Source organism: Filimonas effusa (assembly GCF_004118675.1).
Taxonomy (GTDB): Bacteria; Bacteroidota; Bacteroidia; order Chitinophagales; family Chitinophagaceae; genus Filimonas; species Filimonas effusa.
Map to the genome: position 1 here is coordinate 1786710 of NZ_SDHZ01000001.1, position 115343 is coordinate 1902052.

General features: G+C 45.9%; 83 protein-coding genes and 1 tRNA gene (2 of these 84 cut by a window edge). 29 read left to right on the top strand and 55 right to left on the bottom strand.

Translation table 11 applies throughout. The features are described from left to right. On the bottom strand, positions 1-243 hold the 5' portion of the coding sequence (gene plsY / locus ESB13_RS06730; protein WP_129002246.1) for a glycerol-3-phosphate 1-O-acyltransferase PlsY. Its footprint begins 414 nt before the window's first position; only the first 243 of its 657 coding nucleotides appear in the window; the start codon lies at positions 241-243; its stop codon lies off the left edge, out of view. A gap of 53 nt (positions 244-296) precedes the next feature. Continuing rightward, complete coding sequence (prmA, locus tag ESB13_RS06735; protein ID WP_129002247.1) at positions 297-1115, bottom strand: 50S ribosomal protein L11 methyltransferase; 819 nt, start codon at positions 1113-1115, stop codon at positions 297-299. A gap of 91 nt (positions 1116-1206) precedes the next feature. On the opposite strand from prmA, the gene cls reads away from it, so the two are divergent. Beyond that, positions 1207-2676: a cardiolipin synthase gene (gene cls / locus ESB13_RS06740; RefSeq protein WP_129002248.1), complete on the top strand. Its 1470-nt coding sequence runs from the start codon at positions 1207-1209 to the stop codon at positions 2674-2676. Between the two features lie 99 nt (positions 2677-2775). Here cls and ESB13_RS23735 read toward each other — a convergent pair whose 3' ends face one another. From ESB13_RS23735 to ESB13_RS06790, 10 genes are all read right to left on the bottom strand, one after another. Then, positions 2776-3417, bottom strand: coding sequence for a hypothetical protein (locus ESB13_RS23735; RefSeq protein ID WP_164974115.1), 642 nt, complete (start codon positions 3415-3417; stop codon positions 2776-2778). A gap of 41 nt (positions 3418-3458) precedes the next feature. Next, the gene (locus ESB13_RS06750) at positions 3459-4775 is read right to left on the bottom strand and encodes a DUF4302 domain-containing protein (protein WP_129002249.1); all 1317 of its coding nucleotides are present in this window, start codon (positions 4773-4775) and stop codon (positions 3459-3461) included. 30 nt (positions 4776-4805) lie between these two features. Then, a complete protein-coding gene (locus ESB13_RS06755) occupies positions 4806-5720 on the bottom strand; it encodes a substrate import-associated zinc metallohydrolase lipoprotein (protein ID WP_129002250.1) in 915 nt (304 codons plus the stop codon). Between the two features lie 22 nt (positions 5721-5742). Next, positions 5743-7215 carry a RagB/SusD family nutrient uptake outer membrane protein gene (locus tag ESB13_RS06760; protein WP_246022458.1) on the bottom strand — a complete coding sequence of 491 codons (1473 nt, stop codon included), beginning with the start codon at positions 7213-7215 and terminating at the stop codon, positions 5743-5745. A 2-nt stretch (positions 7216-7217) separates the two neighbouring features. After that, positions 7218-10871, bottom strand: a complete 3654-nt coding sequence (locus ESB13_RS06765) for a SusC/RagA family TonB-linked outer membrane protein (protein ID WP_129002251.1) — start codon at positions 10869-10871, stop codon at positions 7218-7220. A 242-nt stretch (positions 10872-11113) separates the two neighbouring features. Then, complete coding sequence (locus ESB13_RS06770) at positions 11114-12118, bottom strand: FecR family protein (RefSeq protein WP_129002252.1); 1005 nt, start codon at positions 12116-12118, stop codon at positions 11114-11116. 198 nt (positions 12119-12316) lie between these two features. Continuing rightward, positions 12317-12892 carry an RNA polymerase sigma-70 factor gene (locus ESB13_RS06775; protein WP_129002253.1) on the bottom strand — a complete coding sequence of 192 codons (576 nt, stop codon included), beginning with the start codon at positions 12890-12892 and terminating at the stop codon, positions 12317-12319. 168 nt (positions 12893-13060) lie between these two features. Continuing rightward, positions 13061-15265 carry a polyribonucleotide nucleotidyltransferase gene (gene pnp, locus ESB13_RS06780; RefSeq protein ID WP_129002254.1) on the bottom strand — a complete coding sequence of 735 codons (2205 nt, stop codon included), beginning with the start codon at positions 15263-15265 and terminating at the stop codon, positions 13061-13063. 111 nt (positions 15266-15376) lie between these two features. Next, positions 15377-15649, bottom strand: coding sequence for a 30S ribosomal protein S15 (gene rpsO, locus ESB13_RS06785; RefSeq protein ID WP_129002255.1), 273 nt, complete (start codon positions 15647-15649; stop codon positions 15377-15379). Between the two features lie 98 nt (positions 15650-15747). Continuing rightward, entirely contained in the window at positions 15748-16437 is a 690-nt protein-coding gene (locus ESB13_RS06790) for a cell division ATP-binding protein FtsE (protein WP_181955288.1), read from the bottom strand. A 157-nt stretch (positions 16438-16594) separates the two neighbouring features. Between ESB13_RS06790 and ESB13_RS06795 the strand changes: the two genes are divergently transcribed. Together ESB13_RS06795 and ESB13_RS06800 are read left to right on the top strand one after the other, a co-directional pair. Further along, positions 16595-16969: a BlaI/MecI/CopY family transcriptional regulator gene (locus ESB13_RS06795; RefSeq protein WP_129002257.1), complete on the top strand. Its 375-nt coding sequence runs from the start codon at positions 16595-16597 to the stop codon at positions 16967-16969. A 6-nt stretch (positions 16970-16975) separates the two neighbouring features. Further along, positions 16976-18754: a M56 family metallopeptidase gene (locus tag ESB13_RS06800; protein ID WP_129002258.1), complete on the top strand. Its 1779-nt coding sequence runs from the start codon at positions 16976-16978 to the stop codon at positions 18752-18754. A gap of 48 nt (positions 18755-18802) precedes the next feature. On the opposite strand, the gene ESB13_RS06805 is transcribed toward ESB13_RS06800, so the two are convergent. Further along, entirely contained in the window at positions 18803-19972 is a 1170-nt protein-coding gene (locus ESB13_RS06805) for an AIR synthase related protein (protein WP_129002259.1), read from the bottom strand. A 72-nt stretch (positions 19973-20044) separates the two neighbouring features. Between ESB13_RS06805 and ESB13_RS06810 the strand changes: the two genes are divergently transcribed. Next, the gene (locus ESB13_RS06810; RefSeq protein WP_129002260.1) at positions 20045-20989 is read left to right on the top strand and encodes a bifunctional riboflavin kinase/FAD synthetase; all 945 of its coding nucleotides are present in this window, start codon (positions 20045-20047) and stop codon (positions 20987-20989) included. Positions 20990-21001: 12 nt separating this feature from the next. Here ESB13_RS06810 and ESB13_RS06815 read toward each other — a convergent pair whose 3' ends face one another. From ESB13_RS06815 to holA, 13 genes are all read right to left on the bottom strand, one after another. Continuing rightward, positions 21002-21523, bottom strand: a complete 522-nt coding sequence (locus ESB13_RS06815) for a GNAT family N-acetyltransferase (RefSeq protein ID WP_129002261.1) — start codon at positions 21521-21523, stop codon at positions 21002-21004. A 43-nt stretch (positions 21524-21566) separates the two neighbouring features. Beyond that, the gene (locus ESB13_RS06820) at positions 21567-22091 is read right to left on the bottom strand and encodes a GNAT family N-acetyltransferase (RefSeq protein ID WP_129002262.1); all 525 of its coding nucleotides are present in this window, start codon (positions 22089-22091) and stop codon (positions 21567-21569) included. A 343-nt stretch (positions 22092-22434) separates the two neighbouring features. Beyond that, positions 22435-22986: a hypothetical protein gene (locus ESB13_RS06825; protein ID WP_129002263.1), complete on the bottom strand. Its 552-nt coding sequence runs from the start codon at positions 22984-22986 to the stop codon at positions 22435-22437. A 300-nt stretch (positions 22987-23286) separates the two neighbouring features. Beyond that, on the bottom strand, positions 23287-23937 hold the full coding sequence (locus tag ESB13_RS06830; protein ID WP_129002264.1) for a hypothetical protein: 651 nt from the start codon (positions 23935-23937) through the stop codon (positions 23287-23289). 602 nt (positions 23938-24539) lie between these two features. After that, positions 24540-24746 (bottom strand): hypothetical protein, encoded by a 207-nt coding sequence (locus ESB13_RS06835; protein WP_129002265.1) that lies wholly within the window; start codon positions 24744-24746, stop codon positions 24540-24542. Positions 24747-24779: 33 nt separating this feature from the next. Beyond that, positions 24780-25001: a hypothetical protein gene (locus ESB13_RS06840; RefSeq protein WP_129002266.1), complete on the bottom strand. Its 222-nt coding sequence runs from the start codon at positions 24999-25001 to the stop codon at positions 24780-24782. Positions 25002-25242: 241 nt separating this feature from the next. Then, on the bottom strand, positions 25243-25686 hold the full coding sequence (locus ESB13_RS06845) for a hypothetical protein (RefSeq protein ID WP_129002267.1): 444 nt from the start codon (positions 25684-25686) through the stop codon (positions 25243-25245). Between the two features lie 408 nt (positions 25687-26094). Beyond that, positions 26095-26592: a hypothetical protein gene (locus ESB13_RS06850; protein WP_129002268.1), complete on the bottom strand. Its 498-nt coding sequence runs from the start codon at positions 26590-26592 to the stop codon at positions 26095-26097. A 231-nt stretch (positions 26593-26823) separates the two neighbouring features. After that, a complete protein-coding gene (locus ESB13_RS06855) occupies positions 26824-27324 on the bottom strand; it encodes a hypothetical protein (protein ID WP_129002269.1) in 501 nt (166 codons plus the stop codon). A gap of 628 nt (positions 27325-27952) precedes the next feature. Beyond that, a complete protein-coding gene (locus tag ESB13_RS06860; RefSeq protein ID WP_129002270.1) occupies positions 27953-28375 on the bottom strand; it encodes a hypothetical protein in 423 nt (140 codons plus the stop codon). A gap of 1 nt (position 28376) precedes the next feature. Further along, positions 28377-32795: a DUF6443 domain-containing protein gene (locus tag ESB13_RS06865; RefSeq protein ID WP_220399558.1), complete on the bottom strand. Its 4419-nt coding sequence runs from the start codon at positions 32793-32795 to the stop codon at positions 28377-28379. Between the two features lie 17 nt (positions 32796-32812). Continuing rightward, positions 32813-36736: an RHS repeat domain-containing protein gene (locus ESB13_RS06870; protein ID WP_129002271.1), complete on the bottom strand. Its 3924-nt coding sequence runs from the start codon at positions 36734-36736 to the stop codon at positions 32813-32815. A gap of 410 nt (positions 36737-37146) precedes the next feature. Continuing rightward, on the bottom strand, positions 37147-38145 hold the full coding sequence (gene holA, locus ESB13_RS06875; protein WP_129002272.1) for a DNA polymerase III subunit delta: 999 nt from the start codon (positions 38143-38145) through the stop codon (positions 37147-37149). A gap of 125 nt (positions 38146-38270) precedes the next feature. On the opposite strand from holA, the gene ESB13_RS06880 reads away from it, so the two are divergent. The 7 genes from ESB13_RS06880 (at position 38271) to ESB13_RS06910 (ending at position 42950) form a co-directional block, all read left to right on the top strand. Beyond that, positions 38271-39260 carry a hypothetical protein gene (locus ESB13_RS06880; protein ID WP_129002273.1) on the top strand — a complete coding sequence of 330 codons (990 nt, stop codon included), beginning with the start codon at positions 38271-38273 and terminating at the stop codon, positions 39258-39260. 132 nt (positions 39261-39392) lie between these two features. Next, positions 39393-40571, top strand: coding sequence for a sensor histidine kinase (locus tag ESB13_RS06885; RefSeq protein WP_129002274.1), 1179 nt, complete (start codon positions 39393-39395; stop codon positions 40569-40571). Positions 40572-40692: 121 nt separating this feature from the next. Next, positions 40693-40778: transfer RNA gene (locus ESB13_RS06890), tRNA-Leu, on the top strand. Positions 40779-40829: 51 nt separating this feature from the next. Continuing rightward, on the top strand, positions 40830-41075 hold the full coding sequence (locus tag ESB13_RS06895; RefSeq protein WP_129002275.1) for a hypothetical protein: 246 nt from the start codon (positions 40830-40832) through the stop codon (positions 41073-41075). 23 nt (positions 41076-41098) lie between these two features. After that, positions 41099-41479 carry an HPF/RaiA family ribosome-associated protein gene (locus tag ESB13_RS06900; RefSeq protein ID WP_129002276.1) on the top strand — a complete coding sequence of 127 codons (381 nt, stop codon included), beginning with the start codon at positions 41099-41101 and terminating at the stop codon, positions 41477-41479. A gap of 177 nt (positions 41480-41656) precedes the next feature. Next, positions 41657-42220 (top strand): pseudouridine synthase, encoded by a 564-nt coding sequence (locus tag ESB13_RS06905; RefSeq protein WP_246022460.1) that lies wholly within the window; start codon positions 41657-41659, stop codon positions 42218-42220. A 283-nt stretch (positions 42221-42503) separates the two neighbouring features. Continuing rightward, positions 42504-42950 (top strand): hypothetical protein, encoded by a 447-nt coding sequence (locus tag ESB13_RS06910; protein ID WP_129002278.1) that lies wholly within the window; start codon positions 42504-42506, stop codon positions 42948-42950. Positions 42951-43050: 100 nt separating this feature from the next. On the opposite strand, the gene ESB13_RS06915 is transcribed toward ESB13_RS06910, so the two are convergent. After that, complete coding sequence (locus ESB13_RS06915; RefSeq protein WP_129002279.1) at positions 43051-43341, bottom strand: hypothetical protein; 291 nt, start codon at positions 43339-43341, stop codon at positions 43051-43053. A gap of 452 nt (positions 43342-43793) precedes the next feature. Here ESB13_RS06915 and ESB13_RS06920 point away from each other — a divergent pair, with 452 nt between their 5' ends. Beyond that, positions 43794-44237 carry a hypothetical protein gene (locus ESB13_RS06920; RefSeq protein ID WP_129002280.1) on the top strand — a complete coding sequence of 148 codons (444 nt, stop codon included), beginning with the start codon at positions 43794-43796 and terminating at the stop codon, positions 44235-44237. An 82-nt stretch (positions 44238-44319) separates the two neighbouring features. On the opposite strand, the gene ESB13_RS06925 is transcribed toward ESB13_RS06920, so the two are convergent. The 6 genes from ESB13_RS06925 to ESB13_RS06950 all read right to left on the bottom strand — a co-directional run bounded on the left by ESB13_RS06925 (position 44320) and on the right by ESB13_RS06950 (position 58441). Further along, positions 44320-45339, bottom strand: coding sequence for a PorP/SprF family type IX secretion system membrane protein (locus ESB13_RS06925; RefSeq protein ID WP_129002281.1), 1020 nt, complete (start codon positions 45337-45339; stop codon positions 44320-44322). 173 nt (positions 45340-45512) lie between these two features. Then, positions 45513-48464, bottom strand: a complete 2952-nt coding sequence (locus ESB13_RS06930) for a PKD domain-containing protein (RefSeq protein WP_129002282.1) — start codon at positions 48462-48464, stop codon at positions 45513-45515. A gap of 48 nt (positions 48465-48512) precedes the next feature. Further along, positions 48513-50294 carry an OmpA family protein gene (locus tag ESB13_RS06935; RefSeq protein WP_129002283.1) on the bottom strand — a complete coding sequence of 594 codons (1782 nt, stop codon included), beginning with the start codon at positions 50292-50294 and terminating at the stop codon, positions 48513-48515. Positions 50295-50319: 25 nt separating this feature from the next. After that, positions 50320-51333: a PorP/SprF family type IX secretion system membrane protein gene (locus ESB13_RS06940; RefSeq protein ID WP_129002284.1), complete on the bottom strand. Its 1014-nt coding sequence runs from the start codon at positions 51331-51333 to the stop codon at positions 50320-50322. Between the two features lie 19 nt (positions 51334-51352). Further along, positions 51353-55333, bottom strand: coding sequence for a T9SS type B sorting domain-containing protein (locus tag ESB13_RS06945; RefSeq protein WP_129002285.1), 3981 nt, complete (start codon positions 55331-55333; stop codon positions 51353-51355). Positions 55334-55435: 102 nt separating this feature from the next. After that, positions 55436-58441, bottom strand: a complete 3006-nt coding sequence (locus ESB13_RS06950) for a PKD domain-containing protein (protein ID WP_129002286.1) — start codon at positions 58439-58441, stop codon at positions 55436-55438. A gap of 218 nt (positions 58442-58659) precedes the next feature. Here ESB13_RS06950 and ESB13_RS06955 point away from each other — a divergent pair, with 218 nt between their 5' ends. From ESB13_RS06955 to ESB13_RS06970, 4 genes are all read left to right on the top strand, one after another. After that, positions 58660-60687, top strand: coding sequence for a tetratricopeptide repeat-containing sensor histidine kinase (locus ESB13_RS06955; protein WP_129002287.1), 2028 nt, complete (start codon positions 58660-58662; stop codon positions 60685-60687). Then, positions 60684-61328: a response regulator gene (locus ESB13_RS06960; RefSeq protein ID WP_129002288.1), complete on the top strand. Its 645-nt coding sequence runs from the start codon at positions 60684-60686 to the stop codon at positions 61326-61328. Before ESB13_RS06955 ends, ESB13_RS06960 begins: the two co-directional genes overlap by 4 nt. 105 nt (positions 61329-61433) lie before the next feature. Beyond that, positions 61434-62684 carry a DUF2130 domain-containing protein gene (locus tag ESB13_RS06965; protein ID WP_129002289.1) on the top strand — a complete coding sequence of 417 codons (1251 nt, stop codon included), beginning with the start codon at positions 61434-61436 and terminating at the stop codon, positions 62682-62684. A 30-nt stretch (positions 62685-62714) separates the two neighbouring features. Continuing rightward, entirely contained in the window at positions 62715-63797 is a 1083-nt protein-coding gene (locus ESB13_RS06970) for a hypothetical protein (RefSeq protein ID WP_246022461.1), read from the top strand. On the opposite strand, the gene ESB13_RS06975 is transcribed toward ESB13_RS06970, so the two are convergent. After that, positions 63780-64406, bottom strand: coding sequence for a 4'-phosphopantetheinyl transferase family protein (locus ESB13_RS06975; protein WP_129002291.1), 627 nt, complete (start codon positions 64404-64406; stop codon positions 63780-63782). The two genes, ESB13_RS06970 and ESB13_RS06975, sit on opposite strands and share 18 nt — an antisense overlap. Positions 64407-64474: 68 nt before the next feature. Here ESB13_RS06975 and dcd point away from each other — a divergent pair, with 68 nt between their 5' ends. Next, positions 64475-65011, top strand: coding sequence for a dCTP deaminase (gene dcd, locus ESB13_RS06980; RefSeq protein WP_129002292.1), 537 nt, complete (start codon positions 64475-64477; stop codon positions 65009-65011). On the opposite strand, the gene ESB13_RS06985 is transcribed toward dcd, so the two are convergent. Then, the gene (locus ESB13_RS06985; protein WP_129002293.1) at positions 65008-66114 is read right to left on the bottom strand and encodes a DUF3810 domain-containing protein; all 1107 of its coding nucleotides are present in this window, start codon (positions 66112-66114) and stop codon (positions 65008-65010) included. The two genes, dcd and ESB13_RS06985, sit on opposite strands and share 4 nt — an antisense overlap. A gap of 98 nt (positions 66115-66212) precedes the next feature. Between ESB13_RS06985 and ESB13_RS06990 the strand changes: the two genes are divergently transcribed. Genes ESB13_RS06990 through plsX form a run of 3 tightly spaced genes read left to right on the top strand, consistent with a single transcriptional unit; the run spans position 66213 to position 67986 of the window. Continuing rightward, positions 66213-66755: a YceD family protein gene (locus ESB13_RS06990; protein ID WP_129002294.1), complete on the top strand. Its 543-nt coding sequence runs from the start codon at positions 66213-66215 to the stop codon at positions 66753-66755. Between the two features lie 29 nt (positions 66756-66784). Next, positions 66785-66979, top strand: coding sequence for a 50S ribosomal protein L32 (rpmF, locus tag ESB13_RS06995; RefSeq protein WP_129002295.1), 195 nt, complete (start codon positions 66785-66787; stop codon positions 66977-66979). A 38-nt stretch (positions 66980-67017) separates the two neighbouring features. Beyond that, a complete protein-coding gene (gene plsX, locus ESB13_RS07000) occupies positions 67018-67986 on the top strand; it encodes a phosphate acyltransferase PlsX (protein WP_129002296.1) in 969 nt (322 codons plus the stop codon). A gap of 72 nt (positions 67987-68058) precedes the next feature. Here plsX and ESB13_RS07005 read toward each other — a convergent pair whose 3' ends face one another. Next, a complete protein-coding gene (locus ESB13_RS07005) occupies positions 68059-68427 on the bottom strand; it encodes a hypothetical protein (RefSeq protein ID WP_129002297.1) in 369 nt (122 codons plus the stop codon). Between the two features lie 322 nt (positions 68428-68749). Between ESB13_RS07005 and ESB13_RS07010 the strand changes: the two genes are divergently transcribed. Both ESB13_RS07010 and ESB13_RS07015 read left to right on the top strand, forming a co-directional pair. Then, positions 68750-73570, top strand: coding sequence for a PKD domain-containing protein (locus ESB13_RS07010; protein WP_129002298.1), 4821 nt, complete (start codon positions 68750-68752; stop codon positions 73568-73570). 24 nt (positions 73571-73594) lie between these two features. Further along, on the top strand, positions 73595-74623 hold the full coding sequence (locus ESB13_RS07015; protein WP_129002299.1) for a PorP/SprF family type IX secretion system membrane protein: 1029 nt from the start codon (positions 73595-73597) through the stop codon (positions 74621-74623). Between the two features lie 99 nt (positions 74624-74722). Here ESB13_RS07015 and ESB13_RS07020 read toward each other — a convergent pair whose 3' ends face one another. Further along, entirely contained in the window at positions 74723-75964 is a 1242-nt protein-coding gene (locus tag ESB13_RS07020) for a glutamate-5-semialdehyde dehydrogenase (RefSeq protein WP_129002300.1), read from the bottom strand. An 11-nt stretch (positions 75965-75975) separates the two neighbouring features. Next, positions 75976-77010 carry a glutamate 5-kinase gene (gene proB / locus ESB13_RS07025; protein WP_129002301.1) on the bottom strand — a complete coding sequence of 345 codons (1035 nt, stop codon included), beginning with the start codon at positions 77008-77010 and terminating at the stop codon, positions 75976-75978. 206 nt (positions 77011-77216) lie between these two features. Between proB and ESB13_RS07030 the strand changes: the two genes are divergently transcribed. From ESB13_RS07030 to ESB13_RS07045, 4 genes are all read left to right on the top strand, one after another. Next, positions 77217-77555, top strand: a complete 339-nt coding sequence (locus ESB13_RS07030) for a hypothetical protein (RefSeq protein WP_129002302.1) — start codon at positions 77217-77219, stop codon at positions 77553-77555. After that, positions 77552-78613 (top strand): sensor histidine kinase, encoded by a 1062-nt coding sequence (locus ESB13_RS07035; protein ID WP_129002303.1) that lies wholly within the window; start codon positions 77552-77554, stop codon positions 78611-78613. Before ESB13_RS07030 ends, ESB13_RS07035 begins: the two co-directional genes overlap by 4 nt. Beyond that, positions 78600-79319, top strand: a complete 720-nt coding sequence (locus ESB13_RS07040; RefSeq protein ID WP_129002304.1) for a helix-turn-helix transcriptional regulator — start codon at positions 78600-78602, stop codon at positions 79317-79319. Before ESB13_RS07035 ends, ESB13_RS07040 begins: the two co-directional genes overlap by 14 nt. 152 nt (positions 79320-79471) lie before the next feature. Continuing rightward, positions 79472-80434 carry a GlxA family transcriptional regulator gene (locus ESB13_RS07045; protein ID WP_129002305.1) on the top strand — a complete coding sequence of 321 codons (963 nt, stop codon included), beginning with the start codon at positions 79472-79474 and terminating at the stop codon, positions 80432-80434. Positions 80435-80674: 240 nt separating this feature from the next. Here ESB13_RS07045 and ESB13_RS07050 read toward each other — a convergent pair whose 3' ends face one another. The 5 genes from ESB13_RS07050 to ESB13_RS07070 all read right to left on the bottom strand — a co-directional run bounded on the left by ESB13_RS07050 (position 80675) and on the right by ESB13_RS07070 (position 91731). Next, a complete protein-coding gene (locus ESB13_RS07050) occupies positions 80675-82873 on the bottom strand; it encodes a B12-binding domain-containing radical SAM protein (protein WP_129002306.1) in 2199 nt (732 codons plus the stop codon). A 34-nt stretch (positions 82874-82907) separates the two neighbouring features. After that, positions 82908-84278, bottom strand: a complete 1371-nt coding sequence (locus tag ESB13_RS07055) for a tryptophanase (protein WP_129002307.1) — start codon at positions 84276-84278, stop codon at positions 82908-82910. A 388-nt stretch (positions 84279-84666) separates the two neighbouring features. Then, positions 84667-87252: an alpha-L-arabinofuranosidase C-terminal domain-containing protein gene (locus ESB13_RS07060; protein WP_129002308.1), complete on the bottom strand. Its 2586-nt coding sequence runs from the start codon at positions 87250-87252 to the stop codon at positions 84667-84669. A gap of 142 nt (positions 87253-87394) precedes the next feature. After that, positions 87395-89326: a glycoside hydrolase family 97 protein gene (locus tag ESB13_RS07065; RefSeq protein ID WP_129002309.1), complete on the bottom strand. Its 1932-nt coding sequence runs from the start codon at positions 89324-89326 to the stop codon at positions 87395-87397. A gap of 32 nt (positions 89327-89358) precedes the next feature. Then, positions 89359-91731: a glycoside hydrolase family 127 protein gene (locus ESB13_RS07070; protein ID WP_129002310.1), complete on the bottom strand. Its 2373-nt coding sequence runs from the start codon at positions 91729-91731 to the stop codon at positions 89359-89361. A gap of 570 nt (positions 91732-92301) precedes the next feature. On the opposite strand from ESB13_RS07070, the gene ESB13_RS07075 reads away from it, so the two are divergent. Together ESB13_RS07075 and ESB13_RS07080 are read left to right on the top strand one after the other, a co-directional pair. Then, positions 92302-93648: a rhamnogalacturonidase gene (locus tag ESB13_RS07075; protein ID WP_220399559.1), complete on the top strand. Its 1347-nt coding sequence runs from the start codon at positions 92302-92304 to the stop codon at positions 93646-93648. A gap of 28 nt (positions 93649-93676) precedes the next feature. Beyond that, on the top strand, positions 93677-94651 hold the full coding sequence (locus ESB13_RS07080; protein ID WP_129002311.1) for a Gfo/Idh/MocA family protein: 975 nt from the start codon (positions 93677-93679) through the stop codon (positions 94649-94651). 123 nt (positions 94652-94774) lie between these two features. On the opposite strand, the gene ESB13_RS07085 is transcribed toward ESB13_RS07080, so the two are convergent. The 4 genes from ESB13_RS07085 to ESB13_RS07100 all read right to left on the bottom strand — a co-directional run bounded on the left by ESB13_RS07085 (position 94775) and on the right by ESB13_RS07100 (position 101917). Beyond that, positions 94775-96412 carry a RagB/SusD family nutrient uptake outer membrane protein gene (locus tag ESB13_RS07085; protein WP_246022462.1) on the bottom strand — a complete coding sequence of 546 codons (1638 nt, stop codon included), beginning with the start codon at positions 96410-96412 and terminating at the stop codon, positions 94775-94777. 16 nt (positions 96413-96428) lie between these two features. Beyond that, the gene (locus tag ESB13_RS07090) at positions 96429-99716 is read right to left on the bottom strand and encodes a SusC/RagA family TonB-linked outer membrane protein (protein ID WP_220399560.1); all 3288 of its coding nucleotides are present in this window, start codon (positions 99714-99716) and stop codon (positions 96429-96431) included. Positions 99717-99994: 278 nt separating this feature from the next. After that, positions 99995-101188 (bottom strand): FecR family protein, encoded by a 1194-nt coding sequence (locus ESB13_RS07095; RefSeq protein ID WP_164974116.1) that lies wholly within the window; start codon positions 101186-101188, stop codon positions 99995-99997. A gap of 99 nt (positions 101189-101287) precedes the next feature. Continuing rightward, positions 101288-101917, bottom strand: a complete 630-nt coding sequence (locus tag ESB13_RS07100) for an RNA polymerase sigma factor (protein WP_164974117.1) — start codon at positions 101915-101917, stop codon at positions 101288-101290. A 140-nt stretch (positions 101918-102057) separates the two neighbouring features. Between ESB13_RS07100 and ESB13_RS07105 the strand changes: the two genes are divergently transcribed. After that, on the top strand, positions 102058-103356 hold the full coding sequence (locus ESB13_RS07105; RefSeq protein ID WP_164974118.1) for a sensor histidine kinase: 1299 nt from the start codon (positions 102058-102060) through the stop codon (positions 103354-103356). Positions 103357-103493: 137 nt separating this feature from the next. Here the strand turns inward: ESB13_RS07105 and ESB13_RS07110 are convergent, their stop codons facing one another. From ESB13_RS07110 to ESB13_RS07145, 8 genes are all read right to left on the bottom strand, one after another. Next, positions 103494-104987: a S41 family peptidase gene (locus tag ESB13_RS07110; protein ID WP_129002316.1), complete on the bottom strand. Its 1494-nt coding sequence runs from the start codon at positions 104985-104987 to the stop codon at positions 103494-103496. 68 nt (positions 104988-105055) lie between these two features. Then, entirely contained in the window at positions 105056-106375 is a 1320-nt protein-coding gene (locus ESB13_RS07115; protein WP_129002317.1) for a MutS-related protein, read from the bottom strand. Continuing rightward, a complete protein-coding gene (locus ESB13_RS07120) occupies positions 106372-107685 on the bottom strand; it encodes a MutS-related protein (RefSeq protein ID WP_129002318.1) in 1314 nt (437 codons plus the stop codon). Before ESB13_RS07120 ends, ESB13_RS07115 begins: the two co-directional genes overlap by 4 nt. A 33-nt stretch (positions 107686-107718) precedes the next feature. Next, positions 107719-110043, bottom strand: a complete 2325-nt coding sequence (locus ESB13_RS07125) for an ABC transporter permease subunit (protein WP_129002319.1) — start codon at positions 110041-110043, stop codon at positions 107719-107721. Beyond that, a complete protein-coding gene (locus ESB13_RS07130; protein WP_129002320.1) occupies positions 110043-110972 on the bottom strand; it encodes an ABC transporter ATP-binding protein in 930 nt (309 codons plus the stop codon). Before ESB13_RS07130 ends, ESB13_RS07125 begins: the two co-directional genes overlap by 1 nt. Before the next feature lie 33 nt (positions 110973-111005). Next, complete coding sequence (locus ESB13_RS07135) at positions 111006-111788, bottom strand: hypothetical protein (protein ID WP_129002321.1); 783 nt, start codon at positions 111786-111788, stop codon at positions 111006-111008. A gap of 26 nt (positions 111789-111814) precedes the next feature. Beyond that, positions 111815-113263, bottom strand: a complete 1449-nt coding sequence (locus ESB13_RS07140; protein WP_129002322.1) for a RagB/SusD family nutrient uptake outer membrane protein — start codon at positions 113261-113263, stop codon at positions 111815-111817. Between the two features lie 10 nt (positions 113264-113273). Beyond that, positions 113274-115343, bottom strand: partial view of a SusC/RagA family TonB-linked outer membrane protein gene (locus tag ESB13_RS07145; RefSeq protein ID WP_164974119.1) — the 3' portion only. Its footprint extends 1230 nt past the window's final position; only the last 2070 of its 3300 coding nucleotides appear in the window; the start codon falls outside the window, past its right edge — the gene reads right to left on this strand; its stop codon occupies positions 113274-113276.

Sequence of the window (115343 nt, forward strand, 5' to 3'; positions counted from 1 at the left end):
GGAATCCACCATATAATGCGGAATAAAGATATAAAGCGAGGTAGCCAGCACGCCCTTCAGGACGTCGACGACCATTACAAAAGTTCCCCATTTAGACCCAAGCACCCGGTAGGTGTTGGTGGCACCGGCATTACCGCTGCCATAATCTCTTATATCTATACCGAAGAAATACCTGCTGACCCAGATGGATGTTGGAATGGAGCCAATGAGATACGCCACTACTATTAATAAGAATTCGTGCATCTGCTGACATTTGACGTGGGTGACAAATATAGGAGAGTTTACGTAAAATTAACTTATCTGGAAGCAGCGATACAAATCCAACGTGATCTTTTAACAGTTCTTATATGCATAAGTCCTTGGCTTTCAATAGAACGTGTAATATCTTCCTCATCTTCTTCCAGTAACCCACTTAAAATAAGGGTACCGCCTTTTTCCAGTTGTTTTGCCAGTACCGGCATGTTCGCCAGAAGGATATGTTTGTTGATATTCGCCAGGATCACATCAAAAATTTCCCCCATCTCTGCTTCATCTTTTTGTAAGATGCTGATATGTTTACAGCCATTTTCCGCAATATTTTCCTCTGCATTACTAATACTCCAGGTATCATTATCAATGCCAATCACGGTTGCTGCGCCCATTTTTTCTGCCAGGATTGCCAGTACACCGGTGCCTGTTCCAAAATCGAATACCCGCTTGCCGGAGAAATCCAGTTTTGCCATTTCGGTGATCATCATGTAAGTGGTAGCATGATGTCCTGTACCAAAACTCATCTTTGGCGTGATCACAATCTCAAATTTTACTTGAGGTATCGGCTCATGGAAGGAGGCGCGGATGGCAGCAAGGTCCTCTATGACCACAGGATCGAACTGCGCTTCCCACACTGCATTCCAATTTTGTTCCTTAATGGTTGTTAATGAGTACTTTATATTGTTTTCCTTCAATATTTCCTCAACTCCGCTACCGGTAAGATCTCCGCCGGGAATATAGGCCCTCAGAATGTCCGCTTCTTCTTCAAAACCTTCGCAACCTTCGGCTGCGAGCAAAGCCAGCAATAATTCACGCTGTTCTACGCCTTCAATACCGGTTGCTGTAATCTGTATATAATCTGCCATAAGAATTCCCACTTTTAAGGGGCAAGTTCGGTTATCTTACCGTTTGGTGCAACAATTGCTCTATATTTAATAAGCTTATCAAATACGAGACATGTTGCTGAATACAACCGACCCCTTTGCTATAGGATTGGAGATTGCTTATGCCATCAGCGTTTTATTCAGCCTGATGATCATTTCGCAGAACCGGTCTCCTTCCAAGACCCTTGCCTATCTCCTGCTATTCTTTGCGCTCCCCATTGCCGGTATTGCTATCTACTATCTTTTTGGAGAAAACTACCGTAAGAAAAAACTCTACAAACGCAAGTTCGTAAAGGACCAGGCTACGTTTGAGCGATATGCCAAGCGACTTGCCGTTATGTCGGAAGAACTGATCCAGGAACATATTGAAGAATTACAGGGTAATAAAAGGCTGGTAAGGCTCATATTAAATGATACCAACCTGCCCCTTTCGGTGAATAACAAGGTTAGCCTGTTACTCAACGGGGAAGAGAAATTCGAAGCGCTTTTCAATGAAATAGCCAACGCAAAGCATCATATCCATATGGAGTACTACATCATAGAAAATGGATTGATTGCCAATAGATTGAGCGACTTACTTCTAAAAAAGGCAAAGGAAGGTGTTGAAATAAGAATAATTTACGATGACTTTGGTACAGACCTGAAAAACAAGTACTTACGTAAATTAAGGACGAATGGGATTGCGATACTTCCTTTTTACAAGATATTATTCCCTATCGTTTCGAACCGGCATAACTACCGGGATCACCGCAAAATGGTGATCATAGATGGCACTATAGGTTTTACCGGTGGAATTAACCTTTCGGACCGGTATTCCAATAAGGTGCCTTCGGCGGAACAGAAAATGTATTGGCGGGATACTCATTTGAAAATAGAAGGCGAGGTGGTAAAACAACTTCAGTACTTGTTTTTCATCAACTGGAATTTTTGCTCCGATAAAGAGATCCCGATCACGCAGGATTATTTCCCCGACTTTCCGGCGCTTCCCAACGGCGGGCAAATGGTGCAGCTGATAGAAAGCGGGCCAGACAGTGAGCGGGCAAGTATTATGATGAGCTATTTTGCCGCAATTACACATTCCAGAGAGTACGTATACATTACTACCCCCTATTTTATTCCCAATGAGAGTTTGATCATTGCATTGAAAACTGCTGCGCTTGGAAAGGTGGATGTAAGGCTGCTGGTACCTGGTGTATCAGATTCACGCTTCGTGAATGCGGCAGCACAATCATATTATACGGAGCTACTGGAAGCCGGGGTTAAGATATACCTATACCAGAAGGGGTTTGTTCATGCGAAGACGATGATCTGCGATAATAAACTGTCGATGGTAGGTTCGGCGAATATGGATATCCGGAGCTTTGACCTGAATTTTGAGCTGAATGCCGCCATTTATGACCGGGAGCTGCATGAGCAGTTAAAGGTTTCTTTTTTCAGGGACCTGGAGGATAGTAAAGAAATACATCTTGAGGAATGGGAGCAACGGGGCAGACTTACGAAGCTGGGAGAATCGACATGCAGGTTACTATCTTCTATTTTATAAAAGGAACAGATTGTTTTATAAATGATAATGGCCGGACATCCACTTTCGTGGCGCCGGCCATTTATACCTATGTGCAAGAACTGGGATAGAAAGTTGTAATTACTTCAACTTCAGATCCGGAAGGTTGTAGTATTTTTTAACCTCGTTGTAGTTTGTAAGGTCAATATTTGGCAGTTGCTCTTCTTTTCTACCGTTGTTTCCAAGATAAATACGGACGAGTTGGATAGCCCAAATATGCGTACCTGTAGTAGAAGCCCTGCCTACGGTGAATACGCCACGCTTGTTAGTGTTATCGTATCCCAGATTATTGAAGTAGAAGTTAACGAAGCCGTTAATTTCGCCGGCAGGATTCAAAGTAGGTACTACACCTGGTATTGCATGTGTTATATCGTTAGTATCGATAACATACGCCAACCATGCGCTATTGTAAATTGAGTCAGAAGTAGGAGTAGACACATACAGGTTATATGCAGTTCCTGTTGAGAAATCAAACAAAGAATTGCCTCCATTGATTGCAAACAGGTACTGTCTTACGTTTGCATTGCCATTTTGGCCTGCAGGACCCTGTGCACCTGTAGCACCAGTAGCGCCGGCTGCACCTGTTGGGCCGTTAGCGCCGGTAGCGCCTGTTGCGCCGGCTGCACCTGCAGGACCTGTATCACCATCCTTACCGCAGGATGCGAAGAAAATGCTTGCGGAGAGCGCTAATCCGCAAAGGACTTTAAAGTACGTACTTTTCATAAAAGTATTTGGTTTTGATTTAAGAGATGATTATACAATTGTTATTGCAGGTACCAAGTGATCCAAATGCGGGAATCCGCCACACTCACCATATCGTAAATACCTTCAGCCGTTTTAACAAAATAATAGCCGCCGGAGTTGTTCACCTGATTTCTCATTTGGATATACGGACCAGTAGTAGGATGACCTGAACCTAAGATGTAGGTATAAGTCAACCTGGCAACACCCGTAGTGGCATTTTGAGAATAAACCATACCTGCACCGTATACTAAGCCAAGTCCGCTGGAATTTCTAAAAATAGGAGCTAGTAAATCAAACGAGGCATTATAGCCTGGCCAATAGATGAAATACCTGTAAGTAGGATAGGTAGCGTTACCTGTTAAAGACGGAAGATTATAAGTGCCCGCTACGCCATTCACTACAAATCCATCGTAGGTAGCCCAGTAGCCACCAGAGTTGATGGCTTCTGCCCTGAAATTACCAGGTGCACTTCTGTCGAAATAAACAGGAGTATTAGTACCAGCCAATGTAGTAGACGCACCACCGGCGGCAAAAGTAAATGAGTTAGCAGTTGCGTTCCAGGTTATATTTGAAAAACCGGTAACAATAGTGCTGCCTGCCGTAAGCGGATCTTTAAGTATAATACCATCCAATGTTTCCTGGTAAGAAGTTGTAAACGAGTGAGGCTGCCCACTGGCGTCTCTCCATGTAAAGGTAATAGTACGACCTGAAGCGTTTACGTTTACCTGATAAGATATGCCGCCAATAACCACTATTTTCCAGTAGTTGGTAATTTTACCAACGTTGGGTGAAAACACGGAGTTCCCCCATTTACCATCTGCCAGGTAAGCAGCCTGTTCGGAAGTAGCCCTAACCAGCTTCAGTTTATTCTCGTGCTTACGGCCGACCATATTGATGGTATCGTTTGTAGCTGTATCGAAATAAAACTCAAAGTCTACATTATAACCCGACCCCAGTTCTCCTCCTGCAACAGCCGGATCGGGATCCGCAAGTACGTGGATATAGGAATAAGTATCGAACAAGAGACTAACCTGCTGTAAAGCCTTCAGGCGATAACTGCTCTCCTCTCCTATCCGGGCAGATTCTGAGGTAAAATCGGAATACATTACCACCCTGTTCTGGTTATTGAACTTGAAGTAAAACGTATAATTAGCTCCCTGGTCAGTAGTCAGATACCCCATCCAGCCGTTTGTACCACCCTCCAGTTGGGTCTGGTATTTCTCCAGCAATTCGTTGACACGCTCATCCGGCGATTTATCAAAAGCACGATCGTTCTCTTTCTTACATCCTGCTATTGCCAGGATCATGAAAAGAAAACAGGTTAGTTTCAGTCTCATCGTGTTTATATTTTAGTAATGAATTAATGATTAATAGATATAAGATTCAACGGCAGCACGAACCCTTGTCTGAAGGCTATAAAAGTCGATACCCCAAACTGTTTTGAAATAATTCACAACGATGGATTCTTTCAGTCTGAGTTTTGCTCTAGCCTGGTCGGGTGTAGTTCCTTTTTCGCTTATTGCATTAATTGATGCGAGCATTGCATTAAAGCCTCCCCTACCTTCTACGAGCATCATGGATACCATTTCAACAAAATCTTCATTAGGGTCCTGCATACTATAAGCAGTAATAAATCCATCCTGGCGTGCGACCTGATCGGTATAGTTTACCCAGTTGGTGGTGTACATACCTACGTTAATTCTCTTATATTCCAGTGGATACAAAACAGTCTGGTGCAGGATATGCGCCGCTTCGTGGTGAACGGTATGAAATGCCATTTTAGCCTGTGTAGAATCGGAAGCTTTATATCCGGCCATTTTGTTGGTTTTGAAAGTATTCACTTCCAACAGGTTGATTTTCTTACCACCTTCAGCAATACCCAGTACTTTGGTGCCATTGGAGACGTTGTAGATAGCACTTCCAAACAGAGAGAAGAATTTGGCGGCATAACGCTTGAAGAAAACAGAGTCTTTTTCAGCAATATAGTTATCGGCCCAAACCTTTTTTACAGATTCCATGAGCGGAATAAGCACTTCTTCTTTAGCGGGAACAAAATCTCTCAGGATATACTGATCGGAGACCTCATGCGGATCCCACTTATATTTAACAGAAATATTGAATGGTTTGGTCAGATTGTCGTAGATCCACTTGTCGGTAGAGTTGGCAACCCACTCGTCACCACCCAGACCGGGAATATCATCTACTTCCAGGTTATCATCTTTTTTGCAAGAGGCTAAAGCCACCAGGCATATAAAGAATAATAGCGTTTTATTGAGTGTCATAACAAAATAAGATTAAAATAAATTAACGTGGATTTAGTTCAATTCCTGATAAAGTAGCAGACTGTGGAATCTGGAAGACCCTTCTGTTACTTCCTGCTTCCAGCGTTTTGCGGCTACCATTTACGAAATAGTGTGTAACGGGAATGTCGTAACGGAGGATATCGAACCATCTTAAACCTTCATGAACAAATTCGGATTGCTTATACGCCAGCAACAGTTCAATGAGGTTTTCCTGCATTTTATTGTTGCCAAAGAAATCTACGATATCCTGTTGGGTAAGTACATCTGTACTGGCGCTATACAGATAAACGCGTGTGCTAAGGTATTTGTTGATCAGGTCAAGGGCACCGTTGTAATTGCCTTTATAGATCATGGCTTCTGCGCGGTTGAACAGCGCTTCTTCCATTGTAAATAGCGGCGTCATGAAGTAAACATCTCCATAATCGGCATTTACGGAAGCGCGAACGAAGTATTCATTGATCTTAGGGATGTACACCTGATCGTTGCCATATGCCTGGAAAAGGAATGACCAGCGTTTGCCGATGATAGGTACATACTGGATCAATGGAACAGTTGTAAGATCAAATGAGTGACGGGAAGAATACACATAACGTGGCCATGTAGACTGGGTTTCAGCCAGTAGCAAGTTGGCGGGTTCTGTTGCTTTCTGGTAGTTCGCGTATAATTCGAGCCTGGTATAGGTAAGATAAGTAGAGTTCCAGGGACGAAGTTTGGTAGTTACGTCAGCACCTATGAATTGCTGTGTATAATACAATACGTCGTCGTATTTCTTCTGGAACAGGTAAAATCTGGCAGCGAAGGCATAGGCAGCGTTCCTGGTAAAGTGATATTGAGGAACCGTATAGGATTCGTCTTTCAGCAATGGTAACCCTTCGAGCAGATCCTTTTCTATTTTTTCATATGTTTCTTTTACGGTACCGCGCTCATATTGTTCTATCACCACTTTCTCAGGTTTAGTAACATAAGGGATACCTGGGTCGTTGGCGAAGCTTGCTTCGTTGTAAAATTTAGAGAACACATTCACCAACATAAAGTGAGCATAGGCGCGTGCAACGAGGGCCTCCCCTTTGCTGGCGCTGTATTTACGTTTATCGGCTTCAGGTGCCAGTTCAATAGCTTCCAGCGCTTCGTTGGCAGCTGCAATGGCAGTATAACAAGAGTTCCAGTAGAACTCGGGAGAATCTTCGTTGTTATCCCTTACATCCACGAAGTTGTAAGGGTCCATTGTTACGTTAGGCGTACCGCCTGAACTTCTTTCATTTACGTTATCGGTGCTCAGTTCCATAAAAGGGATATAGGAACCTTTGGGATAAGCTGTAGCGAGCAATAAAGCCACTTTCTCGGGAGAGTTCAGCTTGGCCCTGTTATCAGGTTCTTTTTCCAGGAACTTGCTACAGCCGGTACTGCCGGCAGCAGCTAAAGCCAGTACGATGTATAATCCTAGTCTTTTCATATCAAAAACTTGTGTACGCATAATTAGAATCCGGCTTTTACAGATAAAGTAATTTGTTTCTGAATCGGCTGAGCAACGCCGCCGGTATTGAAGAACTCAGGATCCTGTCCTTCGAGATTTTTATCGGCATAGATCAACCAGGGATTGATAGCAGCCAAAGTAAAGCTCAGTGCTCTGAAAGCTTTCCAGCGTTGTATCAACTCAGGGCTGAGGTTATAAGTTAAAGACACTGTTTTCAACCTCAGGAAATCGCCTTTTGCAATACGCTCTGTAGAATAATTATAGTTGTTGTAAGCATAAGTGCCAGCTAATTGTGCCGCAGTAACCCTGTCTATAATAGATGGAACCACACCAGGCGTTAACTGGTCGCCGATAACTTCATACCTGTCGTAAAATTCCTTAGGTAAGGCATTGTAATCGGTATAACCGTTCTGGAAAGAAGGATAGAGCCTGATCTTGTTGCCTGCCTGGAATGTAAAGAAGATATTTAAAGAAAATTGTTTGTAAGAGAAAGTGTTGTTGAAACCACCTGTAAACTTTGGATCTACAGATCCGTTGTAAACGAGAATGCTGTCTGTACCTTCGGCCTGTAAATAAACAGCTGCATTGTCTTTTCCGCTTTCGTCTTTGAAGATAGGAGTACCCTGTGTACGTACCATACGCAGGTAGTCGATAGAGAACAAGCTGTTTACAGGATAACCTTCGAGGTTTCCGCCTTCAGCTTTCACCAGATCGAAGATCAGCGGCTGGTTCCTGATATGGGTGATCCTGGTTTTGTTATACCCCATAGTAATGGTGCTGCTCCATTTCCAGTCTTTTTTACGCAGAATTTCGCCGGTAACTACCACGTCGAGACCATTGGATTTCATATCGGCGTAGTTGGCCAGTTTGCGGGGCTCGCCGCCGATTCCACTTGTTTTGAAAGAACCGATGAGGTCGAAGCTCTTACGGAACCAGGGTTCTACGGTAGCAGTGATACGGTTTTCAAACAATCCGAAGTCGATACCGAAGTTCAACTGGTGGTTCTTTTCCCAGGTAAGTTCAGAGTTTTCGAGGTTGATAAGCCTGATAACAGATTCACGTTCCAGGGAGTAAGGGCGGTTAGCCTGCTGGTTCCTTAATACCACGTTAGAGTTGGTAGCAGGCCCAAGAGAAGCCGTTAAACCATAGCTACCCCTTACTTTCAGGTAAGTGATTGCTTTAATGTCTTTAATAAAGTTTTCTTCATCAACGTTCCATGCAGCGCTGACGGTACCTGTAGGTAACCAGCGCGCAGTTCTGGAAGAACCAAGCTGGTTAGAACCATCGTAACGACCAACGATAGAAACACTATAACGACGATCGAACATATAGTCTACGTTGGCATAAAAACCCACAAAACGATCAAATGTTTTGGTCATGTCGTAGTAAGGAAAATTACTTTCAATGGTTTGTTTCAGGATCATAGGATCGGTAAAAGGAACACCGCCATTGTCGTACTGGTAGCCATAACCTGTATTAGAGAAGTTCTGTCTTTCAGCAAGCCTTACCTGTTGTCCGGCGAGGGCTGTGAAAGCGTGAACGTTATTGAATGTTTTCGTATAGCTGATAGAGTTACGCAGATCGAAGCTCAACAGTTGGTTTTCTGAACGATTATAGAAACCGCCATAAGGTAAAACCACTTGTGGCAAGGATTCCGGTTCGTCGGGGTTACGATAAAGGAACTTATTGTTTTCTGCAATGGTAGATGTACCATTTGCACGGTAAGCATTAGCCATATTGGCATACTCTGTGATCTCGTGTTCGCGGGTAGACCTTACATAACGCACATTACCAACGAAGTCATATTTCAGGCTTTTGGAGAATTTATATTGTGCATCGCCCTGCAATTTCAGATCGATCACATTTATTTTAAGCCTGTTATTTTCGGATTCCGTAAAGATGTTAAACGGAGCGTAGTTCCTTCTGAAGTATTCTTTATTGCCATTCTCATCGTATGCAGTAAGTGCACGGCTGGTATTTAAAGAATAACTGAAGGGGTTCAGATCGAAGTCTCTTTCAAAAGTACCTGTTACCGCATTACCTTGCCTGCTCAATGTACCCGGTGCTCTTTGCTGGCGGTAAGAAGCGGTGGTGAGGAATCCAAAGGAAAACTTATCGGAGAGTGTATAGTTGTTACGAAAGTTCAACGTGTATCTTTTCACATTATCCGCAATGGTCCAGCCATTGTCGTTATAGAAGCTGGTAGAGAAGAAAGACTGCGTTTTATCGCTTCCTGAAGCCACACTCAAAGAATGCTCCTGAACAAACGAGTTGCGGAAAAGAATATTGAACCAGTCGGTATTCACCTTTGCATAACGTAAGAGGAATGCTTTTTTGGCAGCAGTAGTATTCTCCAGCTGCACATTACCGTATTCATCGGCATCCATGAGCTCATACATTTTACCGTATACACCGTAATTCGATCCACTCAGCAAACTAGTTCCGAGTTTACCTTTTCTTTCGAGTTCTGCCCAAACAGACATCTGCTCTGCGGAGTTCATGATATTATAAGAACCGTAAGTAGGCTTAAGCTGAGTACTGAAGTTACCGGTATAGTTTACGTTGGTCTTGCCTTTTGCACCTTTTTTGGTAGTGATAACGATAACACCGTTCATAGCGCGCGCACCGTACAATGCAGTAGCGGCGGCGTCTTTGAGGATGTTGAAAGATTCGATATCGTTAGAGTTGATACCAGCCACGGAAGAACCTAATAAGGTGGTAGGGTCGCCGCTGGACAACTGGTCGTTGGAAATATTAACGAGGTCTTCCAGCACAACTCCATCAACCACCCATAAAGGTTTGTTTTCACCGTTGATAGAAGTAGCACCACGGATACGCAGTTTAGGTGCGCTACCGAAAGTACCGGAAACGTTTTGTACCGATACACCAGCTGCACGGCCTTCGAGCATACGGCTAACGTCGATCACACCATCCATTTTCACATCATCGATCTTCAGTGTTACAGAAGATCCGGTGAATTTCTTTTTAGATACGTTATTGAAACCTGTTACAACAACGTCCTGCAGTTCAGAAGCCTCTTCGATCAATACGATATCGAGGCGTTTCTTATTTTCATTTACAGTGATGGACTGGGTTTTGTAACCTGTCATTACAATCTCGATGACATCACCGGTATTAACATCGTGTAATTCGAACTCCCCTTTTTCGTTGGTTACCGTACCCCTGTTCTTACCTTTAATGGTAACGGAAGCACCGGCAAGGATACCTGCTTTACCACTTACAACGCCTTTGAGTACAAATGGCGGCGCTGCAGCAGCTTCCAGTACCTCCTTACGAACAACAGCCTCTACGGCTTCGCTCCTGGGCTTTTTGGAAGCATCCTGCCTTACCACGATCCTGTCTTCCACCACTACGTAAGACAAAGGATATGGATTAAGCATCATATCCAATACATCACTTAGTTTACGGTTCTTTACATCAATGGAAACCTTGTTGGTTGCCAGCGTTTGGTTACCGGCATAGGTGAACGACACGTTAGCCAGGCCGCCAATTTTGTCTAATGCTTCCTGGATCGAAGCATTTCTTAACTGAACAGAAACCTTTTTATCCAATGCGGTTTGTGCATCGGAATCGGAAGCGTACAAAGTAGCAGCCGTACAACAAAGAACAGAAAAAATAATCGCAGATAGTCTCATGACTCTGATAATTGCGTCATTGAATAATAGTGGTATCTTTTTTTGCATACCTTTATAAGGTTGTTGTATGGGTGAATAATGACAGCGGCTCCGGGTTTTCCAGGCCATTAGGAGCATCTGTCTGAAATATTTATGCGACAATTGTCCCCAATACCTTTGGGGACTTTTTATTTGTTTTCTTTAGTCCGGATGGTGTGTTTTATCAATTCTCATCATGTTAGTTTTATGCGTTAGTTCATGTTTTATTGACAACTTCCTCCAGAGATGGCGTAACCACGTGTGCCGGGTAATTTTTCGACCCTGGCATTGAGTGTCAGCGCTATCAGGTTCAATGCCTTCTCTACATTGTTCAAGGCATTAAAATCGCCATAAAAGGTGCAGTTAAGCAAATCTCTCTTAATGGCAATAGGCGTATTGTACGCCCTTTCCAAATCTTTTATAATATCTGCAACAGCGGCACCTTTATAAACAAACTGCCCGTTTTTGCGCAGTTCATAGTCTTTTGCTTCCGGTGCCTTTTTTACATTGAAAACACCGTTACTACTATCGTACAAGGCCTTCTCATTCGGATGCAGGATCAGGGGTTTTCCGGCGTCACTTTCTTCGGCATTCAGCGATACCTTACCCGATACCACTACTACCTCTACCTGCTTTTCGCCGTACGCTTCTATATTAAAAGAAGTCCCTAATACTTTTGTTTCTACCAGCGGCGTATGAATGATAAATGGATTTGCAGGGTTGCCTGTTACTTCAAAAAAAGCTTCTCCACTCAAATACACGGTACGTTCTTTGCCCCGGAACACTTCGGGATAGCTAAAGCTGCTTCCGCCTTCGAGCCATATTACAGAGCCATCGGGCAGCTGTAATTTTTTACGTGTTCCTTTTGCTGTATTCACCTGTACCATTTTTACAGGATCCAATACATTCATCAACCTGTCTTGTAAAAAATAACCGCAGAGGAATACCAGTGCAACCAAACTGGCAGCAATCCACCAGGTACGGCTTGTTTTACGCTTAACAGGTATTACGGGTGTTTGTTCAGGTTGCGCCTCATGCTCCCGCAGTGTGGCGTTCAAACGCTGCTGTAACCGGCCCTGCATTAACCCGGCATCGCCCAGTGTTTCATGGTCCCATGCCGACGTATTCTGAAAACTCTGGTAATATTTTACCATCATCTCCTCCTCTTCGGCAGTTGCCTGGCCGGAAAGATATTTGTCGATCAGAGATATGAAAACTCGCTTATCCAATTACCTGTTTTATAGTATGTGTAGCAAAAAGGGGGTATCCCCTAAAAATTAACAAAAAAAATATATAATTTTTTGAGAGGCAATAAACCGACACCAGATAATATAGGGGCAGGATATACAAATTTTATGGTCCCAAAAATGATTTTCCTGGATCGTATATACGAGAATATGAAATATAATACCTTGTTTACAACCTCCTTATAACGATAAGAAAAGGAGCACAACAATACTTAGGGTATTGAGGGAAGAGCGAACACGTTTCAGTGCAATGGTGATCTGGTTCTCTACGGTTTTGGTGGATATGTTCAGTTTAGACGCGATTTCTTTGTGGGAGAGCTCTTCTTCGCGGCTCAGGATATACACTTCGCGGCATTTTTCGGGTAAAGCGGCTACGGCCTGGGCTACCTTTTGGTTCAGCTCGCGTTCTTCGGCGGCCACCATTTGTTCGGTTACCAGTCCCTCTACCCTTTCATCAATATGCATGAACAGTTCGTTGCGCACTTTTCCGGTACGGATGTGGCGGAATACATTATAGCGGACAGCGGTGTAGAGGTAAGCGCTGAGGGAAGAATTGATCTGGATCTGGTTTCTTTTTTGCCAGAGCTGGAGGAAGAGATCCTGGAGGATGTCTTCACAGGCGGCTTTGTCTTTTAATACATTGAAGGCCGAGAGGAAAAGACCTTCCCAGTAAAGCAGATAGATGTCATTCAATGCCCCCTCATCCCCTCCCGAAAGACGGTCAAGCAGCACCTTATCAGTCATTGTATGATCCATAGCAGTTATTGGCTGAAGAAATAAAACTTACAATAAAATACAGTTAATTCTCATATAATGCAAGCGTATTTCAAATTCATTTCTTATGTAATAATATAAAAAAAGCGGCCTGAGTAGCAAACTCAGACCGCTTTTCTGTCAAAAACAGTGGTAAACCCCTATAAAATTCTATGATCTTGGAGGTCTTCCGCCACCATGAGGGCGATGATTTCCGCCTTCTGGTCTTTCTGGCCTTTCATTATTTTCAGCCGGCATACCTTCTGGTTTAGGCATTAATATTTTGCGGCTTAACTTGAATTTTCCTGTTTTCTGGTCTAAACCAATCAGTTTTACTTTGATCATGTCGCCTTCTTTCAGCACGCCGTCGAGGTTTTCGAGACGTTTCCATGATACTTCGCTGATATGGAGTAAACCTTCTTTTTTAGGCATGAATTCTACGAAGGCGCCGTAAGGCTGGATTGTTTTCACTTTTGCTTCGTATACTTCACCTACTTCAGGTACTGCAACAATACCTTTGATCCATGTGAGCGCCCTGCTTACGCCATCTTTATTAGCAGAGAAGATGCTTACTTCGCCGAAGTTGCCTACTTCTTCAATATTGATGGTTGTGCCGGTTTCTTTCTGGATCTCCTGGATCACTTTACCCTGGGGTCCGATAACGGCTCCGATAAATTCTTTATCGATCACCAGTTTTTCCATACGTGGTGCATGCGGTTTCACTTCAGGACGTGCTTCAGCGATACACTCATACATGGCATCGAGGATATGTAAACGGCCTTTACGGGCTTGTTCGAGGGCTTCACGCATTACATCCATGCTTAAACCATCGACTTTAATGTCCATTTGAACACCGCAGATACCATCACGGGTACCGGTTACTTTAAAGTCCATATCGCCCAGGTGATCTTCATCGCCGAGGATATCGGTAAGGATCGCATATTTTCCATCACCACGGGAAATCAATCCCATAGCCACACCGCTCACGTGTTTAGGAACAGGCACGCCTGCATCCATGAGGGCGAGAGAACCTGCACAAACAGTTGCCATAGAAGACGAGCCGTTTGATTCAAGAATATCGCTCACCACACGAACAGTATAAGCATATTCGCTACCTGGCATCATTTGCTTCAGGGAGCGCATAGCCAGGTTACCATGGCCTACTTCACGACGGCCGGGACCACGCATAGGCTTCACTTCGCCCGTTGAGAACGGAGGGAAGTTATAGTGCAGGATGAATTTTGTGTAATCAGATTTTGCAGCGCTTTCAACGAGGAGTTCGTCGAGTGGCGTACCCAATGTAACAGTCGTTAAAGACTGGGTTTCGCCCCTGGTGAAGAGTGCAGAGCCGTGCGGCGTTGGCAACGGATCTACTTCCATAGCCAGCGGACGTACCTGGTCGAGCTGACGGCCATCGAGACGGATACGGTCGTCGAGGATCATATCACGCACGAGTTCCCACTGGAGATCTTCGTAGTATTTTTTAGCGAGCTTTTTGGTTTTGTCTTCTGCTTCTTCGCCCAGGCTTTTCACCAGTTCGTCTTTCAAAGCTTTGAAGGCATCGCTGCGTTCGTGTTTGGCAGTATTACCGCGGGAAATAGCTTTGATCTTTTCAGAAGCAAAAGCGGCAACCACTTCTTTCAGGGCTTCGTTCTGGTCGGGTTTGGGATAGTCCCTTTTACCGGTAACGCCTTTTTTAGCGCGCAGTTCTTCCTGTGCTTTGATTTGAACGCGGATAGCGTCGTGCGCAAGTTCAAGCGCCTTTACCAGGTCTTCTTCTTTACACTGCTTGCTTTCGCCTTCCACCATCATCAGGTTTTTCTCGGTAGCAGCAATGATGAAATCCATATCGGCTTTTGCAAGCTCGGAACGGGATGGGTTTACCACCAGCTGTCCGTCGATACGTGCGATCCGTACTTCAGAAATAATTTCTTTTACGGGAATATCGGATACTGCGAGGGCTGCAGAAGCTGCCAGGCAGGCCAATGCATCCGGTAAAACTTCTTCATCGCTGGAAACCAGGGTGATGAGCACCTGTACATCGCAGAAATAATCTTCGGGGAAAAGAGGACGTAAAGCACGGTCAACCAAACGGCTGATCAGCACTTCCGGGTCGCTGAGACGGCCTTCCCTTTTGAAAAAAGAGCCGGGTATACGACCGGCTGATGCAAATTTTTCCTGATAATCAACTGAGAGGGGGAAGAAATCCTGACCTTCTCTGGGTTCTTTATTTGCAACAACAGTAGCTAGTAATATATTATTGCCTTGTTTAACGGTAACAGAACCGTCGGCCTGGCGGGCCAATTTTCCGGTTTCGATGGTCACTTCACGACCACCGCCCAGATCAAACGATACACTCAAAGGTTGTGATAACATAAATCAATCTCCGATTTACAAGATATGCAAAATCAGACTATAGCAAACAAAAAATATTCCCAACCGTTCTTAAATCAGTTGGGAATAGCTTTTTACATAGCCTGTAAAAATTTATTTCCTGAGGCCCAGTTTCTCGATCAGAGCGCGGTAACCAGTCAGGTTATGCTTTTGGAGGTAGCTCAGCAAACGCTTACGCTGACCAACCAGTTGCATTAAACCACGTTGTGAGGAATGGTCGTGTTTATTAGCTTGCAAGTGCTTGGAGATACTGGTAATACGCTCTGTAACCAGTGCTATTTGAGCTTCAATTGAACCAGTGTTTTCAGCTTTACCACCGAAATTTGTGAAAATTGTAGCTTTTTTTTCTTTAGTTAAATAAGGCATCTCAATTTTTTTAAAAAAACATCCAGGTTTTTACTTCTTCTATTTGGAGGGCAAAGGTAATACTTTAATTCAAATGTCAAAAGTAAAAATCTGATTTCTTAAATGTTCACAATTGCGGCGCTGTCGATGAGCCTGCTGCGTTCGGTTTTGAGCATTCTGGACGGATACCTGTTGATGACAATAAAGTCGTGCGTGGCCATAATAATGGCGGTGCCATAGTCGCGGCAGATCTGGAACAGGAGCTGCATGATCTCGTCGCTGGTTTCGGGGTCGAGGTTACCTGTAGGTTCATCGGCCAGGATAAGTTTGGGTGAATTGAGGAGGGCGCGTGCTATATCTACCCTTTGCTGCTCTCCCCCACTCATTTCGAAGGGCATTTTAAAGCCTTTGCTTTTCAGGCCCACTTTATCGAGTACGTCGTTGATCTTTTCTTCCATCAGCTTTTCGTCGGTCCAGCCTGTGGCTTTGAGAACGAACCTGAGGTTTTGATGCACATTACGATCGGTCAATAACTGGAAATCCTGGAATACCACGCCGAGGTTGCGGCGTAAAAAAGGTACTTTTTTCCAGTTCATCCCTTTTAAATCGAAGCCAGCCACGTTCAGCTGTCCTTCTTTTAAAGGTAATTCGCCATATAAAGTCTTCAATAAGCTACTCTTACCGGTACCCGTTTTACCCACGAGGTACACGAATTCACCACGACTGATATTAAAGTTGACATCCTGCAATACCAGGTTACTGCCCTGGTAAATGTTTACATTCCGAACCGATACGACTGTTTCTGACATAATATATTCCGGTTAATAGTCCTGTGAGCCCAAAAATAGAACGAAACTACGTTCAGCATGCATTCTTTCTCGTAAAATCAAATAAACTAAAAAATTAGTTGTAAAACTAAATTCTTAGTTATATCTTCATCTCACGAAAACAAATACTGATTTTCTCATGAAAAAAACGGACCAAACTAAATCACTCACCCGTGCGGAGGAGCAGATCATGCAGGTGTTGTGGCAATTGCAGAAAGGATTTCTGAAGGATATAGTGGATGCGATGCCCGATCCCAAGCCGCATTCTAATACCGTTGCCACGTTGCTGAAAATACTGGTAGAAAAGCAGTTTGTACAAACCGAACCTGTGGGGCGAATGCATCTTTATATACCGGCAGTGAGCCGGGAAGCTTATTCGAACTCCAGTTTTTCGGGTTTAATAAAAGGCTATTTCGGCGGGTCGTACAGTAAAGCGGTTTCGTTTCTCGTAGAAGAAAATAAACTAACTGTGGAAGATCTTGAACTGCTGCTTCAACAACTAAAAAACAAATAAACGATTATGCAAGCCATATTGATATACCTGTTGAAAGTATCCGTGTGTTCGGCCCTGCTGCTGGGCTGGTACTGGGTTGCTTTACGTAACAAGCAGTTCAACCAATATAACCGCTTTTATTTATTGAGTGTAGTGGTGGCCAGCCTTGTTTTGCCTTTGCTACGGTTTGAATGGTTCACTTTCCAGAGCCAGCATGAGGCTACAGTAAAATTCATGGAGGTGATGTATTTTTCTACCGTATCGGAAGCGCCTGCGGGGCCTGTCATTACCTGGCAACTGGTTACCGGAGCCTTACTGGTACTGAGTTTCATTATTCTGCTGGTAAGGCTGGCATCACGTATTTATCGCATTTACCGGCTTCGTTCGCGTTATCCCTGTACTTACCTGGACGGCAACGTGGTGCTTGTTGAAACTGATTTGCCAAGTGCGCCTTTTTCATTTCTATCGAACCTGTTCTGGCGAAATGACCTTAGCGTAAATGAAGCTGCGGGGCAGCAGATATTACAGCATGAAATTGCGCATATAAGGGAGAAACATACCTGGGATAAGCTTTTCATGCAACTGGTATTGTGTTTATTCTGGATGAATCCCTTCTTCTGGCTGCTGCAACGCGAGTTGTACCTGGTACACGAGTTTATTGCAGACCGAAAGGCGATTCAGAATAAAGATGCGTCGGCCTTTGCCACGATGCTGTTACAGGCGCAATTCGGGAAATTCCCCTTCTCTCCTGCTCAACCATTTTTCTATTCACCTATAAAAAGACGATTACTTATGTTAACAACTTCAAAGAGTCCATCCTATAGCTATGCGCGCAGGGTGATGGCGCTGCCTTTAGTTGCGGTTGTTTGTATGCTGCTGGCCATAAGAATACAGGCGCAACAGCAACAATTACCTTTAGTTGGCACCGTACAGGGCCTGCACGTGGTGGGAGCCGATGCCGGCGATGGTGTAACGCTAGAGGCCGACACACTTATGCTCGTAGCACCGGACGACGCCTCCAAGTTTCTTTCTGGTGTGGCCGTGGATACACCTCGTTTCGGCAATTATAAGGGGCAGGCGGTCACTGATGTTTTCGTTAATTCGGACCGGACGAAGGTGATACTTACGCTGGCGGACAAATCGACCAAAGAAATTAGTTATGCCGATGCGATAAAGTATAAGATTATTAAATATCCTCGCCCTGTTATCAAATTATCTCCTCCTGTAATTGATGCGAAGCAGGATACGACGGCGAAGACATTCCGGATTGGACCTCATGGTCCCAACGGCCAACCGCCATTGTATGTACTTGATGGTAAAATTTTAAGCTATGATGAATTTGCGCAGGTGAAGCCGGCAGATATTGAAAGGATAGATGTGTTGAAAGGCAAATCAGCCGAGGACGCTTATGGAGAAAAGGGAAAGAATGGTGTGATTTTAATTACCAGCAAAGCGGCAAGTTCTGCTACAACATCTCCTGCGCCTTCCGCTCCGGCAAAACCTGAGATTATGCCTGCCTTCAAGGGCGGCTCCCCTGCCTGGATTAAGTTTCTTGAAAAAAATATCGATCGTGATATAACTGTCAAGAACGGAGCTCCGAAGGGAATGTATACTGCCATTATCGGATTTGACGTAGACGCCGAGGGCAAGATTTCAAATATAAAAATCGAAAAAGACCCTGGTTATGGCACAGGAGCTGAAGCCAGCAGACTTATGAAAATCAGTCCTGACTGGTCGCCAGCAATACATGACGGGAAACCTGTTAACGCTTCAGCCAAACAAGCTATCAGCTTTTTGGTACGCTAGCCGAATGCTATACTATTGTTACTACAAATAATTCCGGTAACCAGTAGATCAATATTTGATCCACTGGTTATTGGCGTATAGAGATAATGATTTTGTTTCGGCGGCTTCTACGCGGCCAATTACCTGGGCATCGATGTTCAGGGATTTAGCGAGGGCTATCATACCTTCTGCAGAAGCTGCGTCGGTAAAGACTTCCAGGCGATGGCCCATGTTGAATACCTGGAACATTTCACGGTCGTCGGCGCCTGAATTTTCCTGTATCAAACGGAAAATAGGCGGTATAGGCATCAGGTTGTCTTTGATGATGTGTAAGGGCTGCGGCAGGTATTTCATACACTTGGTTTGTCCGCCGCCACTGCAGTGGATCATACCGTCTATTGCATCGAAATACTGGTCGGCCAGGAGTTTTACCAGTGGTGCGTAGGTACGGGTAGGGCTTAACAAGAGTTTTCCTATGGATAACTTCGCGCCATCGATATCAACCGTATCGGTCATTTTGTTTTTACCGATATATACCACTTCGTTTTTCAGTTGTGGTTCAAAGGTTTCGGGGTATTGCTGTGCGTAGATCTTTTCGAGCACATCGTGACGGGCGCTTGTTAAGCCGTTGCTTCCCAATCCACTATTGTATTCCTGTTCGTAAGAGGCTTGTCCTGCGCTGGAAAAACCTACAATTACGTTACCGGGTTTTATTTTATCGTTTGTGATGAGTTTGTTTTTGGGCCAGCGTGCGGTCATGGTGCCGTTTACGGCTATGGTTCTTACCACATCTCCCACGTCGGCGGTTTCGCCACCCAGGTAGTGGATGTCGACGCCGAATTTCTTCAGTTCATCGAAAAATTCCTGGGTACCGTTGATGACAGCTTCGAGGACTTCGCCGGGGATCCGCAATTTGTTGCGGTCGATGGTGGAGGAGAACAACACATTACCGGTAATACCAATACATAACAGGTCGTCGAGGTTCATGGCAACGGCATCTTTTGCGATACCTTTCCAAACGCTCACGTCGCCGGTTTCTTTCCAGTAGAGATAGGCGAGAATACTTTTGGTACCTGCGCCGTCGGCGTGCATAATATTCACCCAGTTATCATCACCACAGAGGTAGTCGGGATAGATTTTACAGAAAGCATGCTGATAGAGTCCCTGGTCGAGTTTCTGAATAGCCGCATGAACTTCCTCTTTCTGGGCCGATACACCCCGTTGCGCGTATAAAGACATTACCTTAAAACAGTTTTGTTGTAAAATTGCGGCAAAGGTAATTAAATGAATTAGCTTTGCCCCTTTCATTTTATGCAGGTACACAGGGATATCGATCATTTACCGGCTTTCAGGAATGCCGTCATCACCATAGGCACTTTTGACGGCGTACATACCGGCCACCAGCAAATTATTACGCAGCTGAAAGCCGAAGCGGCCCATGTAGCCGGCGAATCGGTTATTATCACCTTTCACCCCCATCCCCGGAAAATAGTTGGAGAGCAGTCGCGCCCGGTTCAGCTGTTGAATACGCTGGACGAGAAAATAAGCCTGCTTGAGCAGAGAGGGATCGATCACCTGGTGGTGGTTCCTTTCAATGATGCTTTTGCGAACCAGTCGGCCAACGATTATATTCATGATTTCCTGTTCAGCAAATTTCATCCGCATACCGTTATCATTGGTTACGACCATCGTTTCGGGAACAACAGGCAGGGTGATTATCATTTGCTGGAACAAAAGGGCTGGGAACTGGGTTTCCTGGTAAAGGAGATACCGGAGCATGTACTCAATGAAATAACCATCAGCTCTACCCGCGTGCGGGAGGCTATTCTCGCCAATGATATCAGTACCGCCAACCGTTTTCTCGGCTACCCGTTTTTCTTTGAAGGAACAGTAGTGGAAGGGAATAAACTGGGTCGTACGATTGGTTTTCCGACTGCGAATTTACAATTGCCTGCGGCAGACAAGTTGGTTCCCGGGAACGGCGTATATGCGGTTACAGCGCTACTGAAAAGCCAGCCGCAACGACTATTGAAGGGCATGATGAATATAGGTGTTCGTCCTACTGTAGATGGCAGCAAACGTACTGTTGAAGTGAACCTGTTCGACTTCAACGAGGATATTTATGGTTTGGAATTACAGGTAAGTGTACACCAGTACCTGCGCGGCGAGGTGAAGTTCAACGGGCTGGATGCGCTTAAGGCGCAGTTGGCCAATGATAAAGAAACGGCTTCGGTGGCGCTGGCGTCTCTGCCTTAAACAGCTCGCACTTTATCTTATCTCCTTTTTCATCATAATATCGATCTGTTCATCGTTGCCCAGCCTGAAGATATGTTTGTCGAAGGCTTCAAAGCCGTTCTTCGCATAGAATTTTATTGCTTTGGTATTTTCTTCCCATACCCCCAGCCATACATAGGATTTGTTTTGCAGCACGGCTTGTTCCAGGGCTTTATCGAGTAAAAGCTGGCCGACTTTTTTGCCATGGTAGTCTGCCAGCACGTAAATACGTTCTATTTCAAGCGAGGTGTCGTCCTGTAATTCGGTCTGGGCCTTCCCGCTGTTGAGTTTCAGATAACCTACAGGCGTATCATCCGACTTAGCCATAAAGAAAGCGGTGCCGGGTGTTTCCAGTTCCGTTTCTATCTTTTTGTTGCTGAAGTTTTCTTCGAGGTACTTGTCCATATCGGCCCCGGTGTTGCTACCAGCAAACGTTTCAAAGAATGTTTGTCTTCCTATGCGTTGTATAGCGGCGAGATCATCCACCGAGGCCTTCGTAACTTTCAATTCTTCCATTTACACTATTCCTTTTTTCATTTACGCGACTGCTTTTGCTGGTTTATACAGCCGCTTTTTCTATCACGTAAACATAGTTATCCCTGGGCTCTTCGCCAACATATGCTACTGACAGCTCCCCTATTTTTTTAGCTCCCAGGCGTTCTACTGCAATTTGAGAGCGCCGGTTAAATGAACCGACATGGAAATAAACCTTTGATACGTATTTAAACAGGTAATCGAGCATCATTTGCTTTACGGCCAGGTTGATGCCTTTTCCCCAGTATTTGGTTCCGTAAAAGGTATAACCCACGAATACGCTGTTTTCAGCTTCGTTATAATCGTAGATGCGCGTGCTGCCGGCGATTTCGCCTGTAAATTTAGAGATGATCTTAAAGGCGCCTTTGCTATCCATAGCACCGTCGAAAAAGGAGCGAAAGACATCTTCGCGCCAGCGGTCTTTATTGGGATGCTGTTCCCATACTTCGGGGTCGGATGCTACGGCATAGAGCTCGTCAAAGTCTTTTGCGAGTAGCGGATAAAGGATCACGTCTTCATTCTCCAGGATAGGTTGGATGTTAAACTTCATTTTATGGCAATGTTTGGTGTGTACTGGTTATTTTACTTTCTGAAAATAGCGAAAATATTGCCAGAAATGACAGTTCCCGGCAGAAAGAATATGCTGTGTCGTTGATGGTATACTGATGGAAGCTTGATCGTATAGGTTTAAAGCGTAGTTTTTCGTAGATGGCAGATGAAAGGAAGCGGGCGGCTGCCAGGGAGCGGTTTTGAGGGATTTGGCAGATCGCTGGCGCGTATTTTATGGTAAGTTAAGTCTTTTTCGGCATGGCAATCGCTGCTTTTTTCAGGTGGGGACACACGAAGCCCTGGTCATCTTCCGACCTTTGTAAGCTGCGATGGTTTACATGTTGTTACAGGAGGGCGGCAGCTGAGGCGCTCCTGCCGGATGTTCGTCGCTTTCGGAGGTAGCGGGACTTGTGAGGGATGACATGTGGGGGCAGCAAGGACTTCGGCGATGGAAATGCTTTTACAGAAGGAGCCGATAGCTTTATGGTGAACGCAGGTGGTGCAGTTGCTGCATTTGAGATTTGTTCCTGGCCGGGTTGTGTTTGATCGAGTGCCTCCAATTTACGCAGGCGGATCACTGCCAACGCCAGTGTTTCTTCTATTGCGGAGATGGGTGTTCCCCTGCTCAACATTTTTTTAGCGACTCCTACGAACTGGCGATACAGGCTGTATTTACGGATAGATAGTGGGATCAGCTTGTAAAAAGGCGCGGCAATAACGGTAGCTTTGGCGATTTCGCCAGCGCTTTTACGGCTGCCGGCAAAGGCAGGGTCTTTACGCCAGCGTTCGGCAGTGAGGTTACTTTTGCAACGGACAAGACCTATCCCGCATCTCTTGTAGCAAGAGATGTTTCCGAATGTTTTTTCGAAGATGAAGGGACCGCCTTGTTTGGCCATTTCTTACAATTTGGGGGAAATATAGGGAGTTTTTGGATTCAAAAAATTAGTGGTGCTATTAGAAGTGAAATTATTGTCCAGCTAATTCTAATCCTTATTCAGGTTAATCACTAAAGACTAATTTTAGCAAACAAGATTTTAAATTTATACCCGAATAAAATATTGCCGCTTTGATCACCGATTACAGAATCTTATTTTTATTTGCATCTTCCATTTTTTAAAAGGCGTGCGGCATCGGCGTAATCGAAAACAGCGAGATCAGTTATACAAGTAAGGCATAGATGGCGAAGCCAGAAAATATCAATCCTTTACCATAGTATAAATAGATTCGCCTCTTCCGTTAAAGAGTTCTATTTCCTTCTCGTTTAAAATCGTGAAATAATCGCCATTCATCTCATGCACTAAATTATCCAATTCGTAAGGCAGCGATATAATCACTTTTAATTCGTTTCCCGTTATACTATCAGCAGCAACCGCCTGAGTACAATATTTGTCCAGTACCTGAATACGCATTTTCTTAAATCCCGCCTTTGTAACCAGTCCAATATATGGATTTATGAATTGCTTGTTTAATGAATCATCATCAAAAATAACGTAGGCATCATTAGCAGATGAAGCATCCAGGTACTGAACCGGATGTATCAATAAAATATCCTGTCCTAAAGTATCGTTTAAACAGCTCTTCACTCTTACCGGAAAACTATCAGTTTTACATTGCAGCATATAGTGTTCACCTTTTCTTATGATATCACCAAACACGTAAGAACTTCCCAGCCAGTTTGGGCGGGTAATAGCATATTCAAACTTATTGCCGCTTTTAATTTTAAAATGATGGTTTGCATGCATAGGGCCTCCTTTGGACGGATGCCAATAATAATCTCCTTCGTAGTTCTGAGCTTGCAAATAACCCAGGAAGAAAATATTCAGGAAAAGCAACAGACAAAATCTCATATCACTATTATTTAAAAGGCGGCAAATTATAAGGCCGGCCCTTTACAATGGAGAATTCAGCATGGTATGGGCTTCCTAAGGGCTATTTGCACGGCATTTGTTTTCGATCGAGCAAGGCTGATATATTATACTCAACGATATAAAAGTCAGGCATACAAAAGAACAGGTGATCATCAGGGCAACACCTTTAATATTGAAAGAGCCTTCCTTTATAACGCTATCCTTCTTTTCATAGGTATACCTTATATCTTATAAAATCAATTGCAAGTTTTTCTAACTCTTTCCGATTAATTTCGGAAGAACCTTTCATTATATGTGCATCACCATGAATTATCTGGAGAGTTTTCATATTTATAGTGATGCAGCAGAGTCCATTGTTTTTACGAAGGTTCGGATTAATTAATATAGTTGCTATATCGGGAGATACAAACCCTCTTAAAGAAACTCCCCTGTTAAGATACTTATGAAAATCCTGATCTCCAAACTTCCTGACAAATCGGTCAATTTTACTTGAACAGCTCAATAGTAAAAAAAATGGCATTATTTTTATTTGCATCTCCCATTTTTTATTAGCTACTCTCTGCAAAAGAGAATTGAGGTCATTAAAGGGCAGTAACAGATATTATTCTGTCTAAGTTTGAAACAGTTTCAACCAGTATAACTGCTTTTAACTTTTCTTTTAAAACAGCTCGAGTTATCAGTTCTTTAAGCATTTCTATAGGACTGAAGCGCAAGCCTACAAGTTCAACAATTACTAAGTTATATAATTCAAGATTATAGAATAATGAAATAATAAGTTTTCCGAACATATCATCTACTCTAATTTTTACTCCAAAAGAATCCTACAGATATTCAGCAATTCTTTTTTTTTCGGAAGTCTTTAATTTTTCAAAAAAAGGAATCACCTTTAAAGCTTCTGAAAAGGGAAAGTTTAAATAAAGGGCGTCATCGGAATCAAATAACTCTTTTTGGTCAATTTCGATCTTAGATTGAACCAAATAAACCTTACCAATAGAAAATTCAATTTCTTTTTCACCTGGTATCTTTATTAAATAAGTCTCCATATTCTAATTTATAGGTAAGTCTTCATATCCATAATTCGCATGATTAGCTGCAAAACGCAGGAGTCTAATTCTTCTGCAGGCCATTCCCAATGTGAAAGTGGCAATACTCTTTGTCGAATTGCTGGAGTAACATTACAACCCTCTAAAAAATCTCTGGGACCGACATCACTAATGGGTCGTGTTGTAAGCAACTGTAAAAGAGTTGTTGAGTCCGGTAATCGTTCACTAACCTAGGGGAAGCCTACAATTTCTTTTGAGCAACTTCCCTTTTTTCCAAAATACAGTCTAATGTTCCATCACTCTTGAAAAGTTGCAGATCCTGTTTATCCGGCGATATCGTAAAGTAGAATCCGTTAGTCTCCAGCAAAAAATCATCCAACTGAAAAGGTGCTCCAATAATTAATTGCAGTTCGGCTCCTTTTAAACTATCAATAAGAATCTTATTTGTGTAGAACATATCAAGTAGTTGTATTTGCAATATTCCGGAATTGGCCATGACAACTGAGCCTGTAGAAGGGTTTATATAATGCCTATCCATGAGGTTACCATCAATAATAGCATATGCACCATCGACAATCGAGGAGTCAAGATATCGAACAGGCGAAATCAAAATATACCCCCTTGGGACTGTATCATTTGGAAAGTCTTTGACAAAAAGAGAAAAGCTATTGGTTTGGCAAAGCATTATTTGCCGCCCCCCTCCTTGATAATCTTGCCGAATGAAAATGAACTTCTATTGCCTGGTCGCATAATCGAATATTCAAACGCACTACTATCCTTTATCCTCAAATGTCCTACAGCATTCAAATGCTGCCCCTTTGGTGGATACCAATAGTAATCACTAACCCTATCCTGGGCTTGTGATTTGCAGCATAAGAAAAAAGATAAGCACAAAAAGAAATAGTGTTGCATAGTTGCTCTTTAAAGGAGTTAAATTATACGGCGGGCCCTTTACGATGGACAATTCGGTATTCACACCCTGCAAAGGATTCAGCATGGTATAGGCAGCCTAAGGGTTATTATTTGCCTGGCATTTGTTTTCTATTGAATGAAGCTGATATATCATAAGACCACGCATTTATGCCAAGCGGCGTCAAAAGCCCGTATCAATACCCTCTTTTGATTGTAGTAAAGAATCAATTTTGTTGTCGTAATCAATAAATTTTTTACCATTCCAGATAGCGACTCCGCTCACCGGAACCTCTTTTTTTATCGTATCTTCAGGCGTGCCATGCCCAAACACTATCGTTAGTATAAAATGTTCCTTCTGCAGATGGTAGTTATCAGAATCGGGATGAGGCATAGTTCCACATGGCTTCTGGCCTAAAAATTTAATGAAACGAACAGGACGTTTAGCGGTACTAGAGTCTACATATTTCCTTGCGACATCATAAAAGTACTTAAACGGAAGCGCTTTATTTTCATAGTTTGTAACTACAAGATTATCTTCATAAGTGTCGTAGCCATTATTCCCAAACGTATTTCTTTGATACAAAGATAAGTTATGTTCGTTTGTATTTTCTGAACATTGGCAACTAAACAACTCCAAAGAGCTAATTGTAATAAAAACTAAAAAAGGTATCTTATTCATTTAACGTTCTATTTGTCTATTGTAATGTCATGTTGGCATTATTCTTATTTGCATTTATAAAATCGCTTATCCTACCGTGAGGATTATATTAGTTCCCCGACAACGGAAATTTATTCGCTACCACCTACCCATCTTCCAGAGGATAAGAAAATCTATTTTGCGTTTAAAAGCAAACGACGCAAAAATTCCGGCTGAAACGGACTCCGGCGTTAGACGATGACACCCTAAGGGCTATTTGCAGGGCATTTTTTGTCGATTGAACAAAGCTGATATATTGTACTCAACGATATAAAAGTCAGGCATGCAAAAGTACAGGTGATCGTCAGGAAAAACCTTCATTTTAATATTGAAGGAACCTTCCTTAGGACCATTGTCAGTCTTATCATAAGTATCTTCTAAGTCAACTCTGGCAACTAAAGAATCCCCTTTTCTTATCCCTTTCATAATTCCAGCGCCTCCTAAGCCCTTTTCGTGATCCTGAAAAACGAGCTGGCCTGTCAAAAACAACGAGTCACCATTCACTTTTATAGTATCAAATTTCGCATACATATACATAGCTACCAATCCGGAAATATATTCAAACCGATTGCTCTCAATATTAAATGTCAACCGGGAGTTTTTTTTGTCTTTTTCAAAACAAGAATCTGGTATGACTACATACTGTGCGTTCAGAGTAATTACTACGAAAAGGAATACGCCTGTTGATAAAGCTCTGTAAAAAATTGAGTTCATTTTTTCTGATTTATTAGGTATGGATCTGCAAAACCTGGTTGAGGGCTGTATCTCGGGAATAACCGGTCGCAACAGACCTCTTAGGCATGATATTATTCATTAATCCTCACTAAAGTTCTCTTTTCAACCAGCATTCTTACTGCTAACTGTTGTTGGGCTAATAATCTTTGCCCCTCTTTTCTTTCGCCAATCAATCTTAAATGAATTCAATGGAATGTCCTGAAATATTAACGAATTTATAGGTAAAGCGCTGATAACAAGTCTGTATTTCTTGGCCATAAACAGCTTGTCTATCTCCAATAACCCTACGGGTATTTGAACTTTACCCGACGAACTTGGGCGCACTCCAAAATAGTAGTTTGTTTTTGGCTCCTTTCTAAAAACATCACTATCTATTTCTACCCACCCCGTGTCAAGATAGCATTCTAATGCAATATAATACCGGATGCTATCTTTTGAGACATTCGTGATCTTCAATGAAATAGTATCTCTAACATTATACCTGCTTTGCTATTTAAAGTATTTACCTTTAGGATTTGCGCTGATAAACAGGTGTTTGACAAGAACGTTATCAAAAAGATAACGCTTGTGAAAAACAGAGCTTTCTTAAAAACTTCAGAATGATATGTCAATGAACAGATTTAATTTTAAATGATGGTAATTGAAGATGCTGATATAACAATGTATTTACTGGAAGCACTCCGATGAATAATCTAAACTTTTCCCTCAAAAACATACTATCAATTCTCAGGGCAGAAACAGGAACTTTTACAATTATAGAAGACCCGGGTTTCACTCCAAAGAATTCATTTTCGCGCGGTTCATCAGCAAATATGTCGTTATCTATTTCTTCCCATTTACCTTTATAGAAACATTTTAGGCCTACATAAAAACGGACACTGTCTTTGCTGATGTTTGAAGCCTTAAATGTCAGCGTATCCAAAGTAAAGTAGGCTTTCTTTCTATTTTGAATATCGGCTTTGAGGCTTTGGCAATTGGTTACGCCCGCTATCATTGTTATCATTACAACCAGAAGAATTGTTTTATACATATTACTTGAATTTATAGGGAGCTGGTGGTACTGGTATTACCGGGTAGTTTTTGCCTGGTGCAGGAGTCTGTTTGTCAGCCAACCCCTTGACGTTTTCCGGAAGCTTGAACTTTGCATTAACAGTCCCTCCATTGGTCAGAGTATTGGCTGAAGGATAATTCACCCGAACAAGAAGGCTCTTTTGACCAGCATCGTGCTGAGCCAGAAAAAAATAATAAAGCATTGTTTCTGTTTCGATACAACCGTGACTGTAACCTTTGTAGGAATCGTGAAAATATAAATTATCTCTTTTTGACTTAACATCCACCTTTTCTAACCTGGCCCGCCATCGGCCCCAGTTTTCATGCCAGCCACTAAGTTCATAATTTACTAACAACTGTACTCCATTACCCGCTATCATTTTCCCATCTTTTGTGTAGGAGGCATATCCTCTTGGATCGATGGATAAATCAATTGAATATTTCCCAACCGGCACAGGCCCTCCATCAGATGTTTCCTGCTGACTGGCTATCTGCTTACCGACCACGCCGGAAGTTCCCAGCAGCGAAAAATACAAATTATCCGTATTGCCATAGCTGCCAGAATATACGTTGACCTTCTTCCCATCATAATTGATCCAGTAGGAGTTATCAGCAGAACTGTTCCCCGGATACATGCTCATGGAAAACATGTCATCATATTTTAAGTACTCATAGACTTCCTGCCAGGAAACTTCTGAACCGTCTTCATTATAATAAGACCCCATATTGTACGTATAAGGAAACATACCCTCATAATCGACAAAATTCACTGGATTATTAAAGCAATAACTGTATGGAGAGAATCTACGCATTTGTTCATTCAACGGATCCGTTGCATGCCATCTGCCAATTTGAGCATCATACATGCGCACACCATAATCGTACATCTGTAAGCCACTTCCATCAGAAAATTCACTTTTCTGAAGTTCTTTGCCATTGTAAGTATAGTTGTTGTTTATAACTCCAGTGGTCTTACTGTTTATTCCCTCCATCGCCAGACCAAACGGATAATAATGCGTTTCCTCTAGTAAAGCAGCACGGCCATGGGTAACCTGTAAATTATCAAAGAACACCTCAACGGGACTGTCGTTACTACAATATACGAAAATATAGCCGCTTTTCCCGGCTATGATATTTTGCAATGCTGCATCATTATAATGCTCTTTACTTCCGGCCGAAGAGGCCACCATGCTAAAGCCACCGGTCACATACCTTAGCTGCTCATCAAAAAATATATAGTTAATGGCGGCCCGCGGCACACCATTGGTCGTGGGTTGCGACTGCAACAGACCTTGTATTCCTGAACTATTGGCAACTACTGAAGACAACTCTGATGCCGTTACGCCATGCGCTCCACCCGCCATTCCCCGACTGCCCAATAAGCCCGCAAGAATGGCTTCCACCCCGGCAGGTTCATAGGTGCTGCTGCCTGTTTCCCAATAAGACCTGCCGAAGATATTAAGGGTATCACCGGCCATCACTTTCAGGGTAATGCCCAGGCCTGTTTTTCCACCGCCTATGCCTGTCAGCTTATACATTTTGGCGCTGATCACACCAGCGGCATAGTTGGGGTTGGGATTCGGGATGCCATTGCTGTTTTCATAATATCCCGCCCCGGAAGGAGCATCAACGATATTGCTTTCATTAATGCTGTAGATACCCTTTTCATGGTAAACCAGGCTTCCGCTGTTTGTCATACTGCCTTCCAGGGTGGCAGCAGGATAGATATCTCTTTTTGATTCCTCCGTAAGAACAGAGCGAATACTGCCCAGGTGATCCTTTATAAAATAATCAAAAACATAGCTGTTATCTACCGGCCTTACCCGGCCTTCCTCGTGGCCGAAGAAAAGCAGCCTGCCGTTTGCTTCTATGCTTTTCTTCTCATAAACAAAACCACCCAGATAAGTCGTGGTCGTCGTAACTCCGGAACTGTTGTCGACCACTGATTTCTGAAGCTTCGTTCCGGCAGCATCATATAAATAACTTATAGTTCCCTTCCCGGTTACTGTAACAGTAGATGGCAGGTTTAAATGATTGTAAACGATGCTGCTGATATTCTTATTGAGATCCTGCACCATATTTCCATTTCCGTCATAAGCATAATCATCCCCGGCGTTACCGCCATTCTGAAAATCGCCCAGGCCGAAACCGGCGGTAGCTACGCCATCATCGTGAACAGCTGCCAGGCGGTTGCCGGAAGAAGCGTATTGATAGGTAAGATTATCAATTCGTACAGAAGAAGTACCTTTCCATCCATACTGCTGCATTTGTTTGATGTTGCCATTTGCATCATAAGCAGTTCCGTCATTGGTGCCGGAGCCACCCATTTTCACATTAAAATCAAGCCCTGCACTTTGATTCCAGCCGCCGGAAGAAAACTGGGTAAAATCGCCTTTCAACAGTCTGTTAACAGGATCATAGGCAAACCCGTAAGCTCTTTTTTCGCCATCGCTTTTTCCGCGCCAGGTCATACCGGCGATATTGCCGTTGTATTGCTTATCCGTAAAACCGAAATTATAGCTTAGTTGCAGGCCAAAGTAATTGCTGTTATTGCTGCCTGCTGCGTAATCCTTGTTGATACCTGTAAGCCAGCCGCGGATGTTGTATGTATAGTCCAGCTTTTCCAATGCCTGCCCGGATGACCCAGGTTTTGTACCAAGCTCTTTCGTTTTAAGTTGCCCTAATTGATCGTAAGCAAGTTTTTCCAGCACCTTCTCTACGCCATTATTAATTTGCTTGCTTACCTGGATAAGCCTTCCTATCGTGTCGTAGGTATTGCGCGTTACAATGACCTCCTGTGCCGGAAGCATACCGGGCGCATGATGGTCTTCCTTGGACACCAGCAGTTTGCCGTCAAAGCTATATTGGTTTGTTATTGTTTCTTTGCCGCCCAGCATATTGATCCGCTGTGTTTGCACCACCCGCCCTTCACCATCATAAAAACTAGCCGTATAGATCCAGCTGTCAGCCGTTCCCAACTGTTTTACCTTACTTCCCGTTACCAGTCCTTTTGCTTTTACAGCCTGAATAACGGGTCTTGCATAAGGAAATGTAAGATCTGACGGAGCCAGGAAGCTGGTTCCCCTCTGGGCCGTATCTATAGATGCCGAAAGACCGGTTCCACTCGTCCAATTATAATTATCATAATAGGTTTCAGTAAGCAGCTCAAAGCCGGAACCTATCTGCGGATATGCGTTATTGTTCCATGCCTGCCCTTCATGATAAGAGCGGTCCGCAGTATTGGTCCATAAATAGGTACGGACAGGCCTGCTAAAGTTGTCATATGCAGTGATATGCCATTTGCCTGCAGCCCGGAGTGCCGAATCCTGGGTCATGACAGCCCTGTCGAGCACATCATAGACCATATAAGTTTTGCCTGCTCCGGGGACTTTCTTGATAATATTGCGTAAACGTGCATCATACAGATAGACATAACACAATTCATTTGAAATACCTTCTGTAAGCTGCCAGCTATCACTGATCAATTCTACTGCTTTTGGCGGAATAACGAAGCGGAGTGAATTAAATTCATCATAAACGTAGTAGGTAGACAGCCAGCCTGCGTGGCTTTCAAGTGCAGCGCCTGCTTCCGCAACTTCTACCTTCTTCAATACTACCAGCCCTTCTTTATTCCGGTATTCCACCATTCGCTTTCCATGTTCATCGGTAGTTACCAACCTGGCCAATTGTCCTGTGCCATAGGTGCTGTTACTCAGTGGTAAGGAAGAATACAGCGTGTCGATAGTCCAGACTCTGACTTCATTCGCGCTATTCACACCATAACTAGTACTTATGCCCCGGTTACTACCCACCCAACTATTACCCGGAGCCATACTTTTGGTGACACGACTAAGCGGTGAAGCTTCATATTCGGTCTTGCTGTAATAAAAATTATCGCCCTCTCCCGTTGACAACGCGCCAAATACCCTTGTATAGAAATTATACTGAAAAGAGATAGGCTCCTCCTGGAAATTTCCATCACTGTATTTATTGTCACCCAGGATAGTAAGAGAGCTCTGGTAAGGAAGAAACGAATAGGCACTCCGTCCCATATTATCATAAACATAAGGCGTCACGATATCTTTTCCTCCTGATCCGGCACGCTTACGGACGAGTTGCAAGTCACGCCCAAGCCCATCCTTAAATTCCGTCACCAGGCTAACCTCTTTCAATAACCGATTATCCGATACCATATCATAGGGATCCAGTAAGGGCTTGGAAGGTGTCCAGGTCCTGACCCTGTTCAGGTATTGACCAGCCGGAGGATTAGCAGGGTTATATCTTGTTTGCGTAGCTGCATCTACACTGGTTTGCCCGCTGGGTATGATCTGAGCAGAGGCAGCCTGCAGCAGCAATATGCCTGCAAATCCCTGTGCAACTATTTTTATGATAAGTTTCATGATAAAGTATTAATAGGTTATTGACAGATACCCATCTGCACGATCATTCCTGAAGCATTCACCTCTACGTATATGCCCAGGCTGCTGATCCTGTAATATCTTGCCGGGGTGATCGTTGCAAGGCCGGGATCGCCATACAATACCGTTCCGATCCCAAGGCTACCCTGGTAATAAGCAGCAAGACTTAACGTAGCGAAACTGCAGACACCTGCTGAATTGAATCCACGCTCTAGCGTTACGCTGTTAACCGGCTGGGCAGCAGCGCAGGTATTGATTGCCTGAATAATTCCGTTCTCTACTTTAAAGTATTCATTGTCCATTGCATACCACCCGTCCCTTACAGGCATTGTTTGGGAATAATTGGCATATAAACCAGCTCCGGAAGCGATTGAAGAGGCCGGGAAAGTATATACAGTTGGAAGCAGGCTGTTGCTACAAACGGTTCCCGAAGGCGTTGTAACACCGGCATATTTCAGTGCCAGGGGGTCTGGCATACCACATCCGTTCTCATACAAGGTTTTGCCATTTACGATATAGATATAACTGCCAGCTGAAAAAGGGCCACTGTCCTTATAATAACCGTCAGGCAAAGGAGTAGTAAGGTCAGCGTCTGCATAGAAACCCGAGGGGAGCAAAGTATCTGCCTCCACCCCGGCAGCACTTCCTGCCTGATCTATGGGTACCGGCAGTCCCAGGCTTGCCCATAGCGAAGACTTATAAGCAGGAATATTGGCAATCTGGAAAGGATCACCACTGCAAATGGCGGATTTGGTTAATGCTCTGCCCAAAGTAACCTGCTGGCTATATAATCTTCCTGAATCGCAGTCTACAGGCCTTCCCGAATAATCGTAGCAGATCTTTTTGAGTACATATTTATTGTGATCCCTGATCAGTGACAGACGTCCGGCCTGATCATAGTCGTAGTAGGTTGTTTTGCCACTTGCGTCAGATTCTGAAGATACACCACCGTATGGAGAATAAGTATAGGTTGTTATAAATGCTGCTTCCAAAGCTGCCTCCTGCCGTAAAAGATCAGTAAAGAAACGAACCTCATTATCGTTAACAGGTACGTATGCTGCAAAGTCCTCCACCGCCTGACTACCACCCAATGCAGCTTCTACTGTAGCATAATCGGCCCCTGCTATTTTCGCTATTACCCTGCTATTCCCATAGCTCCACACGTAGCAGGTCTTGATTCCTTTTTCTGCCGATTCACACAACAGGTTTCCTTTTTTGTTATATAGGTAGTTTCTTGCACGGGTTTCTGCAGCACGATTTCTGTATTGTAACTCTACGGTGCCGGGAAGGATGAGGGCCGGGTCTTGCGCCAACCCCTGCACATAGTTAGTGATTTGCCTGCTTAGCTGAACACCTCCCGTATATTGCGTAACCTCTACCGGTATGCCTACCATTCCTCTTCTTACCATCGTGTCGTAGGGAAATATGGTTTTATCATGTGCATATGATACAGTTGTTTTTTTCTCTTCCCCTGTACTGGTTGTATGAACTGTTTCTTTCATAGTCCGGAAAAGGTTATCATAAAGGCTTGTCGTAGTAATAACTGATGAATCTATGCCGTAGTATTCGGTGCTGATGGTCTTCTTAAGGAAAGGAAAATAAGTGTATAGGTAACTCGCCGTTACACGCCTGGATTTGAAGGGCATGTTATTCAAAGTCAGCATCAAAGTCCTGATATGATTATCAAAACGGGCGGGGTCATCGTTATACTGGTATTCCACCCGCTTCACCCTGCTATTTGAAGCATTATAATAGTCTTCAGACAAAGGCTGTCCGCGCTCCAGGCTAAGGCTGCTGCCTTCGTCTTCTTTCCAAAATTCCTTTATAGAGGTGTTATCCGATTTCTGGTTGACAGGGACTATATCATGATAGCCATTATCATAATTCTTATATTTATAAACAATAAAACTATTATCGGCGTTAATCTCCGCCACCTCGGAATAAGTGATGGGATTGCCTCTTGTAGCGCTCATGGGGAAAATGGGATTCACGCTCCAGTGCTCTAAAGAAAGTAAGCCGTTAAAACGCGGGTCACCACTATAGCGCAGCGGAGCGGAGACCGGTATGTTGCTGAAGGTCTCGGAATAAACCGGAGAGTAGGCCAGTACGCCACTTGACAAAGTTCCGCCCGCAGCATAATCCTTCACATAGGAATATCTCTTTTCAGAAGCCACCTTTCCGGGAGCATCATAACTACTGATCCTTTTTATACGCACACCCGAAGTCAACAGGTTCTGGGTCAATGCAGTTGTTGTAAAAGGCCAGGTATTCACCTTTACGCTGTAATAGTTAGGCTCGTATTCAAAAACAGTATAGCCGCCTGTAGGGTAGATCAGTTTTTCCAATATTTCTGCTCGTACAAAAGCGGTATCAGGTTCTTTGGACTGATATAATAAATTTGCGTCGGCATTGTAAAGAGGAGCTTTATAAGGCTCTCTGCCGTTGTAGTAACCATAATGATCTGTCTTGCCGGAAAGATAAGGCGGCAGTTTTAAAGGGTTATATTCGAACTGGTAAACCTGCGGACCAATACTGACAGACAGCAGCTTTAACCTCTCGAAAGTATTGTTCGTATAATTGAACCGGATGTCTTTGGTCATCTTGTTGTTCTTATCCAGAACCCGTATGCGGTCCAGCTTATCCGGGATCATATCCTGCGTATAAGCATAGTTGATATCCGGGTACCAGATGAACATGTTTTCATTTACAGGCACATAAGGATCAAGCCCGCTATGGTCATTGAAATCTTTATGAAAATAATAAGCCATGCTGTCAAGATAGAGATCGCGCGGATATTGCAGTTGTGCGCTGGCGGGAGAAGTTGTAAAAACAACTGAGTCCCGCGGCGTCACAATACTGGTGAGCACGTTTACATTCACCAGCGTACTTTTTTCGATTCCTATCTGCTGATGAGTTGTTCCCAGGTCAGGCTCCAAGGCAGAAGCATTACCAGACCATATCCATCGCTGTAGATTGCTAAATCCGACTTTTGTAACCACAATCCCCCTTTTATAATTAAAAGTGATCTTATAATTATTAGGGGATTCTATAGAGCTTAGATTCCAGGTCGTGGGAATGATCAGGTTCTGCATCATCAGCATATCGAATGTGCCGAAATTATGACCCGGCCTGCTTAGCTCTATCGAACTGTCTGTGCCACCAAATCTATATTTGATCCCTTTTTCATCTGTAATCGTAAAAGCATAGAGAATCCGCTGCTTCAATATGGTGTCGTTTGGAGGTACAGTGATTTTCAGATCGGGAATCTGTGGCAAATGAGGCATCACGAAACGCTTGTATTCCGCGAATTCGGCTTTCACCGAAAGATAACCACCCTGGCTGCTTTGTATTTTGAATACACTATCATAATTAATAAAGAATTTACCGGAATAGCCGTTAAAGTTAAAGTAATACTCATCCGGGGCGGGGAAATCGCCCTGGACAAAAAAGCCCCAGCGCTGGTGGCGGGTCAGCATACTATCCGAACTCCATATGTCCTCTGAAGTTGGACTGTTCAGGAACGGAACGGTCGGATCCGGCGATGTAACCGGCTCATTATCCGGAATGGATCTTACTACCCTTGTAATTGATCCGCCGCTGCTGATGCCCCAACCTAGCCCCACCAGGCCGGGATAATTATCCGGCCTGATTCCCGATGCCGAATGATAACTCAAACTAATAGGAACTTGCAAATCTTTGTAAACCAGGTTGTACAGGGGTACCGACACCTGGGGGATACCGGTATAGTTACCTATCGGCACCTGCCCAAAAACACCCAGCGAACTGGCAGTAGGCGACGCAGGAACAAAGTCCTTGCTTTGCCCGTTGGATGGGGGTGCAAAGGCAATACTATACTGACTGAAAGCGGCAAACCAGGCAGAGCAAAGCACTGCCATGATGATGAATCTTTTAACAGGGAACATACAGGAATATTATCGTTTCAAAGGATTTTCTTAAGCAGCAGTAATAACACAAAAGAGAGATCTATCAAAGGGCGAAGGCTCCTCTCAAAATGAAAGGAAGAAAGAAAACATGATAGCGAACAAATGGCTAGGCCGTAGACGGGAACAATAATTCAATCAATACAGATTCCGATACTGCCGCGTTCAGATAGGTAGGGTGCATAGGAAAAGAGTTTTACAGGTTGAACGATACCAGGCAATTTAAGAAAAAAACGCCAAAATATATTTTTTTTCAAAATATTATAAAGCCGGCTTTGCACGAGTACAAGCCTACTTCCATCCACAATAATAAACGGACAACCGTAACCGTAAAAGACATATGAAGGCGTTCGCCATTTCAGCCTGTCAGCCGGAGATGTAATGCCGCCCTTTTACAACATCAGCTTCACCACAAGCTCCTTCATCAAACCCGCATCTTCCGTACCGCCGTCGCCGATGCCTATGCTGCGGAGGTTGTAATGGTGCAGCAACAGCAGTATCTTTTCCGTAGATCGGAAGTTATAGTTGCGTGTTGCCGCCAGGTAATCTTTTGCGAAGAAAGGATGCACACCCAGCGCAGCGGCAACAGACTTTTCGTCTTTGCTCTCGAGCCCGAATACAATAAATACTTTACTGAAAAAATTATATAATGCAGGCAGCAGCATTTGTATGGGCGCCGCCTTGGGATTGGCTTCAAAATATTTGATGATGCGGATGGCCTTTGGCAGGTCTTTTTTTACAACCGCATCCTGGAATTCAAAGACATTGAATTCTTTACTTATTCCTACAAAGGTTTCGATATCTTCTTCCGTAATGTTCTTGCGGCCGTTGAGGTTCACGGCTATTTTATCTACTTCATTATGCAAGCGGCTCAGATCATTCCCGATATGATCTACCAGCAACAGAAGTGCTTTCTGGCTTATGGTAAGGCCTTTTTGCTGCACCATCTGGTTCACCCATTCCGGCAGCTGGTTATCATACATTTTTTTGGTGGTAAGCATCTCCCCTTTTTGCTTCAGCATTTTTGCGAATTTGGTTCGCGCATCTACTTTCTTTTCTTTGTAACTCACCACAAAAACGGTGGACGACAAGGGATTGTCGATATAGGCTTCCAGCTTTTCCACATCGCGCATTTGCTGCGCTTCTTTCAGCACCACTACCTGCCGCTCGGCAAACATGGGATAACGGCGGCAGGCGTTTACGATGGCTGTCCAGTCGGCGTCACGTCCGTAAAAAACAGTGAGGTTGAAACCTGCCTCGCTCTCATTCAATATGTTATGTTCTGCATAGTTAATAACCTGGTCAATATAATATGATTCGTCGCCTTCGAGCCAGTAAACGGGTTTAAACTGCCCTTTTTTCCATTCGTTGATGATCTTTTCTGCAGACATGGGGCAAAGATAGGGACCAGGGGTTAACGGCTGGTGTAACGCCCTACCTTTTTGGCATGGTTTTGGAATTTTCGGGTTCCAGATGTGTTTATTTTAATTTATTATTGAACTAAAAATTCCTCAATATGAGTACTGTTAATGATCCTTCTGTAAACCCCAGGACACCTGCTGCCAATTCTGGGAAGGACAACCGTAAACTGATCTATGGTGCATTGATCGTTTTACTGTTGGGCACCTGGGGGTATATTATTTTCGACAAGAGCAAATCAAAAGCTGAACTAGACCAGCTGCAAACGCAATTCACCAACGTTGATTCTGCCAGAAGCTCTATCCAGGCCGAATATAACGACGCTCTTTCGCGTATGGACTCCCTGTCAGTTTCCAACACCCAACTTCAGGGTTCCCTGGCAGAACGTAAGACTGAAATCGACAAGCTGAAAACCGAGATCAAAGGCATCCTGTCTCAAAAGAACGGCGATTTGTCACGCGCCAAAAGCAAAATTGCCGAGCTTAACGGCAAGATCAACGATCTGCTGGCCGAAGTAGAACGCCTCAGAGGTGAAAACGAAACGCTTACTGCCAACAACCAGCAACTGACAGTAGAAAGGGATACGCTGAATTCACAAAAACAAACGCTGCAGCAAAATCTTACCACTACCCAGAGTGAAAAAGAACACCTGGCCGACGTAGGTTCTACGCTTCACGCTTCCAACATCGCTATCGCGGCTATAGACGTGAAAAACAGCGGTAAAGAGAAATCTACCACCACTGCAAAACGCGCCGACCTGCTCCGCATTTCTTTTAACCTCGATGAAAACAGGATTGCTCCCAGCGGTAACAAAGAACTGTATGTTTGCATCACAGCGCCCGACGGCAAGCCTATCTCCATTCCTGCATACGGCAGCGGTACTTTCGTTACACGTGAAGACGGCGAGAAAGTATTCACCAATAAGGTAAATGTTCAGTATGAGCAAGGCAGGCGCACTCCTGTAAGCTTCGACTGGAAACAGGACGGTAAATACCAGACCGGTGATTACAAAATCGAGATCTACCAGAACGGTTACAAGATCGGCGGCGGAACCACTACCCTTAAAAAAGGCGGCTTATTCAGCTAGTGTTCCCCTTCTTATATATAACCATCAAGAGGGTGTATCGGCATTGATACACCCTTGTTTTTTTCCAACACTGAAATCTTGCAGTATTCACGGATATTCCGGTACTTTAACCGCAAATACACAAGGCACACCATGAATCCCTGGCTTAACTGGAAATCGGTACTTAGTCTGCTTGCAATCGTCATTGTTACTGCAGTGATCCTGTATTCCCGCACCTTGTCCGATAAAATAGCCGGTGATGAGCGAAAAAAGGTGGATGCATGGGTGGAAGCACAGCAAACCATTATCGATACCGGCAAGGCCAACGGGCTTTCTCTTGCCACCAAGATAATTACGGAAAACACCGATATACCAATCATCGAAACCAATGAGAACGACAGCATTACAGGCAATCACCTGAATCTGGACGAAGATAAGATAGCAGCAGATCCCAACTACCTGCAACGGCAGCTCCGGAGCTTTAAGCGGCTTAACCCTCCTATTGTCTTCGTCATAAAAGAAAAGCCTTACCAGGCCAACTATTATTACTATGGTCCCAGCCTGTTGCAGCAGCAGGTGAAGTATTACCCGTTTGTACTGTTGCTTATTCTTTCTGTTTTTCTCACGCTGACGCTCTTAATGGTACGTACCAGTCATAAAAGCACTCAGAACCAGCTATGGGTAGGAATGGCTAAAGAAACGGCTCATCAGCTGGGCACACCTGTAAGCAGCCTGCAGGGATGGGTAGAAATGCTGAAAGAAAAGGATGACCTCGCCCCTATCGCAAATGAAATTGAAAAAGACGTGATACGGCTTCAGCTGGTGAGCGACCGTTTTGGCAAGATAGGAAGTACGCCCCACCTGGAATCGCATGATATAGTGGTGCAGGTGGCTGCTATGGTGGATTATATCCGCCGGCGTGCAGGCAACAGGGTGGTTTTTGAAATGACGCCGCTGCCGCCCATAGCCATCTTTGCACTGATATCGCCTCCGTTATTCGACTGGGTAATTGAAAACCTGTTGAAGAATGCTCTGGATGCCATGGATGGAAAAGGAACGATCACAGTGCACATTCAACAACATCACCAGCAGGTATGGATCGACATCTCCGACAGCGGCAAAGGCATTGCGCGGAAAAACCTTCGTAAGGTGTTCCTGCCCGGTTTCACTACCAAAAAAAGAGGCTGGGGTTTAGGGCTCCCCCTTTCACGTCGTATTGCAACAAAATATCACAAGGGCGATCTGAGCATCCGATTCAGCGAACCCGGAAAAGGAACAGGATTCCGCTTTGTATTGCAGGCGGGGCCAGCTGGGCTGCCTGAGTTATCATGAGCACTCAACGGCGGGGCAGTTCGAATCTCCTCCGCTACATTAAGCCACAACAAAAAATCTGAAAAAAAATTCTCCTTATGCATTTGGAATCAAATGATTCCTCCTATATTTGCCGCCCGTTGCGGAGATGGCGAAATTGGTAGACGCACTACTTTGAGGTGGTAGCGCCTTTTACCGGGCGTGGCAGTTCGAATCTGCTTCTCCGCACAACGAAACCCGCGCATTGTCGCGGGTTTCGCTTTTTATAAAAAATGCGCAATGCTTAACGCTGCTATCCTCATCCTGCACAACCTCGGGATCAATGCCAAAAGTTGCGGAGTTCCTTACTTCTCCTGTAAAAACTACGCTTTATATACCCGTCTTAAAGCCGCTTTAGTCCCGCACTGGCAACACTTGCCATCAAATCTGCAACGCAAGTTAAAAAACGGTACCACCCTTTTCGGCGATAACAATCACCCTATGGCAATGACTGCGATCATGCCCTTTGGCATAATTACTGATTAGCTTTATTACATAAACACAACGCTATGGATATCATTATTCAATCATTAGGATTTAACGCAGGCGAATCTTTGGAAAGCTTTATCAGAGAGAAAGTGAATGGCCTGAAAAGTGATCGTATCATCAGGGCGCAGGTGACACTCTATAAGGGTCCCGCTTCTGAACCGGAAAATAACTATTGCGAAATACGCCTGGAGGTTCCTGGTTACGATCCGTTCGTGAAAAAAAGCGGCCAGTATTTCGAGAATTCAGTAAGCGAATGTATCGATGTACTGCAAATGCAACTCAGCAAATCCAAAGATAAAAATGCAGATCGCCGCCAGGCCGATGCCGAAAAAGTACAGGATGCCCTACTCGAAGGCAGCACAGATGATGATGATGTAGAATTGGAAGATGTCGTGAAATAGTTCCTGTAAGCTTAAAGCAACAGGCATATACAAAAACAGCAGGATATCCGGGGGGGTATCCTGTCTTGTTATATATATAAGCGACCGGCTGCCCGGAATCCAGCGCCTATCCCCCTACCTTTGTTACACATGAATACCATCCGTCACCGCTATTTTATTGTGCATAAACCGCATAGTATGTTATCCCAGTTCATTGGTACCGACAAAGGCCGGATGCTGGGCGAGCTCAACTATCCCTTTCCGGAAGGAACGCATGCGATAGGACGGCTCGACTATGAATCGGAAGGTCTGCTACTGCTTACTACCAATAAAAAGGTTACACGTTTGTTATTCCAGGGCGAAGTGCCGCATAAACGAAGCTACCTGGTGCAGGTACGCGGTATTGTTACCGAAGAAACGCTGCTGCAATTGCAGTCCGGCATCGCCATCCGCGTAAAAGGAGGGGTAGATTATACAACAGCCCCCTGCCAGGTTCAACTGGCCCAGGCGCCGCAGGGTTTGCCGGAGCTGCCCCACGATCTAAATCCCTATGTCAAATCAAGCTGGCTTCGTATTGTTTTAACCGAAGGCAAGTTTCACCAGGTCAGGAAAATGGTACGATCGGTAAATCACCGTTGCCTGCGCCTTGTGCGTGTGGCTATCGAAGATATCGATCTCGATTTACAGAATCAGCCACCGGGAACAGTAAGGGAAATCGAAGAATCGGCATTTTTCTCTCAATTATGCATTAACAACTGGTAGTTAAACAGTTTCTTTTAACAGAATTTGAACAAAAAAGGCAGCTTAAAGCAGAAAAAATACAAATTTTTAAAAAATTATATACCTGAAAATGAGGTTGGGCGTCATAATAAACCGGGTTATAACTACCTAATTATCAGCACATTCATACAAAGCCTACTGTCTCTTACGATAATGAAATGAACCAAAACATGGTTTGTGCTGCCCTATGTACCGATGTACTTTTGTATTGTAAGAATAAGCTAACACATTGTTTTGCCGCAGTAAACAACAAAAACGAAATTTTATGAACGCTACATCAGTACGTGCCGCAATGACAAAAATGACTCTGGTAAGTTTAACTGCTGCTTTTTTATTTATCGCAGCTCCTTTCACCAGCAAGGCGAATAACAATAAAGAGAAAGAAAAAGTAGCTGCTGCTGCGCTTAACGCTAAACAAGTATCTGTTCAATATACTGGTACACTGGAAGGAAACATCCTGTTCCGCGTGAAATTCGATAACCCAACTGCTCAGAAATTCAGCCTGATCGTTAAAAATCACTTAGGTGATGTTTTATACTCTGGCCAGTTCACTGACGCCGATTTCAACAAAGTAGTAAGCTTTGTAAGCGACGACGAAGACGAAATGACTCCTAACTTCATCATCCGTATCGGCAGCCAGCAAATTTCTCAAAGCTTTTCTGTAAACAGAAGCACAGAGATCGAAGAGCAATTGGTTGTTACTAAACTGTAATTGATCCGGTTAGTAAACATAATTTCAACCTGAAGAGGCCGCAACAAATGTTGCGGCCTCTTCTATTTAAGATTTAAGAGAAATCCGTTTTACCTTCTGTCTACCAGTAAATACCTATGGCCGCTACAATCAGGAGCACATGAATGACGCCCCCGGCCATTTTCTTCGCCATCTCCTTCTTATGTTCTTTCACTGCTTTAGCCAGTAACAAACGGGCAGCTTTATAGTGCTTCTCATATTGCACTACCGATTCCCTTGCAGCTTCTAACTGCCTCACAAACTCGCTATGTAATGTTGCCAGCTCCTGTCTCATTTGTGACGCGCCTTCGGTCTTTATCTGCTCCAATGCTACCTGCATCTTTTCATGCTCCGATTTGCTAATCGATGTCATAGGTACCTACTGTTTAATCCTCCTGCTTTTTTAATAATATGATGATATATAAAAAGCAGCGTTGTCATGTTTCTAAATGGGTTAAGTAATTGTAAACAATTGGTTTTCATGCAGCGCAACCTTACTATGTGCATGATACTAATTTAAATATGTCTGCAGCGCAGTCATTTTGTTAATTAGCAATAAGGTCATATTATGGTAACATTTCCAACTTTTTTTTCTCCGAAAAAACGGTTTGGTGATCATAAACATTAAAATCACAAAACAATGAATTTCAATTAGTTGAACAAATAATTAACACAATAAGCATGATAAAAGTCATTGAAACTTAGTTTGTAAACCCTTATATGCCGGAATATCTTTGTGTTATAGAAATAAGTTAAGGTATTAGAAAAAAGAAAAGGTATACCGGAACGTTGTTTTGCCAAGCATAAACTTTAAAAATGAATTTTATGAACACACAATCCGTAAAAGCCGCAATGACAAAGTTATCAGTAGTAGGTTTCGCAGCCTTTGCAATGCTTGTAGCAACACCTGCCATCAGCAAAGCGAACAACGACACTAAAAAAGAGAAAGAAAAAGTTGCACTGGTATCAAAAAGCCAGGTATCTGTAAAATACGCAGGAACGAACGAAAACAGCGTTGTTTTCCGTGTTCAGTTCCACAACCCCACTGCTCAGAAGTTCAACCTCATCATCAAAAACCATGATGGCGACGTGATCTACAGTGGTCAGTATAGCGACATGCATTTCAGCAAGACCATTCACCTGCTGAAAGAAGAAGACGAAATGAACCCTACCTTCATAATCCGTACTGCTAACCAGGATATCGCCAACAGCTTTACTGTTAGCACAGCTACAGATGTACAAAAAGATGTTGTAGTTACCAGGTTGTAATTGATGATTTAGTAATATAAGATTTGAGCTAAAAAAAGCCGTGGTTCTCCACGGCTTTTTCATTTTGTATATCGGGGGTATATTACCAAACGTTGCGCGGACACCAGTCGCCATAACGGTTGCCCAGCAAAAAGCCCAGTACAATTTCGTGCGATCCGTTACTAACGGTATTCAACAATGAAGTTGTACGATCGTAAGAGTAGCTCAGGTTAAATGCACGGCTCACATTTATGCCGGCCATTACATTCCATCCATCATCCTTACGGTAACCTGCGCCCGCCCACACAAAATCGCGGTATTGCAGTTTAGCATTCAAATCCCATTGAACCGGCAAAGGACTCACGCTTTTTAACATCACAGAAGGAATAACATTCCAGTCTTCATCGAGCAGAAAACGGTATCCCGCAGTGAAGAACATATGTGGTGTCATTTTATTGCCGCCACCTACTTTGTTATTCGAGAAGTAAACACTTTGCCCCATCAGTTGCTGCACCGAAGCGCCCAGGAAGAAATCAGGACCATATAAATATAATCCCGCCATCAGGTCGGGCTTCATAGCGCTTACCACACCACTGCTGTAAACGGCAGGGTCAACCTGTGTATTCCCAAAGTTGAGTTTGTTGGCATCAAGACTTGCATTGAATACACCTGCACCAAAGCCTGCCGATAAACTGGTACGCGGACCAATACCCAGGTGATAGGCATAGGTTGCATAGGCTGAAAAATACTTTAGCGGCCCCGTTTGATCATTGATCACCTGCATGCCGATGCCATGATGCGGTTCTGCTGCACTATAATCCTGCCAGTAGTCATTGCCTCTTGGGTTCATTCCATCTACCTGGAAAGAAGTTGCTGTAGTGCGGTAATCCTTTTTATTCAAGGCGCCATGAACAGTAAGATAGGTAGTAACAGGGGCATCCTTCAACCCTGCCCATTGACGGCGATGACTTAGTTTTACATCTACATAGTTTTCAATTCCTGTAAGCGCAGGATTCAATATGTATTGATTGATCACGTACTGTGAATAATGCGGCTTCTGCTGTGCATGCCCCATTAACCCCAGCAACACACCAAACGCAGCAAATGCAATTTTCTTATTCATACATCAATTCGTAGTTAGTCTTGATTCATTGTAAAGCAGTTCAATTGATCAGGGTAAAGGCCTGCCTTGAAGATACACCATCTCGTGCCTTTTCTGCAAACATTTCGACATTCTGTTACAAATATGCCGGGAAACCACTAAATTTTCATGACGGAAAACACTCAATTCTCCCCCTATCGCAATAGGGTAACCGAACCTGTTTGCCGCGGCTTCCCTTCACCAGGCACGATTATATAGTAATAAGTTCCTGACGCCACTGGCTTTCCCTGGTAAGTGCCATTCCACGGCAATGCATATCCTTTCGATTCAAAAACCTTTTGCCCAAAACGGTTGAAGACCTGTAATACCGATGCCGGGTAACTGTTTAACCCCGGTATCAGCCACAGATCATTCTGCCCATCGTCATTGGGAGAAAATGCATTCGGTACTGTTATCGCCGATAATACAGTAACATATACGCTGTCATGGGCTTCACAAATACCTGATACTACTGTTAAGTAATACCGCCGGCTTACCGGGGGCATCGCATAAGGCATTGCTACCAGGGGATTCGACAGCTGATCGGCAGGCGACCATCGAATAGCCACGCCTGCTGCAGGACGTACTACACTGGTTAACTGCACCGATGCGCCTTCGAGGATCGTTTTATCAGGTCCGGCATCTACCTGCGGCTGGGCATATACTGTCAGTTGTTTTATCACTTCTTCCGACTCACAGCCGTTACCACTCGTAACTTTCTGTATAAGATCATAATTACCTGCAACGGTAAATTTCTTTGCAGGGTTTGTTTGTACCGATTCATCGCCATTCCCCAGCACCCAATGCCAGCCTGTGATACGGCCACCATTGGCTGTAGATTCGTCGGTGAGTTTTATTTCCTGTCCGCTGCAGATCTCTGTTGCCGAAAGGCTGAAGCCGCCACCAGGACGTTGTAAAAAAGAAGACAATACTTTACTGGCGCTGTCGCTGCAACCATCTCCCGCTGCTGCAACCAGCTTTACCTGGTAAGCGCCTGCTGAGGCATAGGTATGTACCGCATCTTTTTCCGTGGCGGTTGTTCCATCTCCAAAACTCCAGCGATAGGTTGGCGCATTTGCCGTACCGGTATAACTGCTTTGATTGGTGAACCTGGCTTCACTATTGGGCAGGCAGATATTCTCAGGCAAGGTAAATGCAACTGCAGGCTTAGCCGCTTCGGCAAGCTTTAGCTCACGTGTAGTATCGGCATAACAGCCGTTCGCAGAATTTACTTTGAAATACATTTTGTTGCCTGTAACGGCAGTATAGGTATAACTGGCAGTAGCAACGGTAACATCACGTCCGCCACTCCTCCATAACCAGCCTGTGATAGTGCTGGTATCGGTCGTCGGCGCTTTTTGAAAAGCAACGTCAAAGGGTGCACAGCCTGCAAAGGCATAAGTAAAATCTGCTACCGGGCGATGCCTTGCTTCCAGGTACCCTGTAAAGGTTTGTGTGTTGGAACAATTCCCTATCACAGGCGTAGTAACCGTAACCTGTATACCGCGCACGCCATCTACTGTAAAGCTGTCGTAACGCGGTAATCCATAAATATAGTAGGTACGCCCATTTTCCGTAATACTGCTGTCGGCTACAGGACTGTTGATCACCAGGTCCTGGTCGTTATGCGAGATGCCCACAGCGCCATTGAAATGCCATTGTATTTTTGTGGGCTTGTATTCTGTTTTCAGCGCCAGCTTAAACAGGCTTCCCCGGCATACCGTTTCCACCAAAGGCGCCTGGTCTTTTTCCTGCAGCTTTATCATGCCGGTAAGGCTTTGCAACGGCACAAGATTAAAAGCGTAACTCTCATAATCGCCCAGGCCATAGGTTATGGCCGTAAAAGGCACTTCGCTTTCTACCGTAACAGCCAGGTCCGAAGCTATCCACCGTTTCACCAATATCGTATAAGCAGGATTATTGGGATGTATATACGAATGATCGAAAGTCTTACTGCCGTTCACCGATAATGTATTGGCTCCTGCAGTGGGCACTGCTATCGTCAGATAGTTCTGCATGATAGCAAGCATATAGCTATTGTGGAAATCAACACGCTTTACAGCCTGTTCTACAGGGCTCAGCACTACCATCTCCGGATCACCGGTACCGTAAGTATTACAGCTTTGCGAGGTCATGAACTGAACTACCATTATGGGCTTATCCGCTTCTATCATATCGGCCTCATTACTGGTGTACTCGTAGTAGAGCTGGTTCACCAGGCCGGTTAATGTTGTTCCATTACGTTTTACAACGGTTGCAGGATCTTTCACCAGTACGCGGTAAATGGCATTGTTGTAACGCAACGGAGAAACAGAGCTCGAAAAGGGAGCTGTTACATAGGTTTTACCCCAGGTTTGTTCAGGAGGGATCTGCTGAATGATAAAGTCGGATGTCATGCCGCAGATAGGTGTGCCTATGCTGCCGCTGAAAACAGCAAAGGGCAGACATTGCCCGTTATCATTGGATACAGATTTAACCACTGTTCCTGTTAACTCGGTACGGTAGGTGGCGCTTTCTATAACATATACCTGGCCCTTGTTTAAAGTAATGGTATAAGGAACAGCAGCCACATGTCCTGTAGTGGTATTGGCAACGGGTGTTACTTCTATCTTGGTTTTATCCTGCGCCGCAATGACGCATACATAACTGTTATTGTCTGAAGGACTGTTGACTGCAGCATAAGAATAGCCCCAGGTTTCCTGCGATAACAACATGGTTCCGCCGGAATAGGCAGCGCCATAAAAATGGGCATAGCAGGCGATGGGCGCCGTACTGTGAATGTATACATGCCTGTCGTATAATACATCGGAAGTACCTGCCGCACCAACTTCTACAAAGTCAGGAATGGCTTCGGTAACAAATGATGCGTTAGCTGGTACCTGGTAAGTTCTTTCCCATACCCTGGTTCCCGACACGGCACGCACTGTAACTGTTGCCGCTTCTTTTGCGGTACTCAGATCGAGCAGGATGGTAGTATTGGTAATACTACGGGGCTTTACCAGCCAAAAGTCTTTCCCGCGCTGGGAAAGACTTTGGCCAATAGACTGGTAACTCATGAAACTGAACACCAGCAGTATCAAAACTGGTAATGCTTTTATTTCCTTCATATGATATCCCTCTGCTCCTTTATCACCAATACTTGTTTATTTTAAGAATTACAATACTTTAAGCGCTACCCTTCTGTTTTTCTCTCTTGCTTCAGGAATATCTTTCCCATCCGCTGTTGTCTCTTTCTCTAATGGGCAACATGCTCCGTATCCTTTTGCTACCAGCCTTTCAGCTGCAATGCCTTCTTTTACGAGGTAGTCGGTACAGGCCTTAGCACGCTGTTCCGACAGTTTAAGGTTATAAGCCTCTTTACCGGTACCATCGGTGTGTGCACCGATCTCTATTTTTATATCAGGATGTGCCTGCAGGTAAGCGGCCACTGCTTTCAGCTGCCCATTGCTGCTTTCATCCAATGCGGCGCTGTTAAACGCAAACAGCACATGCTGTAACAAAGCCCTGTTGTGCTCTACCACTATTTCTTCTTTAGGCGTTTCCTTTGGCGTAACCGGCGCTGCTGCCACAGGTGTTTCTTTTACTACAGGCGGTGGCGGCGGTTGCAGCTTGTTCACAGCAAATAACTCGAGGCAGCATGCCGAAGAACGGTCCGAGCTGATGATAGCGTGCTCCAATAACCCATGTGCCTGCTGATTGGTGAAATAGATATCGTCCTTTACGGAGTTTACCGGGGCACCAAGGTTTACCGGGGCTTCCCAGCTTCCACCTATCTTACCCTTGCTGGCAAAAAGATCAAAGCCCCCCATACCGGTTCTGCCATTGGCTGCAAACACCAGTGTCTCTGATGCCTGGTGATAAAATGGCGCCTGCTCGTCTTCAGCAGTGTTGACCTGGCTTCCGGCATTGACGGCCTTACCTGCAACGCCTTTTGCATCGAGCGGCGCATACCAGATATCAAACTTCCCGTTCCCTCCCGGCATGTCTGAAGCAAATAACAGGTAAGCCCCGTCGGCAGTTACCTGCGGTTGCCTGGCGCTGTATCCTTTTGCATTAATGGTAACATTCAGCAATGCAGGTTTGCTCCAGGTATTGCCGCGTTTTTCGCTGCTATACAACACAGATGTTTTCTTACCATCTGCCGCTACTTCCCAGGCTGTGAAATAAATACGCTTACCATCGGCACTGAATGTGGCTACGCCCTGCTGATCGAAATTTGTACCGGGAAATTGTAATACCGCAGCAGCACCAATCACGTTGTTGGCAACAGGTGCAGTATATAACTGGTTGGTGTAAGTACCCCTGGTTGAGGTATAGGCTAATGTATTACCATCTACCCATGCTGCCGCATAACTTGCGCCTTCCTTATTCACCGCCGAATCATACTTTTGAATAGTAGTATGTTTATCCGCCGCTGCTAATGACTGCTCTATGAAACCACAGTTTTCTATTTCCTGTTTCGCCAGCTTTTTATAAGCTTCCTCGCCGTTATAAGACGAAAGGAACTGCTGTTGCTGCTGTTTTGCTTCTGCATATTTGCCATTGGCGCGCAAACATACCGCATACCAGTAACGTGCAAGCGGATATTGCGCCGGCGCTTCTTCCACTATCTGCTGGTACGCTTTCTCTGCATTGGCATAATAGGTAAGATTACGGTAGCTTTCTGCAAGACGGTAACGTATTTCCATACTGCCCGCACCTTTCTTAACGGCAGCAGCCTGCTTTTGTATGATATAAGGCTCATAACCACCCTTTACAGAAGGATGAAGCCCTATATATTTTTCGTAATAAGTTGCAGCCGAATTAAAGTCGCCTTTGGCATAATAATCATCTGCTGCCTTCTTATAGTTGGCTACATATTGCGCCTGGGTCACTGACACCACACCACAACAAATGGCGGCCAGCATAAAATATCGTATAGGTTGACTGATTCTCATTTAAGATAATTTACTGTTTGGAATACTACAATCTGGGACATACGAAAGGAACGGCATCGGTCTTGGCTTTCTTACGGCCTGTAAACGTAAGCGAGATCTCGAAGCTGTTGGCATTGCCTGCCACCTTTGCGAGGTCCGATGTATTGACATCGTAGCTTACTCCCAGCACAAAATTATTGTGGTAAAAACCTATATAAGGAGAGATCGCATCGTCGAAGCGGTAGTTGGCGCCAAACAGGAAATCAGTAGCATCCGAAGCCTTTAACTGGGCATAAGCGCCGGCCATCTTTTCTTCGGCCGATCCCTGCTTCATATATAACAGGTTAGGCGTAATGCTAACTACATCGGACAAGTTGATTTTGGCACCGCCGTGAATGGTATAACGCACCGGCATCTTTTGTCCCTGGCCGCCGGAAATAAACGGATCATCGGGCTGGGTTAAGTGATAAGCCGAAAAACCTGCAAATACATTCACTTTCTTTCCCGGAGTTGCGTCAAAGTACATGGCGCCGGCACCCGCGTCAAAAGCCATGGCGGAGTTCTTCGACAGGATCTCGTTCATTGGTATGTTCAGGTTTAAACCATTCGCCAGCTCATCCCATTGCGCTCCTGTCTGGAATTTTGAAGGGTTGAACTTCCTGTTGATGACTCCACCCGTTAAACCTACTGTAATACGATGGTTGCCATCTCTGCCAAAACGTAAGCCGGTATAGGCTACGCTCAGGTAACCGTTCAGGTAGTTGTACGCCCCGCCGGCCGCCGTCTGGTTCATCAGGTTCACACCCAGGTTAATGTTCTTTGAGGTAACCATATCCGCCGATACACCGGGAGTAGAGAATCCGTTATTGATACTGCCCCACTGGTTGCGGTAGATGCCGGTAACGCGGTAATCACCGTCGATGGCACCTGTTAATGCAGGGTTAAGCCACAATGGATAAACATAGTACTGCGAAAAATGTGGATCGGTTTGCGCTTTCACCGCTGTGCTGCCCAAACAGGCAGCCAGCAGTAATATAAACAGGTTCTTATTCTTTTTCATAAACAATTTGTTTTGGTAATTAACGGATCAGGCTTAAGCTTCCTTTCGCGCTGGTTGAGCTGCCACTGGTGAAGGTGAGCTGTACTACATACATGTATACGCCTACAGGTAAAGGTTTGCCATTCTGGGTACCATTCCATCCCTGTTGCTGATCGGTGGTCTCAAATACTTTTTGTCCCCACTGATTGAAAACCGCCAGGCGCATCCTTTGAATGGTTCTGCCATATACCCTGAACTCATCATTCTTACCATCTCCGTTTGGAGTGAACATGTTGGGCACAAAATAATTGTAGGTAAGCGTACGTGCAAAAGCGCTGTCCGATACTATCGCCTGGCATTCCAGGTCGGCAGTGGCTTTTACAACCAGGCTAAGCGTATCTCCGCCATGTAAACCGGTTACAGTATGAGAAAGGCCGGTAGCGCCCGAACTTGGCGTTTCAAAATTCACCCTGTTTCTCGATACAAGATAACCTTTGGCGCCGGGAACAGCAGTCCAGGTAAAGTTTGCAGTTTCACCCGTAACAGCCGCGGTGACCACTTCGGTGGCCTGCTGCAGTTTTTCCAATCCTACGGCTTTCATACGTACACGCTGTGCCGTACCGCAACCATTGGCAGCGATGGCTTCAACATAATAGATCAGGCTGTCCTTGGCCGCAACAGGTGCAGTAGTGAAGTCTGTACCGGTATGTAAAACCTCCCCTTCCGTGAAGGTAGGATAGAAAGGCGCTGTATACCATTCGTAACGGGCGCTGGTCACTGCATTGTTCAATTCAAACTTTGCCGTACTGCCGCCGCAAACAGCTATTGAATCCACTTTCAGCTGCGCATTTGCGATATAAGAACAGGAAAACTCGTAAGCGCCCATATCGGGTGTAGTGGTATTCCTGCGGGTACCAGGGAAATCTCTCTTCACACCTGCCGCAGCACCCTTGCTGCCCAATGCAGCTACGGTTGGTTTGAAGTTCGCATTCGCCGGATCGCTATAACCAGGATTGATGGCAACCGAGTTAACATCGTAGGTAGAACCTTTCCAGTTGTCAACGGTTTTGTATTGTATACCGCCAAGATAACCTGTCCTGATATAATCGGAAGAAAGATCAATAAAGTAATCGTTGTTGTCGGCAATCACTTCCGAGCCGGCAGCCTTCAGGTAAATAGGGAAGCTCAGCGACGTTACTTTCCTGCGCAGCGTAACAATGTTGTTCCTGAATGCCGTTTTTGGTGAGCTCGCGTTCAAGTAAAGACCATAAGTTTCTCTTGCTACCGTTTTGGTAGTGTCGTCCAGCGATATTGTATTATGCAGGAAATAAGTATAATCGCAGGCCGACTGCAGGTAGATCGCCGTTTGTTTATTGGAACCGTTGAAATTATACATCAGGTTGTTGCTGATGATATTCGGGTTGTCCTCCGTTCCGCTTACACCTCCCATCCTGAAGCAGATCAGTTCATTGGAACTGGTAGGAAATGCATCGAACAGGTTATGAATTTTGTTACGGCTGATATCGGCGCCTGCTACGCCGGGCGCAATCCAGATAGCGTTTGCACCGCTGTTGACCTTAATGCTGGGACGGCTGATATCATTACCGGTAATTTTCATATTTACGGCGCCATTAAAATAGATGCCGTAAGTAACAAAGTTCAGAATGGTATTATTGGTAAAGGCATTATTGTATGCAGGAGCAGTTTCCGATCCTACGAAAAGCACACCATAAGCGCCGCCATCGATGATGTTACTGTCCAGTACGTTATAATCCGATAATGAAGTGGCGCTGGTAGAAGTACCACTGCCATTAAGCACAATGCCTCTGATGGTACTGGTGCTGTTATGCGGCATCAGAACAGTACATTTTTCAACGCGGTTACTATCGGAATTGTTCATGATATGGATACCAAAGGAGTTGCTGGTTGCAGTTCCTTCCACCACCAGGTTGCGGATAATAATGTGTGCAGCATTGTTCAATGTGAGTACGCCGGGAATAGTGGAAGTAGGCGTAGGATAGGTAAGCTTTTCACCATTACCGTTGAATGTTACCGTATTGGCAGCCGAAGCAAACTTAACGGGATTGATATATACCTGCTCTGTATAAGGACCACTGCCTGGCGCTACGTTAAAGCGAACAGGTCCGGCAATACCACAATACAGCTTGTCCAATGCATCGGCGAAACTTTTAAAGTTAGTGCCGGCAGTAGGCTGCGCTGCGTTGATGGAATAATCACCTGCAGGTAATAACGCATTCACTACTACCTGTACGGGAGTAGAATAAACAGTAGCCCCTCCGCAGGTTACAGCCGCCCTGTAATAATAGGTTCCGGGAGCCGGTACCAGCTCTGTAGCGGGTGAAGCCAGCACATTGCCGAAATTACTGAAGCTGCCGGTTGCTGTAGCGCTTACCTGCCATTGATATTGTTGTTGGTTACCTGCTGTATTACTGTTCAGATCAAGCGATACGATACCGCCTTCACAGGGACGGATCAATGGTATGGTATAAGCAGCATTACCGGCATTCGCAGGAGAGCTGCACGCAGCAGAAGTATATTCATAAGCGCCCAGGTCGGGAGCAGTTTTACTACGGGTGGTGCCGGCTACGTCGTTATCAACACTTACGTATACGCCACGGTTATCAAGTACTGTTGCAGTAGGTTTGAAATTGCCGGTTGAAGCGCTTTCAAATGCCGGGTCCTGTGTTATAGTAAGCATATCCAGCGCCGCCACTTCCTGCCAGCGCGCAAGGGTTGTACAGTTCGTGCCGGCGTAGTTGCCAATATTGGAACTGGTAACTACATAGTCGTTCCTGTTAACATATAAGTTGGTGGGAACAGGGCTCGACAGGCGTATGGCATTCACATTCGACGAACCGCCGTTGATAACTACAATATTATTGGCGAAATAGATACTGTCGCCGCCACCTTCCCAATGAATACCATATACATCACTGGAGGTGGTGGTTGCATGTACAGTATTATGATACATGCGTATGTTGCTGTTGCCTGAAGCGGCGCTTATTGCCTTGAACTTGGCAGTAGCATCGCAGCCATAGATCAGGTTATTCGCCACCAGCGTATAACGGCCTGGTAAAGGATCGTTCTGGGAGAACCTGATACCCTGGTAGGTAACGCTTTTGGTTGGTGTAACTTTTGTAAAATCATGCAGGCGGTTATTGATGATGCGACTGGCAGCTGCATGCACGTTAGACATGATAGCTGTAAAAGTAGACTGATCGCTTGCACCGCTGATATCATTACCCTGGATCAAAGTGCCATAGGCCCATTTCAAATGAATGCCTGTATTAACAGCGTCAATGATAGTATTGTTGGTGATCTGGTTGTCATCCATTTCAGCGCCATCTTCACTGTTGTTAAAGCCAATTGCATAGTAGCCGCCGGTAATGGTATTGCCGGTGATGATGTTGTTGTCGCAGTCACCAAATCCATTGGAAGTAGGATCATCGGTACCACCAATGATGATGCCGTAAGAGTTCTGGCCATTGATGATACCAGTAGTTGCGGGTACTATTTTGCTGGTGATCTTACAGTTCTTGATAGTGTTGTAATCGGCATCCCTGATGATTTGAATACCGGTGCCGAATTCACCTGCCAGGGTCACAATCGTTTCCAGGTTCAGGCCATCTAAAACAACGTACCTGGCACCGTCCAGTTTAACAACGGCCTGGTTGGTCTTGTCCAGAGAAATTGATTTTATCGTATTGCCATTACCATTGAATGTAATGGTATTGGTAGCCGATGCTCCTGTAACAGGGCTTATAGTGAGCTGTTCATTATAAGGTCCGCTGTTGGCTGCTACATTAAAGGTAACAGCAGCAGAAACACCATTTGCTGCAAGAGATAAAAGTGCAGCATCAAAAGTCTGGAAATTACGGCTACCGGTTGCTACCGCAGCATTAATGGTGTAAGCGCCATTCATGGGCGTTTGCGCCCTTACGCTATTACACCACACAAGGGTTGCAGAAAGTACTAAAAATACCTGTAGAATTCTTCCCATAGCAATGAATTGGTTTTAAAGCATAAAAATATCTTAACATCCCTCAGTTCAGCCCCCGGCAAAGTACCTGATTGGAAAATAGTGGAAAACGCCTATGCAACGCTAACGAACAATAGTAACAGAGCCGGTGATCTTACCGGCGCCGCTGACACCAGGCTGCAGAATATAGTAATAGATGCCCGCCGGCAATAACGCTCCCTGCGCATCTGTACCATACCAGGCATTACGATAACCGCCTGTGATACGATGTACACATTGCCCCCAGCGATTGAATATATCTATTGTGGCATTGCTGTAATTCTGTAAACCCTTGATCTCCCATGCATCATGAATGCCATCGCCATTGGGCGTGAATATGTTCGGCACTTTTATTTCACTGTAAACTTTTACCACCACACTGTCGTAACTGCTGCATCCATCCTTGTTTGTGGCCTTCAGATAATACTTCTGATCCGTGGCAGGTGTTACAATGGGGCTCAACACATTACTGGCCGATAAGTAAAGAGAAGGGCTCCAGAGCAGCTCTGCGCCGGCATCACTCACGGTTGCACGTATATAAGCCTGCTCCCCCGGCGATACCAGCAAATCGGCGCCTGCATCTGTCTTTGGTGGCTCGTTCACCTGTACATTATGTGTTATGGCCCTTGGCGTACAGCCACCGGCAGATATGTTTAACGTAACGGGATAGGTTCCACCCCTGGTATAGTATGTCGACGGCGCCTGTTCTGCCGCTGTTTTGCCATTCCCCAGATCCCAGTTGCGGCTAAGCGGCCGTGCAGGATCTTCAGCTGTTTTATCGGTGAATGTCACAAGGTCGTCGATACAGAATTTACCGGCAGCAATACTGAACGCCGGCTCCGGCGTTGTTACAAACACTTCTTTTGCCAGGGTCATGGTAGCTGAGTCTTTGCAGCCTTCGGCTTCGGCTGTCAGTTTAATGGTATAGTTGCCAGGAGCCGCATAATGGTGAATGGGATCTTTATCCGTTGCCCCTGTTCCATCGCCAAACCGCCATTGATAGGTTACAGTACCGCCGGCTACGGTGGTATTCTTAAAGCTGGTTTTACCTTCAGGCATACATACTGTTTGGGGTAGTTCAAAACCTGCCAGCGGCAATGGCTTTATGATGATCTGCTTTGTAGTGTCGCCACGGCATCCATCGCTTTCTCTCACTATTCTTAATGTAACATCGTACTTGCCATCGCTTGTATATTTCTTTTCCGGCTTCTCTTCAGTGCTGGTTGTACCGTCGCCAAACTCCCAGCCCGCCGGCTTTGCACCGGTACTCATGGGTATGGGTGTGAACAATACTTTCTCAGGCAAACAACCGGCGTTAAACGTGAAGTCAAACGATGGCCCCTGCTGCACCGGGATCTTTACTGTAACGATCTCCGAATTGCTGCAGTTATCGATAGAAGGCGCTGTTATGGAAATAGGCAGGTCTCTGTCTCCTGCAGTAGTAAACAAATATTTCTCCTTCAGATCGTAGGTATAATAGGTTCTGCCATTTATCACCGAAGTAGCCACCGGTACCGGGTTATTGATGGTAACATCCTGTGCCGGTGTAATACCGCTCACCCTGCTGAAATGCATGGTGATAGCAGACGCCTCATAAATTGTTTTAACAGAAAGCAGGAAAGGCGTTTTGGTACACACATAACTGAAAGTAACGTCTTTGTCTTCGGGCTTTATTTCGGCAAATGCCGCCAGGTTATTGACATTACAACCAATATTATAACCGTAGCTTTCCGCCTGCCCCAGCCCATATGTAATGCCGGTAAATGTAGTGTCGCACTCCACCCGGTGCTGCATGGCTGTAAGCGGCAGCTCCTTCACCACAACTTTATAACCGGGCTGGTTGGTATGCGCATAGGTATGATCAAATACCTGTTGCCCGTCTATCTTTAAAGAAGACATCCCCTCATCCGGTACAACAATTGTTATATAATTATGTAAAATAGTTTCCTTGCCGGTACTGTAAAAATTAACCTGCTTTATCGCCTGCTCCAATGGCGTGAGGTACAGGAGTTCCGGATCACCATCGCCGGTGGCGTTACATCCCAGCCCGGAATGTAAGATCTGGCAAACCATCACCGGACCGGTAGCGGTGATCTTGTCGGCAGTGGCCGACATAAATTCATAATACCTGCCATTCTGAATACCTGTTAAAGGCGCGCCATTCCGGTAAACGGTTGTATTGGCAAGGTCTTTCAGATACACCCTGAAACGATTCATATTGGGCGCCGTAAACCCATCAGTACTATTGGTCACCGCTGTCAGGAAATTCTTGCCCCAGGCGCTTGTTGGAAATCCTTGCTGCATTAAAAAATCTCCTCCGCTCCTGCCCCCGCCGCCAAGGTCCAGCGCACAAATGGAAGTACGGCTGCTGCCTGTAAATACACCTACAGGATGGCAGATGCCATCACGGCCAGCCACCGATTGTATTTTACTTCCCGACAGGTCCTGGTCCGACATCAGGTTATAACATTCTCCTTTGTTTAAAGTAATGTCAAATGCAACATTACGTTGCCTGCCACCCTTCGTAATGCGCGATGGCGTGATGCGCACAAGGGTGTTGTTTTCATTTGCCACTACATATACCCATGAGTAACAGGTGGCATCATAATCCTGCACCGCACCGGCGGCATAATAAGTATATCCGTATACATCTACAGGCAGTAGCATGGTTGCACCAGACGAAGTGTTGCCGTATACATGCGCAAACACGCTCACAGGCACATCGCTGGTGATATGAATATTCTTCCGGAATAAACCTTCATCTGTTAAGCGGGCGTCGGCCCCTGCATCTATGGCCGCTCCCTTGGGCATCGGCGCTGTACTGATGGCCGTATTGGCAGGCACTACATAGTCTTTTATCCAGTTGGTTCCAGGTACACTTACCTGCACATGCGCTTCCTGCTCCGCACTTAAATAAAGCACCATCTCCTGGGTATTGTAATTGGAAATGCTGCGCGAAGCAAAATACCAGTTATGTCCATATCCTACCCAGAATTCTTTTCCCCTGTTCGTGAAATTCTGGGCATATAACTGAGCACTCACCAAAACAACGATCATGATCGTCAGCACAACAGACTTTCTTATAAGCATCCCGGTAAAATTATCCCTTCATATCTTATGAAGTTTAAGCATAAACACCCTGACGGCAAATCAGTGGAAAACCACTATTTTTGTAGAGCAAAGCAACTATTATGCTTATAAATAACCCATGAAATGCATCTTAAGGGTAGAACAAACTGCTTTTTTCAGTAAAAACGAGAGCCGGTCATTATATTTTAAGATTTGACCATATACCAACTTTCCGGTTTATGAATGTGAAAATGAGCAAGTTATCGGCATTGATCTTCCTCTGTTGCCTCGTGTATACGCGAGCATATGAGCAGTCTACACCCTCCTCCCTGCTTCTCGCCGCTAATAGTGCGCCCGATACTGCTTCCATCAATGCCACCCTGCGCAGAACGCATGAACGCAGGGAAAAAAATCCCGATTCAGTTATACAGGTCTACCAGTCGCTTTTGAAAACCTGTATCGAGGCAGATTATGCTGCCGGCATTGCCAACACCATGCTGGGCCTTAGCCGCGTGTATTCCATAGTCAGCGATTATAAAAAAGCATGCTCCTATGCTTATAAGGCATTACATTACTGCAGTAACAATACCGAAGGGTATGAACTGGAAGCAAATGTTTATCTCACCCTGGCACAAACGCACTATTACCAGGGTAAATACGACTCCTGTGCCTGGTATCGCTATAAAACGCTGAACCTTGTTGAAAGTGGCAGGATCAACGATATTCATACGCAAATGAAAGCCTATGGCGGCGTGCTCCAATTCTGGATGAATGCGCATGGCGACATTGCGCATGATAAATACATTCAGCAGATCATGCAGCATGTTAACGGCATCGAGCAAAAGGCGCTGATGCTGAAAGACAGCTCTGTCCTGGTTAATATTTACTTTCAGAAAGAAGCCTATTATGAGAATATGCGGATGCGCGACTCATCGAGGTATTATTGTCAATTGACGGTAGACCTGGGAAGGCGCCTGAAAGTTACTCCCTCCATCCTTGTCGCCAGCCTGCTTAACATGGCTATCAGTTATCTCGAAGAACAGCAACCGCAGAAAGCATTTAAAGTTATCAATGAAGCCATAGCCGAAATACCTGAGCAGGGCAAGGGCTCTAACCGCTATTTCATTTTCTCCCATTTTGCAATGGGCGATGCACTTCTTCAGCAAAAGAAGTATACAGCGGCGATCAACATCTTACAGGCTGCCATTGCAAAGGCCGATAGCCTGCATGTACTGCCGCTGACCGATTATGCCCATAAAACACTGGCCAAAACCTACGATGCCATTAACGACCCGGTTAAAGCTGCCGAACAATGGCGCCTGTACGCCCTTGTATCTGACAGCCTGCTGAAGGACAAAAAAATGGAACTGGTTTACAATGTGGAAATGAAATACCGCATTGCCGATAAAGACCGTGAACTGGCTCAGAAAGAACTGTCCATAGCGCGGAATGAAGCCCGTTTACGTACTAAAAACCTGTGGATCGGCGGCATTTCTACCGGCATGCTGCTGCTGGTGCTGCTGGGTCTGCTCCTATACCGGAACACGAAACATAAACATAAACTGCAGGCAGAAAAGATCCGCAACCTGCACCAGGAAGTACAGATCGCAAGCCTGCAGGCAATGATATCGGGTGAAGAAAAAGAACGCAGCCGTATTGCACGTGAACTGCACGACGGCATGGGCGGCAGCCTTGCCACGATAAGAACGCGGCTGAGCTCCGTTTTCAGAAAGCAGCAGGCAACACCCGAAATATCGGAAGAGTTTGCCGAAATCATGCTGTTGCTTGAAGAAGCCTCCGCCGAATTACGGAAAACAGCCCATAACCTGATGCCTGAAATATTGCTGCAGGAAGGCCTGGCGAAAGCCTCCCTCCTTTTTTGCGAAAGGATCCGCAAAGGCCATCTCCTGGAAGTGAATACGGAGATCTGGGGCGAGCCCAAAAATCTTCCCACGAATGTAGAACTCACCGCTTACCGTATTATACAGGAACTGGTGCAGAACATACTGAAACACGCCAGGGCTACGCAGGCCCTGGTGCAGATCGTGTTTCACGACAGCCTGCTCTGTATCACGGTTGAAGATAATGGAGCAGGTATGCCTGCCGGAAACAATGGCTCCGACGGTGTGGGTTTGAAAACTATCAGAGAGCGCGTAATTTCGCTGAACGGTCAGATGGATATAGCAAGCAGTCCCGGAAACGGAACCAGCGTTTATATTGAGCTGAACACCATCAACAGCAATTCAACGCAAAACGTAAGCGAATGAGGAAAACGATAGAAGTAGTGATTACAGACGATCACCCGATTGTGGTCAACGGTTTGAAGAAGGTATTGGACGATTTTGAGCACATTCAGGTAACAGCTGTTTTTCATAACGGTAACGATCTGTTGCAGAGTATCGCCGCACATCAGCCCAATGTACTTGTACTTGATATGCATTTGCCTGATACTACCGGCATAGAAATAGCCAGGATCGTTACCAAGAAATATCCCGCCGTCAAGATCCTGGTGCTCAGCAGCTCCGATATCATCCTCCAGGTTAAAAAAATGCTGCAGATAGGATGTGCCGGCTACCTGCTTAAAGATTCCGACGATCTTACCATTGTTGCCGCCATAGAAACCGTCTTCAACGGCGGCCAGTATCTTTCGCCTTCACTTCACCAGCGGGTGGTGGACGACATGTTCAAAACCAGGAACATAGAAAAAAAGCAGGCACTGCTCACCAAAAGGGAAAAAGAAGTGCTTCAGCTCATCATCGATGAGCTCACCAGCCAGGAAATTGCAGCCAAACTCTTTATCAGCCCCCATACTGTTGAAAACCACCGCATCAGCCTTATGCAGAAACTGGAAGTTAAAAATACCGCCGGGCTGGTGAAAAAAGCCCTTGAAGGTGGCTTAACCAATTAATTTCCATACAAATAACCACTACTCACTGCCGCTGCTGCCAGCGGCTTTTTTTATCCCCTATCTTTACCCCGCATTAGCAACCTTTGACATTTTAGATTCGCATTTATGGCATATGTGGTGACCTGCCCCAGTTGTGGCAACAGCTTTGACCCCGGAGACTCCATCCGCGACCAGGTACAGAAAGACCTGCGCAACCAGATGGTCGACTGGCAAAAGAAAAAGGATGATGAGTTCAAAAAAAAGGAGACCGAATTCCAAAAATTACTGGAACAGCAGCAAACGGCTGCCGCCCAGCAATTACAAACCGAAAAAATAAAACTGCAGCAGGAACTCCAGGAAAACATCCGGCGCACTGTAGCAGCCGACTACGAGAACCAGCTGAAGATATTACAGCAATCTGCCGCCGACTCAGCCGAAAAGCTGAAAGAAGCGCGCAACAAAGAATTGGCCTTCCTCCAAAAAGAACAGGAACTGAAGAACAAAGAGGCCGAACTCGAGATCCAATTGCAAAAACGCCTGCTGGAAGAACGTAACAGCCTTTCCGAACAGATCCGTAAAGAAGAATCTGAACGCGCCGCCCTCAAGGATACGGAAACGCAACTGAGAATGCGTGAACTGGAAAAGCAGCTGGAAGACCAGAAAAAACTGGCCGAAGAAATGCGGCGCAAAGCGGAACAGGGCAGTATGCAGCTCCAGGGCGAAGCCCAGGAACTGCTGCTCGAAGAAATACTGCGCGCCACCTTTCCCTTCGATGAGATCAAAGAAGTAGGCAAAGGGGTGCGCGGGGCCGATTGCATTCAAATGGTCCGCAACCAGTTTGGCATTGAAGCCGGAAAGATCATTTATGAAAGCAAACGTACCAAAGACTTCAGCATCGACTGGATCGATAAATTAAAGGCCGATATGCGCAGTCTTGGCGCAGATGTTGCCGTTATTGTTACGCAGGCTTTGCCGAAGGAAATGGACCGGTTCGGAGAAAAAGAAGGGGTGTATATCTGTACGTTTGCCGAAGCCAAAAGCGTAGCCCTGGTACTGCGTAATGCCATTCTTAAAATAGCCGACGCCCGCAGAAGCCAGGAAAACAAAGGCGACAAAATGGTGCTGTTATACGACTACCTTACAGGTAATGAATTCAGTGCGCAATGGCAGGCCATCAGGGAAGGATTTATGAGCATGAGACTAAGCATACAACGCGAACGGGATGCCATGGAAAAGCTCTGGAAAGCCAGGGAAAAGCAACTGGAAAAGGTGATGCTCAACGCGGCGCATATCAGGGGCTCCATTGAAGGGATCGCCGGTTCCGACGCTGTTAACCTTAACCTGCTCGATGATGCCGACACCAGCCTGCTCGATTAAAAAACGATCTTAAACATAAAATCTTTGTCCTTGATAGATTTAACCGCAAATGACGCTAAACCGTTGCGTCCTTCACGCAAAAAACCTTTTTTCCCGGTAAAGGAAGAACTGAACGACTACCTTATTAAACATGGCCGTGCCATCAACCTTCCCTGCGGCTACAACGATCTCTTTCGCTTTAACTATGCCGTTCCGCTCAGGGATAAGGCGGGAAATGATACTTACTGGGAAACCGTTTCCTACGATAGCCGGGAATGGGATTACCTGAGAGAAAGTCTTGTACGTATTTACGCCGCACTTAAAACAGAAGGAGACCTTTCCTTTACCGAACAGCTTGATGTGGCGCGTATAGACTTCTGCGGCTTTGGCAACAGCCAGCCTTTCCGCATCCGCATCGTCAATAAATTCAACGATAACTACGATCACTATTACATCAAACCTATCGACGCCAGCCGTGTGTACGGACTTGAACTGGAACACCTGCTGTCTCCCAACAGGATCACCTTCCTTGCCAACAAGGATACGCTGGTTGAAGAACATATTCCCGGTATACCCGGCGATGTATTCATTGAACAACATATGCATAAGCCCGACGCCAACCCCATCAGGCTTGCCAAGGAATTTGTGAAATTCAATGAACGCTGCTTTGTTAGGTTACTGGGCGATATGAGGGCTTATAACTTCATCGTAAACATCACGCCCGATATCGAAGACGTGCAATACCGTATAAGAGCCATTGACTTCGACCAGCAGAGCTACGAGGGCCGGCGCAATCTTTACCTGCCACAGTTCTTTAAAGAGAACTTCCCCTTTGTGCAAACAGCGCAGAAATACCTGAATAAAAGCTCTATCGCCCAGTACCAGGCCGAGGAACGGACGCTCATAGCATTCCGTATTAAATCGTCACGCGCCCGTATTAAAGAGCTGCTCGATATTTTACGCGACGATATCATTGCGCCCGACCACAAAGTGAAACAACTGTCCGAAGAGCTGGCCGAATACTTTAACCAGCCTACTTTCCTGCGTTGCACCACCATGGGACAGCTTATCGAATCGCAGCTGAAACAAACGCTGCGTAAGAGTCAGCTGCTCACCTCACAAGGCATATACTAAACTTACACCGGGGAATAAACGATAGTAAAACTGTAAAGGATACAGGTTTCCTGCCCCGGCAAAAGAACCCCGCAGTTCACCGGTTTCAGCGGGCACGAACGGCTCCAGCCGTATATGTTCGCTGAAATCGACACTGCCAAAGCTCCACCATTTGAATGCCGCTTCCTTGGCGCTCCACAGTAAAGTAGCCTTTAAAATGTCCTGCGCTGCCGGCTCCAGTAAATTGAAATGCTCCCGCTCTTCTCTGTGCAGAAATTTTGGAACGATCTTTAAAACTTTAGGCGTCGGAATTTCAATATCCACCCCTACCCTTTTTGTCTTGCTTACAATAGCAGCCGCAAAGTCGCCGCAATGCGATATCGAGAAGTGATATTGTTCATCGGGCAAATAGGGCTTGCGGCTATTGGCGATCACCATTTCGTGATACGGAAAATCGGGGAAAAGATACTGTAGTAAAAAGCGCCCGGCAAGGTGCTGTAAACGTTTATGCGGATGCGTCAGCTCACGCTGTAACGGCACTTTTTCAAGGAAAAAGGTCTCAGGCTCTGCAATGTGCCAGACGCCTAACCGGGTATCGTGGTTAATATCTTGTTGATAAAACAGCGGCATGAAAAGTTTTACGTGTTTAGATTGCAGATTTACGATTTATTTGCAAATTGTAAAACGAGCATGGAGTTATGATCTTATCTGATACACGCATTTTAGAGGAAATGGAAAAAGGCACCATTAAAATTTCGCCTTTTAACAGGGATTGTCTGGGCAGTAACAGCTACGACGTACACCTGGGGAAATGGCTTGCCACCTATGTAGACACAGAGCTTGATGCGCGCAAGCATAACGAGATCGAACATTTCGAAATACCTGAAGAAGGCTTCCTGTTACTGCCAAACGTACTTTACCTGGGCGTAACAGCAGAATATACCGAAACACATGCCCACGTACCCTTTCTTGAAGGCAAGTCCTCTACAGGACGGCTGGGTATCGACATTCACGCTACAGCCGGTAAAGGCGATGTTGGCTTCTGCGGCAACTGGACGCTGGAAATCTCCGTTAAACAACCGGTAAGGGTGTATACGGGCATGCCGGTAGGACAGCTCATTTATTTCCCGGTAGAAGGTGTTATTGAAGTTACTTACGACAAGAAAAAGAACGCCAAATACAGCGGCCAGCCCGACAGGCCGGTAGAAAGTATGATGTGGAAGAACAAGTTCTAAAGCCCGCCATTGCGCTTCCGGTATGCCATCAGCCACGCAGTCACCGCTTCATAGGTATCGATGCCCTGCGGCTGGTTGTTGGCCTTTAAGTATTGCCCGTATACAAATTTCAGCACAGGTTCTATCCTGTTACGGTAGCGGCTGAAGAACAGCCTTGCCGCGCGCATATCCTGTTTTACCAGCGTATCAAGCGCCCTGTAATTACTCCGTGCTGCAACCGAATCGCGCATGTATAATTCACCGTTGGCATAGTTGAAAAGATCGTAGTAAGCCGAATAATGGAAGAGAGGCTCGTTTGAGGTGGTAGTTACCAGGTAGCTTACAAAGTTCGCCTCGCTTTCATCGCCATATCCTAACTGGTGCGCCATTTCATGGCATATTACATAGGGCAGATAAAAAGGCGGTACATGCGTATTTACCTGGGCCTCTCCTGAAAACGGGTTATAGTAACCAGTGTAGCCGGCATAGGTAAGCATTTCGCTGAACAGGGATGCTTTTACGCTGGGCTGGCGGTATTTCAAAAAAGGGAATTTTGCCGCGGCAAGTACGTAGGCACGCACAGATTGCCGCCTGAGGCTGTCGAAACCAGCGTAATGAATACTATCCCCCAGTTGTTTGCGGGAGCTGTTCACCTTTTCTCTAAGTTCCACCGTAAGTGCGTTCAATTCTGCAGTCGTATATGATTCAGCAGGCATCTGTAATTGCCAGGCTATTCCTTTGCGGTTATAGTTCAATCCCCATAACAGTTGGAACGCCAGATACACGACCAACAGGCAGCGTAACAATTTCAACCCCAGCAAACCTGTCCCACGCCACGAAACGCCGTTCCTGAATAACCTGCGAACACCTCTAACAACCAGGAACAGCAGGTAAAGCACACAGGCGGCATAGAACAGGTCGCCCAGGCTAAAGGGCAGCCAGCCTGTGAACAGTCGTTGTATACATGCTGTAAACGGGTACAGGCCGGTGGAATACCAATGTTCAATTCTGCTGGGACTATTGCTCCAAAGCCCGGTTACGAGCGCTGTGATCAATAACGCTGCTGTCTTCCATATGGGCCTTTTCCATTCCTGCTGCATGTGAATATTTCGTAGTTTTGCCAAAATCTTCCCACAATTACGTTAAGATTCGGCGGAAAAACAATTTTCCTTTGGGTTGTACCGCAATTAATGCTACCTTTGCCAGCCTTAAAAATCTGGCTATGAACACACGTCGGGAGTATGAAATAGCATTTGTTGGACTGAAGCCTGGCGATCATCATTTCAATTACCAGATCGACGACAAGTTCTTTTCAACCTATGGCGAGCAGGAGTTTACAGATTGTAAAGCAACTGTTCACCTGAAACTGGAAAAAAACAACGGGTTTATGATGCTGCACTTCGATGTGGGCGGCACCTTAAATACCACTTGCGACCGCTGCGGCAATCCTCTACAGCTTCAACTGTGGGATGAGTTTAAAGTAATGGTCAAGATGGTTGATGACCCTGAAAAGATGAATGAGCAGGAAGAAGATCCCGATGTATTTTACATCAGCAGAGGAGAGAGTCACCTGCACGTAGATGAATGGATCTACGAGTTCATTAACCTGGCGATCCCTTTTCAGAAGATGTGCGGAGAAGATGAGGAAGGAGGATCGAAATGTAACAAGGAAGTACTGGCCAGGTTGAAACAAATGGAAGATGATGTAAAAACCGATTCTAATCCCATATGGAAAGGATTGGATAAGTTTAAGGACCTTGATTAAATTCTTTGATTTTTATAAACATTTGAGTTATGCCAAACCCAAAACGCAGACACTCCCAGCAACGTAGTGCAAAGAGAAGAACACATTACAAAGCTGAAGAAGTGACACTGAGCAAGGATACCACAACAGGTGAAATACATGTTCGTCACCGTGCACATGTAAGTGAAGGTAAATTATACTACAAAGGCAAACTGGTTGCTGAAAAAGCACCTCTGAAAGCATAAGCTTATCCTTTTAGTTTAATTAAACCTTTGCGCCGGACATGAATATTGGAATAGACATGATGGGTGGCGATTATGCACCCTTAGAGGCAGTGCGTGGATTACGCCTTTATTTAGACGAACCCAATGTAAATGACCCGGCCACTTTATTTTGTATAGGGCAGCAGGAGCATGTTGTTCCATTACTGGAGCAGCATGGCTTACATGCTCATCCGCAAATTAAAGTGATACCGGCGCCGGAAGTGATAGGATACAATGAACACCCTACGAAAGCATTAAAGGAGAAGCAGCAGTCTTCCATAGCCATTGGGTTTTACCTTTTGGCTACGGGTAAAGTTGATGCTTTCCTGAGCGCCGGTAACACCGGTGCCATGCTCGTTGGTGCCATGTATAGTATCAAGGCTATTGAAGGGGTACAACGCCCCACTATAGCTACCTTTCTCCCCAAGTTGAATGGAGGCACGGGCCTTCTTCTTGATGTTGGCCTTAATGCCGACTGCAAACCTGAACATCTTAACCAGTTTGCTTTGCTGGGTAGCCTTTACGCCAGCAACATTCTTGGTATCCCCGATCCCCGCGTAGCGCTCCTCAACGTTGGCGAGGAAGAAAGCAAGGGTAACCTGCTTGCACAGGCCACCTACCCCCTGCTTAAAGAGAACAAACAACTTCATTTTACCGGTAATGTAGAAGGACGGGATGTTTTCCAGGACAAAGCAGATGTTATTGTCTGTGATGGATTTACGGGAAATATTGTCCTCAAAATGGCGGAGTCGTTCTATGATATCGCGGCAGAAAGAAAACTGGCCCAGGACGAATACCTCCAGCGTTTTCATTACGAAAATTATGGCGGCACTCCCGTTTTAGGCGTTTCAAAGCCCGTTATCATTGGTCATGGTATCAGTAATGCCAAGGCATTTAAGAATATGATCCACCTGGGAGAGAAAATGGTATCATCTGCCTTCTGCGACGCCATCCGGTCCAGTTTTACCCAATCATCAACAGGGCAATAACAGCAATTCTATAAACGGAATATTGCTTTCATAGCATTGAGACGTCCATTTACCGAACGGTGTCCGGCTCCGCTACACACGGGCGAAAGCTTTTTCCCTCACAGCCAGTAATTCTGTCAGCTTTTCGCGGCTCCATTTGCCGGTGGGTTCAATCCATACATCCGCATGATCGGCGATGGAATAGGCGATATCGCTTGCCTCTTCGAGGTGGCGCTGGAATGAGATATCGGCAGCACTATCTGCAATGATAGCATCGGCTATCTGTTCGCCTTTCAGGTTATAAACCTTACCACCAAAAAATTTACCCGCTAAACGACCACTCTTGTCAAATAAACAGTTTCCGAGCATTACTCCTATAAGACCCGTTTGCCCCGCTTCCACGATCATATTTGTTTCTATATAAGCAACGGTTTCTCTGCCCTGGTTCAATAACACATACATAGTTTATAGGATTAGAGGTGGCAATAATAGTGTATCCGGGTAAATGATACCAGCGATCGTGCCAAACATAAACATTTCTTAACCTGTACTGTTCGGGCAGCTGACCAATATTTTTTTTTCATTGTCAGGCATTCAAACAGTATCCAGTTTGGCCACATTTTTGCATTTCTTTAGAATATACATGACAAAGTGATGACGCTCTTAAGTGTTTTATAAGCTAATTAATAATCATATAAGTGCGTTTAATTCTTATATAAGCTTCATCCTAACCTTTAAAGAAAAACTAAATTCAACTTTGCCCCGTAAATAGGAGCCCCGTACCGTGAAACTTTATAAGAACATAATCCAAATCCTTTGCACGTACCTGTGCCTGGCTGTAACCACTAAAGGTTATGCTCAAAAGCCTGTTGCCCGGTTCTCTGCAGATGCGCTTAGAGGCTGCGCACCATTGGTTGTGCAGTTCAGAGACTCCTCTTCTTCCAATACCACGTTCTGGCAATGGAACTTTGGCAATGGAACAATTTCGTCGCAACAAAACCCTGGTGTCATATATACCGAGCCCGGTATATACACTGTTGTACTAGTCGCCGGCAATACACAGGGCACCGACTCCGCCATCCGAACCGCCTATATAGAGGTATATGGTAAACCTGAAGTGGCTTTTTCAGCCAATCCTACCAGCGGATGTTTGCCGATGCAGGTGCAGTTTTCGAACTTAAGCAATCCTGTGTCAGGCACTATTACTTCTTCGATCTGGGACTTCGGCGACGGGCAGATATCTCCCCTGCTTAACCCACAGCATGCTTATACTACCCAGGGGAACTTTAATGTTTCTCTTACGATACAAAACAGTTTCGGGTGTAAGCAGGTACTGCAGAAAAATGCTTTTGTGCAAACAAGCGCTAAAATAAAAGCTGATTTTACTTACACCTATGCCAATGCCTGCCAGTCGCCTTCATTGATACGCTTTGCAGATAAGTCGTCAGGAGCCAGTAATTTCTCTTATCAATGGTCTTTTGGCGATGGGGATTCTGCCCGGTCGGCTTCTCCTGAACATACTTATAATACAGCGGGCACCTATCCTGTAAGGCTGATCATTTTCTCCGAGAACGGGTGCAGTGACACAGTTTCGCAATCCATTACTATCGGCAATATCGTACCGTCGTTCACACTTAGCAGCAGTGGATGTACCGGTAAGCCGCTTTCGTTCACCAATACTTCATCGCCAACGCCACGCAGTGTTACCTGGAGTTTTGGCGATGGTACTACTGCCAGCAGCATCAATGCCACGCATAGCTATACCGCGCCCGGTGTATATGAAGTGAAAATGAAAGCCGATTTCGGCGCCTGTGTCGACAGTGCCTCCCAAAGTATTACCGTTGGCTCGCGGCCTATAACCGCTTTTACTACGGCAGGACCGGATGAATCCTGCGCTCCCGTAGCAACGGTGAACTTCACCAACAGTTCTGTAGGCGCTACCGGCTATAAATGGTTCTTCGGCGACGGCGATTCATCTGCTACAGCGCAACCTGCACATACTTACCAGAAACAGGGTTACTTCAATGTAACGCTCATTACGTACAACGCCGGAGGTTGCAGCGATACCTTAACGCAACCGAGGCTTATACACATAGGCCCTTCCCGTATTACCGGTATTGCCAACCTCCCCTATTCCGGGTGTGCGCCAAAGACAATTGAGATGTCGGCTATCACCGATGGTGCACAAACCCCCACATCGTGGTTATGGAATTTTGGCGACGGCGCTACCAGTACTGAAGCCAGGCCGGCGCATGCTTATACAACAGCCGGCACCTATGATGTATCGGTGATCATAAAAACGAATAAAGGGTGCAGTGACACCTTCACACTTCAGCAGGCGGTGATACTTGCGCCACGCCCTGTTGCCGGATTTTCGGCTGTACCGCCATCTGTGTGCGGATCGAGGCCATTTACATTCAGCGATTCTTCGAAAGGGAATATCACCAGCTGGCTTTGGAACTTCGGCGATAATGCTACCAGTACGCAGCAAAATCCCAAACATGGTTATAAAGACACCGGGTACTATGATATTACGCTTATCGTCAGCAATAACTTCTGTTCCGATACCTTAGAGAAGAAAAACTTTGTTCATGTAGACGCTCCTATAGCGCGCTTTACGCCAACATTAGATTGTAACAGTCCGTTTGTAAGAACCTTTACCGACCGTTCTATTGCTGCCACTTCCTGGGAGTGGAATTTTGGCGATGGGCAAACCTCTTCTGTTCCTCATCCGCAACATACTTTTCCTGCCCCGGGCACTTACCAGGTGAGGCTGGTAGTTTACAACAGCAGTTGTAACGATACCGCCAGGGCTACCATTGTAGTTGCGGATGAGCATCCAAGTTTCAGTTATACACCTGCTGCACCTTATTGCCGTAAGCAGAATATCCGGTTTACCGCTGCGGATTTCAACGCTGCCAATATCAGTTCGTTCACCTGGAATTTTGGCGACGGCAGCAGCGCGGGGCCAGGTAATGCATCTGCCGTAACACATGCTTATGCCAATGCGGGCAACTATACCGTATCGTTAACGGCCAAAGACATCAACGGCTGTACTGTAAGCACACAACAAAATGCTTCATTTGCAGTGTATGGTCCTGCTGCAGCGTTTACCAACCAGGCCGGCGCCTGTCTTAAAGACAATGACAACCTGGTTTTCACCGATCAAACCAAAACCGACGGTACGCATGCGCTTACACAGTGGACATGGGATTTTGGCGACGGCACCGTAAGCAACTTTTCCAATACACCATTTACACATACCTACAGTAAAGCGGGCAATTATAATGTAAAGCTGGTTGTAACCGATGCAAGCGGCTGTAAAGACAGCATCACTAAAGCCCAGGCTATCACTATCGCCGATCCTAAGGCCGATTTTACATTGCCTGAGCCGATACGCTGTGTTTCGAACGATGTAAGCTTCAGAAACAATTCGCAGGGGCTTTCTCTTTCTTACCGCTGGAACTTTGGCGACGGCACTACTGCTACTGCTGCCCAGCCTACACATCCTTACCGTAATGCAGGTTCGTACAACGTATCGCTGCTGGTGCGTGACAGGTTTGGCTGTACCGACAGTATTCTTAAAAACAATATTGTAACAGTATCCAATCCTATTGCTTCGTTCAGCCTGTTAGATACGTTCATCAATTGTCCGCCGCTTATTGCGCGTCCTCAGAACACTTCGCAATATTTTACAGAAGTGAAATGGGATTTCGACGATGGCACCACTTCTGTACTGGCTAATGCGGAACATGCCTATATCCAGGGTGGCGTTTACCAGCTTACACTTATTGCAAAAGGATATGGCAACTGTACCGATACGGCACGTAAAACAGTAACGGTGCTTGGACCCAGCGGCACCATCCAGTATGCACCGCTTTTCTCCTGTACGCCGGCACCGGTTGCCTTGAGGGCCGCTACCCGTAATACACAATCCATCATATGGGATTTTACAGACGGTACCATTCTGCCAACGCAGGATTCACTGGTAACACATACTTATGCCAGTTATGGCAAGTACACGCCACGCCTGATACTTACCGATTCATTTAATTGCAGGGTAAGTGTTACGGGAAAGGATACCCTTGTTGTAGCGGATGTAGCGGCAAGTATGAGCACCCAATTACAATCGGGATGCGACTCTTCTAAAATGGCTTTTGCCGATGCCTCACAGGCTTATAACGACCGTATTAAAAGCTACCAATGGTCTTTCGGCGATAACAGTTCAACGGCCTCTACAGCCAACACCACCCATGTTTACCGCAACAATGGCACCTACACGGTATCTCTTACGGTAAATACGGAGAAAGGCTGCAGCAAAACCGTTACACAATCACTTCCTATACGTGTATACAGTAGCCCTGTAGTTAGACTGCAGGCTCCTGATTCTACGTGCTTTAACAATGCAGTACGTTTTGAAGCGTCCGATATCAAAGCCGATCCGGCGGTTACAGAATGGTATTGGCAATATGGTAATGGCCAGTCGTCACGCGTCCAGAACAATACCTACAATTACCCGGAGCCTGGCATTTACCCGGTAGAAGTTGTTGGCCGCAATGCCCGGGGATGTGCCGATACGATAAAACATACTATTACTGTTCTTGCGTTGCCCAGCGTAGATGCGGGTTTAGATACCTCTATCTGTTTGAATGTGCCGCTGAGGCTAAGAGCCGGCGGGGCGGATCAATACACCTGGCAGGCGCATCCCACGCTTAGCTGTACCAGCTGTGCCAACCCGGTAGCTACCCCTGCTGCAGGCACCAGGTATCATGTAACGGGGCGGACCAACTTTGGCTGTGTGAATTACGACTCGCTGTTTGTAGACGTAAAGCTGCCGCCCAATCTCAAGGGATACAGGAATGACAGTCTTTGTACCGGCGAATCGGTTCAGTTTAATGTAAGCGGGGCAGAAACCTATCGCTGGGAGCCTGCAACGGGTCTTAGCAATGCTACCCTGCCCAACCCGGTAGCTTCACCTTCGGCCACTACCACGTATGTGCTGACAGGTGCAGATACCAAAAACTGTTTTTCACAGAAAGTGAATGTAACCGTTGCTGTATTCCCCATCCCGGTATTCCATATACTCGGTGATAGTGTACGCAACCTTAACATTGGTTATAGCGATACCTTACGTACCAGCAGTTCCGATGATATCAACAGATGGGTATGGACGCCTGGTAACTGGCTGAGCTGTACCAATTGTCCTGAACCCATCATCAGCGCCAAGAGAGATATCGTTTATACTGCACGCGTTTACAATGCCGGCGGCTGTACCAGCAGCGACCAGGTAACGGTGCATGTATTGTGCAATGGCGCCAACATTTTCATGCCTAACACCTTTTCACCCAATAATGACGGGATGAACGACCAGTTTTATCCAAGAGGTCGTGGTCTCATCAGCATTAAATCGCTTCGCATCTTTAACCGTTGGGGTCAGCCTGTATTTGAGAAGCTGAACTTCAATGCCAATTCGGCACAGGATGGTTGGGATGGCAATTTCGGCGGCAAACCGGCATCAGCCGATGTGTACGTATATATCATGGAAGTGGTATGCGAGAACAATACCATCGTAAGCTATAAAGGCAACATCGCGCTGCTGCGATAATTATAAAAGACAAAGTGTGTTAGAATGAAAAAGACAATATCCCTGTTTATCCTGTTACTGCCAGCCGGCATCACCTATATACGGGCCCAGGATCCGCATTTCAGCCAGTTCTTCGAGGCGCCGCTCCTGAGAAACCCTTCCCTGGCGGGGATCTTTGATGGCGATGTACGTATACAAGGCGTATACCGTACGCAATGGGGCTCTGTTACTGTGCCTTACCAAACGGGTTCACTGGCAGCAGAGGTAAAAAAGCCTATCGGCAGTAATAACGACTTTATTACTATGGGCATGCAGTTGTTGTATGACCGGGCCGGTACCGTAAACCTCGCCACCACTTATGTGATGCCTGCGGTGAACTATCATAAAGCGCTACGGGATGATAAGACCAAGTATTTGTCGCTTGGCATCATGGGTGGTCTTGTGCAGCGCAGTTTCGACCGTTCGAAAGTAACTACCAATAACCAGTATGATGGCTTTGGTTACAATCCTTCGCTTTCCGATGGGGAGCTGTTCGCCAACAACCGTTATAGCTATGCAGACGGCAGTATAGGCCTTTCTTTCAACTCTTCTATTGCGGAAAGAGTGCAGGACAATTATTATTTAGGGATCGCTTATCATCATCTTAACAGGCCAAAGAATTCTTTCTATAAAAATCCGGAGGTTGAGCTGAATGCCAAATGGGAGTTATCGGGAGGTGTAAAGTTAACGGCGGGAGAAACTTCTTTCGTCACTGTTTATGCCAACTATACCAGGCAAGGTTCTTACAACGAAACCCTTGTGGGTGCGTTGTATGGCTATAAAATAGGTGATGACCCGGAAGAGCCGCAATATACTGTTCAGTTTGGTGCAGTGATACGCGCGAAGGACGCCATCATACCTGTTGTAAAACTCGATTACAAACCTTTCTCTCTGGTGTGCAGTTACGATGCCAATTTATCGCGTCTTAAGACGAGTGGCACTGTTGCGAATGCTTTTGAAATATCACTTTCTTATGCTGCATTCTCCGACCGTTATAACAGCAGCAAGAATGCTGTTGCCTGTCCGAGGTTTTAGAAAAAATTGAATAGTCCCGGGATCAGATCATCTGCGCTCCTTTAGTTACTGGCTGTTCTTATTCCATTTCGTCTGCCATCTTTTAACTTCTGTCTATTGTTATCTGATCTGGCCTTTGCCGGTGATGATCCATTTTTCCGTTACGAGCTTTTCGAGGGCGAAGGGGCCGCGGGCGTGTAGTTTCTGTGTTGAGATGCCTATTTCGGCGCCGAGTCCGAATTCTTCGCCATCGGTGAAGCGTGTGGAGGCATTGGAGTAAACTGCAGCAGCATCTACTTCCTGCTGGAAGCGGCGGCATTTTTGTTTATTTTTTGATACAATTGCTTCGGAATGTTTTGTTGAATGCAGGCGGATGTGTTCCAGTGCGTCATCCAGATCCTTTACCACTTTAACTGCACATTTCAGGCTTTGGAACTCCCTGTCGAAATCTGCTGCCGTTGCTTTCTGCAAATGAGGATATCCTTTCAGCAGTTTATGAGCCGCAGGATCGGCCAATAATTCTACGCCAAACTTCTCCATCTGCGGCTGTATGGCTGTAAGAAAAGCAGGGGCTATAGCTGCGTCAACGAGCACCGTATCCATTGCATTACATACAGAGGGGCGGGATACTTTTGCATTGACCACGATATCGACCGCCTTGTTCAGGTCGGCTTCTTTTTCAACATATACATGACATACACCGGCGCCTGTTTCTATGACGGGTACCTGGCTGTTTTCACGTACAAACTGGATAAGAGAAGCGGAGCCCCTGGGGATGAGCACATCTACATATTTTGTAGCGGCGAACAACTGTGCTACCGTTTCGCGTTCGGGTGGCAGCAGGGTGACACAATTGGCGTCGATGCCATGTTGTTTCAGGGCTTTATGGATGAGTTTGAGGGCTGCGATGTTGGTATCGGCTGCCTCGCTGCTGCCTTTGAGCACGCAGGCATTCCTGCTGCGGATGCATAGGGCGGCTATATCGAAAGTTACGTTGGGGCGTGATTCATAAACAGCGCCTACAACGCCCAGGGGCACTGCTATTTTTTCGAGCAGCAGGCCATTGGGCAACTTACGTTTATCGAGCGTTTTACCGGAGGGGTCGGCCAGGCGGATCACTTTACGGATACTTCCGGCAATTGCTTTTATCCGTTTTTCGTTTAAAAGCAGACGGTCGTTACGCGGATTGCCGGGATCCTGCCTGCCCAGGTCTTTTTGATTGGCCTGTATCAGTGCGGCGGTTTCCTGCTCCAGTAAAGCTGCCAGCGTACGCAGGCAGGCTTTTATCTGCTGTTCGCCGGCGGCGCGTAAAGCGATGCCTGCTTTAGCGGTTTTGACAAGTAAGGGTTCTATTGTTTTCATGGGGTCTTTTTTTAGAAAATAACGATATCATCGGCATGCGCTGCTACGACATTTTTACGGGAAACGCTATCGATGATGGCCTGAGTATCGAGTTTAACCTTTGCGACGCCGATGATGGTTTCTTCATCATCCATCAGTTGCACCACTTCGCCTGCGCCGAATTTACCCTGGATAGAGGTAATGCCTACGGTTAGCAGGCTGCGGCGCTGGTGTAAAGCTTTGGCGGCTCCTTTATCGACAAATATACTTCCGAGGGTGATAGAACCGCTGGCGAGCCATTTCTGGCGTGCCTTGAGGTTGGAGGACTGCGCTTTAAACGTGGTGCCGTTGGTTCCGTTCAGGGCTGCCATAAAGGGTGCTTTACCGCCAAGGCCGCAAATGATGACCTGGATGCCCAGCGAAGCGGCCAGGCGGGTAAAAGTAAGCTTTGAGGTCATGCCCCCCAGTCCGAGGCTGCTTTTATCGGTTTTAACGTAGCCGAGGATGGTATTATCGATTTTCGCCACATGCGGGATGATCTGCTTGTCGTTGTCCATAAATCCGCCTGCGGAGGTGCAGATGATCATGGTTTCGGCGTCGAAGCCTATGGCGATGAGCGTAGCCAGTTCGTCGTTATCGGAGAATTTGAGTTCAATATTGCTGACGAGGTCGTTTTCATTCACGATGGGCAGGATACCGTTTTGCCAGAAGGCGGCGAAGGTTTCTTTCAGCTGAACGAAGGAGCGTCTGCGGGAGAAGTGATGGCGTTCGCAGAGGGCCTGTGCTACCGGGATGCCATATTTATTAAAATATTTCTGGTATAACAGGATCAGGATGGGGTTACCAACTGCGGCGGCGGCCTTACGCTCGGTGATGGAGCCTTTGTAATGGCGGATATATGATTTCCCGGAGCCTACGGCGCCACTGGAAACCAAAACGATGCGGTAGGTTTCGGACAGTGCGGCAATGCCTGCGGCTACTTTTTGTACAATGGAACGACTGATGACACCGTCATTTCCAGAAATGACAGCTGTGCCCAACTTAACTACTAAGACTGGTTTTTCCATGCTACAAAAATAGAGCGCAGATTTTGTTATTCGGCAGAAAACTCAGCCCCCCTTATTTCAGGCGTAATCACTTATATTTGTTTTTTAAACCCTGACAGCACTAGAAAGCGCCCTCATCCAGGTTTTCTATTTGTACGTATATGAATAGAAAAATTGGCTTCAGGCATGGCTGTCCATGACATTCAATGCCTATGCCCGACATAACCATGAAGTATTCAATTAACCTGAGTTTTGGCGAAGTAAAGCTTCCGCCATTCCAGGAGATATTTGTGTTAGGGAAGAACGCGCCGCAGGGTAAAATAGGACTTACTAAATCACTTGAGTTGTTGGCCCCCAACGCCTTCCAGCTGATTGAAGTTGAGGAGGAGACCATAGAAGCCATTTTCATAGAAAGACGAATCCTCCGTAAATTACCGGCAGAAAAAATTGTAGCGATATTACAGGAAAAAGTGTTCCCTTTTGTTGCCGAAGGGGAATTGATCAGGGTCGATTTCAAAGTGAAGATATCCTACAATAATTTTGAAATTGAAGTGGGAGATGTATGACAATAAGCCGTTTCATTAAAAACGATTTTCAGGTAGTTGATGCTTACGAAGGCATATCCAGTATCCGGCACAGCCTGTCCGATAACAATGCGCTTGTTGTTATGGATCAGAACAAACCTGTTGGTATGCTTACTGCTAACGATGTGTTGAGGAAACCTCATAATCTTGTTATAGACTGCATGATGCCAAAGCCGGGTGTATCGCCGGTACAATCTGTCCGGGAAGCGCTTAGCCTGATGCGGCAAACCCATACTGACGCTTTACCGGTTTATGACGACAGCAATACCCTTATGGGGGTTATTTACAAGAATGATATCGTTGATTATCTCTGCCAGGCGGTAGAGAAGCAGCAGTCGATGGTGCAGCTGATGGTACACGATCTTAAAAGTCCGCTGGCGAATATCATCAGTATCAACGAGCTATTACAGCACGAGGTTCATAAGGAAGAGGACAGGAAACTGCTGGACTACTCGAAGCAGTCGTGCGAAATTGCCACGGATATCATCAATGACCTGCTGGTTTCGGAGCTTGTGGAGCATGATTCGCCCACTTTTACCATTACGGAGCTTGGTCATTTCCTGAAAGCCTGTCTTTTATCGGTCAATGGACTGATATCGAAAAAGCAGATCGTTATCGATAATGTACCGCCTCCGCAGAAGTATTATTTCCGGGCAGACCGGGGAAAGCTTCAGCGGGCACTTCATAATGTGCTTTACAATGCCATCAAGTTCACTCCTGTTGGCGGCACCATCCATATATCGAGCACGACAGAAAAGGACAGGTTCACGATCATGGTAAAGGACAATGGCATTGGCATACCAGAGAGCGATCAACCGTATATTTTCAACAAATTCACCCGTGCCAAGAGGACCGGTACGAACGGCGAAAGTTCCACCGGGCTTGGGATGTATATTACCAAACAAATAGTGGAGCAGCACAATGGGGAGATCTGGTTCAAGAGCAAGGAGGGGGAAGGCACTTCGTTTTTCATCCGTTTCAACATGCTCTCTTCCGGGAACCATGAGAAATTGGTACTTTTAGAAAATGAACCGCATTGACCGGCTTTTTGCCATTCTCATTACTTTACAATCGAAAAAGTATGTTACTGCCGACGCTATCGCGGCGCAGTTTGGCATGAGTGTAAGGACAGTTTACCGCGATATTAAAGCGCTTACAGAAACGGGTGTACCCATTAGTTTTGAGAACCAGCGGGGTTATTTTATAGTGCAGGGTTATTTTCTGCCGCCTGTTTCATTCACCAACGAAGAGGCTAACGCCCTGCTGCTGATGGAGGCGATCACCAGCCGGTTTGCGGACAAATCGATACAACAGCATTATACAACGGCGCTCAATAAAGTAAAAGCGGTATTACGGGGCACTCAGAAAGAGAGGCTGGAGCAATTAGGTGCGCAGATCACGAGTTTCTCTCCGTGTGGCGCCACGAACGATTTTGCCTGGTTATCGGATCTTCAGCGGGCCATAGGTGCGCGGTTTGTTGTTAAAATACATTACCAGAATGTTGCGGGGGAGATAAGCGAGAGGGAAATAGAGCCTATTGGTCTTATTTTTTATGCGCTCAACTGGCATATCATCGCCTGGTGTCATTTAAGGCAGGAGTACCGCGATTTCCGGGCATCCCGCATTCTGCGTTTATGGGTTACCGGCGATGCGTTCCGTAAACAGGATCATATGAGCATGACTACCTATACTGCAAGGATGGATGAGGAGTATGCCAGTTACACCACTGCCGTCAAAGAATCGTAGGCTGCGCCGTTTATTATTAATTCATCTTTAATCCTGCTTCAGGTTCCTTTATAAACCGGACCTCAATGTGTTTTCGTATGTAAAAACATGCGTTTAAGGCGCATTGGCGTTCGAAAAAGATTTATTTTGTAGTTAGTCTCATACCGTCCTCTATGATCAAACTTATTGTACTCAATACCTGCCAGGTACGTCCGCTTAGTATGGCTGCCATCCTGGATGTGTTCAACTCTGTTAACCAGCAGTACCAGCACAAGGGGCTTCCTCCATTCTTTCATATAGAAGTGGCTGGGGCGGGCGATCTGCCTTTGGTGCCTAAAGCCGATCTGGTATTCATTCCGGCTTTTCTTTCCGGCGACTTAGGCGCAGCGGTTAGCGAAAACCGGGAATTTATCAGTTGGATAGTGGCGCAATATCAACTGGGTGTTCCTATTGCGAGTTTTTGCACGGGCGCTTTTCTGCTTGCCGCCACGGGTCTTCTGAATGGCAAACGGGCTACTACGCATGTTATGGCCGCGCCTGTTTTTAAAAAGCTGTTCCCTCATGTGCTGTTACAGCCGGAAGCCGTTGTAACGCATGATGCCGGGCTTTACACCAGCGGAGGTGCAACCAGCAGTTTTCATCTTATGCTGTATTTGCTTGAAAAATACTGTGGCCGCAGCATGGCTATAGAGATGGCCAAGATGTTCTCCATTGATATGGACCGGCAGCAGCAGCTGCATTTTGCGGGCTTCTCTCCTATCCGCAATCATTCGGACAGTGTGGTCAAGAATATACAGGAGCAAATGGAGAAGCGTTATATGGATATCACCACTGTGGACGCCCTGGTGCGGGAAATCCCGGTAAGCCAGCGCAATTTTGTCCGCCGCTTTAAACAGGCGACGGGCGTTACCCCTATCGATTACCTGCAACAAACCCGGATAGAAGCTGCGAGGCAACTATTAGAGCATACCGACCTCAGCATGATGGAGATCATGTGTCATGTAGGGTATGGCGATATGAAATCGTTCCGGAACCTGTTCCTGCGGATCACCGGTTTAACACCCAAGGCCTACCGTGAGAAATATGCATTGGCGGCAGGGCGTTTCTTTACACATCACCTGCCTGTCATGAACTAGACCCTGGGGCAAAAAAAAACCGGAAAAGTAGAAACAATTCCGGGATATATACATGAGAAAACTAACAAGAGTTATTTAAACGTTATGCTGACAATTTAAGTCGTGTGTTATAAAGACGCTTGAGAAACGAAAAAGGGGGATGCCCAAACCCTGTTTTTTGTTTTAATTAACATTTATCTCCAAACACCAGCAAATCTACCATTTCCTTAGAGGAAATTTTTAGTGGTTTACCCCCTATTATTATAACCGTAGTAATCCAAGTTTATATAAACCGTTCACAGGTTTGTTATCCCAGAACAGTTCAAAGTCTTCTAAACCAGCGGCTTCGTAATGTGATTTTATGTCCTGTAGCGTATAGATCTTTTCGTTGGTTACGGATATCAATGCCAACATCAAGACAAGCCATTCGCCCTGTGGTTTACTCACACTGAAATTCACTGTTTCTTTTTTACCCTGGAAGCTCAGGGAAGCCATTTCCCATTGATTGCCTTTTTTTGATTTGGTAAAGATCTCTATTGCGGGCTTTTTGCCTAACCAAATGATTTTTGTGGTAGGCTTTGTGCTTATGAATTCCTCTTCCAGCAAGGCTTTGACTATGTAATCGGGTGCTATGCTTGTTTTGGGCACTTTGAAATCGAACCATTTCTGCAGGGGGTAGTCGAGGCAGTTGCTGTGCATGTAGTTGAGCAATGATTTCTTCAATCCGAAGCTGAAGGCTTCGTGATCGGCACCATTGGGGTCGGAATGGACGAGGTCGTTGTTGGCGAAGCTTCCGGTCACTACCGTTTCGCGCACCACTCCGAATTTTTCGGGTTCCAGTCCGACGGGGCTATGCGCCGTCATGGCAAACTGGTGCCAGAAGGCGGATTGCAGTACGCCTGCCTGGAACATTTGCCGGACCATTTCGAGGGAGTCGATGGTTTCCTGTGCTGTTTGAGTGGGGAAGCCATACATGAGGTAGGCGTGCACCATGATACCTGCTTCGGAGAAGTTGCGGTTGACGCGTGCAACCTGAGCCACTGTGATCCCCTTTTGAATAAGGGCCAGGAGCCTGTCTGACGCCACTTCCAGCCCCCCGGACACGGCGATGCAGCCAGAGGCCTTCAGGAGCAGGCAGAGGTCGCGTGTGAAGCTCTTTTCGAAGCGGATGTTGGTCCACCAGCTGACAGTTAGTTTACGGCGGATGATTTCGAGCGCCAACGCCCGCATTAATGCGGGCGGGGCGGCTTCGTCGACAAAATGAAAGCCATTCTGACCTGTTTGTGCGATGATCTGTTCCATGCGGTCGCACAGCAGTCGTGCGGCTATTGGTTCGTACAGGCGGATATAGTCAAGTGAGATATCGCAGAAGGTGCATTTGCCCCAGTAGCAGCCATGCGCCATTGTGAGCTTATTCCAGCGGCCATCGCTCCAGAGGCTATGCATGGGATTGACGACCTCTATTGCAGAGATGTAGCTATCGAGCAGCAGATCGCTGTAATCGGGGGTACCTACGTCGGACTGTTTGTAATCGTGGCAGGTTTCGTTGTTGATATAAACGACCTTACCTTCTGCGAGTGCAAAGGTACGTTTGAGGCTGGCGAGGGGTAGTTCGCCCGCGATATAACGTACAAGATTTTCGATGGGGGCCTCACCATCGTCGAGCGTAACGAAGTCGAGGAATTCGAATACACGTTCATCCGATAGGGAGCGCAGTTCGGTATTGGCGAAGCCGCCGCCCATTACCAGTTTTACGTGGGGGTAATGTTGTTTTATCCATTGTGCGCATCGCAGGGCTGCGTACAGGTTGCCGGGAAAAGGGACAGAAAGCGCTACCAGCGCCGGCTGCAGCGTTTCCATTTTGGTGGCCAGCAACCCGAGGAGGATGTTATCGATATAGGAATAAGGCTGTTGCATGGCGGCGTACAACTCATCGAAACTGGCGGCGGAGCGTCCCAGTCTTTCGGCATAGCGGCTGAAGCCAAAGTGCGGGTCAACACATTCTGTGATAAGATCGGACAGGTCTTCGAGGTACATGGTGGCCAGGTGTTTGGCCTTATCCTGTTTACCCATGCTGCCAAAGGCCCATTGCAGGTCGTCGAGCTGTGCAAAGCGGCTTGCTTCGGGCAAAAAACCGCGTTTGACTATCAGATGCGCCAGGGTAGGATTTTTGCCTTGCAGGAAGCGGATGACCGCATCTATGGTGTAGATATAGTCTTCCTGTAAAGCCACCATACGTTGTGCATTCTCAGACAGGGGCTGTGCAGCGGCGCCTGCTTCGGCAAACAGCTGCTGCAGCCCCTGCTGAGAGAACAGAACATTCGTGACCTCTATGCCAAGATCGGACTGATAGCTTGAAATGTTCTTTGTATTCAAAAAACCTTTCAGGTAGGCAGTGGCCGGGTATGGCGTATTCAACTGCGTAAACGGAGGCGTTATCAGGAAAACAGATGCGCTCAAACAAAATAGATTTAAAGCGCAAAAGTAGCCTTATTTACAGCATTTTGAATTGCGCCGTGAAATGACGCAGGTATTGGGATTCGTATGTAATAGCGACCCCATGAATTTCCCGGCGTTTTTTAAACACTTCCACAATCACTTCTGCCAGGTAATCGATATGGCTTTGGGTGTAGGTACGACGCGGGATGGCGAGGCGCACCAGTTCATTATCGGGTGAAACCAGTTTTCCGTCGTCATCATATTTACCAAACATAACGGAGCCTATTTCCACGCCTCTCACGCCGCCTTCGAGGTAGAGGGCGCAGGACAATGCCTGGCCGGGGTACTGATCGGCGGGGATATGCGGGAGGAACGCCTTTGCATCGATATAGAGGGCGTGGCCACCTGTTGGTTTTATGTACGGGATATTTTCGGCGTCGAGTTTCTCGCCGAGGTATTCGATGCTGCGGATGCGGTATTTGAGATATTCTTCCTGAACGATTTCTTCCAGACCTGTAGCAATGGCTTCGAGATCACGTCCGGCGAGGCCTCCGTAGGTAGGGAATCCTTCGGTAATGATGAGCAGGTTGCGGGATTGTTCGGCGAGTTCGGGATCATGCATGGCGAGGAAGCCGCCGATGTTTGCAAATGCGTCTTTCTTTGCGCTCATGGTACAGCCATCGGCATAGGAGAACAATTCCTGTGCGATTTCCTTTACCGTTTTATTCTCATAACCTTTTTCGCGCTGTTTAATGAAATAGCAGTTCTCTGCAAAGCGGCAGGCATCGATGAAGAAAGGAATTTTATTGGCTTTACAAACCTCTTTTACAGCACGGATATTTTCCATGCTTACGGGCTGTCCGCCGCCGGAGTTGTTGGTAACCGTGATAATGACGAGCGGAATGTTTTCGGCCCCTTTATCGGCAATAAACTGTTTGAGGGCTTTTACATTCATATTGCCTTTAAAAGGCGCTACCAGGGAAGGCTGACGGCCTTCGTCGCAAAGGAGGTCAACACCTTCGCCGCCTGCAAATTCAACGTTCGCGCGGGTTGTATCGAACAGGGTGTTACTGATGATGTATTTGCCTTTACCACTTTTGATCGTGAACAGGATCTTTTCTGCCGCCCTGCCCTGGTGAACGGGTATTACGAAGGGCATGCCTGTAAGTTCCCTGATAACCGATTCGAAGCGATAGAAGCTTGGGCTACCCGCATAGCTTTCATCGCCTTTCATGATACCAGCCCACTGATCGCTGCTCATTGCGCCTGTTCCACTATCGGTAAGCAGGTCGATGATCACGTCTTTGGCTTTTAAAAGGAAAGGATTGTAATGTGCCTCTGCCAGTAACTTTTCGCGTTCTTCACGTGTAGTTACATAAATAGGCTCCACCGATTTGATCCGGAATGGCTCAATAATAGTCTTCATACAACGTAGTTGTTGATTAGAATTATGATTAAAGGAATATGTAAAAAGTAAAAGGGGAAAGCTACCCAATGAGAAGCGGGCAGCAACAGCAGCAGTTTAAGAAGGTCTTGCTATTATGTTCTTCCAGATATTTGACATGTAGTGCAAATGCTAATGCAACAAATATATAGCTATTTTTTATATAGTCGTCAAAACAAGCGATAATGCTAAAAAAAACGTGAGTATAAGAAACGTTGCGGGGCAAACGGCGATAAGGCGGGTATTTATTAAGCGGGTGGGGGCTTGGGTAAAACGCCAGAGCAGCTCTATAAAACAAAAAGCCCGGCAACCTAAGGAAGCCGGGAGTTCTTTTCTAACTGTCTACTTATTTTAGGACGTTACAATTATCTTATTCTTTCGTTTTTACACGAACGATGGTGAATGAATAGGGAGGCAATCCGCCATCGAAAGCCTGGGTTACGCTACAGGAGATGGTTTCGGGTTTCAGCTGTTTATCGTCGGGGTTGCCTTTCAATACCGTGCGGCTGGCCGAGATGCCGGTGATACCCTGCAGGTTGACAGTTGGCACCACGGGGACCGGTAACAGGTTCACCATTTTAATAATGATATCCTGTGTATGGCTATCACGCACTACGGATACTGCTACCCGTTTTCTTACTGCATCCTGGTTATTGCTCAGCTTTATCGTTGACGGGAAATATTCATCGCCTGCGTGTATGCCATAGAGTTTTTGCACCTCATAGCCAACTGTAGGTTTTACGGTAGTATTATTGAAATAGATGAGGTTAGGGTTCCATTGCGTACGACCTTCTTTCGCCAGTAAGGGCGCATAGGAAGCCATGCTTACCACATCGCCGTTCCTCTCCAGTGATGTGAGATACAATGCTTCGGACAAAGCCGTTTCGAGGTTAACAGGGCGGCCGGGTAAATGTGCGGCGTATTCACCGAGATATACTTTTGATTTAGTGCGATCGTACCGATCGTAATAGTCCTGATTATTTATAAACCATCCGGGGGGCTGATAGTAGTGTTCATCGATGAGCGGCACCTGCAGCTTAGTGGCTATGCCCCATCCTTCTTCATAGTCTGTTCCTTCGGATGCAGGGCCTGCGGTACCTATCACCGAGATTTCGGGATGTTTTGCTTTTATTGCGTTAAAGATCATTGTAAACCGTTCTTCAAACACGTCGCTGATGAGGTCTTCATTACCGATGCCAATGTATTTGAGGTTAAACGGTGCGGGGTGGCCTGCTTCGGCACGTTTTTTACCCCAGGTAGTTTTTACATCGCCGTTGGCATATTCTACGAGGTCGAGGATATCCTGGATATAGGCATCCATTTCATCCATAGGAATGCCGCCCTGCTGACCGCCACCGCCAACGCCTGAGTTCTGGCATGGTACGCCGGCTGCAATAACCGGAACGGGCGCTGCGCCAATATCTTCACAGAACTGGAAGTATTCGAAATATCCCAATCCTGCGGTCTGGTGGTATCCCCACAGGTTGCGCTGGGGTTTGCGTGCTTCGAGCGGCCCTATAGCATTCTTCCAGCGATAGATGTTCCCCAGGCCATCGCCATGAGCCACGCAGCCACCGGGGAAGCGGACGAATTTTGGATGGATATCGGCAATAACCTGGGCCAGATCGGCACGCAAGCCGTTCTTACGTCCTTTGAAGGTATTTTGCGGGAAGAGCGATACCATGTCGATGGCTATTCTGCCGGAACCTGAAGGTTGCAGTTCGAGCTGTGCATCTGCCACATCAGCAACAGGTGTTATTATTATCGTTTGATCTTTCCAGGAGTTGCCGGGCGCCGGCAAGGTGCCTGCAGCCAATTCCTTTCCATCTTTACCAACCAGTTTTACCTGCAGCTTACCTGGCTTTCCCTGCAGTGCGCGTGTGAAAACAGAGAAGCGATAGGGCTGGCCTTTTTTCAATGTAATGCCGTCGAAGCCGCTGTTTATGAGCCTGGCTCCTGCTGCACCGAAATCCAATACGGCGTAATTGGGATTATTGGGGTGTATGGGCTGTGCAGTTTCTATAGTGAACTGTGCGTTTGCGCCTTCCAGTTTCCAGGAATGCTTAGCATGCCAGCTTGTATCGTGGCCTTGTTTATCATCCAATGCATATTCAAAATCGCGGTTCTGCACCAGTTCGGCATATAAACCACCATCGGCAGCGTAGTTAATATCTTCAAAGAAGATACCGAGTAAGAGATCACTTATAGCTTTAGCTTGTCCGGGATGTACTGTTACGTCGACCGCGACGGGTTTGATGCCCGCGAAACGCTGTTCGTCCTGTTTTGTTGTTTCGGCATTCTGCAGCCTTTTGTATTGCTGCCATTCGTAATGCTTTATCATTTTATCTACAGCATTCCAGGCTACGCGGTGAACCTGTCCCTGCATCTCTCCTTCCGGCAGGCTCACTGTTACTTCGTCAGAAATATAAGCTGCGGCTGTTACCTGTTCGGGGGAGGTATAAGTTTTAAAATCTTTGGTAGATACGCGATAGTAATTACCTGAAGATGCGGTGTACACAATTACATAGCTGCCTGTGCCGGCGTTGTATTGTATGGAAGGTTTCAGGCAGTTTGCCACACCTTTCTGAACGGGGTAATCCTGGCGGCCCCAGTAAACAAGGTCGGGAGAACTTACGTGGGCAAATACGGGTTCATATTCGTTTAATCCCCATACGCATTGCCAGTTGCCTCCGGCGCCTTGTATCAGGAAGGGCTGGTTCATGCGTTTCTCGCTTCCCCAGCGACCGTAATCGCTTTTTACAAATGCATAGTTTTCGCCGATATTGAACCAGCTTTTTTTGTCGGGGCTCCATGCAAACTGCAAGCCTGTTCGCCCGCCGTTCTTAACTGTGGCGTAAGAGAACAGGTAAACCGAATCGGGGACGTTGGCATGTGCCAGGACAGGGGCTATGCCGGTGAAGGAAAACAGACAGAGAAAGAGAGTTATTCTTTTCATATCAATTAATCGTAGCGTTATTTAATGCTGTAGCGTAAATATAATGTCATTATAAGAATTAACTAATGCCCTATGCTTTCAAAGCAGGCACCTCCCTTCTCAATAAGGAGGCGCCTATATGCTTTAAAAAGTTTTTTTCCATTTATTCAATAACCATTACGAATCCGCTGCCGGGAGCTATTTCCAGCACCTGGGCTGCTGAAGTGCTGCCTTTTGTTTCATCGAAACTTGCGGGTTTATCACCATCTTTCAAGAGGCTGAATTTGCTACCCAATGCGGCGGTATTCAAGGTTAATTTCCGGGGTGTTGCAGCGGCATTGATACCGGCGACATACCATTTGTTTCCTGCCTTACGCGCCAGGGCTACGTACTGTCCGGGGTAACCTTCCATAAATTTCACCTGTTCCCAGCTTACGGGCAAATTCCTTAAAAAGGACCTAACATTTTCAGGTATGTGCTGCATGCCTTCGGGCGACTCGGCAAAATGCTGGATGCCGGATAAGAACAATACCGATAAAGCCAGCTCGAAGCCACCTGAGGTACGGCGAACCAGGTTACCGCTTAGTTTATACAGGTTCATGGGCGTGTAATCCATGGGATCGAAGAGGTTGCGGGCAAAAGGCACCGTAGCGCACATTACCGCCTGTTTATCGGCTTCATGCTGATTGAAGGTAACATTTTCGAAGCCCCGTACGGCCTCGGTTGTCATGAGGTTGGGATAAGTTCTTGCCCATCCGCGCGGCAATGTGGCGCCATGGAAGTTAACCATGAGCTGACAGGCTGCCGCATCGTTTAAAATATCGATATAGTATTGCATCACCGATTGCCCGTCGCCACCAAAGAAGTCGATTTTCACGCCTTTGATACCCATGGCCTGTATGCGATGAAACTCTTTCATACGGCTCTCATGCGTGAGCAGCAGATTCCTGGGCGTGTACTTTACCGTGTTCCAGTCTCCTGCAGAATTATACCATAGGAGCAAGCCTACGTTTTTAGACTTTGCATAATCGGCAAGGATCTGAATACTATCGTATCCTATTTTCCTGTCCCAGTCGGCATCGATAAGACAGTATTGCCAGTTCATGCCGGCGGCAAAGTCGATATATTTTTTTTGTTCTTTGAATATGATGTAGTCGTCTTTTGAGTTGATCCAGCTCCAGGAAGCCTTGCCTGGTTTTATGTAGGAGACATCGTTCAGGCTTTGTGCGGCGGCGAGGTCTGTACCGGCGGTAGATTCCATGATATTTTTAAGCGAGCCTACTGCTATTACTTTCCAGGGAGTAGTGAAATTGTTATCTATAACGGGCAATAAACCTCCACCTAATACCACTTCGCGTTTGTCGGGGAAGCCGGTTGTAAATTTACCGTTACCTGCGGTAAGTAATTTTGTACCGCAGTAGTTGCCTTTCATTCCGGCTTCGGTGATGGCGACCCAGTTATTCCCGTTTTTAAATAATGCCGGATATACCCAGCCGACTGTATTATCGGCTACTTTTTCGACAGGGACTTCCTGTTCGTAGTATTCTTCGTAGGCGGGGTTTGAGCGTTCCCATCCGGTTTTGGCCACCTGCATAGGCTGCAGCCATGAGCGCACTCCCTGTTTAAAGCGGAAGTCTGTTTTTTCTTCTGTAACTACCGTATTTGCGGCGTTTTCTCCCGGGAGCAGGTATTGGAAAGCAACGGCATCATCGGAAACATTGAAAACAATATCAATGGGTTTACCTTGTTTATTCCTGTAATGAAATACACATTGATTGGCATTGTAGTGCACCTGTTGTTTTTTGCCATAGAGCAGGCGGTAATTTTCATTTACCGGCTTTGTTTTTGAGGCACCTGTAAAAACAAGCTCTTTATAAAGATCGGTTCCTGAAGTAACCAGGCCCAGCGCTGAAGGCAGCAGTATTGTATCTTTCTTTGCCAGCACCGTATAGGTCACTGTTCCATCTGCCGCGGAGGATAGCTTTACTGTCAATGTTTTACCAGGACTTGTTATAACCTGCGCCTGCAAACAGGTATACATAGCTGCGCCTACCATCATGGCGAAGCATACGATACTTCTTTTTAATTGTACCATAGCAAATAATACGGGTGATTCTTAAAACGGATTTATTTTCTCAAGAGCCTGACGCCGTATATACCGGCTGTTTCAGACCCATCCACTGCAACAAATTTTACTACAAGCGTTTTAGCAGCACCATCGGGGATCACGTAACCGGCAGAGAAGAAGTCGCCTCCTTTTGTACCATCGAGCTTCACTTCTGCTATGGGCTTGTCATTGATAAGAATGTGAAAGTGCCGGTTTTTATCGCCACCGTAGTAGGTAACCTGTAAGGTGGCAGCATCGGACGCCTCGTTCCTGAGGCGATAGGAGAACCAGCCTTTAGCTGAACGCCAGTGCCTGTTTCTGTGTATGCCGGTTATACTTTTGTCGCTTTCAATAAAATGATCAGACTCCGGTTGTTGTTCTCCGGGCGCTACCATGTCTATTGTTCTTGCTGCCAATGCAGCCTCCTGCTCCTGTTGTTTTTTTAATCTATCCAGATCCTGCTGCAGATCTTCCTGTGAGAGTTTATGCCAATAGATAATATACCGTGTGTCGTGTAAGGTATAAAAAGGGACCAGCTCAATATCGTTATACTTATCGGGATATACTTTAGAAGCGAACCGGAACGTGTTCTTTTTATCGCCTGCGGGGATTACCACGGCGTCTTTGTTATCATCGCTTACGAGCACAGGCATGTCCTGTAAGGCAGGCATGATACCGGGCGCTATATGTCCTCCCCTGCTATCATCGGCATACAGGCCTGTCATACCTTCTGTACCGGCTTTTGCAGCCAGTACAATGGGGCCGCGCATTACGGCTACGTAGCTGGGGATATGCGGTAATTCTTCGAACGTTGTTTGCATGGGTAACTGTACCGTTACCACATCACCTTCTTTCCAGGTTCTTTCAATGGCAACATAATCGCCCGGCGTTGCTGTAACCACCTGCTTCCTGCCGTTTACAAAAACCGCCAGCGTTCCTGCCTTCACCCAAGACGGATATCTTATTTGCAGTGCAAACTTTGCGGGTGCCGCTGCGTGGATGGTTAAAGAAGTATGTTCTTCGGAGGGAAAGCGGTTTTGTTGTACGATAGAAATATTCTTTTCCTTCCATTTCAATTCGGAGGGAATAAAGAGGTTTACGAATAAGCTATCGGCTGCATGTGCATAGATAAGTTCGCCGTATTTCGCGTGGTTTTCGAGGCCACTGCCAACACAACACCAGAATGAGGTTTGGGGCTGCGAGTAAACGCGGTAAGCGCCCGGGCGCATGGAGGTAAAATAAACGAAACCGCCTTTCTCCGGATTTTCGGTAGAAAGGATATGATTGTATAAGGCTCTTTCGTAGTAATCGATAAGATCGGCCCGGCCATCGGAAAGATACAACTGGCGGGTTAGCTTAAGCATATTGTAGGTATTACAGGTTTCAGGGCCCTGTATATCGTTGATCATGGATGAGAAGTCGTGCACAGGGTTGAAGTGTTCGCGCACACTGTTTCCGCCTATCACACAACTACGGTTGTGCACCACAGTTTCCCAGAAAAAGTGTGCAGCTTTGTCATATGCCGTATCCTGTGCATCACCTGCATCGGCAATACTTTTAAACCCTATTACCTTAGGGATCTGGGTGTTGGCGTGTAATCCATCGAGCTTATCCTGTTCGTGCTCTAATGGCGTTAAGATGGTAAGGTGTGAAAAGCGGCGGGCCAGGGCCAGGTATTTTTTGTCGCCGGTGATGACTGCAACATCGGCGAATACCTCGTTAAGGCCACCGTGTTCGGAGCGGAGCATTTCCTGTACCTGAGCATCGGACAAGCCGGAGGTTAATTTCAGCATCCAGTTGGTATAGGCTATCAGCATTTGCTTTGCCTGTTCACTGCCAGCATAGAGATATGCATCTCTCAAACCGCCGTACATTTTATGGATATTATAGAGCGGCACCCATCTTTTGTTCAGGGAAAAGCCATCGGCCCTGATATTGCCGGCTGCAATTTCCTGCCAGAGCTGTTTACTGCGGGGGACGCCACCGATGTAACCATCTCCATAATTGTCCTGGCATTTTTTCAGTTCCGACAACATATAATCGAGCCGGGTTGCAATTTCTTTATTTCCGGTAGCTGCATACATCAATGACAGGGCGGAAACATAGTGCCCTCCTATATGTCCGTCGAGGCCTGTGTTTTCCCAGTTGGGATAGCTGCTATCTTTTGGAGTGAGGCCTGCTTCGCGCAGATAAGGAGCCAGCAGCCTGTCGGGTTTGAGTGCGAGGATATATTCGAGATCTTTTTCCTGTGCATTCTTAAAAGGACTTTCGAGGAGCCTTACATCGGCTAGTGCGAATGGCTTTCTGCTATTGCTTTCTGATTGCGCCATGGCAGGCGTGCCTGTCAAAATGCAGAGAAAGGGTAAGAGGGATAAACAAGATAATTTCTTCATGTGGCAATGTCCGTTATGTCCTTAAAGTTCTGCAATTTATTCTCCCCTTCGCTACCGGAGGGGGGGCAAATTGGTAAAAGGTAAGTGGTAATTGCCTATGCCTAAACATAAACAATCTGACAGTCAATGACTTCAGAAATAAAATTAGTGTCTTTTTGACATTTTTTTAACGGAGTTTGTATGTATTGGGAAGGCGATAACCGATGTTTGCCATCGCGTAGTTGCCGGTGAAAGCTGAAGACGGCTCCAAGGCAGCTTTAAGGCGGCTATATAAAGCGTAGTTTTTCGTAGATGGTTGATACTGGTGCCGGCAGGAGAACGGGCTGGCAGGGGGCTATAAGTTGCAAAATGTATGCCTCAGAAGACTTGCAGGGCAAAAACCTGAAACGATAGCCTGAAGCATTGAGATGATATTGTGCTATAATGATTCAATTTTCCTGCTGATTTATGTTTGATTATCCGCATTTTTGCAGCTAAAGCGATTGTAACGACAACCTCTCATTGCCATGTTCCGGTTTCAGTTCCTTTACTTTTAGATCCGCCTGCATGGAAACGCTTAAAACACGTTTTATGATCATGAAAAAAATGAAGTTTGCGCTGGTACTTGTATGTTCAACCGCGCTGCACTTATGCACATTGGCCCAGGATAATTTTCCGGATGGCACACCGATACCGGAATGGTTCAGACAAAATGACCGGACAGATATCAAAAAGCTGGGGCAGCAATACCGTATTACTGATTATAACGTGGTAAAAGACAGCAACGTTGTACAGACTGAGAAAATGCAGGCCGTTATTAATAAGGCGGCTGAGAAAGGCGGCGTTGTTGTTATTCCCAAAGGTACTTTTTTGAGCGGGTCTTTGTTTTTCAAGCAAGGCACGCACTTGTATCTTGAAGAGGGCGCCAGGCTCAAGGGCAGCGATGATATCAGCAATTTCCCGATCGTGCCAACGCGTATAGAAGGACAGACGGTCAAATATTTTGCTGCGCTGGTAAATGCTGACGGTGTGGATGGGTTTAGTATTTCAGGCAAAGGAACCATTGACGGCAACGGATTGCGTTACTGGAAGGCTTTCTGGTTGAGGCGGCAATTCAATCCTAATTGTACCAATATGGATGAAATGCGGCCAAGGCTTCTGTATATTTCGAACAGTAAAAATGTACAGGTTTCCGGATTAAAGCTTATCAACTCCCCCTTCTGGACGAATCATTTTTACAAGTGTGAAAATGTGAAACTCCTGGATCTTTATATTTATTCGCCGGAGAAGCCTGTTAAGGCGCCCAGTACAGATGCGGTAGATATTGATGTTTGCAAGAATTTTCTTATCAAGAATTGCTATATGTCGGTTAATGATGATGCGGTGGCATTGAAGGGAGGTAAAGGTCCGCTTGCTGATAAGGATGAGAACAACGGAGGCAATTTCAACATTGTCATTGAAGATTGCACCTATGGGTTTTGTCATGGAGCGTTGACGCTGGGGAGTGAGTCGATACATAACCGGAATATTGTTCTGCGCCGCATAAAGATCAATCATGCGCAACGGTTATTGTGGCTTAAGATGCGTACTGATACGCCTCAGAATTATGAATATGTAAGGGTTGAGGATATTGAAGGCAGTGATATCGGCAGTTTCCTGTATATACGTCCCTGGGCCCAGTTCTTTGATCTTAAGGGAGAGAAGCGTTTGATAAAATCATCCGGCAGTCATATTACGATGCGTAATATCAAGGTTGGATGCGATGCTGTTTTTAAAGTAGACAAAGTTGCTGAGAGTGAAACGTTCGAGTATCGTTTATCGGACTTCAGGTTTGAGAACCTGGCGTTACAGGCTAAGCAGGAAGCGAAGATAGACACATCGATCGTAAAGGATTTCAAGCTTACAAATGTTATTGTTAACGGCGAGAAGGTGCAGTAAGGTGTATATTTAAATAAACAAATTTGCTATGATCAACTGGGGTATCATTGGATGCGGGGATGTAACCGAGCGTAAGAGCGGTCCTGCCTTCAACAAAGTAAATGGCAGCAAGCTTCTGGCGGTAGCGCGCAGGGATGCCGAAAAGGCTGCAGATTATGCCAGGCGGCATGGTGTTGAAAGATGGTCCGGCGATGCCTATGCGCTACTGGAGATGAAAGATATCGATGCCATTTATGTGGCTACCCCTCCCTCCTCTCACCTGGAGTATGTATGTGCTGCACTTGAAAAAGGGTTTTCGGTATATGTAGAGAAACCTGTGGCTTTGAATACTGCCGAGGCGCTGAAGATGGCGGAGGCTGCGCAAGCTTCTGCCGGCAAGCTGGTGGTAGCGCATTACAGGCGCAGGCTGCCTTTATTTCTTAAAGTAAAGGAACTGCTTGAGCAGAAGGTCATAGGAGAGATACGTACGGTTCAAATGCGGCTCTGGCAAAGTATCAAGCCAGCGCTTGTTACAACGGGCGCTGCCAACTGGCGGACTAACCCGGCGATATCCGGCGGCGGTTATTTTCATGATCTGGCTCCTCATCAGCTGGATCTGATGTTATACTTTTTTGGGGAGCCGGTTCATTATGATGGGTTCAGCCAGTGCCAGGCCGGCGATGACGGAGTAGCTGATCAGACCTCCGGGACCATTTTATTTGCCGATAAGATCGTGTTCAATGGCAGCTGGTGTTTCAATGTTGCCGATACAGATACCATCGATGAATGTGAGATCATTGGCAGCGCCGGCAGCATTCGCTTTGCCGTTTTTGGACAGCGGATCGTGGTTAAAGATGGCAACGGCGAGCAGGTGTTTGAGTTTGAGCATCCTGAGCATGTTCAGCAGCCTATGATCGCGAGTGTGGTGGGCTTTTTTAACGGGCAGGAGGAGAATCCATGCACGATAGAGGAGGCTGTTGAGCTGATGAAGATCATGGATAAGTTTGCAAGGTTAACCGTATAGTATAATAGTTTTAGCAGCTATCGGGCAAGACATTTAATTTTCAAGTTCCTGGTCCTGCCGTTTGCCAGTTTTTCACAGAACTGACAAACGGCGAACCAGGTGCAGTGATAAATACGGAAGGTTTTAGTATCCTGTATTTTGTTTAAGATTTGCGTTCTTAGCGATCTCCGTTCTGGGAATAGGATATAATGCGCGATAGTCGCCATTGGGCGAATGTGATAGCCATGATTTTTTAGTAAATGCGCCAAAGCGGATCATATCTGTTCTGCGGCGTGCTTCCTGGCAAAACTCCCAGCCAAGTTCATCGAGGAAGCGGCCGTAGATGATATCGGCTCCACCTTCGTGTGTGGTAGTAAGGTGGTTGCGAAGGCCATAATCGTAGCCGCTGCCTTTCAGAAGGTCGGCCCCGGTTACCATTGCTTTGGCAGGGTTAGCTCTGAAATTCCGTTCACGTACCTGGGTTACAATGACGGCAGCCTCATTGGCCTCCCCCATTCTGAGTAAACACTCTGCTTTCATCATCAGCACATCGGCATACCTGAATAACGGCCAGTCGTTGCTAAGGCGGTTGGTAGCGCCCATGGCAATTTCGAACTTACCGAGCCGGAAGCCGTCTACCTCTTCGGACTGATCGACCCCTGCGACGTAGTTGCGGAAGGCCAGCGGTTTACCTGTGAATGCGCCCATAGTTCCGAAGATACTATCACCGGAGGCGGTATATTGTTGTCCTTTAATGTAGTTGTCGATGTAGCGGCTATCTGTGGTATCGAAGGTGCTGATAAATTGCGGCACGGCGCAGATGCCACCCCAGGGAGCCGACTGAAGGTTGTAGGTGGCCTGGTTTTCGGGCTGCAGCGTTTGCATATGAATATCGAAAGAGTTCCAATCGTTCACGTATTTAGAATCGAACGGCAGTGCGAATATGATCTCTTTAGAGTTCTGATTCTCTGTAATGAATACATTCTTCTGGTTACTTTCGAGGATGAAGAGATTTGACTGAATGATAGTATCGCAAACCGCTTTACATTTATCCCATTGCGGCGTACCTGTGTAGACCTCTGCATTAAGGTACATTTTAGCGAGCAATGTTAGCCCGGCCCATTTATTGAACTTACCATAGGTAGCCGTATTATTAGCGGTGCTAACGAGCGGGATATTGGTGAGCAGTTCGTTAATGATAAAATCATATACTTCTTTACGCGTGTTTTGTTTGGGAAGAAACCCTTCAGGAACGTTAAACCTGTCGACCAGGGGTATGTTTCCATAGCAATCTATCAATACCCAATAGTAGGAAGCGCGCAGCAATTTTATTTCTGCGATAAGTGCGGTGGTATCTTTAGGCGCAACGGGGATAGCGCCAGACTGAGTTTGATAGATGATACGATTACAATTGGTGATGCCCTGGTAGGCTCTTGTCCAGATGTTGATAACGATATCGTCGTCGGTCGTCCATTTATGTTCATGAATTCTGCGATAGACGCCGCCATCGATCCAGCCGTTGGGGCGGGCGGGTGTTAACATCTGGTCACCGGCTACCTCCTGTGCGCGGTAAAGCGTATTCCATTGCAGGAGAAGTCCACGCCAGTCGACGTAAGCCGCGCCTGCGAGCGCTGCCAGGTCGGAGCTGGTGGGTGTAAATTCGTTTGCGATGATCTGGTTGTAGGAAACATCTTTGAGTTTGGTACAACCGCTGTTGACGGTAAGCATAGCGATGAAGCAGCTTAACGCGGAAAAATATATGGCAATTTTCGTTTGTTTCATATTCCAGAGATTAACGTTAGAAAGTAACATTCAGGCCGAAGCTGAAGGTGCGTGTGGTGGGATATTTATAGGGACTATCCATACCCGGATCGAGACCTGAGGTAGGCGTTTGGGCCACACCAGACTGAGCAGTAGAGGTACCGTTACGCAAGCTCACTTCGGGGTCGATGCCTTTATAGCCGGTGATGATAAAAGTATTGAGAGAGGACACATAAACGCGTGCCGACTGTATATATTTCGCCCCTGTTGTTTTCCATGTATATCCGATGGTGATGTTATCTACTTTCCAGTAGTCGCCATTCTCGATATAGTAGCTATTAAATTCTACCGGGCTTTTGAGTTGAGTTTTACCGTAAACGGGGTCGTAGGCTGTTTTCAGGAGGTTATACTGTGCCTGGGTGGGGTTTTCGAGCATCATGCGCTGAAGGTTTGCTACCTGGAATTTAAAGGCTCCCCGCTGTGTAATTGCCAGATCCCACTGTTTATACCTGAAGTTATTCTGCCAGCCTGCGTAGTAGCGCGGCAAGCCGTTTCCTATCACTTTTTTATCGCCAAAGGAGTGTGTTAATTCGGAGTAGTTGACAGGTTTGCCATCGCTGCCTTCATAGATCCACTGGCCATAGTTGGCGGCATCGCTTGCATTGTTATTGATGTCGATGACCTTGAAGCCGTAAAGATCACCTACGGGGCCACCGACTTTGAGCAAATGTGAAAAGGTTTGGATGGGCGGGAAGATCGCTCCTACCTGGAGGTAGTTGGTAGATGTTTTATACAGATCGTTTGACAGGCTAATGAGCTTATTGCTATTGGTTGAGAAGTTGACGCTGGTATTCCATTCAAAATCCTTCTTTTTTATAGCGGTAAAGTTGAGCATTACCTCTACCCCTTTGTTCTGCATGGTACCTACGTTTGCCAGTGTCTGGTTGTATAAATTTGGCGGACTGGGCACATCGTAAAGGAAGAGCAGGTTATGGATCTTACGATTGTAAAAGTCGACGGTACCGCTGATACGATTATTTGCCAACGTGAAGTCTAAACCGATATTGGTTTCTCTTTTCTCCTCCCATCTGAGGTCGGGGTTAGCGTTCTGGGTGGGTACGAGCGTTTGCACCCATTGTCCGTTGGAATAGACGAAGCCGCCATAGCCAATGACGGCCACGCCTCTGAACAGATCAGTTGGCTGGGAGCCTGTAACACCATAGCCGGCCCTTAATTTCAAGTCGTTAAAGATGCGTTGTTTTTGCATGAAGTTTTCCTTGCTGATCCGCCATCCTGCGGATACTGCGGGGAACATACCCCATGGGTTTTTAGTACCCCATAACTGGCTGGCTTCTTCGCGGCGTATGCTGGCCATGAGCAGGTATTTCTGGTTATAGTTATAAGAAATTCTGCCGAAGAAGCCTATAAGGTTGGTCTGGCTTTTAAAGCTATTAATGAGCCCCTGGAAGTTACCGCTACTGATTGCCCTGCCCAGGCCTATGTTATTCCATCCGAACCTATCGGTAGGGAAATCCCAGTTTTCGGTACTATTACTGTTGTAGTCATTTTCCTGGTAGCTATAGCCGCCGAGCAGGGTAAACTGATGCCTGTTTACAGTTCTGGCATATTCGGCGGTAAGCTCCATGAGGCGGTCGGTAGAAGCATCACCATTAACGCGGGCGTATCCGTTTCTACCATCGCGTAATGTGCTTACATGCTGTTTGGTTTCGTTGTAGCCGGCTTCGAGCTGTCTTTTAGCATAAGAAAAAACTGCACTCAATTTCAATCCTTTCAAGGGTGCAAACACGATGCTTCCTTTATACCTGTTGTTCAGTTCTTTACTAAGGCCGTCGCTTTCCATGAGATCGGACACCGGGTTTTCGTAGTCGAACTTGGTGAGTTCCTGGAACCAGGTACCATCGGGGTTCGTGAGAGGAGCGGTAGGATTCTGGAGGGTAGCCTGCCTGTAGATATTGCTGTTAAAGCCATTGAACCTTCGTGAGGAGCTAAACATATTGACATTAATACGGAGCTTATTGTCGAACATGCTATGGTTGAAATCGGCCCTGGCGGAGAACAACTGATTATAAGATTTTTTAAAGATACCTTCCTGCATGTTATAGATAACGGAGGCGAGATAATTGGTAGTGGCATTACCACCGCGCACGGTAAGGTTATGAGACTGCAGAACAGGTGTGCGGGTGATAGCTTTGAGCCAATCGGTATTTTGTTTGTAGTCGGGCATTTCGAGTTTACGTTGCCCGGCAGCCAACTGGTCTCTAAAATCTGCTGCAGTGGATAGGTTGAGCTTACGGGCAATGGTCTGTGTGCCCAGGAAAGCGCTGTATTCCACTGCTGTTTTGCTATTGGCGCCTGCTTTTTTGGTAGTAATGATGATGACACCATTAGTTCCCCTGGTTCCATAGATAGCTGCCGCTGAACCATCTTTAAGCACATCTACAGATTCGATATCCTGCGGTGCCACAGTTCTGAGGTCGCCGGGTATACCATCGATCAGGATCAGCGGGTTTTGGTTGGCTCCCATGAGCGTTGTTTGTCCGCGCAGCAGGATCTGCGTAGCGCCTGTTGGGTCGCCATTGGGAGAGATCACGGATAGGCCGGCCACCTTCCCCTGGATAAGTTGCCCTGCATCTGTTACGGAACCCTTAATAAAGTTATCAGACTTTACGGAAGCCACGGCGCTGGTAAGCTCGCCTTTGCGTTGTGTGCCATAACCTACAACCACTACTTCGTTCAGGCTGGCGTTTACGGGCACCAGTTTCACCTGCAATTCCTGCGATTCAGCATTGACAGTAACTTGTGCGGTTTCGTATCCTACATAAGATATTTCGAGTGTCACCGGCAGTTTGCTTACTGTAAGTTTAAAGCTGCCATCGTCTTTGGAAACAGTATTATGCCCGGCTTGTTTGTCGGCGATGGTAGCGCCTGCAAGCGGCTCGCCCTGCTGGCCCTGAACTTTACCGGAGACGGTAATAGCGGGCTGTGCGGCGAGCAGGAGCATACTGGCTTCTCTCTTTTCTTTGAGTACGATCATTTTGTCGATAAGTGCATAGGTAAAGGGCTGATCTTTAAAGCACATATCCAACAATTGTTCGAGCGAGACCTTTGTAGCAACAAAGTTCACAGACCTGCTTTTTTTAAGCATGCTGGCTGTATATACGAAGGAGTAGCCGGTTTGTTTACTGATATCGGTGAACACCTTTTTTAGCGGGACATTACTGGCTTCATAAGATATTTGTTGCGGCAGTCCTTCAGCGGCAATGGCAACAGAAAATACGAACATCAATACAATCGTTAATTTCATAATCAAAAGGGTTTTGATTACGTTCTTTTGCGCCGCCTGCCTGAATTGGCGGCAAACATAAAATGGCATAGCTTTGAATTGAATTGGTTGAACAATAGGAGACGTGAGAAATTTTCATTGGCTTAACCAATTGCTACCGGGATTCCGCGGCAAACGGGATTCCGGTTCTTTATTATTGGGGCCAAGCCACCGGGAGAGCGGCACATAACGGCCCGTAACGCTTGTTTGAACAAGGTCATTTTTTTCATTTGGCAAACTGTTTATGCGTATATAAGAAGCTAAGGATCTACAATAATTTTTTTCCCTTGTATGGTGAAGTGTACTTTTCCTGTTAATTCCAATGCTGTTAGCACATTAGCCAACCTCACCCTCCTGGAAGGCTGTGCGTAAAAGCGTTCGTTGTTTACGGAATGAAATTCGACTTCGACGTCGTACCAGCGGGCAATTTGCCTCATCACAGTTTCGATGCTTTCATTTTCGAAATAGAAGAAGCCATTTTTCCATGCCATTGCTTCAGCGATATTTGCCGCTTTTTCCACTTTAATATTTCCCTGATCCGTTAACCTGGACTGCTGCCCGGGCTGAAGCATAACCGATTCGCCTCCATGACTAACCTTTACGCCACCTTCGAGCAGAGTAGTTTTCACGTAAGCTTCTTCGTTATAAGCCATGATATTAAAGTGAGTGCCGGTGACGTATACCTCCTGCCCTTTTGCGATTACGATGAATGGTTTTTTGGAACCATTGGGAAGGCTGGCAGCAGCCACTTCGAAATAGGCTTCGCCGGTAAGTTCCACTCTTCTTTCGTTGCCGGCAAACACTGCGGGAAATTTGAGTGCTGAAGCGGCGTTAAGCCACACTATCGTGCCATCGGAAAGTTTTACCTGGTACTGCCCTCCTCTTTGGGTGGAAACAGTATTGGCATATAACTGGTTATCGGGCAGAGAAGCAGATTGGCATTCGTACTCGAGGCGGTTAGGGGCTGCTTCTATCAAGGCGTTTCCCTGCGTGGCAAGCCGGCCATTAGCGACACTATCCAATAAGATCACGGTTCCATTAGCGAGTGTAAGCTGTGCTTTTCCTTGCGCCGGCGGTGTTGAAAGCAGTCTATTTTCAGCTGTAACAAGCGGTGTACTGTAGTCGCCGCCAGGCTTTTTAATCATCCAGATACGTGCTCCTAGCACTATCAAGGCAATCACCGCTGCGGCAGCCGTCCATTGCCATAAGCGCCTTATGGGTGCACGCTGTGTATTTTGTGCTGCGTGTACCTTTTCGAGCAATTGTTCTCTCAGCTTTTCAGCGCTTTTTTCGCTGATACGCAGCTGGGGATTTTGGGGTATTGTACCAAAATCGTCACGCATTTGCTGCAGCAGCAGGCGGTTAGGGGCACTGGTACGCAGCCATTCCATTACCTCCTGATACTGCTCAGGTGTGCAGCGGTTTTCGAGATAAAGGATCAGCAATTGTTTCATATGGCCGTTTTGGGCAGACATATTCGTGGATAGTTATTGTTCTGTATATATATAATATCCCTGACAAGAAAGACAGGGTGGGTGGTTTATCATTTTTTTTCAAAAAAAAGTATACAGCAGTAAATAAAGGAGGACAGATTCTACCTGATAACATTGAAAGATAAATTCCCTGATGAACCTGGTGCCGAGGACCATATGTTCTTTTACCGTATTGCGGGATATATGTAACTGCGCCGCAACTTCATCGTAAGTGCATCCCTCCTGGCGGCATAACCTGAACACTTTTTTACGCTGAACGGGGAGGCGTTCGACGGCATTTTCGAACAGGCGCTGGTATTCTACCCAAAGCGCCATGGCCTGAGGATCTTCGGTAGTTGCGGCGAGGCTGCCTGCCAATACCAGGATCTTTTCGTCGTCGGCCGCTATTTTCCTGAATGTCTTAAAGACTTTATTACGGGCGATCTTATATAGATAAGCGCTAAAGGTGGCACCGGGCCGCAGTTGTTTTCTTACCTCCCATAATTTCATAAAAACTTCCTGCAGGATATCTTCCGCCAACTGTGGCGACTTGAGATAGCGCAAAATAAATGCGTATAAAGATTCGTGGTAACGCTTATAAATAATATCGAAGGCGGCCACATCACCTTGTTGCAGCCTGAGGACAAGTTCGTTATCGTTGTAAGCAGTCAATGGCGTACGGGAGAATACATGACAAGAATCTTCGTTCAAACAAATGTAAGAAAAGTTAAGGACCTGCTTTAAATTTCGTGTTTTGTAAAAAAGCTGCGCTAAACCGGCTTCTATTTGCAGACAACAGCAATAGTTACTATTTTCATGCCATGTCGGGAAATTCTCTGTTTTTGCCTCTTTTGAACATAATAAAGCGCCTTTTACATATCGGAATCACACCGATACTTTCGTTCCAGGAGCGCAGAAGGATCCTCGTTCTCAATGCGGCAGGCTTATTCGGAGGCACCTCTTCCATGATCATGTTTTTTTTTAACCTGTATTATAAAATATACGCCCTGTCTTTGCTGAACATTGTTACCTGGATAACGGGTTATAGCGTATTCTTCATTCACCGTTCGGCCTACAGCAAACCGTTGTTGATGGCAGTGGGCTGTATTTATTCACTGGCAGCCGCAGCCAGCGCTATTTTGTATCATAACAGTGTAGAGTACTTTCTTTTATTATATATCGGCGTCTATTTTATTATCCTCGAGGATATGAGGATGATCATCCTTTTCAGTTTTCTGAACATTGTTTTATTTCTTACCGTATCTTTTGGATTAATTCATGTAGAATGGTTTGCACCAGTATCGGCCATGCACCGGCATTTCGTTATGCTCAACGGCATCTTCCTTTTCCTTTTCTTTTTATACTATTTTAAAACACAATCCCAGGCCTACCGGAAAGAAATAGAATCCAGGGTAAGAGAACTGGATATACTCAACTATAATAAGGAAAAGCTATTTGCCATTATGGCCCACGATATAAAAGCCCCCATATCAAGCCTGTTAACCACCTTGCGTATGATACAGGACGGCGACTTAAGTCCGATGGACCTCAAAGAAATATCCGGCACATTATTAAAACAGGTTACCGGTGTTCATGAAAACCTGATCACTATTCTACATTGGAGCAAAAGTCAGTTGAAAGGAATGGAAATAAGACCAAGATCAGTTCCTCTTTATTTTCACATTATGAAAACGGTTGAGTTCATGCAACCTGCTGCGGAATTGAAGCGGCAGCGCATCGACTTTTCTGAAGTAAAATCACTCAATGGCTGGATTGACCCGGATCACCTGGAATTGATTTTGCGTAACTTGTTGGGAAACGCCATAAAATTTAGTTACCAGGGAAGGACAATCCGGATCCGTACCATACGCGAAAATACTTTTATAAGGATAGAAATCGAGGATGAAGGAATGGGTATTAGTCTTGTCAATGCAGCGCTGCTTCGTAACAAATTATCTTTCATTTCTACCTACGGCACCGAAAACGAAAAAGGCACGGGATTAGGCTTAAACTTATGCAAGGAGTTTATTACGTTAAATGGCGGAGATCTTCAGTTTGAATCGAAAGAAGGGATAGGCAGTACGTTTAAAGTTTTTATTCTCCGGCAGGAGCCTATACCGGGCATGTCAACCAATGCCGGAAAAATCTAGTTAATAAATAGCAGATACGGGCAGGAGTAATAACAGGGTGGAGTTTTCAAATTAAGTATTTCGGGAGTGCAGCCGGTAATAGCCTGGGGGCTGCCACGGGGTGACATTGTTATGAGCACTTGTTCCATGTTTTTATTTTAAGGGCGTTGATTGTTCTTTTCGGACCGGATCAGATCCAGGGCATATTGAATTTCGGGGTCTTTATTTGCACGGATATACTGTTGAAATGCGTCGAATGTAAGCTCCTTCTGAGGCAGGCAGCCTCTTCCATTGTCCTGCCTGGCCTTCATAAAGTATATTTCACTCATCGGGATCGTAAGTTTAGCCTTCGTTTTGGGAAGCATGTAGGTATGGAACCAGGCTGCTGTAGTTGAGGACTCCCCACTACCGGTTTCGGTTCCAACCAATATTCCCCGCTGATTATTCTTTACCAATGCTGCAAAATAGGTAGCCGCACTTACTGTACCGCCGCTGATGAGCACGTATACATTTCCTTTGAAGTTGTTCTTATCTGGCGGATAGTTGACGATAGAACCCTCCGAAAGGCGTGCATTACCATAGAAAAATCCGGCAGCACTGTCATAGTCGAAACGCTGCTTTAGAAAATTCTCCGTTTGCTTTACATCCTGTTCACTCATCTTCGTTCCATATCCATTCAATAAATGCTCCGGGTCATGTATATCTATATTCTTTGTGCGGTAATTGAATACATTATCGAACGGCTTTAATGCAATAAAGGAATACAGGAGCGCAGACATATTCGGATTTCCTCCGCCATTTGAACGGATGTCGATAATCACGTTCCTGATATGCCGCTTATTCACTTCCTCGAAAAAATTGCTTAACTCCTTGTACATGGCATTCTCGTCCAGCATAAACGTAAGCACGGTTAATATGGCGGTTGATTCATTATCCTGGTATTCTTTCGTTACATAAGCGCGCTTGAGGAAGGTGTTAAAAGGGATCTCACCAAGGTTACGGTTATGATAACCGGTTTTGGTATCTACCGCTTTCAACTGTACTGTAACGGCATTCCTTGCGCCAGCTTCCTTATACGCCACCTCATAGCTGGCCGATCCGGGGAAGATCAGGCTCAGGAATAAACTAAGGTTATTACCCAGGCGGTCCGTACCTGTTGTTATAAAGCCGTCGCTATAGCTGGCGTAACTGATTTCGCGCAGCAGGGTGGCCGCAGGCATTTTGTTGATGCTAAGGATCTCTGCTCCAAAAGGTATGGATGCTCCCCTGGCATTTACAATAATCTTGTCTTTAAAGGTGGTGGTGGCCAGGGGAAAGTGGTGCATACCGTATAAAACATCCGCTACATGATCCTCATTGTAATCCAGCTTCAGATGTACATCATGGAATAACTGGGCCGGAGAATAACGCAAAGCACTCACCAGGGAGGTGTCATTATCTACCCGAGCCATAAGGGAGTCCATCTGGCGCTTAAAAGTAACGGTATCTGTAAACTTGTATGGATTGGGATGTTGCCGTTTCAACAAGTCTACAGCATACACAAAATCGTCTTTCAGATCCTGCCTGGTAAACGCTTTGAAAGGTTGTATCTGCGCCAGCGCAGATGTGGTAAGCAGGGACATGAGCATCCCCGATGCAATAACTTGCTTCATTCTATTGGTTATTTGTGAAAACTGAAGACCGCAACTATACGCGGTGCCAGGATCGGGTGAGTGGCCGGTTATATTTTATTGATCAGGTCTATAATACCTTCATTTTCTATGATCATCATACCTTGCCTGTCTTCGGTAATGCCTTCCTGTAAAGTATAGGTGTACCTGGGTACATTACCCTCCAGAACAGTAGGCATAAAGCGAAACTGTACGTTCGGTTGATCTTTAAGTTCTGTACCTACTTCAATGATATGCGTAGACACGACAAACAGGCAATTGTTGTATTCGGCAAATCCCTTTGTAACCGCAAGGGTACCATCGAAAGCATCCTTTACATTGGTGCCTTTAAATAATTCATCGAACATCAGCAGCAGGTGTTCTCCCGTAGCTGCTGCCGTTGCGGCATCTTTCACCCTTACCACCTCGGCATAGAAGTGGCTGTATCCCATGGCAATGTTATCCGCTACGTTAATACTGGAAAAGATACCTTCACGTACTGAAAATACCATTTCAGAAGCCGCAACTGGGAAACCGATATGCGCCATGTACATGGCAATACCTATAGATTTCATCCAGGTAGATTTACCTGCCATGTTGGCTCCCGTAAGGAACAACACATTACTGCCCTCCTTCATGGTGATATCGTTGCCAATGGCTTTGGCGATACAGGGATGCCTGAGACTGCTGGCACGCAACAGGTTCCGATCCTTTTCAACTGCCTGGGCATAACAAAACTTTCTCTCGCGCGAAACACTGCTCACTGCTATGTATACGTCCGTTTCTGCTATAAATAGCAACACCTCCCTCATATCATCCTGGTACTTGCTACGCAGCAGGAACGCATAATCCGATACCGTTTGAGTGGACATGGACTTGTAGATATCGCTGTCCAATATCTTCCGTATATCCTTTTGTTGCATGATGGCCAGCAGCGCTTCCACACGCTGCTGCAGGGGGCCGTTTTCCTGTTTTAGCAATGTCAGCAATCCAAAACATTTCTTCAGCGTTATAATGGCAGACTGCAATTGCTGCAATAGTTTTTTGTAACGGTCGTCCTTTGTGAGACCAGCCAGTATTTTCATAAGCCAGGTATCTGCCGTGGCGGATAACTGCGACTTACTTCCACTACTGTCGATAAACTCGCGCATCAGTGTCACCTGGTCTGCTTCAAAAGGGAAAGCAATACTTTGCTGTTCAAAAAACCGGAATATGGCAACACGATGGTTGATGGCGGATGCCTCTGTGAGCGGATGAGCAAACATGTCATCCATCAGCTTCTCACCAATACGTGTTTTTACTTTATTGAACAGATAATATACCGATCCCTGGCGGAATTTCCCCATGAGGTTCAACTCTCCTACCGATTGACGATCTATTTTAAAACTCATAATTGCCTGTTTAATCTTTTTCCACCTTTATTTCCCTGCTTCAGGATTTCCAGGATGCCTTCGTTATTGATAATGATCATACCATGTTTGTCGTTTGTTACGCCTTCCTGTAAGGTGTAAGTATATTCCGGCACGGCTCCTTTCATAATCGTAGGAAGAAAATAAAATGCAGCGCTTTCCTTTTTACGCAACACTGCTGCCGCTTCAATGATATGGGAAGAGATGATGAACTTGCTGTCTTTCCGGTTGGTAAAGGCACCACAAACTGCGATAGTACCTTCCAATGCATCCTTTACATTCGTACCGCGGAACAATTCATCGAACAGTACGAACAGGGATTTGCCTTCACTCAGCTCCTGCCCTATCTTCTTTACCCGAAGCACTTCTGCATAGAAATGACTGGCGCCTATGCCAAGGTTATCCGGCAGGTTGATGGTGGTATAAACACCATCCAGCACAGAGAACTCCATGGAAGCAGCAGCCACCGGGAATCCCATATGGGCTATATATACCGCGGTGCTGAACGAACGCAGGAAGGTTGACTTCCCGGCCATATTTGCCCCGGTGAGAAACACAAGATTGCGTGAAGGCTCCATTTCCAACGTGTTGGCTACCGCGTTTTTCAGCAACGGGTGATACACACCCTTAATCTTCAATATGCCGGTTCCTTTGGCGTGCACTTCGGGGAACACCAGGCCATGCTGCAATGCCACCTGCGCCACCGATATATATACATCGATATGATAAATGAACTGCAGCAACTGCAATACTTTCCGCTTTTCCTTTACCCGTATCAACACATCGAAAGCGGTAATCGCACCAAATGATAAGCGGGCATCCGGCTGTTCGTTAAATACAGGTGCAAAAGCAGGATCCTGCAACAGCGAAGCTGCGGCATGCCGTTCTTCTTCCAGCTCTTTTATGGAGCCCAGCTCCTGCGAAACAAGATACCTCCGGAGAATGTGAAAAAGCCCTACAACCGCCGTAACGCCGTTCTGAGTTTCCTTTTCGCTGAGCACAGGTTTTGATCCTCCATCCAGGTTATCATCAAAAGTGATATACTTTTCAACGTTGTCCAAAAGAGAGCCATCGAAAGGAAAAGCGGTTTTCAGTTTCACGAAGGCCGCAATGATACTGCTCCTTTTCAGGATGGCCTCCCTGTTGTTCAGCGGCTTCTTAAACATAACTTCCATGATGGCCTGGCCACCGCGGGTGAACGACTGATTATATATATCGTAAATGCCCTGTATATCCGCTTTGGAAAATAAGCGCAAGTCCTCTATCGTTTGCGAATCTGTTTGCAAATACATATTGTACGTTTTAATAAAACCTGAATACCGCCGCTACTTGCGTTTTCTTCTTACCAGTACCACAATACCCACTAAAAGTATTAAGGCAGGAATGCCGTATTGCAATGCCAGTTTCAACATCTTTGCCGGCGTTTTCGTAATGTTGAGCCATATATCTTCCGGCACCGCTAAATTGTGATAGACAGGGTACCTGTTGTCGGTGGTGAAACTGTAGAAGGCATTACCGTAATCCCTGCCGTTGCCCCTGGCCGCAGACATCATATCTGCATCGCTGGAGATGATGATCCGCTGTTCGTGGCCGCCTGTTTTCCTGGTAAGCTGCAAACCAACCGCATACGGTGCTTCTTTCCTGTAGTCGCCTTCTGCGGCATTAAACACGGGCGCTGCAGAATCTACTACCAATACGCCTCTTTCTACCCAGGTGTTGGCATTATTATCTAAAGTGGTGACCTGTTCCACTTTAAAACCAGTTGTATCAGTATACGTCAGTAAACTGGCGCCTATGATATTAGTATAGCAGCTTTTCCAGATATTATTTTTATAGTAGAAAAACGGCAGTTCATCAGCCATTTCTGTTCCTTTCTTCGATATCAGGCCGGAGAATTTATGCGGCATATCGTGTTTGTTCACTTGCACAATAGTGCCTTCCTCGGCATTTACACCAACATGATTCAGGATAGGATTCATAATGAATTGCTTTCCCGGCTCGGAGTAAAACATAGCATTACCGCCTTTATCGATATACTGCTTCACGTTTTCAATAACAGATTTATCCAATAAGGTCTTGGGGTCGGAGATCACCAATATCTCATTGGGATTAAATGCACCGGAAGGCGGTTGAATAATGGTATCGAAGTTCAGGCCCAGGTTAATTAAGGCTGTCCTGGAATCTTTATTAATCGCATGGTTACCATACTCACGTTCACCGAACTTTAAAGGTGAGCGTTCCAGGTGCCCTGTAAGAAATTTAAAGGTAGGAGTGGTATCATGGATCAGCCTTAACAAGCTACCGGAAACAACGCCTTCGTCCGGGAAGACATCCGGATCCTGGAAGGTTCTCAGGAGTGTTTTTTTTCCTTTGTATTCCAACTGCATGACTAACCCTTTTGACTCGGACTCGAGATCTACCAGCTTTCTTATTTCAGCAGGCTTTTTAAAAATGGACAGGTTGGCTTTATTTATTTCAGCATATTTTTCTGCTATTTCGTCCAGCGTTTTACCGGGGTAGGCTTTATAAATGGCGCTGTCACCGGTAATAATATCGTAGTAATAAACATATTCAAATTCCATATTGGTATAAAAGCGGCGGTAGCGGGCCCAGAAATTCCAGAGATACCTGTTCCGGGCTTCCGGTAATCCGTTCGTAAGATTGTAACCAAAGAGGTTGGTATACAAAGTGACCTTTAAAGGAGAGCCGTCCAGCTGGCTGAATACCTTTTGCGCATTCGGATGCAGTGTATTTTTCTTAGCCTTCGTTACATCACAATAACCGATGAAGCCGTGTATAGATGTAACAGTTAGCACCACTATAGTTATAGCCAGCGCCAGCAGGTACCTGGCTGCCGAAACGCGCCATGGCTTTGACTCCGTAACAGATTTGGTTTTAAAGATGGTACATGCGATAAAAAAAGCTGTAACCGCCAGAAAGTAGATAATATCCCTGGTGGTAAGCAACCCTCCCAACATGCTTTCCGCCCTTCCGGAACTGGATAGAAAATAGGTAACGTCTCTTAAGTAGTCTGTTCCCTGGAACATTAGCTGCAGGGCAGAGAATAACACCAGCACCACAAAGGTTCCTATTGCGGCAACAATAGGATAAGAAGTGAGGCTGGAAATAAACATACCTGCTGCTACGTACATGGCCGCCAGCAAAAAGAAGCCCAGCAACATAGAGCCGATATGCAGGTATTCTACATGCCTGATGGAAAAAGTAAGTACCACCACCACTCCAACAAAGAGCAGGATCATCAGGCAAACGAAACTGTATATCCCGAGAAATTTGCCGAAGATAATCTGACGGGCGGTAACGGGTGAAGAATGCAACAGCCTGATGGTACCGGCGGAATACTCGCGGTTAATGACTCCCATTGTCAACAGGGGAATAAACAAGAAGAAAATCATCATGACTATATCAAGCCCTTTACCAATGATCAGGCTCGTCAGCGGCATATTGAGGAATCCTTTGAAAGCAGCCCCTTGTAGTTCCAGCATGGTATCCTGCTCCACGGCGGTATCTGCCAGGTTGCCCATGATAATTCCGGCACTGGACATCAGGAATAAAATCAAAATAAACCATGCGATCGGTGAAAAGAAAAAATGCCTCAATTCAGCCCGTGCTATATTAAATACTACTCTCATTACTGTAAGGTTGAAGAAGATGATAATTGTTTGAACACATCGTCCATACCGGATGATTCCATGTTAATAGAAGTAAGCCGCCAGTTTTTTTCGAGGCTCTTCCGGATGATCCTCTCGGCCAGGTCGTCGTTGGGTTGAAAATAAATCCGGCATCTATGGTCCGGCAATAGTTCCACCTTCTGTACATCTTCTATGGCAAGCAGTTCATCCACATCGGGCATATTAAGCATCCTGGCCACCATGGTATTAGGCTGCAGGATATTATTGAATACATCCAGGGTATCGGAAAATATGACCTGGCCGGCTTCAATCATTACAATTTCCCTGGCAAGCAGGTTAATTTCGGACAGTACGTGCGACGACAACAATACCGCATGATCCTTTGCTATTTCCTTGATCAACTTACGTGCTTCGATGATCTGGTTAGGATCAAGACCATTGGTAGGTTCATCGAGTACTACTACTTTCGGCTTGTTGATGATAGCCTGCGCAATACCCACCCGCTGGCGAAAACCTCCGGACAAATTTTTGATCAGCCGGTTACGCATTTGCGTGATGGATGTTTTTTCAAGCACTTCGTCCACCGCCCCTTTTATCATACGCTTATCCATCAATCGCAACTGAGCAGCGTATTCCAGGTACTCCTGGACGGTAAAATCGAGATATACCGGCGCCTGCTGCGGCAGAAAACCGATCTGCTTTTTATAAGCGATAGGATCGTCTTTCATGCTCAATCCATTGATAGAAACATTTCCTTCTGTTTGCAGCAGCGTGCCGCAAATGATATTCATGGTGGTAGACTTACCCGCCCCGTTGGAACCTAATAATCCAATAACACCGGCATCATTGATCTCGAAATTAATCTCCCTTATTGCCCAGGAACTGGCATACCGATGCGATAGGTTTTCAACCTTCAATATTGGGTGCATATCGTATTACTTATATAATTGAAATACTAGAATTTAAAAATGACCTATGGTAGTGATCTTCGCCGAATAACTACCGGCATTGCCCCAGGTTCCGGTGACCAGCATGGTACGTGCCTTGAACAGCCATTGTAAATTGGGAGTCGTAGCGCCCGGCAGTATATTCCCTTCCGTAAACGTTGCAAGGGTAGCGCCTGTAGCATGATCTTTTACTGCGAAACGGAATTGTTGCACGGAAGCAGTTACTGGTATTTTTATGAAGCCCGTAAGCTGTTCGTATGCAATATTCGATGCCATAGTAGTTGCTAACGGCTCCAGTTGCTCCACATCGATGGCCCTGTTTTCAAAAAGATTTATGATGCGAAGGTTCACAACACTGTCATTAACACTGCGGGAAGGCAGGTTTTCCTTTATCGTTTTTTGTTGAATATTGGATGGACTGCCGTAGATAAAATGGGTAAAAATGCCACCCGACTCCAGTTGTACGCGGGTTTGCAGGATACGTTTACTTAAGCTCGATGTATCGTAATTCCTGAACAAACTCACAGGCTGATCCATTTTATTGGTAACATAATCGAAAGACTCGCCACTCTTTGCATACACCAGCCTGCCGTAGGATTTAGGCTCTGTTTCACCGAAGTAGAAATTAAGAAAAGAAGCATTGTCATTAATAGCATTCACCAACGTTAACGACGCCGGGAAAATTTCTTCAGGCATTTCTTTTTTACAAGCGGTAAAACACCACATGATACACGCCACCATTATCGCTGTTCCCAGGTATCGCGCACCTGGTGTGTTTTTATATTTTACTAGAAACATCGTTCCTGGTTTTTACAGTTATATACTTAGTTATATCCTTCATTCTGTGAAAGATTGTTGTCCCAAAGGATTTCTTCCGGGGGAACAGGATACAGCAACTGGTGCTGGTTCCACGGCTGTTTGTAAGATATCCGGAACAGCACTTCGGAGGCCTTGTTCGTCCTTTTCAGATCCAGCCAGCGATGTCCCCATTCGGCAAACAACTCTATACGCCTTTCCTGTGCAATAGCAGCCGTTACCTCCTGAGCGGTTAAGGTATAAGGCAGGACGGTTAACCCGGCACGCTTTCTTATTTCGTTGAGGTCATCGATAGCACTGTTTTTATTGGCCGCCCCTCCCAACATGTTGGCTTCGGCCCTTACCAGGAACATTTCTGCCAAACGCATCACTACATAGTATTGCGATCTGAAGCCTCCCACCTCATAGTTGTTGAAATTAATTTTATACTTCGCCGGAGTAAAGCCGGCAGGACGTGTAGGTGTTGCTGTAATAGGCGACACCCATGCAGTTTTACGATTGTCGCCTGTTTCAAAAGCATTCATCAAAAGCGGTGTCAGGAACTTTCCGGTAAAGAAATAACCTTCCGGGGTAGCATTGCCACGTGCGTAAGAAATATTGGTTTGCTTTAACTGGAAAATTACTTCGCGGCTGCCGGTGGTAAATACATTATCAAGGTTCTCCAGTTGAAACAATTGTGTTTGCCCTATCACTTCACTGGCGTTCCGGAATGCCTTTTCATAATCTTTAGCGAACAGGTAAACCCTTGCCAGCATTGCTTTTACATACCATTTATTGATCCGGATACGTTCTACATTATTGCCATCGTACCCTTCAGAAAGATAACCGGACGCCTCTTCCAGGTCGCTGATAATTTGCCTGTATACATCGGCAGGGTTGGCAGAGGGCAATCTTTGAAGAACGTTGAAATCAATAGTAAGAGCCAGGGGAATTTTCTCAAACAGGTTCACCAGGTAAAAGTAGCTCATGGCCCTTACCGCCAGGGCCTCGCCCAGTAAACGCTTGCGGAAAGCCGCCGTCAACTCTTTGGAAGTGGAGGCATTCACGCCCTCTATAATGGCATTGGCGTTGAAGATCCCTTTGTAAGCAGTTCTCCATATTTTATCGGAATAGCCAGGATTGCTGAGCGTTATTTTAGAAGCAGTTTCAAAGTAATATTGATAGTCGCCATTAAGCGACGGAGAATACAATTCGTCGGCAGAATGCCCCGTTGCAATGGTAATAGCCCCGGCACTGTAAAGATCTGTACCTAACGAGCCACTTGCCACCTCCAGCTCTCCTCCGCTGATAAGATAAGAGTACATACCATTGAGCGCAGTAGCTGCCTGCTCGTCTGTTTCGAACACTTCCCTGGTAGTAACAGAATTCACAGGGTCCTTTATGTCCAGCATTTTATTACACCCGGCGGCCAGGAAAAGGCATCCTGTTACCGCTATATTGAAAGCAATTTTTTTCATGTCATTGATTTTAGAAACTGAATCTCAGGTTAACAGCTATTCTTCTGATCTGGGGTACCGTGCCCAGTTCTACATCACTTACCCTGTATTTTGTAAGCTTGAAAATCTTGGAAGAATTAACAGAGATAGCACCCTGTTTCATCCTGATCTTTTCTATCCATTTTAGGGGCAGTATGTACGACAGGCTAAGGTTATCGAGGCTTAGATAGGAACCGTTGGCATAGTAAGCATCCGACCCAAAATAGCCACCGTTGTTAATAGTAGAATACCTGGAATAAAGTGCTTTATCACCCGGCTGCATCCAGTGCCTTTTTTCAATTTCGTCGTATAGTACCATATTCGTCATGCCGCCATATCCCAGGTTGGTAAGTGGGTCGGGAATCAGCGAATTTTCGAAGCTGAACTGCGCATCGAGCGACAAAGCTCTCATGAAGTCGACCCGGAAGCCAAAGCCGCCAAAGTATTTCGGACTCAGGTCTATCACCTTATAATAATCACTCAGGCCCAGGTCGGGGAAGTTAACACCGGAGGCTATCCCCTGTGCCAGGCCATCACCATTGTAATCTTCAAACGCAGGTATTCCCTTCAGAGGATTAATACCAATGTAATGTGTGTAAGAATGAGACGTAACAGAAGTCCCTATCCTGTACATGTCGCGGTAGGGTGAATTTGCCAGCCCTTCGAACGCCACCAGCGTATTCTTATTCCTGCTTACCTGGAAGCGAGCAGAAATTCCCCAGGTTTTGTTGTTCAGGATAGTTGCATCTACCATAAACTCTATACCCTTGTTCTGAATAACGGCAGGCCAGTTGCCCAAAACAGAGGAAAAACCAGTAAAGGCAGGAGTTGTAATATTTGTTAACTGACGGCCATCGCGGTTGATGTAGAAGTTTCCTTCAACATTCACTTTGCTGTTAAACAGCCCTACCCTGGCGCCCACCTCAAATTTGCTTGCGCTGGACCAACTGTATTTCTGATTCACGGGCTGTACCAGCGTATAAATAGTTTGATCGTCGTAGTCGGGTAATTTTTCAAAACCATTCGCAGGAACATTCGACCATCGCGACAGGTATTGATAGTCGCCGATATTGGCGTTCCCCATAACGCCGTAGGTAGATCGTAATTTGGCAAAGGTTAACCAATTCCAGTTTTTTTCCTTAAACCATTCTTCATTGGAGATCACCCAGGAAACACCGGCAGAACCAAAGTTGCCGAAGCGGGTACCATCACCAAAACGCGAAGAACCGTCTCTTCTGCCATTCAGGTTAACGATATATTTGTTCTTCCAGTCCAACGACACTGTTGCCAGCAGAGAAGCCAGTTTTAACTGGGCATAGTTATTTACGGATTGAAGTATCTGGGCATTTGAATAACTTTTGATGAGGTTGTCATTAGCATACATCATGCCTATCGTAGTAACAACCTCCTGGTCGCTGTAGCTATAGTCTCCTGCCAGAGAAGCCGAAAGACGTGCGCCTCCAAGCAGTTTTACATAATTGATTTTTGGTTGTATCAGCAAGCTCTTGCCCGATCCCGTACTATAAAACGCCATACTAATAGGAGAGAACAGCGGATCCTTACCGGCTTTAGGCATATAACTGTTGGATTTATTGGAAAAGAACTCGCCGCTGACACGAACGCCTGCCGTAAGGCCCTTTACTATTTCATATGTAAACCCAACATTGGTTTGATTTTTCAGGGTCTGGTTTTCACCCCAGTTCTTAATATCCCTGAAAGGGTAAATAGATCCGTACAGTGTTCTATAGGGTGCAAAATTATAATTCCCATTCTCGTCGTAAATCCCCGGAGCATTAGGAGGCAGGGAAAAAAAGTCGATTTGGGCGCCGGTTTCATTGTTCGAGTAGGTATTGTTAGACGCCAGTTCCAGCATGAGCTTGCCGTTGGCACTGCGGTGATTGAACGATAATCCTACTGTTAGCCGCTTATTACCCCTTCCCTGGTTATACATTTCCGTAGTAGCAGTATAGCCCACACTCACACGGTAGGTGTTCTGCAAAAGACCGCCTTCCAGACTCAGTTGTACGTCGTCGGATCTTTGATTCTTAAAAAATTCGCGCTG

What these genes read in the sequence shown, in the direction of transcription:
- prmA (WP_129002247.1), bottom strand. Translation starts at nt 1,115, where the DNA reads ATGGCAGATTATATACAGATTACAGCAACCGGTATTGAAGGCGTAGAA.
- cls (WP_129002248.1), top strand. Translation starts at nt 1,207, where the DNA reads ATGTTGCTGAATACAACCGACCCCTTTGCTATAGGATTGGAGATTGCT.
- ESB13_RS23735 (WP_164974115.1), bottom strand. Translation starts at nt 3,417, where the DNA reads ATGAAAAGTACGTACTTTAAAGTCCTTTGCGGATTAGCGCTCTCCGCA.
- ESB13_RS06750 (WP_129002249.1), bottom strand. Translation starts at nt 4,775, where the DNA reads ATGAGACTGAAACTAACCTGTTTTCTTTTCATGATCCTGGCAATAGCA.
- ESB13_RS06755 (WP_129002250.1), bottom strand. Translation starts at nt 5,720, where the DNA reads ATGACACTCAATAAAACGCTATTATTCTTTATATGCCTGGTGGCTTTA.
- ESB13_RS06760 (WP_246022458.1), bottom strand. Translation starts at nt 7,215, where the DNA reads ATGCGTACACAAGTTTTTGATATGAAAAGACTAGGATTATACATCGTA.
- ESB13_RS06765 (WP_129002251.1), bottom strand. Translation starts at nt 10,871, where the DNA reads ATGAGACTATCTGCGATTATTTTTTCTGTTCTTTGTTGTACGGCTGCT.
- ESB13_RS06775 (WP_129002253.1), bottom strand. Translation starts at nt 12,892, where the DNA reads ATGGATCATACAATGACTGATAAGGTGCTGCTTGACCGTCTTTCGGGA.
- pnp (WP_129002254.1), bottom strand. Translation starts at nt 15,265, where the DNA reads ATGTTATCACAACCTTTGAGTGTATCGTTTGATCTGGGCGGTGGTCGT.
- rpsO (WP_129002255.1), bottom strand. Translation starts at nt 15,649, where the DNA reads ATGCCTTATTTAACTAAAGAAAAAAAAGCTACAATTTTCACAAATTTC.
- ESB13_RS06790 (WP_181955288.1), bottom strand. Translation starts at nt 16,437, where the DNA reads ATGTCAGAAACAGTCGTATCGGTTCGGAATGTAAACATTTACCAGGGC.
- ESB13_RS06795 (WP_129002257.1), top strand. Translation starts at nt 16,595, where the DNA reads ATGAAAAAAACGGACCAAACTAAATCACTCACCCGTGCGGAGGAGCAG.
- ESB13_RS06800 (WP_129002258.1), top strand. Translation starts at nt 16,976, where the DNA reads ATGCAAGCCATATTGATATACCTGTTGAAAGTATCCGTGTGTTCGGCC.
- ESB13_RS06805 (WP_129002259.1), bottom strand. Translation starts at nt 19,972, where the DNA reads ATGTCTTTATACGCGCAACGGGGTGTATCGGCCCAGAAAGAGGAAGTT.
- ESB13_RS06810 (WP_129002260.1), top strand. Translation starts at nt 20,045, where the DNA reads ATGCAGGTACACAGGGATATCGATCATTTACCGGCTTTCAGGAATGCC.
- ESB13_RS06815 (WP_129002261.1), bottom strand. Translation starts at nt 21,523, where the DNA reads ATGGAAGAATTGAAAGTTACGAAGGCCTCGGTGGATGATCTCGCCGCT.
- ESB13_RS06820 (WP_129002262.1), bottom strand. Translation starts at nt 22,091, where the DNA reads ATGAAGTTTAACATCCAACCTATCCTGGAGAATGAAGACGTGATCCTT.
- ESB13_RS06825 (WP_129002263.1), bottom strand. Translation starts at nt 22,986, where the DNA reads ATGGCCAAACAAGGCGGTCCCTTCATCTTCGAAAAAACATTCGGAAAC.
- ESB13_RS06830 (WP_129002264.1), bottom strand. Translation starts at nt 23,937, where the DNA reads ATGAGATTTTGTCTGTTGCTTTTCCTGAATATTTTCTTCCTGGGTTAT.
- ESB13_RS06835 (WP_129002265.1), bottom strand. Translation starts at nt 24,746, where the DNA reads ATGTTCGGAAAACTTATTATTTCATTATTCTATAATCTTGAATTATAT.
- ESB13_RS06840 (WP_129002266.1), bottom strand. Translation starts at nt 25,001, where the DNA reads ATGGAGACTTATTTAATAAAGATACCAGGTGAAAAAGAAATTGAATTT.
- ESB13_RS06845 (WP_129002267.1), bottom strand. Translation starts at nt 25,686, where the DNA reads ATGCTTTGCCAAACCAATAGCTTTTCTCTTTTTGTCAAAGACTTTCCA.
- ESB13_RS06850 (WP_129002268.1), bottom strand. Translation starts at nt 26,592, where the DNA reads ATGAATAAGATACCTTTTTTAGTTTTTATTACAATTAGCTCTTTGGAG.
- ESB13_RS06855 (WP_129002269.1), bottom strand. Translation starts at nt 27,324, where the DNA reads ATGAACTCAATTTTTTACAGAGCTTTATCAACAGGCGTATTCCTTTTC.
- ESB13_RS06860 (WP_129002270.1), bottom strand. Translation starts at nt 28,375, where the DNA reads ATGTATAAAACAATTCTTCTGGTTGTAATGATAACAATGATAGCGGGC.
- ESB13_RS06865 (WP_220399558.1), bottom strand. Translation starts at nt 32,795, where the DNA reads ATGAAACTTATCATAAAAATAGTTGCACAGGGATTTGCAGGCATATTG.
- ESB13_RS06870 (WP_129002271.1), bottom strand. Translation starts at nt 36,736, where the DNA reads ATGTTCCCTGTTAAAAGATTCATCATCATGGCAGTGCTTTGCTCTGCC.
- holA (WP_129002272.1), bottom strand. Translation starts at nt 38,145, where the DNA reads ATGTCTGCAGAAAAGATCATCAACGAATGGAAAAAAGGGCAGTTTAAA.
- ESB13_RS06880 (WP_129002273.1), top strand. Translation starts at nt 38,271, where the DNA reads ATGAGTACTGTTAATGATCCTTCTGTAAACCCCAGGACACCTGCTGCC.
- ESB13_RS06885 (WP_129002274.1), top strand. Translation starts at nt 39,393, where the DNA reads ATGAATCCCTGGCTTAACTGGAAATCGGTACTTAGTCTGCTTGCAATC.
- ESB13_RS06895 (WP_129002275.1), top strand. Translation starts at nt 40,830, where the DNA reads ATGCTTAACGCTGCTATCCTCATCCTGCACAACCTCGGGATCAATGCC.
- ESB13_RS06900 (WP_129002276.1), top strand. Translation starts at nt 41,099, where the DNA reads ATGGATATCATTATTCAATCATTAGGATTTAACGCAGGCGAATCTTTG.
- ESB13_RS06905 (WP_246022460.1), top strand. Translation starts at nt 41,657, where the DNA reads ATGTTATCCCAGTTCATTGGTACCGACAAAGGCCGGATGCTGGGCGAG.
- ESB13_RS06910 (WP_129002278.1), top strand. Translation starts at nt 42,504, where the DNA reads ATGAACGCTACATCAGTACGTGCCGCAATGACAAAAATGACTCTGGTA.
- ESB13_RS06915 (WP_129002279.1), bottom strand. Translation starts at nt 43,341, where the DNA reads ATGACATCGATTAGCAAATCGGAGCATGAAAAGATGCAGGTAGCATTG.
- ESB13_RS06920 (WP_129002280.1), top strand. Translation starts at nt 43,794, where the DNA reads ATGAACACACAATCCGTAAAAGCCGCAATGACAAAGTTATCAGTAGTA.
- ESB13_RS06925 (WP_129002281.1), bottom strand. Translation starts at nt 45,339, where the DNA reads ATGAATAAGAAAATTGCATTTGCTGCGTTTGGTGTGTTGCTGGGGTTA.
- ESB13_RS06930 (WP_129002282.1), bottom strand. Translation starts at nt 48,464, where the DNA reads ATGAAGGAAATAAAAGCATTACCAGTTTTGATACTGCTGGTGTTCAGT.
- ESB13_RS06935 (WP_129002283.1), bottom strand. Translation starts at nt 50,294, where the DNA reads ATGAGAATCAGTCAACCTATACGATATTTTATGCTGGCCGCCATTTGT.
- ESB13_RS06940 (WP_129002284.1), bottom strand. Translation starts at nt 51,333, where the DNA reads ATGAAAAAGAATAAGAACCTGTTTATATTACTGCTGGCTGCCTGTTTG.
- ESB13_RS06945 (WP_129002285.1), bottom strand. Translation starts at nt 55,333, where the DNA reads ATGGGAAGAATTCTACAGGTATTTTTAGTACTTTCTGCAACCCTTGTG.
- ESB13_RS06950 (WP_129002286.1), bottom strand. Translation starts at nt 58,441, where the DNA reads ATGCTTATAAGAAAGTCTGTTGTGCTGACGATCATGATCGTTGTTTTG.
- ESB13_RS06955 (WP_129002287.1), top strand. Translation starts at nt 58,660, where the DNA reads ATGAATGTGAAAATGAGCAAGTTATCGGCATTGATCTTCCTCTGTTGC.
- ESB13_RS06960 (WP_129002288.1), top strand. Translation starts at nt 60,684, where the DNA reads ATGAGGAAAACGATAGAAGTAGTGATTACAGACGATCACCCGATTGTG.
- ESB13_RS06965 (WP_129002289.1), top strand. Translation starts at nt 61,434, where the DNA reads ATGGCATATGTGGTGACCTGCCCCAGTTGTGGCAACAGCTTTGACCCC.
- ESB13_RS06975 (WP_129002291.1), bottom strand. Translation starts at nt 64,406, where the DNA reads ATGCCGCTGTTTTATCAACAAGATATTAACCACGATACCCGGTTAGGC.
- dcd (WP_129002292.1), top strand. Translation starts at nt 64,475, where the DNA reads ATGATCTTATCTGATACACGCATTTTAGAGGAAATGGAAAAAGGCACC.
- ESB13_RS06990 (WP_129002294.1), top strand. Translation starts at nt 66,213, where the DNA reads ATGAACACACGTCGGGAGTATGAAATAGCATTTGTTGGACTGAAGCCT.
- rpmF (WP_129002295.1), top strand. Translation starts at nt 66,785, where the DNA reads ATGCCAAACCCAAAACGCAGACACTCCCAGCAACGTAGTGCAAAGAGA.
- plsX (WP_129002296.1), top strand. Translation starts at nt 67,018, where the DNA reads ATGAATATTGGAATAGACATGATGGGTGGCGATTATGCACCCTTAGAG.
- ESB13_RS07005 (WP_129002297.1), bottom strand. Translation starts at nt 68,427, where the DNA reads ATGTATGTGTTATTGAACCAGGGCAGAGAAACCGTTGCTTATATAGAA.
- ESB13_RS07015 (WP_129002299.1), top strand. Translation starts at nt 73,595, where the DNA reads ATGAAAAAGACAATATCCCTGTTTATCCTGTTACTGCCAGCCGGCATC.
- ESB13_RS07020 (WP_129002300.1), bottom strand. Translation starts at nt 75,964, where the DNA reads ATGAAAACAATAGAACCCTTACTTGTCAAAACCGCTAAAGCAGGCATC.
- proB (WP_129002301.1), bottom strand. Translation starts at nt 77,010, where the DNA reads ATGGAAAAACCAGTCTTAGTAGTTAAGTTGGGCACAGCTGTCATTTCT.
- ESB13_RS07030 (WP_129002302.1), top strand. Translation starts at nt 77,217, where the DNA reads ATGAAGTATTCAATTAACCTGAGTTTTGGCGAAGTAAAGCTTCCGCCA.
- ESB13_RS07035 (WP_129002303.1), top strand. Translation starts at nt 77,552, where the DNA reads ATGACAATAAGCCGTTTCATTAAAAACGATTTTCAGGTAGTTGATGCT.
- ESB13_RS07040 (WP_129002304.1), top strand. Translation starts at nt 78,600, where the DNA reads ATGAACCGCATTGACCGGCTTTTTGCCATTCTCATTACTTTACAATCG.
- ESB13_RS07045 (WP_129002305.1), top strand. Translation starts at nt 79,472, where the DNA reads ATGATCAAACTTATTGTACTCAATACCTGCCAGGTACGTCCGCTTAGT.
- ESB13_RS07055 (WP_129002307.1), bottom strand. Translation starts at nt 84,278, where the DNA reads ATGAAGACTATTATTGAGCCATTCCGGATCAAATCGGTGGAGCCTATT.
- ESB13_RS07060 (WP_129002308.1), bottom strand. Translation starts at nt 87,252, where the DNA reads ATGAAAAGAATAACTCTCTTTCTCTGTCTGTTTTCCTTCACCGGCATA.
- ESB13_RS07065 (WP_129002309.1), bottom strand. Translation starts at nt 89,326, where the DNA reads ATGGTACAATTAAAAAGAAGTATCGTATGCTTCGCCATGATGGTAGGC.
- ESB13_RS07070 (WP_129002310.1), bottom strand. Translation starts at nt 91,731, where the DNA reads ATGAAGAAATTATCTTGTTTATCCCTCTTACCCTTTCTCTGCATTTTG.
- ESB13_RS07075 (WP_220399559.1), top strand. Translation starts at nt 92,302, where the DNA reads ATGATCATGAAAAAAATGAAGTTTGCGCTGGTACTTGTATGTTCAACC.
- ESB13_RS07080 (WP_129002311.1), top strand. Translation starts at nt 93,677, where the DNA reads ATGATCAACTGGGGTATCATTGGATGCGGGGATGTAACCGAGCGTAAG.
- ESB13_RS07085 (WP_246022462.1), bottom strand. Translation starts at nt 96,412, where the DNA reads ATGAAACAAACGAAAATTGCCATATATTTTTCCGCGTTAAGCTGCTTC.
- ESB13_RS07090 (WP_220399560.1), bottom strand. Translation starts at nt 99,716, where the DNA reads ATGAAATTAACGATTGTATTGATGTTCGTATTTTCTGTTGCCATTGCC.
- ESB13_RS07095 (WP_164974116.1), bottom strand. Translation starts at nt 101,188, where the DNA reads ATGAAACAATTGCTGATCCTTTATCTCGAAAACCGCTGCACACCTGAG.
- ESB13_RS07110 (WP_129002316.1), bottom strand. Translation starts at nt 104,987, where the DNA reads ATGAAGCAAGTTATTGCATCGGGGATGCTCATGTCCCTGCTTACCACA.
- ESB13_RS07115 (WP_129002317.1), bottom strand. Translation starts at nt 106,375, where the DNA reads ATGAGTTTTAAAATAGATCGTCAATCGGTAGGAGAGTTGAACCTCATG.
- ESB13_RS07120 (WP_129002318.1), bottom strand. Translation starts at nt 107,685, where the DNA reads ATGTATTTGCAAACAGATTCGCAAACGATAGAGGACTTGCGCTTATTT.
- ESB13_RS07125 (WP_129002319.1), bottom strand. Translation starts at nt 110,043, where the DNA reads ATGAGAGTAGTATTTAATATAGCACGGGCTGAATTGAGGCATTTTTTC.
- ESB13_RS07130 (WP_129002320.1), bottom strand. Translation starts at nt 110,972, where the DNA reads ATGCACCCAATATTGAAGGTTGAAAACCTATCGCATCGGTATGCCAGT.
- ESB13_RS07135 (WP_129002321.1), bottom strand. Translation starts at nt 111,788, where the DNA reads ATGTTTCTAGTAAAATATAAAAACACACCAGGTGCGCGATACCTGGGA.
- ESB13_RS07140 (WP_129002322.1), bottom strand. Translation starts at nt 113,263, where the DNA reads ATGAAAAAAATTGCTTTCAATATAGCGGTAACAGGATGCCTTTTCCTG.